Raw genomic sequence first — 111,853 nt, forward strand, 5'->3', positions numbered from 1 at the left:
CGGCCGCGAAGCGGCGGGCCAGCGCCCGGCCCGCCACCAGCCCGGCCAGCACGGGCACGGCCTGGGAGGCGAACGCGAGCAGCGGCACGGCCTGGGTGTCGGGGAGCGCGGCGAACAGCGGGAGCGCGGGCACCGGGCCCAGCGTCACGCCGTGCACGGAGACGAGGGTGCCGCTGCCCACCGAGAAGCCCGGTCCGGCGGCCAGGCCGAGGACGGCGCCGACGGCGTTGGGCAGGAGCAGCGCGCAGAGCCCGAGCAGGCCCAGCGCCCCCGCCCCCGCTCCCCCCAGCCGGCCGGACACCGCGGCGTACCCGTCGGCGTCGGCGGCCAGCGCGACCGCGACGACGGCCAGGCAGAGGGCCAGCGCGGTGAGCAGGCCGGCGAGGACACCCCGCAGCACCGGGCGGGTCTGGGGAGGCAGCCGGTCGAGCGCGGTGTCGACGAGGCCGGACTCCCGGCCGACTCCCCAGCCGGCCGCGGCGACCGCCAGGAGCGCGCTGCCCAGCAGCGCACGCGGCAAGCCCACCGCGGCCCCCGGGCCGTCGGCCACGAGCGCCAGCACGGCGGTGAGGACGACGTGCGCACCGGTCAGGACGCCGGCAGCCCACAGCGCGGCCCGGGGCCCGGTGGTGCCGGCGGCGCGGACGACGACGCGGCCCGTACCGGCCAGGCCCCACGCGATGCCGAGGGTGAGCAGCAACGGGGCGACGGCGACGGGGCCGGAGGCCAGCGTGAGGTCCGCGCCCTGGGCGAGCAGCCAGAGCCGGGCCGCCAGCAGCACCGAGCCGCCGATCCCGGGGCCACCGGCCGGATCGAGGGCGGAGACCACCCCGACGGCCAGGGCGAGGACCGCGAGCCCGGCCACCGACACCGCCGCAGCCGCGGCGGGCGCCGTCCACCCCACCGGGAAGGACCCGACCCCGCCTCCGCCGTCCCGACCCGCGCGGGGCAGGCGTGCGAGGAGGGAGACCACGTGCCCCACTCTGCCAAGGCCGCGCCGCCCGTGGTCGGCGCACGCGCCCGGCGAGCCCGACAAAGCGACGAGGGCCGGCGGCATCGAGCCGCCGACCCTCGTCGATCCGTGCTGCGGAACCGGTCAGGCCGGTCCCGGTGGCCCCGGTGACGGGGGCGGTGGGGGCGGCGGCGGGCCACCGGCCTTCCGGGCCCGCAGCTCGGGCAGGGCCCGCAGCACGGCGAGGACCGCCGCGGCCAGCACGGTGAGGAGAGCGAGGAAGGCGACGATGCTGAACCCGGCCTCCTCGGAGGGGCCGTTGCTCAGTGCGAGCTGGTCGATCCAGGTGAACAGGAAAAGCACGGCGGCCAACACAGTGAGCCCCGCGGTGACGACGGTGCGCGGCGCCGGCACCCGCACCGTGGCGAACGCCGGGAGCAGCACCCACACCGCGGCGGCCAGCAGCAGCAACCAGGCGAGGATCGCCGGCCAGGTCGCGTAACCGATCTCGAAGGTGAAGTCCCCGAAGCCGACGGCGTCGCTGAACCCGTTGGTGGACGCGTCGACGTCCTCGAGGCCCTCGTCGTCGAAGCCGTACCAGGGCAGCAGGAGGAAGAGGGTGAACAGCAGCGCCGAGCCCGCCACCAGGCGCTCGAGGAGGCCGACCTTCGAGAAGTCGACCGAGGTCCTCGAGCCGCCGGGGGCGCCGTGGCCTGGAGGGGCGTACCCGCCCTGCGGGGGCTGGCCCCACGGCGGCGGGGGCTGCTGCCCCCACGGCTGCTGCGGCGGGGGCTGCTGGCCCCACGGCTGCGGCGGCGGGGGCTGCTGGCCCCACGGCTGCTGCGGCTGGCCGTACGGCGGCTGCGGCGGGCCGTACGGCGGCTGCTGGGGTGGCTGCTGGCCGGGCCCCGGCTGCCCGGGTCCGCCCGGAGGCGGCGGGGGCTGACTGGTCATCGCGAGCCATTCTTCGGTGGTTCGTGGCAGGACCGGGACACGGGGCGGCCCAGGGGGGATCGTGGTCGCCCGCCGCGGAGCGGCGCAAGGCACCCGGGCGTGGCGGCCGTCTCCGGTACCGACCCCCGGACGCAGCACTGCCCGGCGTCCGCGGGTGCGGACACCGGGCAGTGCGGTGCGGTGCTGGTGGTCCGGCGTCAGCCGCCGATGATCTCGCGCATGAGCGTCGCGGTCTCCGACGGGGTCTTGCCCACGCGGACGCCGGCGGCCTCGAGGGCCTCCTTCTTGGCCTGCGCGGTGCCGGCCGAGCCCGAGACGATGGCGCCGGCGTGGCCCATGGTCTTGCCCTCGGGGGCGGTGAAGCCCGCGACGTAGCCGACGACGGGCTTGGTGACGTTGGCCTTGACGAAGTCGGCGGCCCGCTCCTCGGCGTCGCCACCGATCTCACCGATCATCACGATGGCCTCGGTCTCCGGGTCGTCCTGGAAGGCCTGGAGGCAGTCGATGTGGGTGGTACCGATGACCGGGTCGCCACCGATGCCGACGGCGGTGGAGAAACCGATGTCCCGGAGCTCGTACATCATCTGGTAGGTCAGCGTGCCCGACTTCGACACCAGACCGATCTTGCCCTGCTTGGTGATGTTGGCCGGGATGATGCCGGCGTTGCTGCGCCCAGGGCTGATCAGACCGGGGCAGTTCGGGCCGATGATGCGCGTCGCGCCACCCTGGGCGTGGGCCCAGACGTAGGTGGAGTCGTGCACCGGGATGCCCTCGGTGATGATCACCGCGAGCCCGATCTGGGCGTCGACGGCCTCGATCGCGGCGGCCTTGGCGAACGGCGGCGGCACGAAGATGACGCTGACGTCGGCGCCGGTCTCCTTCATCGCGTCGGCGACGCTGCCGAACACCGGCACGCTGGTGCCGTCGAAGTCGACGTTCTGACCGGCCTTGCGGGGGTTCACGCCACCGACGATCGCGGTGCCGGAGGCCAGCATGCGCGAGGTGTGCTTCATGCCCTCGGAGCCGGTCATGCCCTGGACGATGACCTTGCTGTTCTCGTTGAGGAAGATCGACATCTCTACAGGTCCTGTTCGCTAGGGCTTCAGGCGGCGGCGAGCTCGGCGGCCCGGCGCGCGGCGCCGTCCATCGTGTCGACCACGGTCACGAGCGGGTGGTTGGCGTCGGCCAGGATGCGCCGGCCCTCCTCGACGTTGTTGCCGTCGAGGCGGACCACCAGCGGCTTGGTGGCCTGGTCACCCAGCTGCTGCAGGGCGGCGACGATGCCGTTGGCAACGGCGTCGCAGGCGGTGATGCCACCGAAGACGTTGACGAAGACGCTCTTCACGGCCGGGTCGCTGAGGATGATCCCCAGGCCGTTGGCCATGACCTCGGCGGAGGCGCCACCACCGATGTCGAGGAAGTTGGCCGGGCGGACCCCGCCGAATTCCTCGCCCGCGTAGGCGACGACGTCCAGGGTGCTCATGACCAGGCCGGCACCGTTGCCGATGATCCCGACCTCGCCCTCGAGCTTGACGTAGTTGAGGTCCTTCTCCTTGGCCGCGGCCTCGAGCGGGTCAGCGGCGGCGGCGTCCTCGAGCGCCTCGTGGGCGGGCTGCCGGAAGCCGGCGTTCTCGTCCAGGGTGATCTTGGCGTCGAGGGCCAGCACGGTGCCGTCGGGCGCCTTGGCCAGCGGGTTGACCTCGACCAGGGTGGCGTCCTCCTTGGAGAACGCGTCCCACAGCTGCACGGCGATGGCGATGACCTGGTCGCGCACCTCGGGGGCGAACCCGGCGGCGTCCACGATCTCGGCGGCCTTGGCGGCGTCCACGCCGACGGTGGCGTCGACGGGGATGCGGGCCAGCGCCTCGGGGCGCTCGACGGCGAGCTGCTCGATCTCCATGCCGCCCTCGACGCTGGCCATGGCCAGGAAGGTGCGGTTGGACCGGTCGAGCAGGTAGGAGAAGTAGTACTCCTCGGCGATGTCGCTGGCCTGGGCCACCATCACGCGGTGCGTGATGTGCCCCTTGATGTCCAGCCCGAGGATGTCCTGGGCGCGCGCCTTGGCGTCCTCGGGGTTGTCGGCGAGCTTGACGCCACCGGCCTTGCCGCGGCCGCCCACCTTCACCTGCGCCTTGACGACGACGGTCTGCCCGATCTCGCGGGCGATCGCCTCCGCCTGCTCGGGCGTCTCGGCGACGCCGCCGGGGAGCACGGGGACGCCGTGCGAGGCCAACAGGTCACGGGCCTGGTACTCGAAGAGATCCACGAACAGGCACCGTAGACCGCCCGTAACCTGCCCGCGCCCTCGGGCGTTGGAGAGACGGGCCCGGCGTGGGGTGCATCACAGGCGATCTCACCCGTTCGCAGGGGGAACGTGCCGGCCCGCCGCGTGTCGCCCACCGAAGGAGCCCCGCCGTGCGCCGAGCCACGACCGTCCTGCTGTCCTCCGTGCTGGCCGCGGGAGGCCTGGTCACCCTGGCGCCCCCGGCGGCTGCGACGCAGCCCACCGTGCGCGACCTGACGATCACGGTGACCGGCCTGGGGCCGGAGAAGCGCACGTGCGAGATCGACGCCGACCTCTACCTCCCCGCCGGTGCGAGCAAGCACCGGCCGGTCCCCGCGCTGCTCACCACCAACGGCTTCGGCGGCACCAAGGAGGATCAGGCCGACTACGCGCTGGGGTTCGGCGAGCACGGGTACGCCGCCCTGGCCTACACCGGCCTCGGGTTCGTCGACGGCGACACCTGCCCGATCACCCTGGACGACGTCGAGCACGACGGCGCGGCCGCCAGCCAGCTCCTCCGCTTCCTGGGCGGCGACCCCGCCATCTCCGCCGTGGACGACGCGACCGGGAAGCGGGTGCGGGTCGACCAGGTCGTCCGCGAGGACGCCCGCACCGGCGTCCGGCACGACCCGCAGGTCGGGATGATCGGCGGCTCCTACGGCGGGCAGATCCAGTTCGCGACGGCGGGGTTCGAGAACAAGGCACGCACCAACCGGCTGGACGCGATCGTCCCGCAGATCACCTGGAACGACCTCTCCTACTCCCTCGCCCCCGAGAACGGCAGCCTCCCCGGCGGCACCGCGCGCAGCGGCTCGGTGAGCGCGTCGGGCACCGGCGTCTTCAAGTACCAGTGGGCGGCGCTGTTCACCACGCTCGGGGTGGCCAACGGCGTCCAGGACTACCAGGCCCTGCTCGCCGACCCGGCGCAGTTCGAGGCCTTCTTCACCGCCGCGTCCCTGTCGAGGAACTGCGCGAACTTCGAGCCGGAGGTGTGCACCGCGCTCGGTGAGGTCGCCACGGTCGGCTACCCGAGCCAGGCGTCCATCCGGTACCTGCGGTCGAACTCGGTGGCCAGCTACATGAGGAACGTGCGGGTGCCCACGCTGCTCGGGCAGGGCCAGGCGGACACGCTGTTCAACCTGCAGGAGTCGGTGGCGACCTACACCGCGCTCAAGCGGCAGGGCACGCCGGTCTCGCTCATGTGGCAGTCGTGGGGCCACAGCAGCTCCACCCCGCAGCCGGGTGAGCTCGACGAGCGGCACCCCGCCCGGTCGCTGCAGGGCGCCGCGGCGCTGGCCTGGTTCGACCACTACGTGCGCGACCGCGGGCCGACGCCGCCGCAGGGCTTCGCCTACTACCGCGACTGGGTCCACGAGGCGACCGGCGACATCACCCGGGCCTACGCGGTGGCGCCGTCCTACCCGGTCGGCACCGAGCGGACCTACCACCTGTCCAGCACCGGCCCGGACGGCGGCGCCCTCGTCCCCTCGCCCCGGCAGGTGGCCCGGGGCACGAGCGCCTACAGCAGCGTCGCGCCGATCGGCCCGAACTACACCGAGACGTCGGCCCTGGACCAGACCGGGGCGGTCACCGACCCGCCCGGGACGTCGATCCGGTTCAGCACCGAGCCGCTCGCCGCACCGCTGGACGTCGTCGGGTCGCCCCGGCTCACCGTGCAGCTGACCGCCCCGGCCGTGGCCCTCAGCCAGCAGGCCGGGCCGGCCGGGCAGCTGGTCGCCTACGCCAAGGTCTACGACGTCGGACCGGAGGGCGCGGTCGAGCTGCCGCACCGGCTGATCTCACCGGTACGCGTCACCGACGTCACCCGGCCCGTGACCATCGAGCTCCCCGGGATCGTGCACCGGTTCGAGCAGGGGCACCGCCTGGCGGTCGTCCTCGCCGGTGGCGACCTCGCCTACCGCGGCTCGACCGCTCCCCAGCAGGTCGCCCTGACGACCGGACCGGGTGTCGTGCAGCAGCTGAGCGTCCCCGTCGTCAGCCGCTGAGACCCGCGCGCACCCAGCCGGCGACGTCGCCCGGGTCGGTGTCGCGCGGGAACACCCGGGCGACGCCGGGCGGGGTGCCGTCGGCGACGGCGAACGGCAGCACGTCGTCGACGCCCCGCCCGGTCAGCGCGGCGGCGAGCCCGGCCAGCGGCGCCGGGTCGCCGTCCCGGGGCAGCACGACACCGACGGCGTCGGCGTCCTCCTGCACGACGGTGGCGGCCAGCCGGCCGGGCGCGTGCGGCCGGTCGGTGTAGACGACCTCCATGCCGGCGTCACGCAGGGCGCGGGCGAGGACCTCGGCGGTGCGGTCGCCCTCCCCGCGGCCGGGGCCGGCCACGACCACCCGGATGCGTTCGTCCACGCGGCGACCCTAGGAGGACCGGCGGAGCCGCCAGGCGAGCAGGGTGAGGACGGCGAAGCCGAGGCCGGCCAGCAGCAGCCCGACGCCGGGCAGCGTCCAGTCCAGCTCGTCGGAGGAGACGGCGTCGCGCAGGCCGGAGAAGCCGGCGGCGAGCACCGTCACGGCGATCGCCAGCAGCCCGCCGACGGCGGCCAGGCGCGGGCGCAGGGACGGCGCGGTCACCGAGCACAGCACCAGCGCACCGGCCAGCAGCAACCCGCCCAGCAGCGCCAGACCCGGCCGTTCGAGCAGCGCCTGCGGGCCCTCGCGGGTCACCACGACCTGCAGCCCGGTGGCCGGATCGAGAACCAGGTCGTCGCGCACGTCGGCGGCCGGCAGGGCCAGGCAGAGCACCGTCCCCACGCCCAGCAGCACCGTGGCGCCGGCCAGCAGCCCGCGGACCGGGTCGAGCGTGCCCCGGTCGTCCATCACCGTGCGACCCCAGGCGCCCACCGCGACGCAGCCGGCGAGCACCGTCAGCGACAGGGCGACCACCCCCGCGACCCAGCCGACGCCGATGTGCAGGTCGCTGGTCAGCACCGGGCGTCCGCCGAGCACCTCGACGGCGGGGCGGTCGGTGGAGCTCCGGCCGCGGTAGAGCTCGATGAGCAGGTTGCCGAGCGCCAGCGCGCCGGCGACCGCCGCGTAGGCCAGGCCGAACTTGGGGACGGCGCCGCGCACGAGCAGCACCCCCACCGCACCACCGGCCAGCGGGACGAGCAGCGTGGCGAGGACGCCGAGCGCGCTGCCGCCCAGGACCAGGTCCTGCCCGTCCACCTCGAGGTAGGTCGGGAAGGCCGACAGCAGGCCGGCCAGGGCGGCGAGCAGGAGCAATGCCCCGGCGACGCGTGCGCCGGCCGGGACGGTCCCGATGACCAGTCCCTCGCCGGCAGCGGGCCGCTGGTCCACCGCACGCGCCCGGCCACGAGGGCCCGGCGGGGTCGCGGTGCGCGGTGTCCGGGAGCGGGCGGACCCGGGTCGGGCGTCGCGGGCAGGCACGCAGTTCCCCTTCGCATCGGTCACGATCCGGCCACGATCGGCCGGCCCATCGGGGACGTCGGTGTGACGGGCGCCACACGGGAGCGTTACCGTCGGGTGAACGGGGCACCGAGGGGTGCACCCCCACCGGCACGGCCGAACCCAGCGCCACCGGCGGAACACACGGGGAAGAGAAACCGCCATGCGACCCACGAGCGCTCCGGGCTACGACCCAGCGTCGCACACGACCGCCGCTCCGGACGCCGCGGCACGAGGTGCCCTCCGCGACCTGTGCCGCCCGTCGACGCTGACCGGCGGCCTCACCGAGCTGGCCTGGGTGGGTGCCCACGTTCTGATGTACCCGCTGGGCACCTGGACCGAGCGGCTGCAGCCCGACGTGCTGCACCGCCCGGACCGGAGCTCTGCCGTCCGGGCACTGTTCGCCGCCGACCCGCTGGCGGCCCGGACCCCCGTCCTGCTGGTCCACGGCCTGGTCGACAACCGCTCGATCTTCGCCGTGATGCGCCGCAGCCTGCGCCGCCGCGGCTTCGCCTCGGTGTGCTCGTGGAACTACAGCCCCCTGCTGCGCGACGTCGCGAAGGCCGCGGACGACCTCGGCGCGCACATCGAGCGCATCTGCGCCCAGACGGGGCACGACCGCGTGCACGTGGTCGGGCACAGTCTCGGGGGGCTCATCGCCCGCTACTACGTCCAGCGCCAGGGCGGTGACCGGCGGGTCGACGCCCTGGTGACGCTGGGGACGCCGCACGGGGGGTCGGTGCTCGCACACCTCCTGCCCACGCCGCTGGTGCGCCAGCTCCGGCCGGGCTCGCCGGTGCTCACGGAGCTCGCCGAGCCCGTCGACCGGTGCGACACCCGCATCACCGCGATCTACAGCGACCTCGACCAGATGGTGCTGCCGACGTCGGCCGGCCGCTGCGACCACCCCGACCTCGGCGCGCGGAACGTCCTCGTGCGGGGCGTGGGGCACATGTCGCTGCCCATCGACCGGGGCGTGCTCGACGACGTGGCACTGACCCTGGCCGGCGCCGGCACGCACGCCGGGCAGCGCCCGCCGGTCCGCGCCGTCGCCTGACCCGGGCGGCCCGTCGGAGGCCGTTCCGTTACCTGAGGCACACCGCACGACACAGACCGTGATGTGCTTGGAGAGGCCCTCACACCTCGTTACGGTTCGGTCACGGCGCCGGTATCCACCGGCGGCGCCGCCGCTCCCCCGACGGGTCGCACCGAGCCCTCGCGGAGCACTGCCCCGGGAAGGTGCGCCGTGTCCTCCACCGTTGCGCCCACGCTCCTCGAGCGGCCGGGTCCCGAGGACGGCGCCACCGGCCGCATCGAGCTCGGTCGCGGCACCCCCGCGATCCCCGTCCCGCGCCCGTCGACCACCGCGCTCATGCGCGCCGCCGCAGCAGCCGATGCCGAGGCCGCCGCCGAGGCCGCCGCGGCGCAGACCACCGTGGCCGACGAGACCGCCGTCGCTGACGGGCCCGCCACCGACGCGTCCTCGGCCCCCCGCCGTCGACTCCCCCGGTTCGGCGGGCGCCGGCCCGCCGCCGCACAGCCCGCGCCGGCCACGCGCCGCCGGCTCCCACACCCGCCCGGCCGGCGCGCCCCGCTGTGGTTCGCGGCCCTCGTCGCCGGGGCCCTGCTCGCCGGCGCCCCCGCGATCGTCGGGAGCGACACCGAGCGCGTCGACGTCACCGCGTCAGACCTCGGGCTCGGCACCGGCCTGGATCACGGCTTCAGCGGCGGGATCGAGGACGCCGACGTGCGCCGCGGCATCACCGAGGCCGAGGCCCAGGCCCGCCTCGGCGAGCTGGCCGCCTCCCGCGCCGCCCGCCAGCCCAAGACGGTGCTGCCCGTCAGGGGCCAGCTCACCACCTGCTTCTGCCAGCGCTGGGGCACCATGCACTGGGGCCTGGACCTCGCCGCGCCGCTCGGCACGCCGATCCTGGCCGCCTCCGACGGCGTCGTCCTCCGGGCCGGCAGCGCGTCGGGCTACGGCAACGCGCTCTACATCCAGGACGCCGACGGCGACGTCCACATCTACGGCCACATGCGGTACTACAACGTCTCCGCGGGCGACATCGTGCACGCCGGCGACCAGATCGCCAAGGTCGGCAACGAAGGCCAGTCCACCGGCCCGCACCTGCACTACGAGATCCACCGCGGTGGCATGTACGGGCGGCCCATCGACCCCCAGGACTGGCTCGGCGAGCGCGGCGTGGGTGTCTAAGGCCTGAGGAGCGGGGCCCGGAGGGTTCCCGACGAAGGTCTTGGAGCCGCCCTGCGAGGTGCCGCGAGGAGTGGGGCCCGGAGGGTCCCCGACGAACGGCAGGGTGGGCTCAGCGCAACGGGGGGACGGCTCGTGGCCGCGGTGTCCGCCGGAGGCGGACAAGTGTCAGAGCTTCACAAGCGGGGCGTAGCGCAGGACGAGGCGCTTGGTGCCGCCGGAGCCGAAGTCCACGGTGGCCTGCGCCTTCTCGCCCGCCCCGGTCACCTCGACCACGGTGCCCAGACCGAACGCGTCGTGGCTGACCCGGTCGCCGACGTCCACCGAGATGACCTGGCGGTTGCCGGCGCCGCCGCGGAGGCCGCCGGTGGACAGGCCGGTCGCGGCCACGCGCGTCTGCGCCGACCGGTACCCCGTGGACGGCGCAGGCGTCGGGTCGAGGCGCTCCCAGTGGATGGTCTCGGCCGGGATCTCGTCGAGGAACCGTGACGGCGGGTTGTAGGCCGGCTGCCCCCAGCTGGTCCGCACCGTGGCCCGGGAGATGAACAGCCGCTGCTGGGCCCGGGTGATGCCGACGTAGGCCAGCCGGCGCTCCTCCTCCAGCTCGCGCGGGTCGCCCAGGGCGCGCAGGTGCGGGAAGACGCCGTCCTCCATGCCGGTCAGGAACACCACCGGGAACTCCAGACCCTTGGCGGTGTGCAGCGTCATCATCGTGACCACGCCGGCGTCGTCACCGGTCACCGGGATCTGGTCGGCGTCGGCCACCAGCGACACCTGCTCGAGGAAGTCCGTGACCGTGCCGCCCGGGTTCGCCGCCTCGAACTCCGCGGCTACCGAGATGAGCTCGTTGAGGTTGTCGACCCGACCCTCGTCCTGCGGATCGGTGCTGGCCTGCAGCTCCGCGAGGTAGCCGGTGCGGTCGAGGATGCTCTCCAGCAGCGCGGCCGGGCCCGAACCGGTCTCGACCAGCTGCTCGAACTCCTCGAGCAGGGCCACGAACTCCTGGATCGCCTTGAGCGAGCGGGTGGCGAGCTCCCCCACCTCGGAGCAGCGGCGCAGCGCCGAGGCGAAGGCGATCCGCTCGCGGTCGGCGAAGTTCTCGATGCAGGCCTCGGCCCGCTCACCGATGCCGCGCTTGGGGGTGTTGATCACCCGCCGGAGGCTGACGACGTCGGCCGGGTTCGCGACGACCTTGAGGTAGGCCAGCGCGTCGCGGACCTCCTTGCGCTCGTAGAAGCGCACTCCACCGACGACCTTGTACGGCATGCCGACCCGGATGAAAACCTCTTCGAAAACACGGGAGGCGTTGTTGGTCCGGTAGAAGACGGCGATGTCCTTGGGCTGGGCCACACCGTCGTCGACCAGCTTGTCGATCTGCTCGGCGACCCAGGCGGCCTCGTCGTGCTCGTTGTCGGCGACGTAGCCCTCGATCAGCTCGCCGTCGCCGGAGTCGGTCCACAGGTTCTTGGGCCGCCGGCCGGTGTTCCTGGCGATGACGGTGTTCGCAGCCTTGAGGATGCGCTGGGTCGAGCGGTAGTTCTGCTCCAGCAGGATCGTGGTCGCCTGCGGGTAGTCGCGTTCGAACTCGTCGATGTTGCGGATCGTCGCGCCGCGGAAGGCGTAGATGGACTGGTCGGCGTCGCCCACGACGCACAGCTCGGCCATGGGCACCGGGCCCTCACCGGTGCCCACCAGCTCGCGGACCAGCATGTACTGGGCGTGGTTGGTGTCCTGGTACTCGTCGACCAGCACGTGGCGGAACCGGCGGCGGTAGTGCTCCGCGACGTCGGGGAACGCCTGCAGCAGGTGGACGGTGTTCATGATCAGGTCGTCGAAGTCCATGGCGTGCGCCTGGCGCAGCCGCTGCTGGTACAGCGTGTAGGCCTCGGCGAGCACCTTCTCCGGCGCCGTCCCCGGGACGTAGCTCTCCTCGTCGATCAGCTCGTTCTTGAGGTTCGACACCTGCGCTGCGAGGCTGCGCCCCGGGTACCGCTTCGCGTCCAGGTCCAGGTCACGGGCCACCATCGTCATGAGCCGGACCGAGTCGCCCTGGTCGTAGATGGTGAACGAGGACTTCAGGCCGAGCTTGGCGGCCTCGGCCCGCAGGATGCGCACGCACATCGAGTGGAACGTCGACACCCACATCGCCCGCGCCCGGGGGCCGACGAGCTGGGCCACCCGCTCCTTCATCTCGCCGGCTGCCTTGTTGGTGAAGGTGATCGCCAGGATCTCGCCGGGCGACGCGTGCCGGGAGCCGAGCAGGTAGGCGATGCGGTGCGCCAGGACGCGGGTCTTGCCCGAACCGGCGCCGGCCACGATGAGCAGCGGCCCGCCCTCGTGGACGACGGCCTGGCGCTGCGGGCCGTTGAGCCCGGCGAGCATGCGGTCCAGCTCCCGGCCCAGGGACCCCGGCGCGGAGCGCTGGAGTGCGGCGGTACCGGGGAGGGCCTGCTGGACGCTGCTCATGACTACATCACTGTAAGCCGATCGGGGGACAGAAATTCCGCGCCGTCCACGACTCCGCGGGGCCCGCGCGCGGTGCTGGCCGCGTCCCCGGCGGCTGTGGCAGACTGCCCCCGTGCTCGCCAGCCTCAGCTTTTACTACGGCTACCGGGATCCGGTCGCCGTCACCGCAGGCTGAGCACAGCCGCACCAGACGCCCCGGGCCCGAAGAGCCCCGGGGCGTTCTTCGTTTCCGGGGCAGGACGGGCTCCCTCCCCCGAAGGACATCCCATGAGCACCACCGCCACAACCGCCGTCACCGGCTCCGAGATCGACCGGATCGGCGCCCTCCGCGAGGAGATCGACGCCTGCGACGCCGCCATCATCGAGCTGGTGCAGCGCCGGCTGGCCGTCTCGCAGGAGATCGGCGCGGTTCGCCGCGCCAGCGGCGGCACCCGGCTGAACCTCGCGCGCGAGCAGCAGGTGCTCGCCCGGTTCCAGGACGCGCTCGGCCCCGACGGCGCCGCGCTCGGGATGATGCTGCTGCGCCAGGGCCGCGGCCGCCTCTGAGCCCCCGGCGGGCGGCCGGGCTCAGCCGGCCACCTGCACGCTGTCCCCCGTCGAGACCGCCGGACCGGCGAGGGTGTTGCCGCCGTAGCGCAGCCGCCAGGTACCCGTGGCCTCGGCCGGCACCGTCGTGCGGACCCAGCCCCTCGCGTCCGTCGCGACGGCCTTGACCCGGGTCCAGGCGCCGGTCGCCGTCCGGAACTCCACCGCCACGGCCCGCCCGACGTAGGGGACGTAGCGGCCGTTGCTCCAGTCCACGACCAGCAGCCGGCCGGTGACCGTCATCGCCGAGCCCCGCTGCGCCGGCTCCGGGGCGGCGTTGAACGACCCGTCCTGCCACGTGGTGCGGCGGAGCAGCGAGAACGAGGCCGGCAGGTCACGGGAGCTCGCCATGAAGTAGTCGTCGTAGGCGTCGACAGCCACGTCGTGGACGCCCGCCTCGGCGTTGGACCGGGGACCGAACGTCTGCTCCGCCGATCCCTTGTAGACGTAGAAGACGTCGGACTCCGCCTTCCAGTAGCCCAGGGTGCACCCGGACGTCGACACGGCGAAGGTCCTGGTGATCGGCGTCAGGCCGACGACCACGGAGCGCGGGCTGACGCCGTCGATGACGCACGGCACGTCGGCCCGCGCGGCGGGCGCACCCACGACGCCGAGGGCCACGGACAGGCCGAGGACGGCGAGCAGGGGCGTGAGACGGGACCTCATCGGGCTCCTCCGCGTGGTACCGGGGTGGCGGCGGACGCTAGGGCCTCGCCGGCCGGCACCGTCGGATCCGACGGTGAGCCTGTGCTGGACGCGCCCGGAGTGACGGATGAGGCATCACCCGACGGCTGCTCAGAGCCAGGCGCGCCAGACCTGCGAGTCCTCGTCGCCCAGCGCCGCCGCCTCGAGCACGTCGCCCGGGCAGAGCTCCTGCACCTGCTCCCCCAGGGCGTGCGCGAGCCCGAGGGCGGCGTCCAGGTCGTCGGCGTCGCACTCCGTGGAGGCGCGCAGCACCGCACGGTCCGGCTCCCGCCAGACGCGGAGCTCCTCGTCCCCCCGGCGCAGCCCGGCCGCGACCGCGTCGACGGTGGCGTCGTCCACCGCGGTGGCGGCCCGCAGCGCGACGTAGACGGTGAAGGTGGGCACGGGCCGAGTCTGCCCGGTGCGCTCGGCCGGCCGGCAGGCACCGGGTGAGCAGGGTCGATGTGAAGGACCGGTCCGCGCCACTCGTGCTCCCCCAGTCACAGACACCCCACCGGGAGCGCCGGGGTCCCCGGGCGGACCGCTCGGTCCGCTTACCGTTGCGTCGTGACCAGATTGCGGAACGTGGCTGTCGTGCTCGCCGGTGGGACCGGGACGCGGGTGGGACTCTCCATCCCCAAGCAGCTGATCAAGATCGCCGGCAAGCCGATCATCGAGCACACGATCGGCACACTGCAGGCCTCGCCGCAGATCGACGAGATCATCGTGCTGATGACGCCCGGTCACCTGGACGCCGTCCACGCCTTCCTCCGGCCCGGCGGGTACCCGAAGGTCACCCGGGTGCTCGAGGGAGCCGACACCCGCAACGCGACGACGCAGCGCGCACTCGACGCCCTGGGCGACGAGGAGTGCAACGTCCTGTTCCACGACGCCGTCCGGCCGCTGCTCAGCCAGCGCGTGATCGCCGACTGCGTCGACGCCCTCGAGCAGTACGAGGCGGTGGACACCGCGATCCCCTCGGCCGACACGATCATCCAGGTCGACGAGTCGGGCCGGACCATCGACGACGTCCTCAAGCGCGGGCTGCTCCGCCGCGGCCAGACCCCGCAGGGCTTCCGCCTGTCGGTGATCCGCCGGGCCTACGCCCAGGCGGCCCAGGACGCGTCGTTCGAGGCGACCGACGACTGCACCGTGGTGCTCCGCTACGCCCCCGACGTCCCGATCGCCGTCGTGCGCGGCGAAGAGCGCAACATGAAGATCACCGAGCCGATCGACGTCTACATCGCCGACAAGCTCTTCCAGCTGGACAGCCACGAGGCGCCGCGCCCCCGCTACGACTCGGAGTACCGGGCGGCCCTCGCCGGCAAGACCGTCGTCGTCTTCGGCGGCTCCTACGGGATCGGCGCCGACATCGCCCGCATGGCCGAGTCCTACGGCGCGATCACCAAGGTGTTCAGCCGCTCGGCCACCAACACCCACGTCGAGCGGCGCGCGGACATCGTCGCCGCCTGCGAGCAGGTGCTGGCCGCCACCGGCCGCATCGACTACGTGGTGAACACCGCGGGCATCCTGCACCGCGGCGAGCTGGCCGAGACCAGCGAGGAGACCGTCTACTCGGCCACCGAGGTCAACTACCTCGCGCCGATCCACATCTCGCAGGTGTTCCAGCCGCACTTGAAGAAGACCAACGGCTCGCTGCTGCTGTTCACCTCGAGCTCCTACACCCGCGGTCGCAGCGGCTACAGCCTCTACTCCTCGGCCAAGGCCGCCGTGGTCAACCTGACCCAGGCGCTGGCCGACGAGTGGGCTGCCGACGGCGTGCGGATCAACTGCATCAACCCCGAGCGGACCGCCACGCCCATGCGGACCAAGGCGTTCGGCCAGGAGCCCGAGGGCAGCCTGCTGACGTCGGAGGCGGTCGCGGAGACCTCGCTCGACGTCCTCATCAGCTCCTTCACCGGTCACATCGTCGACGTCCGCCGCGAGGACGCGCTGTCCTCCCACGTCGCCGCGTCGGTGTCCGCCGAGCTGGTGCCGGACGACGCCGCAGCGGACCACCTGCCGGGCGTCGACCAGAGCCAGTGACCAGCGCGCCGGTCGTCGGCGTCGTCGTCCTGACGCAGGGCCGCCGCCCGGCCGAGCTGGACCGGGCGGTGCGCTCGGCACTCGCCCAGCGCAACGTCGTCGTCGACGTGGTGGTCGTCGGCAACGGCTGGCAGCCCACCGGGCTGCCGGACGGTGTCCGCGCCGTCGGACTGGCCGAGAACCTGGGCATCCCCGCGGGACGCAACGCCGGGGTGCCGCACGTCGCCGGCGACCTGCTGCTCTTCCTGGACGACGACGCGACGCTCGTCGACCCGTCCTTCCTCGCCCGCGCCGTGCACCTCTTCGACGCCCGCCCCGACCTCGGGCTGCTCCAGCCGCGGGTGGACGGGCCGGGCGGGGTCCCCGGGCCGCGGCGCTGGACCCCGCGCATGCGGGTCGGCGAACGGGAACGCAGCAGCGCGGTGTTCTCCGTGTGGGAGGGGGCCGTGGTCGTCCGCCGCGCCGTCCTCGAGCGCACCGGCGGCTGGCCGGACCCGTTCTTCTACGCGCACGAGGGCATCGAGCTGGCGTGGCGCGTCTGGGACGCGGGAGCCGTCGTCCACTACGCCGGTGACCTCGCGGTCGAGCACCCGTTGACCGCCTTCACCCGCCACCGCGACTTCTACCGGCTCAACGCCCGCAACCGCGTCTGGCTGGCCAAGCGGAACCTGCCCTGGGTGCTCGGCGTCCCGTACGTGCTCGTCTGGACGGCGCTGCAGGTGGCGCGGTCGGTGCGCACCCCCGCGACCCTGGTGCCGTGGTTCCGCGGCTGGGCCGAGGGCTGGCGCACCGACGCCGGCCCCCGCCGGACCCTGCGCTGGGGCACGATCGCCCGCATGACCCGGCATGGGCGGCCGCCGGTCGTCTGACAGGTAGCGTGCTTCCCGGCCGATCCGAGGAGCCTCCGAGTGCCGTTCCCCTTCTCCGCAGTTCCCGCGCGCGTGCGCTCGAGCGGCGGTCGCCTGGTGCGCCGGCTCGGGCTCCTGCCCGGTGGCGAGCCCGACGGCCTCGGCGAGGACGCCACGCTCACCGGGGCCGCGCTGGACGGACGCGTCGTCGCGTTCTTCCCGGAGCCCCCGCGCAACGCCTACCAGCTGGGCCAGTGGCTGCCCCAGCTCGAGGTGCTCTCCCAGCGGCACGGCGTGACGGTCGTGACGCAGGACAGCCGGACCACCGCGTGGTTGCGCCGTCGAACCGCCCTCCCGGTGCTGTGCGTGGGCCGGACGGCGACGCTCGACGGTCTCCTGCAGCGCAGCGACGTCGCCCTCGCGGTCTACGTCAGCCACCACCCGAGGAACTTCCAGATGCTGCGTCACCCCTCGGCCGCCCACGTCTACCTCGGCCACGGGGAGAGCGACAAGGCGGTCTCGGCCTCCAACCAGCTCAAGGCCTACGACCGGGCGTTCGTGGCCGGCCCCGCGGCGGAGCAGCGCATCCTCGACGAGCTGATGTGGTTCGACCGCGGCCGGCTCGTCCGCATCGGCCGTCCGCAGGCGGCCGCGTCGTCCCCGCGGCCGGTGCCCGCCGTCCCGACCGTCCTCTACGCGCCGACGTGGGAGGGGGCCCAGCCCTCGATGGCGTACAGCTCCGTGGCCACCCACGGCCGGGCGCTGATCGCTTCGCTGCTCGCCGGAGGGCTCCGGGTCGTCTACCGCCCGCACCCGCGCACCGGCGCCAACCGGCGCGACGTCGCCGCTGCCGACGCCGGACTGCGGCGGTTGCTGGGCACCGCGGAGGCCGTGGGCACGGGCAGCACCGTCGATCTCGACCGGCCGCTGCAGGACGCCTTCGCCGACGCCGACCTGCTGCTCACGGACGTCTCGTCGCTGGCCGTCGAGTGGCTCCCGACCGGCCGCCCGCTGGTGGTGACCGTGCCGGCCGACCCGGCCGCCGTCGTCACCCCCTCGCCGCTGCTCGACGCGGTCCCGCGCCTGGCCGCGGCCGACGCCGAGCGCGCCGCCGAGCTGGTGCGCCGGCAGCTGGCCGACGACGCACAGCGGTCCGCCCGCGCGGCACTGGTCGACCACTACCTGGGAGGCGGCGACCCGGACGCGGCGCTGGCCCGTTTCCTCGACGCGTGCGACGACGTCATCGCCGCCCGGGACGCCGTCCGGGTCGCCCCGTGACCGTCGACCGCCCGGCCCGGCCGACCATCGCCGAGCTGCGGGAGATCACCCAGCCCCCGGCGATCCGCGGCCGGCGGACCGCCGAGCACTGGACCGGCGACCTGTACATGCGCCGGATCTCCCCGTACCTGACCCGGCTGCTGCTGCGGGCGGGCCTGACCGCGAACGCCGTGACCGCGCTGATGATCGTGACCGGGGCGGCGTCCGGCGTCGCCCTGCTCGTCCCGGGCCTGGGCGGCGCGCTCCTGGCGGTGCTGCTCACCCAGCTGCAGATGCTGTGGGACGCCAGCGACGGCGAGGTCGCCCGCTGGCGCGGCACGTCCAGCCCGCTGGGGATCTTCCTCGACCGGGTGGGCCACTACCTGGCGGAGAGCCTCATCCCGATCGCGCTCGGCGTCCGGGCCGCGGGCGGGCTCGACGATCTGGCCGAGGGCTACGGGTGGACGACCCTGGGCGCCCTGCTGGCCGTCGTCATCGTGCTGAACAAGTCGCTCAACGACATGGTGCACGTGTCCCGCGCCGCGGCGGGGCTCGCGAAGGCGGCCGACGACGAGGCGACCACGACCCCGCGTTCGGGCGCCCTGGCCCGGTTGCGGCGCCTGGCCCGGTTCGTGCCGTTCCACCGGCTCTACCACTCCATCGAGCTGAGCCTGCTCGTCCTCGCGGCGGCAGTTGTCGACGTGATCACCGGCGACCTCACCGGCACCCGGGTGCTGCTGGCCGTCCTGCTCCCGGCGGCGCTGCTGGCGGTGGCCGGCCACTTCCTCGCCATCGTCACGTCGTCGCGGCTGCGACCCTGACGCCGCCTACGAGCAGGAGGGGTCGATCTCGCCCCAGCCCTCGGGGCTGAGGGCGATCGGAGCACCCCGGCCGGTCGCCTCGCAGCTGTCGCGGTAGTCCGTCACCTCGTCGGTCCAGGACGGGCCCGACATCCTGAAGTCGCTGGCCGGGAACGCCAGCACGACGTTGACCGCCAGCGCGGCGAGCGCCACGCGGCCCAGCACCGTCGGGATCGACGGGCCGGCAAGGGCCAGGGCCGAGATCAGGAACATCCCGGTCACCGCCGCGTACCGGGTGGTCGGCTGACCGGACATGATCGAGATGGCGGAGTAGAGCAGGGCGCCGGTGAGCACCGCACCGATCGCCAGGGTCCGGTGCGTGCGCGCCTCGTACACGGCCAGCAGCAGCGCGCCGGCGAAGACGGCGCCCATGAGCATCGACACGTCGAGGACGCCGAACCGGCCGAGCTCGAACGCCGCCACGTTGGGGCCGGCCGCCGCGGTCAGGGCGATGTCGAACAGGTTCCCGGGCAACTGGGGGGTGCGCGAGGCCGGGTTGTCGGCCGAGGCGCCGCCGAACGCGATGAGCGCGACCTGGACCGCCAGCCCCGCGAGCAGACCTCGGACCGCCGGTGACCGGAGAACCCCGGCCCGGTGTGCCACCCACGCCACGGGCAGCAGGAAGACGGTCAGGGGTGTGGTGAGGCCCGCGAGCACGGTGACCGCCGCGGGGAGCCACCGCCGGCCGGACGTGTCGATCACCAACCAGAACGCGGCGACGAGCAGCAGCCACTGCAGGTTCGCGAGCGACCCGGCCGAGCCCCGGAAGGCGGGCGCGAGCGCCAGCGACAGCGCGGGCAGCAGCGCCCAGGCCCACGAGCCGGTGACCCGGCGAGCAGCCACGAAGACCACGGCGGCCAGTGCGCCTGCCGCCAGCGCGGTCGCGAGGACGGCGTAGACCGCGAAGTGCTCGAGCGGGATCTGCGCGCCGATCAGGCCGAACGCCCGGGGCACCGTGTGCGCGTAGCCGGCGTAGGTGTACCCGAAGCTCTCCAGGCCGTAGCGCCGGGCGTCCCAGAGGAAGACGAAGCCGTCCTCGGCCCAGACGCGGTCCAGGCCCGGGCCGGCGACCACCAGGCGGAGCACGGTGAGCACGGCTGCGGCAGCGCCGACCAGGAGGGCGACGCCGATCCGGTCTCCCCGCGCGCGGAGCGGCGCCCCGGCCGCAGGCGGTGCTGCGGGCGTCCGTGCCGCGACCACCGTGTCGGTCCCGCGCTCCCCTGCGCTCCGGATTGCCATGTGCGTCCATTCCTCTCGGTCGGTCTGTTCTGGGACCGCCGATCACGCGCATCCCGCTCTTCCGAGCAACGGGCGTCGCTAGGACTCCCGGGCCTCCGCCCGATCGCCGGTCACGGCGAGGGTGAGTCCGGTCTCGCCCGTCCGGCCGTTGAACCGGGTCTTGAGGCGGTACTCCCCGGGGGGCACGGAACCACTGGACCGGAGGACGGTGCGGCCCTCCTCGGCGACGATCTCCGCGGGCAGCCGGTGCCCGGACCCCAGGACGACCTCGCCGGTCAACCGGCCACCACCGTCGTTGTGCACGTCGCGGAGCACCGCCGACAGCTCGAGACGCACGACCCCGTGCCGCTCGGCGGCCCGGACGTCGACGTCGTCGACCCGCGGCTTGGCCGATCCGCACACGGTGCGGACGGCGTTGGCCACGTCGAGGCTCAGCACGCCGTCGCGGTTCTTGTACGCGATCGCGGACCTGCCGCGGGTGAGGGCCACCGCGTTGTGGCCTCCGCGCACCGCCCGATGAGCCACGTAGCCGAGCGCCTCGAAGCGGGCGGCGAAGTCCCAGACCCGCTCGGTGTCCCAGTTCCGCTCCGCGGTCCGGCCGATGTCGAACCGCCCCGTGACCGTGCCGACGAGCCGGCCCCCGCCGTCACCGTCGGGCTCCATCCGGACCGAACCCTCGCTCGGGACCCGCCACGTGGACCGCGAGTCCCTCCCCTTGACGCTCAGCGAGAAGGTGGCCCGCGCCAGCGCGTCGGTCAGGTCCTGCGCCTCCGCGGACAGCGCCGACCGGAGATCCTCGGGGAGGTCCCGGCACCAGCCCGACCCGCTCCTCCGGAACCGTAGGGGCTCACCGTCCGCGTCGGTCAGGGTGGCGGACGCGCTGATGACGAGCAGCCCGTCCTCCCACCGGAGCTCGGTGACCTCCGGGGTCGCGGTGACGCCGCGGTCATACTCGGCGAGCCGCCGCTGCAGCTTCTCGTCACCGAGCCGCACCAGCTCCGCGCGCGCCCTGTGCACCGGCAGCAGACGTTCGTCCAGCTGCGGTGGCGCGTAGCGGTCGACCAGGGTGCGGACGTAGCCCATGGACCGCTCGTAGTACTCGTCGCTGCGACGCAGCGACGACGGCCCGGTGAAGGCCAGCACCCGGGCCTGGACGTGGTGGGTGAGCAGCGCCTGCCGGTGGGTCTCCTCGGTGAGGGAGGTGTCGATCGTCTCGAGGAGGCGGGTCAGGTGCGCCCAGAACTCGTCGGGGTCCCGGCCGAACGTGGCGGAGTTGTTGCTGTCGGTCGCCACCCAGTGGTAGCAGGGGTAGTCGGTGACCACTGCCACCCGCGCCCCCTGGGCCAGGCAGGCGACGTTGAAGTAGATGTCCTCCCAGAGGATCCGGTTCCCCTCGAGGAAGCGGATCCCGTGCTGCCGGACGAACGCCGTCCGGTACAGCTTGTGCGGCGTCATCGGCAGCAGGGGGACGCCGGCCCGCGCGCCCTCGGCCGGGTCCGGCACGAACTCGTGCCACCCCCAGGACCAGCCCCGGGTGCGCGCCTCCTTCATGTTGACGACGTCCGCGGACTCGATCCGCCCCTGCTCGTAGGCGCGGGACAGGGCCTCGGGGTAGAGCTCGTCGTCGTGGTCCATGAACAGGACGTAGGTGCCCCGGGCCATCGTGATGCCGACGTTCCTGGGCCGGCTGGACCACCCGGAGTTGGGGATCGTGTGGACGACGACGTGCGGGCGGGTCCGCGCGAAGGCGCGCAGGCGATCTGCGGTGTCGTCGGTGGACCCGTCGTCGATGAACAGGACCTCGAAGTCGCGGCGGGGCAGGGTCTGGGCGTCGAGCGACCTGATCACTCGCTCCAGCCCGGCCTGGTCGGAGTTGTAGGCCGCGATGATGACGCTGACCTTCACCCGGGTGTTGCGCCGGAGGACCCGGATGACCCGGGCCAGGCGCCGCTGCACCCCCGTCGGCAGCCGCCGGTGGATCGCCCGGAGACGCCGGCGCGGGATCCGGGCCCGCGCCACGGACAGCACTGTCGCCAGCAGGCCGACCGCCTGTCCGATCACCCGTACTGCGAGCGCGCGAGCGCCATCGGTCTGGCTCATCGAGCCGTCACTCCTTCGATGTGGAACTCCGAGGCCTGCACTCCCTCGCGCACCTCGGGGCGCGCGCTGGCGATCAGGGCCTCGACGGCTCGCTCGAGCCGGTACTGGCTGGAGGGGGAATCGGGGCCGAGGAGCTCCCGCCTCAGTGCGCGCCGCTCGTCGGCGAGCAGATCGGGAGACTCCCCGCGCACGAGCCGCAGGACGTCCTCGACGTCCTGGTCCGGACCCAGGACGTGGCCGGCCCGGGCCGAGGGCACCTCCGCGAGGAAGTCGTCCTCGGCCGCGCCGGAGTTGTTGCACACGACGTACGGGCGCCCGGTCGACACGAAGTCGCTGAGCACGCTCGACACGTCGGTCACCAGGACGTCGGCCTGCGCGAAGCACGACAGCAGAGACGGGCCCTGCTGCGTCATCACCGCGTGCCGCCCGGGTGCCATCGCGCGCCAGTACTGGTCCTCGACGGCCCGGAGCTGGGCCTCGGCCTCCAGGGCGGAGAGCGGAGCGTCCAGCTGCCCGCTGCGCACGGCGCGCTCGAACCGGTCGTGGATCTCCGTGAGCGCGTTGTCCGTCGCCGGCTCGAGGACCGGCTCGGCGGAGCCGCCGTCCCGCCGGTTCGCCTCCTCGATCATCTCCACGATCTGCGCGTGCGCCGCGGCGACGGCCGGGTCGCGTCGACCGGTGAACGGGTGCGGCCGGTAGAGAAGCCGGACCCCGCTGCCCTCGCGCAGGGCGCTGGCGGCCAGCGCGACCCCGTGCGTGGCGAGCGAGCTGTACGCCTGCTCGTCGTCCCAGCCCTCCCAGGTCGGGGCGTAGAGGACGGTCGGGACGTGGTCGTCCGCGCGGGCCGGGGTGGCCGGCTCGTCGAGCTGCGGGCGCCCGATCTCGACGACGTCGCCGTCGTGCACGCCGACGGCGGCCTCGCGGTAGCGCTGCCGGCCTGCGGGGCCGGCCACCCACACCTGGCTGTAGACCCGGGAGTACGGGTTGAACGACGCCTTCTTGTCGCTGTCGCCGTGACCGATGAAGGCGGACCGGATCCCGGGCACGCGGAGCATGTGGATGTTGTTGCCGATGTTGGCGACGTAGAGCGACACCGCGACCGTGGAGAGGTCGAGGGCCATCAGGTGCTCGGCCGAGGGCACGCACAGCACCGGGAGCCGGGTGGGTCCGAGCGCGCCGAGGCTCGCCCGGTTGCGGAGGACCACCACGCTCGGCTGCGACAGCCGCTCGAGCGCCGGGAGCCACATGTTCGCCTGGTAGACGGCGCGGGGCCCGTCCCCGAAGTAGAGGGCCACTGCCGGGCGGGACTCGTCGAGGTGGCGCTGGACCACGGCCACCACGTCGGCCGGGCCGAGCGTCCGCTCGGCGCGACGTGCTCCGAGCTCGCACCAGATCGCCGCCGCGAACATCGCGAGCACCGCCACCGGGGCCAGCCACACCACCGGGCTCCCCGGTCGCGACGACAGGCATGCGGGAACGATGATCAGCAGTTCCACGGCGGACACGACGCTCCCGCTCCACCGCGTCAGCCAGGCCGGAGGCGGCTTCGGCACGTCCAGCCCGTCCAGCGGGACGTTCCGGGTCTCCACGGCGGGGTTGCGCCGTGCGGTGAGCCGGCCGGAGGTGAAGACGTACAGGGCCCGGCCCAGGACCAGGAGGGCCGACGACAGCACCAGGAGGAACACGTCGCGCGAGCTCGCCGGACGGTGCGCGAGGACGGCCGTGGCGCACAGCAGCCGGAACACGATCCGCACGGTCAGGCCCAGGGACAGGGTGCGCAGCGCCCGCACCACGAGGTGCTGCCGCCGGTGCAGGAACGGTTCCCCGATCACCGACGCCGTCAGGGCGACGAGGCACACCCAGCGGGCGCCGAGCGCACCAGCGACCGCGCCGACCACGATGCCGCCGATGACCGCCTGCGCCGGCACTCCGCGGACGATCTCCCGGCCGACCTGCTTAATGGGCAGCGCCACTATGCGAGCTCCCTCGTGTGTGGACGTGGCACGTCAGGTCCCCGCGTCCGTCTCGTAGCGGGCGAGGACGTCGGCCATCGGACCGTCCTCGACCAGCCGGCCTCCGCGGAGGTAGAGCCCCCGCGAGCAGAAGCGGCGGAGGTCGCCGTCGCTGTGCGAGACCAGGAACAGCGTGCGGCCGGCGGCCACCAGCTCGTCGATCCGCGCGTAGCACTTGCGCTTGAACGCCTTGTCGCCCACGGCCAGGACCTCGTCGACGAGGATGATCGGCTCCTCCAGCCGCGAGACCACCGCGAACGCGATGCGCACCTTCATGCCGCTGGACAGGTGCTTGTACGGGGTGTCCAGGAAGTCCGGGATCTCGGCGAACGCCACGATGTCGTCGAAGCGCTCGGCGATGTCCGCCTTCGACATCCCGTGCAGCCCGGCGGTCAGCGCGATGTTGTCCCGGACGGTCAGGTCGTTGACGAACCCACCGGTGATCTCGATGAGCGGCGCGACGCCGGCGGTGACGTCGACGGTGCCCCGATCGGGGAGCATGACGCCTGCGATCAGCTTCAGCAGGGTGGACTTGCCCTCGCCGTTGCGGCCCACCACCCCGATCGCCTCGCCGGGGCGGACGTCGAAACTCACGCCGTCCAGCGCCCAGAACTCGCCCGGTCGCGTGCCGCGCTCCCCCCGGATGAGGAAGTCCCGCATGCTCCGGTGCCGTTTGCCTCGGTGGAAGCGCACTCCTGCATCGCGCACGGCGATGACCGGCTCTGTCACGGCCACCGGTCAGATCTCCTTGAGGACGGTGCGCTCCAGCCGGGCGAACACGGCCCAGCCGACGAGGAGCATGCCCAGCGACATGGCCACGGACAGGCCGACGTGGCCCCAGTCGACGACGCCGGGGAAGAACCCGGCGCGGCACAGCTCGAAGATCCCGGCGAGCGGGTTGAACGAGAAGACGGCGTCCCACGGCTCCGGGACGTCCTGCACCGCGAAGATGACCGGCGAGGCGTAGAAGCCCAGCCGCAGCGCGATGCGGACGATCCGCTCCAGGTCGCGGACGAGGACGACCAGCGGAGCGAGCAGGAGGCCGATACCGAGCACGAGCGTCGCCATCAGCAGCACCGCCGGGACGAGCAGCAGCAGCTGCCAGTCCACCGAGGCGTCGTAGAGGAAGGCGAAGAGGAACAGCACCGGCAGGCTGAGCAGGAACTCGACGCCCTTGGACAGGACGACGCGCACCACCCAGACCTCGCGCGGCACGTTCGTGGAGCGGACGAGCTTCGCCTCCACGTGCAGCGCCCGGGCGGCGTCGGTGACGGCGCCGTTGAACCACGTCCAGGGGAGCAGTCCGGCGATCAGGAAGACGATGTAGGGCTCGGCGCCGACCGTCCGGGTGAAGACCTGGGTGAAGATGAACCAGTAGATGCCGGCCAGGAGGAGCGGCTCGAGCACCGACCACAGGTAGCCCAGGGCCGACGACGCGTAGCGGACCTTGAGGTCCCGGCCCACCAGGAGCCGGATCGCCCGGCGCCGCTGCCACAGGGCGACCGGCCGGGCCACCATCCCCCGACGCCGGGCCGAGCCACCAGTCCTCGCGGCGAGCACGGCGGGAACGGCCGCCTCGTCGACGCTCATTCCGCTCCTGAGCGCCCGGACCGCTCGACGGGCCGGCGTCCGAAGAGGAAGCCGGAGCCCCAGCTGAGGTGCATGCTGGCCAGCACCGCGGGCAGCAGCGCCTGCGCCCGCCACGGGAGGCCACGCCCCTCGCGGAAGGACGCGAGGAGCACCCCGAGCACGTACATCACCGGAGCCAGCCATCCGTGGCGGAGCAGAGGCACCCGCGCGACGGTACCCGCGGCCCCGGCCAGGGTCCCGGCGAGGATGGCGCCGGTCACGACCGGCGGCGCCAGGTACCGGGCCGAGGCGGTGTGGGGGTACTGGCGGATGACCTCGCGGCGCCACCGGCCGGTGTGGAAGAACTGCCGGACGAGCTCGGGCCACGACGAGCGCGGCCGGTAGGTCACGGCCAGGTCCGGGGAGAACCAGACCAGCTCGCCGGCCTGGCGGATGCGGAAGTTCAGCTCCCAGTCCTGGGCGCGGTGGTAGTGGTCGTTGAAGCCACCGAGCCGCTCGAGGATCTCCCGCCGGAAGACACCGAGGTACACCGACTCGGCCGGACCCTCGTCGCCGCCGACGTGAAAGCTGCCACCGCCGAGCCCGACCTTGGAGCAGTAGGCCCGCGCGACGGCCTGCTCGAACGGGGTCTCCCCCACGGCGAGCATCAGACCGCCGACGTTGGCCGCGCCCGTCTCCTCCAGCAGCCGGACGGCCTTCTCCATGTAGCCCGGCAGCAGGACGCCGTGCCCGTCGACCCGGGCGATGATGTCGTGGCTCGCGGCGAGCACGGCGGCGTTCAGGCCGGCAGGCGTCCGGCCGGTCGGGTTGCTGACCAGCGTGATGCGCGAGTCGCTGAACGCGAGCTTGCGGGCGATCCGCTCGGTGGCGTCCTTGGACGGGCCCAGCGCGATGACGAGCTCGAGCTCACCGCCGTACTCCTGGTCGAGGATCTGGCCCACGCTCGCAGCCAGGTGCTTCTCCTCGTTCAGGACCGGCATGACGACCGACACGGCCGGCCACTCGCGGTGCGCGAGGGGCGGGGCGTCGTCAGGGACGGGCCGGGGCACGGGCAGGCGCACGGCCTCACCGTCCACACGTGAGTCGGCATTCCCGGGGAGAGGCAGTGCCTGGGCTTCTGTCATGGCTCGTTCACTGTAGGTCCGCGGTCGCTCTCCGCCCGCACTGAAGCCGAAACGCGGAACCGTTTCGCCCCGGAACGTGCCCACCAGTCACAAGCGTCCCGGAGGTCTCAGTCCCCCGCGACGGACCGGTCCGTTCGCCGCCGGAGCGGTCAGGCGCCGCCGTCGGCGAGCGCGAGGTCGTGCTGCACCATCCGGGCGACGACCTCCTCGAACCGCACCTGCGGCTCCCACCCCAGCACCTCCCGGGCACGGGTGGCGTCCCCGACGAGCTGCGGCGCGTCGTTGGGACGGGCGAACCGCGCGTCGAGGCTGACGAGGGGCTCCCAGTCCTCGATGCCGGCGGCTCCGAACGCGGTGGCGACGAAGTCGCGCACGCTGTGGGACACCCCGGTGGCGATCACGTAGTCGCGCCCCTGATCGGCACGGGCGGCGAGGACCATCGCCTGCACGTAGTCCGGCGCCCAGCCCCAGTCCCGGCGGGCGTCGAGGTTGCCCATGGCCAGCCCGTCCTGCAGGCCCCGGGCGATCCGGGCGACGCCCGCGGTGATCTTCCGCGTCACGAACGTCTCGGGACGGCGCGGCGACTCGTGGTTGTAGAGCACGCAGCTGGACGCTCGCACGCCCCGGGCGCGGTAGACGCCGACCAGGTGGTGCGCGTAGGCCTTGGCGGCGCCGTACGGGGACAGCGGGAGCAGCGGCGTCGTCTCGTCCTGCGGGACGCGGGAGGTGCCGGCGAAGATCTCCGCGCTGGAGGCCTGCACGAAACCGACCTGCCGCCCCGTGCGCTCCTGCAGGTCGTGCGCCGCCTGGAGCAGGTGCCCCACGGCCAGACCGCTGATCCGGGCGGTGAGCGCCGGCTCCTCCCACGACAGGGCCACCGAGCTCAGGCCGCCGAGGTTGTAGATCTCGGCCGGGGCCACCTCGGCCACCAGCGCCTCGAGCGCCTCGCCGTCGCCCAGGTCGCCCTCGTGCCGGTGCACCTCATCCGGCAGCGGGTGGACGCCGGACCCCGGTGCCTCGCCCGGACGGACGAGGGCGTGCACCTCCGCCCCCTCGGCGAGCAGCTGCTCCACCAGGTAGCTGCCGTCCTGGCCGCTGGCCCCGGTCACGAGGACGCGCACCCCGCTCACCGGCCGCTGGTCTTCCTCTGCTCCGCGAGGTCGGAGTCGACCATCATCCGGACGAGGTCCTCGAAGCCGACCTTGGGCTGCCAGCCCAGCTGCTCCCGGGCCTTGGTCGGGTCGCCGATCAGCAGGTCGACCTCCGCGGGCCGGAAGAAGCGCGGGTCCTGGGTCACCAGGTGCTGCCAGTCCTCGATGCCGACGTGCGCGAAGGCGATCTCGAGGAACTCGCGGATGGAGTGGGTCTCCCCCGTGGCGACGACGTAGTCGTCGGCCTTCTCTTGCTGGAGCATCAGCCACATCGCCTCGACGTAGTCGCCGGCGAAGCCCCAGTCCCGCTTGGCGTCGAGGTTGCCCAGCGCGACTGAGTCCTGCAGCCCGAGGCTGATGCGGGCCACCGCCTGGGTGATCTTGCGGGTCACGAACTCCGGCCCACGGCGCGGGGACTCGTGGTTGAAGAGGATGCCCGACGAGGCGTGCATCCCGTAGGACTCGCGGTAGTTGATGGTCATGTAGTGCCCGTAGACCTTGGCGACGCCGTAGGGCGAGCGCGGCCACAGCAGGGTGCTCTCCCGCTGCGGCACGTCCTGCACCTTGCCGAACATCTCCGAGCTCGAGGCCTGGTAGAAGCGGACCTTCGACAGGTCCGGGCCCGCGTGCAGCCGGGTGGCCTCCAGGACGTTGAGGACGCCGAGACCGGTCACGTCGGAAGTCAGCCGCGCGTTCTCCCAGGAGTACGCCACGAACGAGACCGCGCCGAGGTTGTAGACCTCGTCGGGCTGGGCGGTCGACAGCGCGCGGATCAGGCTGGACAGATCGGTGATGTCGCCGGTGAGCAGCCGCACGTCGGGGACCACGCTGCGCACCAGGTCGGCCTTGGGGTTGTTCTGCCCGCGGATCAGGCCGTAGACCTCGTAGCCCTTCTCCAGCAGCAGTTCGGACAGGTAGAGCCCGTCCTGGCCGGTGATCCCGGTGACGAGTGCGCGCTTCATGTGTCCTTCAATCGCTGGGGCATGACTGCGGTCACCCTAGGCTGCCGCAGGTGACCGCACCGCTCCCCCTCGGACCGGCCGACCGTGTCGACCGCGTCCTCTGCGTCCTCGCCCACCCCGACGACGTCGACTTCGGCTCCGCCGGCACGGTGGCGACCTGGACGGCCGCGGGCACCGAAGTCGTCTACTGCATCGTCACCGACGGCGACGCCGGGGGCTTCGACGAGACCCCGCGGGAGGAGATGGGGCCGCTGCGCCGGGCCGAGCAGCGGGCCGCCGCCGAGCAGGTCGGCGTGACCGACGTCCGCTTCCTCGGCTACCCCGACGGCCGGCTGGAGCTCACCCTCGACCTGCGCCGCGACATCAGCCGGGTCATCCGGCAGGTGCGGCCGCAGCGGGTGCTCACCAGCTCGCCGGAGCGGTTCTGGGAGCGCATCGGCGCCAGCCACCCCGACCACATGACCGTCGGGGAGTCCACGCTGCGGGCGGTCTACCCCGACGCCCGCAACCCGTTCGCCTTCCCCGAGCTGCTCGCCGACGAGGGCCTCGAGGCGTGGACGGTGCCCGAGGTGTGGCTGGGCGCCAGCCCCCGGGCCGACCACGCCGTCGACGTCACCGACGTCGTCGACCGCAAGTTCGCCGCGCTCCACAGTCACGTGACGCAGGTGAGCCACCATCCCGCGGGCGCGCTCGAGGAGTTCGTCACCGCCTGGATGCGCCAGACGGCCCAGCGGTTCGGGCTGGGCGAGGGCCGGCTGGCGGAGGCCTTCCACGTGGTGCACACCGCGTGATCTTCTGGGCGCCGTGACCGACGAGAGCTGGGGCGACCTGGTCGAGCGGTTCGTCGACGGGGACGTCACCCCCGGGCACATGTTCGGCTGCGCGGGGCTGCGGACGGGCCGGCGGTTCTTCGCCATCCGCTGGCACGAGCAGCTGGTGGTCAAGCTGCCGCCCGCCCGCCTGGACGGGCTGGTCGAGGCCGGCGACGGGCGCCCGTTCGAACCCATGGAGGGCCGCCGCATGAACGGCTGGCTCGTGCTGGCCGACCGGGCCGACCCCGCCGAACTGGTCGAGGAGGCCCGCGCTTACGTCACCGGCCTCGGGTGACACCGACCGCGGGGAACCACGCCTCTCGTCGTCCCGGGTGAGCTGGAGTTCCTCGCGCTCGTAGTGGGACTCGTGGGGCGCGCCACGCCGGGCTCGGACGCGCAACGACCATCACGCGTCGTAACCTTCTCGTGACCGTCAAGCATGAGAGGACGTCCATGCCGATCGCCCGTCGCCGGCGACAGGATCCGTTGTCGAGCACGCTGGGGCAGCGGCTCGACCCGCGAGCCAACTCCCTGAACTTCCTGCGCCTCCTGCTGGCGATGACCGTGATCGTGTCCCACGCCTGGCCCCTCGGCGACCTCGGCGACGAGCCGCTGCTGGCCGGCCGCAGCCCTGGTGGCTTCGCCGTCTACGGTTTCTTCGCCCTGAGCGGTTACCTCATCACCGGGAGCCGGCTCAACAGCGGGCTGGGCGACTTCCTCAAGCGCCGCTTGCTCCGACTGTACCCGGCGTTCGTCGCGTGCCTGGTGATGACGGTCGCGGTGTTCGCGCCGCTGGGCTACCTGAAGCTGAACGGGACCCTCGACGGCTACGCGACGACCGGCACCACGCCGCTTGACTACCTAGCCAGCAGCCTGGACCTGCGGATGAACGGGTCCCACATCGCCAACACCCCGACCAACGGTCACGGGTGGACCGTGACGCTCTGGTCGCTCTACTACGAGTTCCTCTGCTACCTCGTCGTGGCCGGTCTAGCGTTCTGGCCGGCCTTCCGCCGGTCGTGGCGTGTGTCCGCCGGCCTGCTCACTCTGGTCTCGCTCGCGCAGATCTACGAGAGCACCCTGCGCAGCTACACCGGCAACGCCGACCTCCTGCACATGGTCGACCTGCTCCCCTTCTTCCTCGCCGGCGCGCTGGCCTACCAGGTGCGGGACCGGATGGCGTCGACCTGGTGGACGGCGGCACTCTCAGCGGCCCTCGTCGTCGCCGTCCCGCTCGCGCTCGGTGCGCGGTTCGTCGTGCTCACCGCCTTCCCGATGGCCTGGGTGCTGCTCTGGCTGGGCGCGGTCCTCCCCGTCCGGCTCGGCCGCAAACACGACATCTCCTACGGCTTCTACCTCTACAGCGGTCCGGTCCAGGCGCTGCTGTGGGTGTTCGGCGTCGCCGAGCACGGGCTCGCCGTCTACGTCATCCTGTCGATCGCCGGCACGGTGCCTTTCGCGGCAGCCTCCTGGTTCCTCGTCGAGCGCCGGGCCATGCGCCTGGGCCGGCGACGTCCGGCTTCGCTCGCAGCGGTGCCCCCGCACACGGTCGCGCGGGCCACCGCGGTCAGGCGTGCGCACCCGGCGGTGCTCCCCGTGGTGGTCCCGCCCCGGAGCCCGCGGGACCTGGCCGTGATCGAGACCGGGGTCTCGCGCCGCTAGCCGCTCCTCGCGGCCGCCCCGTCAGAGCAGCCGGTTGGTGGCCGCCCAGCGGGTCAGCTCGTTGCGGTTGGACAGCTGCAGCTTGCGGAGCACGTTCGAGGCGTGCGACTCCACCGTCTTCACCGAGATGAACAGCCGCGAGCCGATCTCCCGATAGGTGTAGCCGCGCGCCAGCAGCTGCATGACCTCGCGCTCCCGGGCGCTCAGCAGGTCCAGCCCCGGATCGGTCGCCTCCTCGACCGGCGCGGCCGGCGCGGCACCGGCCGCCGAGAACGCGTCCAGCACGAACCCGGCCAGCCGGGGGCTGAACACGACGTCGCCGTCGGCCACCCGGCGGACGGCATCGAGCAGGTCGGGCCCGGAGATGGTCTTGGTGACGTAGCCGCGGGCGCCGGCCCGGATCACGGCGATGACGTCCTCGGCGGCGTCGGAGACCGACAGCGCCAGCCAGGTCACGTCCGGCAGCTCCGCGCGCAGCGCCTGGAGCACGCCGAGACCGCCGCCCCCGGGGAGGTGCACGTCGAGCAGGACGACGTCGGGGCGGGTGGCCCGGATGCCCTCGATCGCGGAGGGGACTTCGGGGGCCTCCCCCACGACGTCGACCGCGTCGCCGAGCTCGGCGCGCACGCCGGCCCGCACCATCGCGTGGTCGTCGACCACGAACACGCGGGTCACGACGCCGCCCCCCTGGGCAAGTCGAGCTCCACCTCGGTCCCCTCTCCGGGGGCGGAGCGGATCAGCGCCGTCCCGCCCAGTCGGGCGATGCGGCCGGTGACCGAGTCGCGCAGGCCCCGACGGTCCGACGGCACCAGGTCGGCGTCGAACCCGGCGCCGCGGTCCCGCACGAAGACCGAGACGCGGTCGGGCGTCACCTCGGTGTACAGGTCCGCGGTGGTGACGCCCGAGTGCTTGGCCACGTTCACCAGCGCCTCGCGGGTCGCCGCCCCCAGGGCCCTCAGCGCGTCGTCGACCGGGGCGTCGCCCACCACGACGTGGTCGACCACGAGCGCGTGGTCGCCCTCCACCTCGGCGACCATGCCGGCCACCAGCCCGGCCCACGTGCCGCCCTCGCGGACCACCTCGGGGTCGTAGAGCCAGGCCCGCAGCTCGCGCTCCTGGCTGCGGGCCAGCCGGCCGACCGACTGCTGGTCGTCGGCGTGCCGCTGGATGAGCGCCAGCGTCTGCAGCACGGAGTCGTGCAGGTGGGCGGCGACGGCGGCCCGCTCCTCCGAGCGGATGCGGGCGGCGCGCTCCTCGTCCCGGGAGTCCACCAGCCGTCGCCACAGCGGCGCGGTCGCCAGGAAGAGGCCGGTGAGGAGCACCAGGGTGGCGGCGAAGCCGTTGCGGGCGTTGGCCAGCTGCCCCGTCGTCGCCAGGAGGATCACCAGCCCGGCGGCGGCGAGCACCACACCGCCGGCGAGGGTCCAGCGGGCGCCGGCGACGGCGAGGGTGCGGTCGGTGTCCAGCTGCCGCCAGATGACCGCCAGGCCGGCCGCGACCAGCACCAGCGGCAGGAGGACGACGCTGTTGTTCCACTGCGAGAGACCGCTGAGCAGGCTGACCGCCACCAGGCCGAGCACCACGGTGGCGATCCACTGCCGGGCGCCCCGGGGCCGCCAACCAGGCAGCGGCTCGACGTGCTCCTCGCCCGGTGCGGCCACCGGCATCGTCAGCCACAGCAGCCCGTAGGCCACGATGCCGATGCCCGTCGTCGCCAGCAGGGCGAACGCCACCCGGACCAGCAACGGGTCCTGCCGCAGGTGCACCGCGGTGCCCACCGCGACCCCGGCGATCGCACGCCCGGACCGCGGGCGCACCAGCGGCGGGCGCGGCGGCGCAGCGGTCACGGTGCCGGTCACGATGCCGATCGTCGCACCGCACGGACCGGGGCCGTAACCGGTGATCACCCCGGAAAGGGAACCAGGGTCGGGTGGGGGCCTTCCCTGATGGTCGGCCGGCCCGGCGCTCGGCAGGCTGATCGCCATGACATCGGCCTCCCCTCCTCCGCCGCCGGCCCCGCCGCTCGAGCCGCCGGCCTGGCAGCCTCCTCCGCCGCCCCCCGGCGCCTGGGTGCGACCGCAGCTGCGCCGCAGCCGCAGCGACAAGGTGATCGGCGGCGTGGGCGGCGGGCTCGCCGAGTACAGCGGCATCGACGCGCTGCTCTGGCGGGTCGGCTTCGTCGCCCTCGCGCTCGCCGGCGGCACCGGCGTCCTCGTCTACCTCCTGCTGTGGCTGCTCATGCCGGCCGGCACCGGGGACGGCGTGCCACGCGGTCCCCGGCGGCCGGCCGGCCCGCGCTCCCCCGTCCCCGGCATGACCCTCGCCGGGCTGCTGATCGTGGTCGGCGTCCTCGCGCTGGTCGGCCGCTTCACCGGCTGGGACCTCGACGCCACCGTCGTCCTCGGCGGCGCGCTGCTCGTCGTGGGTGCCGGGCTCGTCGTCGCCTCGTTCAGCACCGGCCGCACCGCCCGGGGCGCGCTCATCACCCTGGGCGCGGTGCTCTCCCTGGCGCTGATCGCGGCCGAGTCGGTGCCGTGGGACGACGTCGACGGCGGCCTGGGCGACCGGACCTTCGCACCGACCAGCGCCGGGGGCGTGCGCTCGTCCTACGACGGCGGCGTGGGCGACATGACCGTCGACCTGTCCGCCGTCGACGTCTCCGACCTGGACGAGCCGATCCGCACGACGGTGGAGCACGGGCTCGGCGACGTGGAGATCGTCCTGCCCCGGGACGCCGACGTGGAGGTCGCCGTCGACGTCGGAGTGGGAGAGGTGAGCATCTTCGGCCGCGACGGGCTCACCGAGGGCTCGTTCGAGGGCACCGGCGCGGGCTCGTGGGTCGGCGACGACGAGCCCGAGATCGTGCTGGACGTCGACTCCGGCCTGGGAGACGTGGAGGTGACCCGTGGCTGACTACAGCGAGTTCCCGACGACGCCCACCGGCTGGCAGGAGCGGCAGGCCCAGGACTGGCAGGAGGTGACCCCGCTGGCGACCGAGGACGGCACGCCTCCGCGCCGCCGTCCCGACCTCGGCGCCCTGATCCCCGGGCTGCTGTTCATGGCCCTGGCGATCGTGCTCATGTCCCCGGTGGACCTGCCGGAGGGGCTGTTCGACGGCACGCTGGTGTGGATCGTGGTGATCGTCGCCGGCGTCAGCCTGCTGGTCAGCGAGCTGCGCCGCTCCCGCCGTCGGCGCCGCTAGAGGACGAGGCCGGAGGGCCCGGGGAGCGATCCGCTCCCCGGGCCCTTCCGCGTCCGGGAACCGTCCGCGGCCGTCGGGCGTCCTGGAGGCATGCGCCGCTCCGTGCTGCTCCTGCTCGGCGCACTGGCGCTCGCCGCCTGCGGAACGCCGGCGGGTGCCGGTGGGGGCACGGCCGACGTCGACGGCGCCTGGCACCTGACCGGCGGGACGGCGGACGGCGCCGGGCTGCCGGCCCCGCCGGGCACGCAGGCCACCCTCGAGCTGGCCGGGGACGAGGCGCGCGGCACCGCGTTCTGCAACTCCTGGTTCGCCACCGCCCGGCTCGACGGCTCCGCACTCTCCCTGACGGAGATCGGCCGGACCGAGATGGGCTGCCCGCCCGAGCTGATGGCTGCCGAGAGCGCCTACCTGACCGCGCTCGCGGCCATCGACACCGCGGCGCTGGACGGTGAGGAGCTCGTGCTCACCGGCGACGGCGTCGAGCTCCGGTTCGGGCCGCTGCCCGCCGTGCCACCGAGCCCGCTCGAGGGCACCCGCTGGGTGCTGGAGTCGCTGATCGACGGCCCGACGGCGTCCTCGGTGCTGGGCGAGGCGGTACTGGAGCTGGCGTCCGACGGGACGGCGACCGGCTCCACCTCGTGCTCCCGGTGGAGCGGGACGTGGCAGCGGGACGGCGGCACCCTGCGGACCGCCCGGCGGGAGCTGACCGACCAGCCGTGCGCTTCCGGGCTGGGCGCGGAGGACGTGCACGTGACCGCGGTGCTGGAGGCGGGCCCCGCGATCGAGTTCCGCGAGGACCGGCTCACGCTCACCGCGGCCGACGGCCGCGGGCTGGTCTACCGCGCGGGCTGAGCGCCCACCCTGTCGCAGAACACCAGGGCCCGCGTCCACAGCAACTCGGTCGCCGGCGCGTCGTACTCACCGGGGAGGCTGGGGTCGGTGAACAGGTGACCGCTCACCGGGTAGTCGAACACCTCGACCGGCGCCCCGGATGCTCGCGCGGTGGTCAGGAAGTCGTCGTCCCACTCCCGGTGACGCATCGGGTCGTCTTCCGCGGAGTGCAGCTGCACCCGAACGGCGGGCGGCCACGCGGCCGCCCCGAGCATCGCCAGCGGCAGCGCGCCCGAGACCATCAGAACGCCGGCGCAGCGCCCCTGGAGCGCCACGTGCTCGGCCATGCCGGCACCGTTCGAGAAGCCGGCTGCCACGAACCCGTCGGACAGGTCGGCAACCCCCTGGAGGGCGGCATCCATGAGAGCCGGGAACCCGACGCGCTCTACGTGTGCGCCGGCCTCCTCGTAGTCGTCGAAGACCCGCCCGTCGTACTGGTCGACCACGCGGACCTGGTGACCGGCGGCGCGCAGCCGCTCGGCACCGTCGAGGACGCCGGGACGGATACCGAGGACGGAGTGGAAGAGCGCGATCTGAGTCATGGGAGGACTGTGCCCCAGCTCTGGTGACACCGTCCTGTCACCGTATCTGCCACGATGTCGCGGTGAATCGCACCGACCGACTGCACGCGGTCTCCGAGGAGCTGCGTCGGGCGGGCCGGCGCGGACGGACGGCCCAGCGGCTGGCTGAATGGCTCGAGGTGTCACCTCGGACGATCAAGCGTGACGTCGCCGCACTGCAGCAGGCCGGCGTCCCGATCTGGGCGTCCGCCGGACCGGGCGGCGGCTACGTCCTGGATGGGGCGGCGTCGCTGCCCCCGGTGAACCTGACGCCGTCCCAGGCCATCGCCGTCGCGGTCGCTCTTGCCGGAGCACCGGACGCGCCGTTCGCCGTCGACGCGCGGGCCGCGCTGGAGAAGATCCTCGACACGCTCGGCCCCGGCGCGCGGGCCGACGCGGAGCGGCTCGGCGCCCGGGTGTGGGTGCGCCGGCCGGAGCACCAGCGGCCGCCCGCGGCCGCCGCCGTCGAGGAGGCGGTGCTGCGTCGGCGCGTCCTGGCCATCCGCTACCGCAGCGGCTCGGGCGAGGTGACCCGTCGTCGGGTGGAGCCGGTGTTCCTCGCCCGCCCCGGGGCTCACTGGCTACTGGCCGCCTGGTGCCGCGAGCGCCAGGCGCCGCGCTGGTTCCGGTGGGACCGGATCGAGGCGGCGGACCTCACCACCGAAGCGGCACCGGACCACGACCCGGCCGTCTTCGGCACACCCCCCGAGGACGCCCGAACCGTTCGGTGACGCCCCGAGCGAACCGAGGGGTCCTTATTCCCACTCGATGGTGCCCGGCGGCTTGCTGGTGACGTCGAGGGTGACCCGGTTGACCTCGGCCACCTCGTTGGTGATCCGCGTGGAGATCCGCGCCAGCACGTCGTAGGGCAGCCGCGTCCAGTCGGCGGTCATCGCGTCCTCGCTGGACACCGGCCGGAGCACGATCGGGTGCCCGTACGTGCGGCCGTCACCCTGGACACCGACCGAGCGGACGTCGGCCAGCAGCACGACGGGGCACTGCCAGATCTCGCGGTCCAGCTTCGCCGCGGTGAGCTCGGCCCGGACGATCGCGTCGGCCTTGCGCAGGACGTCCAGCCGCTCCTGGGTCACCTCGCCGACGATGCGGATGCCCAGCCCCGGGCCCGGGAAGGGCTGGCGCCACACCATCGCCTCGGGCAGCCCCAGCTGCAGGCCGACCTCGCGCACCTCGTCCTTGAACAGCGTCCGCAGCGGCTCGACCAGGGTGAACTGCAGGTCCTCGGGCAGCCCGCCCACGTTGTGGTGGCTCTTGATGTTCGCCGTCCCGGTGCCGCCGCCGGACTCGACGACGTCGGGGTAGAGCGTGCCCTGCACGAGGAAGTCGACCTTCTCGCCGTGCTCCTTGGCGTCCCCCACGACGTCGAGCGCGGCCTGCTCGAACACCCGGATGAACTCGCGGCCGATGATCTTCCGCTTCTCCTCGGGGTCTGAGACGCCGGCCAGCGCACCGAGGAACTGCTCGCGAGCGTCGACCACCCGCAGGTTTACCCCGGTGACGGCGACGAAGTCGCGCTCGATCTGCTCGGTCTCGCCCTCGCGCATCAGCCCGTGGTCGACGTAGACGCAGGTGAGCCGGTCACCGATGGCCCGCTGCACCAGGGCGGCGGCGACCGCGGAGTCGACCCCGCCGGACAGCGCGCACAGCGCCCGCCCCTCGCCGACCTGCGCGCGGATCCGCTCGACCTGCTCCTCGACGACGTTGGCCATCGTCCAGGTCGGCTCGAGGCCGGCGATGTCGAACAGGAAGTGCTCGAGCACCGTCTGCCCGTGCGCGGTGTGCCGCACCTCGGGGTGGAACTGGACGCCGGCGAGCTTCCGGTCGACGTCCTCGAAGGCCGCGACCGGCGCGCCGGTGGAGGTGGCGGTGACGGTGAACCCGGGCGGGGCGGCGCTGACGGCGTCCCCGTGGCTCATCCAGACGTTCTGCTCCACCGGCAGGTCGCCGAACAGCCGGCCCCCGGTGGTGAGGGTCAGCGGGGTGCCGCCGTACTCGCGGTCACCGGTGCGGGCGACCGTGCCGCCGAGCGAGGCCGCCATCGCCTGGAAGCCGTAGCAGATGCCGAAGGCCGGGACGCCGGACTCGAAGAGGGTCGGGTCGATCTGCGGGGCCTCGGGCGCGTACACGCTCGACGGTCCGCCGGACAGGATGATCGCCGCCGGCTTGCGGGCGACGATCTCCTCGGCCGGCACCTCCGACGAGACGATCTCGGAGTAGACGCCGGCCTCCCGGACGCGGCGGGCGATCAGCTGGGCGTACTGGGCCCCGAAGTCGACGACGAGGACGGTCGGGAAGTCCATCAGCCCGCGTGCCCGCCGATGACCAGGTCGACCCGCTGGAACTCCTTGAGGTCGCGGTAGCCGGTCTTGGCCATCGTGCGGGCCAGGGCGCCGAAGAGGTTGGTGCGGCCGTCGGCGGACTCCGCCGCACCGTGCAGCACGTCGTGCAGCGAGCCGGCCGGCTCGACGGGCGCCGAGGTCGTGCCGCGCGGCAGGCGGGGGTGCGCCGCCACCGAGTCCCACCAGATGCCGCCACCGGGCGCCTCGGCCGCGATGCGCAGCGGCTCCCCCAGCTGGACGGCGTCGGCACCGCAGGCCAGCGCCCGGGCGATGGCGCCGCTGGTCTCGATCCGGCCGTTGGCGATGACGTGCACGTAGCGCCCGCCGGTCTCGTCGAGGTAGTCGCGGCGGGCCGCGGCGGCGTCGGCGATGGCGCTGGCCAGGGGCACGCGGATGCCCATGACGGCGTCGGTGGTGGAGTACGTGTCGGCGCCCACGCCGACGATCACGCCGGCCGCGCCGGTGCGCATGAGGTGCAGCGCGGTCTGGTAGTTCGCCGCCCCGCCCACGATGACCGGGACGTCGAGGTCGGCGATGAACTCCTTGAGGTTGAGCGCGTCTCCCCCGGTGGTCACGTGCTCCGCGGAGACGATCGTGCCCTGGATGACCAGCAGGTCGACGCCGGCCGCCAGGACCGTCGGCGCCAGCTGCACGGTGTGCTGCGGGGAGACCCGGACGGCGGTGGTGACGCCGGCGTCGCGCATCTCGCGGATCCGGTCGGCGACCAGCTCGGGCTTGACCGGCTCGGCGTAGACCTGCTGCAGCAGGGCGACCGGCGGTGCGTCGGCGCCGGCGGCCTCGCGCAGCTTGCGGTAGACCGGCAGCGGGTCCTCGTAGCGACCCCACAGGCCCTCGGCGTTGAGCACACCGAGGCCCCCGGCCTCGCCGACCGCGATCGCCGTCGCCGGGCTGATCACGGCGTCCGAGGGGCTGGTGACCAGCGGGATGCCGAACCGGAAGGCGTCGATCTGCCAGGCGGTGGAGACGTCGTCGACGTCCCGGGTGCGCCGGGACGGGACGATCGAGACCTCGTCGAGGTCGTAGCCGCGCCGGGCGAAGCGGTTGAGCCCGATCTCGACGGTGTCGCGCACGCTCATCAACGTCCCCGGTAGTTCGGTGCCTCGACGGTCATCTGGATGTCATGGGGGTGGCTCTCGACCAGCCCGGCGGACGTGATGCGGGTCAGCTGTCCGCGCTCCTTGAGGTCGGTGACGGTGGCCGCGCCCGCGTAGCCCATCGAGGCGCGCAGGCCGCCGACGAGCTGGTGGGCGACGCCGGACAGGGCACCCCGGTAGGGCACCTGGCCCTCGATGCCCTCCGGGACGAGCTTGTCGTCGGAGAGGACGTCGTCGGCGAAGTAGCGGTCGCGGCTGAACGACTGGCTGCCGCGCTTCTGCATCGCACCGAGCGAGCCCATGCCGCGGTAGGTCTTGTACTGCTTGCCGTTCATGAACACGAGCTCGCCCGGCGCCTCCTCGACGCCGGCGAAGAGCCCACCGATCATCACGGTGTCGGCGCCGGCGACGAGGGCCTTGGCGATGTCGCCGGAGTACTGCAGCCCGCCGTCGGCGATGACCGGCACACCGGCCGGCCCGGCCGCCAGCCACGCCTCGTAGATGGCGCTGACCTGCGGGACGCCGACACCGGCGACGACGCGGGTGGTGCAGATGGAGCCGGGCCCGACGCCCACCTTCACCGCGTCGGCACCGGCGTCGATCAGGGCCTGCGCACCGGCGCGGGTGGCGATGTTGCCGCCGACCACCTCGATGCCGTTCTCCCCGCCGAAGTCGTTCTTCACCCGGGCGACCATGTCGAGCACGGCGCGCTGGTGGCCGTGCGCCGTGTCGACGACGAGCACGTCCACCCCGGCGTCGACCAGCAGCCCGGCCCGCTTGTAGGCGTCGTCGCCAACGCCCAGGGCCGCACCGACGACGAGCCGGCCGTCGGCGTCCTTGGTGGACAGCGGGTACTGGTCGCGCTTGACGAAGTCCTTGACGGTGATCAGCCCGCGCAGCCGGCCGGCGTCGTCGACCAGCGGCAGCTTCTCGATCTTGTGCTGGGACAGCAGCGCCAGCGCGGTGTCGGCGTCGACGCCCACCGGGGCGGTGACCAGCGGCATCGGCGTCATCACGTCGCGCACCAGCCGGCTGGGGTCGGACTCGAACCGCATGTCGCGGTTGGTGACGATGCCGAGCAGGACGCCCTCGGCGTCGACCACCGGGGCACCGGAGATGCGGTAGCGGGCCGACAGCGCGTCGACCTCGGCGAGGGTGTTGTCCGGGGAGCAGGTGACCGGGTTGGTGACCATGCCGGCCTCGGACCGCTTCACCAGGTCGACCTGCCCGGCCTGGTCCTCGGCGGCCAGGTTGCGGTGCAGCACGCCCATGCCGCCGACGCGGGCCATGGCGATGGCCATGCGCGCCTCGGTGACGGTGTCCATCGCGCTGGAGAGCAGCGGCACGGCCAGCCGGATGCGCCGGGTGACCTGGCTGCTGGTGTCGACCTCCGTCGGCACGATGTCGGAGGCGCCCGGGATGAGCAGGACGTCGTCGTAGGTGAGGCCGAGCGGTGCGAACTTCGCCGGCAGCTCGGGCACGAAGTCGGGCGCCATGTGGGTCGCCACCCCTCCAGGGTCGGGAACGGACTCCGGCCGGCACCCCGACCGGGCGCAGGAAGTCCGCCTCGATCGTAGGCGGCGGCGCCCGACGGTCGGTGCGCTGCCCGCCGGGCCGTTACCGTGGTCCCCGTGTCTGCGTTCGACGACGGCTCCGGCCCCGGCTTCGGCGGCTCGGACCCGGACTTCGGCCCGGGCGACCAGCGTCCGCCGCCGCTCACCCTCGAGGAGCGCGCGGGGGTCCTCGACGACCTCGCCGAGCTCGAGGTCTTCCGCACCCTGCTGGAACCCACCGGGGTGAAGGGCATCGTCGTCGACTGCCCGGACTGCGACGAGGAGCACCACGTCGACTGGGCGCTCATGGCCGCCAACCTGCGCCAGCTCCTCGACGAGGGGCAGACCGGCCGGCACGAGCCGCCCTTCGACCCCGATCCCGACGACTACGTCAGCTGGGACTACGCCAGCGGCTACGCCGACGGGGTCGCCGCGCTCGCCGCGGACGACGAGCCCACCGGCCGTCACGGCACCGGCCGGCACGCGCGCGACGACGACTGAGCAGGCGGCCGGACCTGGCCGCCGGGACGGTCCCCCGGGGCGGCTGGGAACGGTGTGACGGGCGGGCCCGCGTCCCGTCCGAGCGCCCGGGACCGCGGCGTCCCGGCTGCTAGGAACGGGGCGGCCCGCACCGGCGGGCCGCGTCCCGCCGGACGCCGGGCGCTGCGTCCGGGCCTGCGGGTCGGTCCGGCCGAGGACGGGATCACCCGTGGGACTGTGCCGCAGAGCTGCGACGTCCATCGGGCTGGCGATCGCCGTGGCCGCCGCCGTCCTGGTCACGCCGTCCGCGGTCACGGCCGCGACCCGGTTCACCGACGTGCCCGCGTCCGCCGCGTACGCGGCCGACGTCCGGTGGGTGGTCGACCGGGGCATCGTCCCGGCCACCGCGACGGGGACGTTCTCCCCCGCGCTGCCCGTCAGCCGCCAGCAGATGGCGGTGTACCTGACCAGGGCAGCCAGGGGCAGCACCCCGCCTCCCGCGTGCACGGCGGCGCCCTACCGCGACGTGCCGAAGAGCTCGTCCGCCTGCGCGTCGATCGCCTGGCTGAAGAGCGTGGGCATCGGCCCCGGCGGCACCACGTTCGCCCCGACGGCGGTGATGACCCGGGCGTCCATGGCCGCCTACCTCCACAAGCTGGGCGCCGAACGGCCGAAGCCCCCGGCCTGCACCGGGAAGCCGGCGCCGGACGTCGCCGTCTCGTCGTCCTACTGCCCGTCGATCACCTCGATGGTGCGGGAGGGCATCACCCCGCTGTACGCCGACGGCACCTTCCGGCCGGCCGGGCAGATGACCCGCCGGGCGACGGCGGTCTTCCTGCACCGCTGGTACGACGTGCAGCACCGCGGCGCCGACGTCTCCTACCCGCAGTGCGGTGCGGCGCTCCCGACCGGCCAGGACTTCGGCATCGTCGGGGTCAACGCGGGCATGCCGACGACGACGAACCCGTGCCTGGCCGCCCAGCTCGCGTGGGCGGCCGGCTCCTCGGGTGGTGCCGGCCAGCCGCGGCGGCAGGTCTACGTGAACACGGCCAACCCCGGCGGGCTGAACACGCCGACCTGGCCGAGGAGCGGCGCGACCCCGTACGGCGCCTGCGACGGCTCCAACAGCACCGCGTGCGCCTGGCAGTACGGCTGGAACCGTGCCGGAGAGGACGTCGCCTGGGTCCGCGTCTCGGCCGCGCCGCAGTCGCTGGTGTGGTGGCTGGACGCGGAGATCGACGAGTCGGGCCGGACGGGCAACACCTGGGACCGCACAGCGGGCGGCACCGACCGCAACACCGCCGTGCTCGAGGGCATGACCATGGCCCTGCGCGCGGCGGGAGTCACGACCGTCGGCATCTACTCGACCGCCCGCCAGTGGTCGGTCATCACCGGGACGTCGGTGTCGCCGACCAGCCCGCTCCGGGGGCTGCCCAACTGGCTGGCCGGTCCGTCCACGGTCGCCCAGGCCCAGCAGCTGTGCAGCTCCGCCCCGCTGACCCCCGGCGGGCGGGTGGTGCTCACGCAGTGGACCGACCGCTTCGACTGGAACCACGTCTGCGGCTGAGCGCCTGCCGCTGGCCACGGACGCACGTCGCCCGGGCCCCGCAGCAGCGGGACCCGGGCGAGGTCGGCGGGTGGGAGCGGTGTCAGCTCATGACGCCGCGGCGGAAGCCGATGGCGACGGCCTCGGCGCGGTCCTTGGCGCCGAGCTTGCGGAACAGCCGCCGCGCGTGGGTCTTGATGGTGTCCTCGGACAGGTAGAGCTCGCGGCCGATCTGGGCGTTGCTCTTGCCCTGGCTCATGCCGGTGAGCACCTGCATCTCGCGCATCGACAGAGCGGCGGCGGGCGCCGTCTCCCGGACCGTCGAGCGCACGGTGGTCGGGGCGGAGCCGGCCAGCGGGGTGGCTCCGCTCCAGGACGACGCGCCGACCAGCTGCGGCCCGGGGTGCTGCTGCGGGATGCGGGCCCCCTCGGGGCGCAGGCCGACGCGGGAGAGGCCCAGCCCCATCTCGATCGGGCTGGCGTCCCAGCGCAGGTAGCCGCGGGCACCGAAGGCCACGGCCGCGCGGACGCTCTCGGCGTCGTCGGGGGCGCCGAGCACGAGCACCGGCAGGCCGGGGTGCGCGCGCAGCGCCTGGGTGGCCGCGGTCAGGCCGGTGTCGACCGCGCGCTGGGTGCCGACGATGAGGACGTCGGGGGTGCGGGTGTCCAGCCGCGACAGGAGCGAGGCGGGGTCTCCCACCACCTCCACCCGGCCGACGAAGGACAGCGCGACCAGGCGCGACGCGACGTCGTCCCGGACCCGCCGGCGCTCGTCGTACACCCACACGGTCGCGCCGGGGTTCCCGGTCGCGCGCATCCTGTCGTCGATCACGCCAGCTCCTCGCTCAGCCCGGCGGTCGGTGCCGGGTCCGTACCGGCCGGGGCTGACCCCGGTCGGGTGGCCGCATCGGCGGGGGCTCCCACCGGGGGGAGCCCCGCGCTTCCGCGCTCGTCGTGCCGGATCCGGGTCTCTCCCCCTCCCGGATTCGGCACGACGCTGTTCCACCTTGATCGACTCCAGGGGCGGGCAACAGCGGCCCTCACCCCCGGGGGTGAGGGCCGCGGACGGGATGCCGGAGCGAAAAGTTGCGATCACGACGTGTTTGACCATGTCGGGCGTCGGGCACCGGCGGCTAGAAGCCGGAAGGTCCTCCGGCTCGATCGACGCCTGGAGGAGACATGGCCGACATCCGCAGACTCCCGACGCCCGTCGCCGAAGTCTGGGACTGGCAGCTCCACGGTTCCTGCCGTGGCGAGAACACCTCCCTGTTCTTCCACCCCGACGGTGAGCGCGGGCCCGCACGGGCGCGGCGTCAGGCCGCGGCCAAGGCGGTCTGCGGGCGGTGCCCGGTCGTCGACGCCTGCCTCAAGCACGCACTCTCGGTCCGCGAGCCCTACGGCGTCTGGGGCGGGATGAGCGAGGAGGAGCGGGCCCGGATGATCGCTGCCGAGCCGGCGGCCGTCGCTGCCGGGGTCTAGTCCCCACCACGAACGCCGAGAGGGCCCGGTCCAGGATTCCTGGACCGGGCCCTCTCGCGTGTTCGGGGCGGGCGCGGCGAGCGGGCGCCGGATCGCGTCCTCCCTCACCGCAGCGCGTCCTCCCTCACCGTGCGCGATGAGGGAGGACGCACCGGGATCAGGTCACCTGATCCCAGCGGCCTCGTTCAGTGCGCGTGGCCGTGGCCGTGGCCCCCGTGCCCGTGGGTGTGGAACCCGGGACCGTCGGGGTCGTCCTCCTTCTCCGGCGCCTCGACGACGGCGGAGTCGGTGGTGAGGATCATCGCCGCGATCGAGACGGCGTTCTCCAGGGCGGCCTTGGTGACCTTGACCGGGTCGATGACGCCCTCGGCGGCGAGGTCGCCATACTCCCCGGTCGCGGCGTTGAAGCCCTGACCCTTGCCGGCGTCGCGGATCTTGCTGACCACGACCCGGCCCTCGAAGCCGGCGTTCTCCGCGATCTGCACCGCGGGGGCGTCCAGGGCGGTGCGGACGGCGCGGGCGCCGGTCAGCTCGTCGCCCTGCAGGTCGAGGGCGTCGATCGCCTCCGCCGCGTGCACCAGCGCCGAACCGCCGCCGGGGATGACCCCCTCCTCGACCGCCGCGCGGGTGGCCGCGATGGCGTCCTCGATGCGGTGCTTGCGCTCCTTGAGCTCCACCTCGGTGGCCGCGCCGACGCGGATGACGCCGATGCCGCCGGCCAGCTTCGCGAGGCGCTCCTGGAGCTTCTCGCGGTCCCAGTCGGAGTCGGTGGCCTCGATCTCGCGGCGGATCTGCGCGACGCGGTCGGCGATGGCGTCGGAGGGCCCGCCGCCGTCGACGATCGTGGTCGTGTCCTTGGTGACGGTGACCCGGCGCGCGGTGCCGAGCACCTCGAGCCCGACGGACTCCAGCGACAGGCCGACGTCCTCGCTGACGACCTGGCCACCGGTGACGACGGCGAGGTCGGTCATGAACGCCGTGCGACGGTCGCCGAAGTACGGCGACTTCACCGCGACGACCTTGATGGTCTTGCGGATGGAGTTGACGACGAGGGTGGACAGCGCCTCGCCCTCGACGTCCTCGGCGACGATCAGCAGCGGCCGGGCGCCGGAGCCGAGCACCTTCTCCAGCAGCGGGAGCAGGGTGGCCAGGGCGCTGATCTTGCCGCTGACCAGCAGCACCAGGGCGTCGTCGAGGACGGCCTCCATGGCCTCCTGGTCGGTGACGAAGTACGGCGAGAGGTAGCCCTTGTCGAACTGCACGCCCTCGGTCACGTCGAGGTCGGTCTCGAGGGTGTTGCTCTCCTCGACGGTGATGACGCCGTCGTTGCCGACCCGCTCCATGGCCTCGCCGATGAGCTCACCGACGCCTGCGTCCTGGGCGGAGATGGTGGCGACGCCGGAGATGGCGGCGCGGTCCTCGACCGGGGTGGCGGCGGCGTCCAGCGCGGCGTGCACCGCGTCGAGGGCGGCGCGCATGCCGCGGCCCAGCGCCATCGGGTTGGCGCCGGCGGCGACGTTGCGCATGCCCTCGTGGACCAGCGCCTGCGCGAGCACCGTGGCGGTGGTGGTGCCGTCACCGGCGACGTCGTTGGTCTTGGTGGCCACGTTCTTGGCCAGCTGGGCGCCGAGGTTCTCGTAGGGGTCCTCGAGGTCGACCTCGCGGGCGATCGTCACGCCGTCGTTGGTGATCGTGGGCGCGCCGAACTTCTTGTCGAGGACGACGTTGCGGCCGCGCGGGCCGATCGTCACGCGGACGGCGTCGGCGAGCTTGTCGACGCCGCGCTCGAGCGAGCGGCGGGCGTCCTCGTTGAACTTGATGATCTTGGCCATGCCGGAACCTCTCGTAGAGGGAGTGCGGGGGTGGGTCGGGCGCGGCAGGCCCGACGCAGACCGCCCCGGGACCCGGTGTCTCGGGTCGCCGGGGCGGTCGGTGAGCTACGTGGTGGAACTAGTGACCTGCGGTCACTTCTCCACGACGGCGAGCAGGTCGCGGGCGGAGAGGACGAGGTAGTCCTGGCCCGAGTACTTGACCTCGGTGCCGCCGTACTTCGAGTAGATGACCACGTCGCCCACGTTCACGTCGAGCGGGACGCGGTTGCCGTTGTCGTCGATGCGGCCGGGGCCGACGGCGACGACGGTGCCCTCCTGGGGCTTCTCCTTGGCGGTGTCCGGGATGACCAGACCGGAGGCGGTGGTGGTCTCGGCCTCGTTGGCCTGGACCACCACGCGGTCCTCCAGCGGCTTGATGCTGACCTTGGTCGCGGTCGTCACGTCGGTGACGCCCCCTTCGGTGGTAGGACGGCGATGGGCAGGTGGTGCTGATGCTGTGGCACGGGATCCGGGCACCCGCCGTCGCGGGGGTCGGGCGCCAGCCCGTGTCGGTTGGCACTCTACCTACGAGAGTGCCAGCCGCTCAACCCGGTCCGGCGCGGGTGGTCGCCGGACGCAGCGGGCCGTGCGCCACGCTGTGCCCGTGGACCCGGACACCGACGCGCAGGCCGCCGAGACGGTGCGCCAGCTCCGCGCGCTGGCCACGCCCGAGGGTGCCGCGGCGCTGGCCGGCGCGGGCCGGCTGCTCGACGCCGGCGCCGACCCAGTGGCGGGGCTGACCCGGCTGCGGGCCGAGGTGGGCGCCGACCTGGCGGGGCCCGCGTGGGGCATCGCCCGGCAGCGGCGGAAGGCGCGGCCGGTGTTCGGCCCGGACGCCGACCGGATGCTGTTCACCTCCGACGCCCTCGAGCAGGCCGGGCGCCCCGAACTGGCCGCGCGGCGGGCGGCCCGGCTGCTGGCCGGCGGGGCGGACTCGGTGGCCGACCTCGGCTGCGCGGCCGGCACCGACACCATCGCGCTGGCCCGCGCCGGCGCCCGTGTCCTGGCCGTGGACCTCGACCCGGTCGCCCGCGAGCTGACCGCGGCCAACGTCGAGGCGCTCGGCCTCGCCGACGACGTGTGGGTGGTCGCAGGCGACGCCGCCGAACTGGTCGCGGCGGCCCGCGGCGGCGAGGTGGCCGGCTGCGGCGCCGCCGTCCTGGATCCGGCCCGCCGCGCCGGCGGACGCCGGCAGCTCGACCCCGACCGCTGGTCACCCCCGTGGTCGACCGTGGCGATGCTCCTCGAGAAGGTGCCCACGTCGGTGGTCAAGGTGGCGCCCGGCCTCGACCACGAGCGCGTGCCCACCGGCATCGAGGCGGAGTGGGTGTCGGCCGGCGGCTCCGTCGTCGAGGCGCTGCTCTGGGGGCCGGCGGTCGCGGCCACCTGGCGGCGGGCGACCCTCGTGCGCGACGGCGCCGTGCACGAGCTGACGGCGGACGCCGACCCGGGGCACGCACCGGTCGGCCCGGTCCGCGGATGGCTGCACGAGCCCGACCCGGCGCTCATCCGCTCGGGCCTGATGTCGCTGGTCGCCGCAGATCTCGGCGCGACGCTGGTCGACCCGACCATCGCCTACCTGAGCTCCGACGCCGTCGCCGGCTCCCCGTGGGTGAGCTCGTACCGGGTGGACGAGGTGCTGCCGTTCTCCCTCAAGAAGCTCAAGGCGCTGCTGCGGGCGCGCGGGGTGGGCCGGGTCGTGGTGAAGAAGCGCGGCTCCCCCATCGAGCCCGAGGCGCTCGCCCGTCAGCTGCGCGGCCCGGGCAGCGGGACCGCGACCGTCGTCGTCACCCGGGTCGCCGGTGCCCCGACGGTCCTGGTCTGCGACGTGCGGGGCGGTCACTCTTCCTGAGGCGGCGGCGGGCCGCCATCATGGACGGTGCGGTGAGCACTGCCGCGGCTGCGTCCGATCCCCCGGGGAAGCCGATGACCAGCGAACCGCCGCCCCCGACGGCCGAGCCGGAACTCCGGCCGGTCCTCTCCTCCGACCTCCACACGAACGGCGTGGCCACCACGGCCGGCGGCCGGATGTTCCTCCCGGTCCAGCCCCGGCCCGGCTCCGACGACCCGCAGGTCGTCGAGGTGCGCGACGGGACGCCGGTGCCCTTCCCCGACGCGGCCTGGAACTCCGGCGGCGACCCGGCGCGCTCGTTCGTCGCCGTCAACGCGGTCCGACTCGATCCCGAGGGTCGGTTGTGGATCGTCGACCGCGGCGCACCACAGGTCGGGGCCGAGCAGGTGCCCGGCGGCGCCAAGCTGGTGGTGGTCGACCTCGCCGGCGACCGGGTGGTCCGGGTCGTCGACCTGTCGACGGCGGTCCGCGAGCGCAGCTTCGTCGACGACGTCCGCTTCAACGGGCGCATGGCCTACCTGACCGACGCCGGAACGCACCCGGCGCTGATCGTGCTGGACCTGGAGACGGGAGCGACCCGGCGCCTCCTGGAGGACCACCCGTCGGTCGTGTCGCAGAAGCCGCTGCGCGCCGAGGGCCGCGAGCTGCGGGACCCGGACGGGCAGCCGGTGGTGATCAACGCCGATCAGCTGGAGGTCTCCCCCGACGGCCAGTGGTTCTACTACCAGCCGTGCTGCGGCGGGATGTCCCGGATCCGGACGCACTACCTCGACGACCCGACCCTCGACCCGAGCGACGTCGAGCGGCACGTCGAGCCGTTCGCGGACACCCCGTCGACCGGCGGCACCGCGATGGACGCCGACGGGACCCTCTACCTCAGCGACACCGACCGCAGCGCCGTCCTGACCATCTCGCCCGACGGCGAGATGCAGACGCTCGTGGACGATCCGCGGCTGCTGTGGGTCGACGCGATGTGGATCGACGACGACGGGCAGCTGCTGATGCCGGCGGTCCAGCTCAACCGGATGCCGGACATGAACGGTGGCGAGAGCGCGGTCGATCCGCCGCTCACCGTCTGGGGCGCGCCGCTCGGCCTGCGTCCGGACCGGCGGCACTGAGCACCGCACCCGGCGTCAGCGGCCGGTGAGGAGTTCCTCCAGCACATCGGCCAGTTCGGCCACCGGCCGTCGTCCGTCGAGCTCCAGGCCGGCACCCCGGCGCAGGAGCGGCTCGACCTCGTTCAGGTAGCGGGCGATCTCGGCCTGCTGCTCGACCGATCTGCCATAGGGGTTGTCCTGCCGGGTGCGCACCCGCTCCAGCAGCACGTCGAGCGGCGCGCTCAGGAGGACGACGTGCTCGAAGCGGTCGTAGAAGGAGCCCTGGTTGTCCACCGTCCCGGAGACGACCACCTCGGGACGGGTGGCCAGCAGCCGGTCCATGCGCCGTTCGTCCCACGTGCCGTCGGGGAGGACCCACCCGCCGTGGTCGGTGTCCACCGTCAGGTGACCCCGGCGCTCCAGCTCGGTCAGGAGCGTCGTCTTCCCGGCGCCTGACATCCCCGTCACCAGCACCCGCGCCATCGCGAGCACCGTAGTCACCCGGCGCTGCCGAGCTCAGCACCGGACGACGTCGCACGTCGTCGCCCCCGAGCGGTCTGGCACCCTCGTCGCGTGAGCCTTCGCCGACGGGACCGCCCGACGGCGGATCCCGGGTCGATGCGCCGGGTCGTCGTCCTGGGCCGGGGTGGAGCGGGGAAGTCGGAGTTCGCCCGGCGCCTCGGCGCCCGCGCCGGCCTGCCGGTGGTCGAGCTGGACCGGGAGTACTGGCAGGACAGACTGCGCCCGCGGTCCCGGACGGGGTGGTCGGCGGTGCAGGCACCCCTGGCCGCGGCCGAGGAGTGGATCCTGGACGGCGACCTCGGGCCGTACGACGTCCTGGACGTGCGGCTGCGGCGGGCGGACACGGTGGTGCTGCTCGACTACTCGCTGCCGCGCTGTGCCTGGCGGGCCGCCCGGCGCGGGCGCGAGCGCGCCGACTTCTGGCGCTGGGTGGTGGCCTACCGGCGGCGCTACCGCCCGGCGATCCTCGCGGCGGTCGCCCGGGTGGCCCCCGGCGCGACGCTGCACGTGCTGCGCGGTCCGCGGGCGGCGGAGCGGTTCCTCAGCCGCTGAGAGCCGGCGCGAGGTCCCGGCGCATGCAGACCCGGGGCCAGCGGTCCAGGCCGTGCGCCGCCTCGCGGGCCCGGATCGCCCGCAGGCCCGGCGTCCACTCGTCCTCGGCCAGCACGCGGAACCCGCACCGGCGGTAGTAGGGCGCGTTCCACGGCACGTCTCCGAAGGTGGTCAGCGTCAGCGCGTCGCGGCCGGTCGCGACGGCGTGGCCGGCGGCGTGCTCGAGCAGCGCCCGCCCCACTCCCCTCCGGGCGGCCCGCGGGTGCACCGACACCTGCTCGACGTGCAGCGCGCCGTCCACCGGCTCGGCGAGGAGGTAGCCCACCGGCCGGTCGCCGTCGTCGACCGCCGCCCAGGCCAGGCCGGCCCGCCGGTACCGGTCGAGCTCGGCGACCGGCAGCGGCTCGTCCCCGGCGATCTCCGGCATCCCGACGTCGGCGAAGGCCCGCCCCGCGGCCAGCTCGATCTCCTGCGCCGCCGTCAGCTCGTCCGGCCCGAGGAGGCGGATCGCCGGCGGCGGGAGCACGTCAGCGGCTGACGACGTCGATGGGCAGCGCGCTGTCGGCGCCCAGGTCCGGTGCCGACGGCGCGACGCCGGCGGCCACCAGGCGGGAGCCCAGCGCGGCCACCATCGCGCCGTTGTCGGTGCACAGCTTGGGGCTGGGCACCCGGAGCACGATGCCGGCCGCGGCGCACCGCTCCTCGGCCAGCGCACGCAGCCGCAAGTTGGCCGCGACTCCCCCGCCGAGCACCAGGTGGTCGACGCCGTGGTCGCGGCAGGCCCGGACGGCCTTGGCGGTGAGCACGTCGGCGACCGCCTCCTGGAAGGACGCCGCGACGTCGGCCAGGGGCACCGGCTCCCCCGCCCGCTGCCGGGCCTCCACCCACCGGGCGACGGCGGTCTTGAGGCCGGAGAAGGAGAAGTCGTAGGCCGGGTCGCGGGGGCCGGTGAGCCCGCGGGGGAACGCGATCGCCGACGGGTCGCCCTCGCGCGCGGCCTTGTCGATCGGCGGGCCGCCGGGAAAGGGCAGCCCGAGCACGCGGGCGACCTTGTCGAACGCCTCGCCCGCGGCGTCGTCGATGGTGCGGCCCAGCGGCTGGACGTCCTGGGCGAGGTCGGGCACCAGCAGCAGCGAGCTGTGCCCGCCGGAGACGAGCATCGCGATGGACGGCTCGGCCAGCCGGCCGTGCTGCAGCTCGTCGACGGCGACGTGCGCGGCCAGGTGGTTCACGCCGTAGAGCGGCTTGTCCAGCGCCAGCGCGTAGGCCTTGGCCGCGGCGACACCCACCAGCAGCGCACCGGTCAGGCCCGGGCCGCTCGTGACCGCGACCGCGTCGATGTCCGAGGCGGCGATGCCGGCATCGGCCAGCGCGCGGTGCACCGTCGGAACCATCGCCTCCAGGTGCGCCCGCGAGGCGATCTCGGGCACCACGCCACCGAAGCGCTCGTGCTCGGCCATCGACGTCGCCAGCGCGTCGGCCAGCAGCGTGTGCCCGCGGACGATGCCGACCCCGGTCTCGTCGCAGGAGGTCTCGAACCCCAGCACCAGCGGCTCGCTCATGGCTTCTCCCTCCGCATCACGACGGCGTCCGTGCCGCTCGGCTGGTAGTAGCCGCGGCGGCGGCCGATCTCGGCGAAGCCGCGGCGGCGGTACAGCTCCTGCGCGTGCTCGTTGTCGGCCCGCACCTCCAGCAGCACCACCGGGCTGCGCCGGTCGGCCTCGGCGAGCAGCGCGTCCAGCAGCAGGGCGCCGGTGCCCTCCCCCTGCCGCGATGCGGTGACGCCGATCGTGGCGACGTGCGCCTCGTCGTCGTAGGCGATCAGCCCGGCATAGCCGACGACGGTGCCGTCGTCCTCGGCGACCAGGTAGTGGCGGGTGTCGGTGAGCGCCAGCTCCTCGCGGTACATCGCGAGGGTCCACGTGTCCGGCGCGAAGAGCTCCTCCTCGAGCTCCATGACCCGGCCCAGGTCGGCCCGCTGCATCGGCCGCAGCACGATCACTGCGTCACGGCCTTGATCGCCGTCGGCGGCACGGCGTCCGGGCGGCGCAGGTACAGCGGCACCAGGGGCGCGGCGGACGACGGGTCCGCGAGCTGCGCGGCCGCGGCGCGCAGCAGCCCCGCCGTCGTGACCTCGGCCCGCTCGACGGCCGCGCCGAGCCGCTCGGCGAACGCCGGGTCGCCCACGAACGGCCCGGGACGCCGGAGCTCCTCGGGGCGCACGACGGCCGGCCCCTCGACGCGGGCACCGGCGGCGTCGTAGGCGGCCCAGTAGACCTCCTTGCGGCGGGCGTCGGTGACCACCGTGCGCGCACCGGAACCGACGGCGTCCAGCGAGCAGACGCCCACCACCGGGAGGCCCCGGGCGTCGGCCAGCCCGGCCGCGGTCACGATGCCGACGCGCAGCCCGGTGAACGGACCGGGGCCGAGCCCGGTGACCACCGCCTCGACGTCGGCCAGCGCGGCACCGGCGTCGTCCAGCGCCGCCCGGATCGCCGGGGTGAGCAGCTCGGCGTGCTTGGTGCCCGACGGCACGGCTTGCTCGGCCAGCACCTCGGCGCCGTCGGGCGACCACCGGGCCACGCCCGCGACGAGGGTCGGGGTGGCCGTGTCGAGCACGAGGACGAGCACGAGAGGCCAGGTTAGTCGGCGTCCGCCCCGGACCCGACCAGCCGCTCGACGAGGTCGGCATAGGACGGGTGCGCCAGGCGCAGCGAGCGCACCTCCGTCGCAGAGATCCAGCGCAGCTCGTCGTGCTCCTCCGGCTCGACGTTGCGCGGCTCTCCCCGCCAGGCCCGCACGACGTGGACGGTCAGCGAGAGGTCGCCGTCCCGGACGCTCAGCACCGGCTCGTCGTCCACCTCCGTCGCCTCGACGCCTATCTCCTCGCGTAGCTCGCGGAGCAGGGCGGCGCGCTCGTCCTCGCCCGGCTCGACGTGCCCCCCGACGACGTCCCACACGTCGGGGTACCAGCGGCGGGAGGGCGATCGGTGCCCCAGCAGCACCCGGCCGTCCTGCACGAGCACGCCTGCGACGACGTGGTGCACGGTCACCCGCCCGGCTGGCGCACCACCGCCGTCGGTCACGGAAGGCACGGTAGCCGGAACACCTGCTGCGAGGTCACCGGAGCGGCCGGGCAGAATGCCCGGGACCGGCGAGGGGCCGGAGCTGGGGCGGTGCGTCCTGGCGCGGCTCAGCGGGAGGATGTGGTCGTGGTCCAGGACGACCCCGCAGCGGCCCGGCCGGGGCTGCTGGGCCAGCTCCTGCGGTTCGCGGTCGTCGGCGGGTTCAGCGCCGTCGTCGACCTGACCGTCTACTCCCTCGGCCTGCACTTCGGGCTGTCCACCTACGTCGCGAGGGCACTGAGCTTCATCGCCGGCACCACCACCGCGTACGCGCTCAACCGGCGCTGGGCGTTCCAAGTGGAGGGCGGGGCCCGCCGGGCGGGCGGCTTCGCCCTGCTCTACGGGACGACGTTCTTCCTGATCCTCGGCGTCAATGCGCTCGCCCTGGTCGTCCTGCCGGATTCGTCGTGGAAGATCACGCTCGCCTGGGCGATCTCCCAGGGGCTGGGCACGGCGTGGAACTTCGTGATGCTCCGCCTGGTCGTCTTCCGGCACTGAGCGGCCTCCTCGGGCGCCGCCGGAACGTAACCAGCGGGAACACTGCGGTCCGCTCGGTCGTCGGGTGGGCATGAGGCTGCTGGCCAGAACCGCGCTCGGAGCCGTCGTCCTGACCGGCCTCGTCGCCTGCGGCGGCGGCGACCGGTGGAGCCCGCCGGTCGAGCGCGCCGACCGGTCGAGTCCTCCGATCGAGCGTGCCGACCGGTCGCGCCCTCCGGTCGAGCTCACGGCGGGTGACGGCTGCGGCGATGCGTTCTTCTGGGCGGCCACGGCGTCGGGCGACGTCGCCGTGACGATCTCGATCGACGCAAGAGGCCGATCCCCCGTGGACGCGTTGGCCCAGGAGTTCGTCCTCCCGGACGCGGCCGTCTCGGTGGAGGTGCTGGCGGGCCGGGGCATGCAGCAGAACTTCTGCACCGACGCCATCAACGGGGCCGCCGAGCCTCGGCAGCGTCAGGAGGCCGTCGCTGGCGAGGGCACCATCCGCCTGGACCCGGTGCCACCGGGCCTAGACCCGACGGGCTGCGGATCGGTGTCGGGCGAGCTGGAGCTGACCGGCCTCCAGGCGGCGGACGGCACCACGTTCGCTCTGATCCAGGTGCGCTCCGACTCGATCGGCTGTTACTCCGGCTGACCGGCGCGAAGCTCAGCCGATGCGGTGCGCCCAGCCGGGGCCGTGCGGCACGAGCACGGCGGTGCGGACGTCGTCGTCGCGACGGTCCAGCCGCACCTCGAGGTGCTCGTCGGTCAGCTGCTCGACCAGCCCCTGCCCCCACTCGACGACGGTCACCGAGTCCGCGACGGTGACGTCGAGGTCCAGGTCGTCGACGTCGGCGGCACCGCCCAGCCGGTAGGCGTCCACGTGCACCAGGGGCAGCCGCCCGCCGGTGTGCACGCGCGCGATGACGAAGGTCGGCGACGTGACCGGCTCGGTGACGCCCAGCCCCCGGCCCAGCCCGCGGGTCAGCGCGGTCTTCCCGGCGCCCAGGGGGCCGACCAGGATCACCAGGTCACCGGGGACGACGACGTCGGCGAGCGCCGCGCCCAGCTGCTCGGTGTCCTCCACGGTGGGCAGCAGGTGCTCGGCCTTCACGACGTCCTCTCCAGCGTTGCGGCGACGGCGGTCAGATCGGCCAGCAGACCGGCCCGCGGCGCGCCCTTCGGGCCGAACCTGATCGCCGCCGACGGGTGGTAGGTGGCCCAGACCGCCCGCCCGTCCACCTCGTGCGGCCGGCCGCGGACGGCGGCGAGCACGGTGCGGGGGCCGAGGAACCACTTCGCCGACGAGAGCCCCAGCGCGACCACGACCGGCGCGCCGAGGAGCTCGAGCTGGCGGCGCAGCCAGCCGCTGCAGCGCGCCACCTCCGGCGCCTGCGGCGTCCGGTTGCCCGGCGGGCGGCACTTCACGACGTTGAGCACCGCCGCCCGGTCGCGGTCCAGCCCCGCCTCGGTAAGCAGCTGGTCGAGCAGCTGCCCGGACCTCCCGACGAACGGCCGTCCCGTCTCGTCCTCGGTGGCCCCTGGCGCCTCACCGACCAGCACCAGCCGCGGCCGGCCGGACGCGGGCACGTCGCCGACGACGACGTGCTGCCGGGTGGCCGCCAGCTCCGGACAAGCGACGCAGCCGCGGGCAGCGGTGGCCAGCGCGCTCCAGTCCGTTGCGGCGGCCGCGGCGCGGGCCACCTCCTCGGCGGGCGCGTCGAAGCGCGGTGGGCGCGGGGCCACGGTCAGCGCCCCACCGGCTGCGCGGCCGCGACCCGGCGGAGCAGGCCGGTGAGCGCCTCGTCGACGACGTCCGGCCGCTCCAGCAGCACCATGTGCCCGGCGCCCGGCACGACGACGAACTCCGAGTCGGGCAGCCGCTGCACGATGAGCTCGCTGTGCTCCTTGGGGATCATCCGGTCCGCGTCGCCGGTCAGGACGAGCGTCGGGATGCGACGCAGCGGCTCCAGCGACCCGGTCTCGTCCAGCCCGGCCAGCGCCGGGTAGAACTCCGCGATCACGTCGACCGGCGTCCCGGCGATCATGGCGTCGACGTAGTGCACCAGCGCCGGGTCGACGTCGGCGGAGGCGAACGACAGCGCCCGGGTGACCACCGAGATGAGGTCGGCGGCTGCCCGCCGGGTGCCCTCGGCGATGGCCGGCCGGCGGCGCATCGTCCAGGCCGCGATCGGCAGCACCGCGGCCCGCACGCGGGTGAGGAACTCCGGCAGCCCGAAGTTCAGGTCGGCCAGGTTGCCGCTGGAGGTCGAGATGAGGGCGGCTCCGACCACCCGGGTGCCGAACAGGTCGGGTCGGTGCGCGGCCAACCCCATGACGGTCATCCCGCCCATGGAGTGGCCCACGAGCACGATCGGGCCGCGCGGCACCCGCGCCTCCAGCACCGCGGCCAGGTCGCGCGCCAGCTGCTCGATCGTCGAGTGCTCGCTGGGCCCGCGTCCCGAGCCGCCGTGCCCCCGCTGGTCGTAGAAGACCAGCCGGGCCTCGGGCCGGTGCCCGTTGGCGGTCGCGAGCTGCGCCCCCAGCGTCCGGCGCTGGAAGGCCCACGAGCCCATCGACAGCGTGTACCCGTGCACGAAGACGACCGTCAGGGGCGCGTCCAGCGGCCCGACCTCCTCCACGTTCAGGAGCACGCCGTCGTCGGCCCGGACTGAGGCCGTGCGGTCCGCCCGCCGCGCGTCGGGGCCGAGCGGGTCGTTGGCCCGCAGCTCGGCGTCGGGCACGGCGGCGAGGTCGGCCGGCCGGGGCCCACCGATGTCCAGCCGGCGCCGGGCGATGCGAGTGAGCGCCACCCCGGCGGCCGTGCCGGCGGCGGCGAGCCCGACCAGGGCGCCGACGACGCCGACGGTGTGCGCGCTGGAGTGCGGGAGCTGCGGTGCGCGGCCCATCAGACCGAACCGCGCGTGCCGACGTAGCGGCGGGTGAAGCGCCCACCGACCCGGGTGACCAGCTCGTAGTGGATGGTGTCCGCGGCATCGGCCCACTGCTGCGCCGTCGGCTCGCCGTCATCGCCGGGGCCCCACAGCACGACGTCGTCCCCCGCGGCTATCGCGTCGTCCCCGAGGTCGAGCACGAACTGGTCCATGCAGACCCGGCCGGCGATCCGCCGCTGCGCCCCCGCCGCCCACACCGGCGCCCGGTTGCCCACCGCGCGGGGGACGCCGTCGGCGTAGCCGACCGGCACGAGCGCCAGCGTCGTCTCCCGGTCGGTCGTGTAGGTGTGACCGTAGGAGACGCCGGAGCCGGCCGGCACCCGCTTGGTGTGGGCCACCTGGGCCCGCACGGTCATCGCCGGGCGCAGGCCGTACCGGCGGGGGTCGCCGCCCAGCGGGTCCAGCCCGTACAGGGCGACGCCGGGGCGCACCATGTCGAACCAGGTGTCCGGCAGCGCGATCGTCGCCGCCGAGTTCGCGAGGTGCCGCCGGGCGTCGGTCAGCCCCGCGTCCCGCGCGACGGCGACGGCCTCCTCGAAGACCCGCACCTGCGCGCCGATCGTCGGGTGCGTGGGCGCGTCGGCGTAGGCCAGGTGGCTCCACAGCCCGACCACGGCGACGTCGCCGTCGGCCTCGGCACGCGCCGCCGCGTCGACCAGCGCGGGCCAGAGGTCGGGGGTCGCGCCCTCGCGGGAGAGCCCGGTGTCGGCGGCCAGGTGCACGCGGGCGGGCCGGTCCGCGGCGCGCGCGGCGGCGACCACCTCGTCCAGGCCCCAGCCGGCGTTGACCGACAGCTCGACGTCGGCGGCCACTGCCGCGGCGACGTCGGTGCCCGGGCCGTTCAGCCAGGCGAGCACCGGCGCGGTGACGCCGGCCGCCCGCAGGGCGAGCGCCTCGTCGACGATGGCGACGCCGAGGGCGTCCGCCCCGCCGGCCAGGACGGCGCGGGCCGCGGGCACCAGGCCGTGCCCGTAGCCGTCGGCCTTCACCACGGCCATGAGCGGGCGGCCGACCCGTTCGCGCAGCACGGCGGTGTTCGCGGCGATCGCGTCGAGGTCGACGACCACCTCGGCGCGGCCGGCTCCAGGTGTGCTCACGCGCCCGAGTCTCCCAGGACGGCCGGCCCGAGCCCGCGGACCCGCCCGACCGCCTCGGGGAGGCGCCGGACGAGGTCCCCGGCGAGCAGCGGCCCGCGCTGCGCGGCGAGCCGGCCGGTGCGGCCGTGCAGGTGCGCGGCGACCGCGGCGGCCTCGACCGCGGGCAGGCCGGTGGTGGGGCCGGTGGCGAGCAGCGCGCCGGCGATCCCGCTGAGGACGTCGCCGGTGCCCGCGGTGGCCAGGTCGGCCGTCCCGGTGCCGTTCACGAACGTCGTCCCGTCCGGATCGGCGACGACGGTGGCGTCGCCCTTGAGCAGGACGACGGCGCCCAGCTCCGCGGCCAGCCGCCGGGCCGCGCCGATCCGGTCACCGCCGACGTCGCTGCCGAAGCGGGCGAACTCGCGGTCGTGCGGGGTGAGCACCGTGGGTGCGCTGCGTCCCTGGACGAGGCCGGGCTCGCGGGCCAGCAGCGTGAGGGCGTCGGCGTCGACCAGCACCGGGACGTCCGTGGCCAGCACCTCGGCCAGCACGGCGCGCGCGGCGTCGTCGGTGCCGCCGCCCGGCCCGACGACCCACGCCTGCACCCGCCCGGCGTCGCCCGGCCCGCCGTCGGTGACGATCGCCTCCGGCCAGGCCGCGCGCACGCCGTCGGCCGCCCCGCCGGCGTAGCGGACCAGACCCGGCCGGGTGCGCAGCGCGGCGCCGGTGCACAGCACGCCGGCGCCCGGGTAGGCGGCCGAGCCGGCGAGCACGCCGACGACGCCCTGGGAGTACTTGTCGTCGCCCGCGGACGGCGGCGCGAGGCGGGCGGCGACGTCGGCGTCGGTGAGCTGCCAGGCGGTCGCGGGTGGCAGGTGCGCGTCCAGCCCGATGTCGATCAGGTGCACCTTCCCGGCGTGGCCCCGGCCCTCCCCCACGACCAGGCCGCGCTTCACCGCCCCGAAGGTCACCGTGTGCATGGCCGGGAACGCGACGCCGTCGACCTCGCCGGTGGAGGCGTCGATGCCGCTGGGGACGTCGACGGCGACGGTGATGCCGGCTCCCTCCGCGGCCGCCTCGGCGAGCGCGGCTGCGTCCGCGCGCAGGCCACCGCGGCCGCCGATGCCGAGCATCCCGTCCAGCACGAGGTCGGCCCGCCCGACGAGCGCCCCGACCCCCGGATCCCCGGCGGTCAGGGCGCGCCCGCCGGACCGGCGCAGGGCGGTCAGACCCGCGGCGTGCGTCCGGTCGGGAGCCAGCAGGACGGCGGTCACGCGGGCGCCGCGGCCGGCCAGGCGCGCCCCGGCGAACAGCGCGTCGCCGCCGTTGTTGCCGCTGCCCGCGAGGAGCACGACGCGACGGCCGTAGACCGTGCCGAGCAGTCGGCCGCCGACCGTCGCCAGCCCCGCGGCTGCGCGCTGCATCAGGGTGCCCTGGGGCGTCGCGGCCAGCAGCGGCTCCTCGGCGGCCCGCACCTCCGCGGCGGCGTACAGCCCGATCATCCGGCGTCCCCACGGAGCACGCCCTCGGCGACGACCACCGCCGAGGCGATCCCGCCGTCGTGGCTGAGCGACACGTGCCAGCTGCTGACGCCGAGCTGCGCGGCCCGGCCGGCGACGCTGCCCCGGACGTCGAGGTGCGGCCGGCCGTGGTCGCCGACGATGACCTCGGCGTCGTGCCACCGCAGGTCGCCGGGCGCGCCGAGGGCCTTGGCGATCGCCTCCTTGGCAGCGAACCGCGCGGCCAGGGACTCGGCGGTGCGCGCCGTCCCCGAGGGCGTGAGCTGCTCGGCGGCGGTGAACAGCCGGTCCCGCAGCCCGGGCGTGCGGGCGAGGGACGCGGCGAACCGCTCCACCGGCACGACGTCGATCCCGATCCCGATGATCACCCGGTCAGTCTCCCGCGACGTCCGGTCGGGCGCCCACCGCCGTCCTCCCTCACCGCAGCGCGTCCTCCCTCACCGTGCGCCGTGAGGGAGGACGCGCTGGGATCAGGTGACCTGATCCCAGCCGCGATTACTCCACGGTGACGGACTTGGCCAGGTTGCGCGGCTGGTCGACGTCGTAGCCGCGGGTGTCGGCGATCTCGCAGGCCAGCACCTGCAGCGGGACCGTGGTGACGACCGGCGCCAGCAGCGTCGGGGTGCGGGGCACCCGGATGAGGTGGTCGGCGTAGGGCACGACGTCCTGGTCACCGTCCTCCGCGATCACGATGGTGCGCGCACCGCGGGCCCGGACCTCCTGGATGTTGGAGACGACCTTGCCGTGCACCGACTCGCGGCTGCGCGGCGAGGGCACGATCACCACGACCGGCGTCCCCTGGTCGATGACCGCGATGGGCCCGTGCTTGAGCTCACCGGCGGCGAAGCCCTCGGCGTGGATGTAGGCCAGCTCCTTGAGCTTGAGCGCACCCTCCAGCGCGACCGGGAAGCCGACGTGCCGGCCCAGGAACAGGACGGTGCCCGCGTCGGCGAGCGAGCGGCCGAGCGCGCGGACCTCGTCCATGCTCTCCAGCACCCGCGCGACGGCGTCCGGCAGCTTGCGCAGGTCGTCGACGATGGCGGCGATCTCGTCCTCGAACTTCATGCCGCGCACCTGGGCGAGGAAGAGCCCCACCAGGTAGCAGGCGACGATCTGGCTGAGGAACGCCTTGGTCGAGGCGACCGCGATCTCGGGGCCCGCGTGCGTGTAGAGGACGGCGTCGGACTCGCGCGGGATCGTGGAGCCGTTGGCGTTGCAGATGGCCAGGACGCGGGCCTTCTGCTCCTTGGCGTGCCGCAGCGCCATCAGGGTGTCCATGGTCTCGCCCGACTGGCTGATGACGATGACCAGCGTCGAGCGGTCCAGTACCGGGTCGCGGTAGCGGAACTCGCTGGCCACCTCGACCTCGACCGGGATACGGGTCCAGTGCTCGATGGCGTACTTGGCGATCAGCCCGGCGTGGTACGAGGTGCCGCAGGAGACGACGAAGATCTTGTCGATGTCGCGGAGCTCCTGGTCGGACAGCCGCACCTCGTCGAGCACCAGGTTGCCGTGCTCGCCCAGGCGGCCCAGCAGCGTGTCGGCGATGGCCTGCGGCTGCTCGGCGATCTCCTTGAGCATGAACCAGTCGTAGCCGCCCTTCTCGGCGGCGGCGGCGTCCCAATCGACGGTGTAGGCGGTGGGCTCGACGGCGGCACCGGCGAAGTCGGTCACGGTCACGCCCCGGTCGCGGTCGATCTCGACGACCTGGTCCTGGCCGAGCTCGAGGGCGTTGCGGGTGTGGCCGATGAACGCGGCGACGTCGGAGCCCAGGAAGTACTCGGGGGTGCCGTCGGCCGTCTCGCCGATGCCGACCACCAGCGGGCTGCTGCGCCGCGCGGCGACCAGCGTGCCCGGCTCGGCGGCGTGAGTGGCCACGAGGGTGAAGGCGCCCTCGAGGCGCCGGCACACCGCCCGCATCGCCTCGGCCAGCCGGCCCTCGCCCTCGGGCGCCTCGGCGTACGCGGCGGCCAGCAGGTGCCCGGCCACCTCGGTGTCGGTCTCCGAGGTGAACTCGATGCCGGCGCGCTCGCACTCGGCGCGCAGCACGGCGAAGTTCTCGATGATCCCGTTGTGGACGACGGCGACGCGGCCGTCGGCGGAGACGTGCGGGTGCGCGTTGCGGTCGGTGGGGCCGCCGTGGGTCGCCCACCGGGTGTGCCCGATCGCGGTGGTGGCCGCGGGCAGCGGCCGCTCGGCCAGGACCTTCTCCAGGTTGGCGAGCTTGCCGGCCTTCTTCGCCGTCGTCAGCTCACCGTCGGCCAGCACCGCGATCCCGGCGGAGTCGTACCCCCGGTACTCGAGCCGGCGCAGGCCCTCCAGGACGACGTCCCGGGCATCCTGCGGGCCGACGTATCCCACGATTCCGCACATTTGCACGAGGGTACCGGCGGTTGCCGCCCGATCGGGGCATTCGCGGTCGGTCCACCCCGCACGGGGCAGCCGGCGGCGTGGGGCTCAGCCGACGCCGGCGACGACGTCCGCGAGCCGGCCGGCGACGGCGTCGGCCTGCTCCTGCGTCGGGGCCTCGACCATCACCCGGACCAGCTGCTCGGTCCCCGAGGGGCGCAGCAGCACCCGGCCGGTGTCGCCGAGCTCGTCCTCGACCGCACGGACGGCCTCGGCGACCTCCGCGCTGCCCGCCACCGCGGTCCGGTCGACGACCGGCACGTTGATGAGGATCTGCGGCAGCTTCTGCACCACCGCGGCCAGCTCCGCCAGCGAGGCGCCGGTCGCCGCCATGCGCGCCATGAGCGCGAGGCCGGTGAGCAGCCCGTCGCCGGTGGTGGCGTGGTCGAGGAAGACAAGGTGGCCGCTCTGCTCGCCGCCGAGGCTCAGGTTCCCCGCCCGCAGCGCCTCGAGCACGTAGCGGTCGCCGACGGCGGTGGTCTGCACCGCGATGCCGGCGTCGCGCATCGCGTGGTGGAAGCCGAGGTTGCTCATGACGGTGGCCACGACCGTGTCGTCGGTGAGCGCGCCGCGCTCGTGCATCGCCAGCGCGCACACGGCGAGGATCTCGTCGCCGTCGACGACGTCACCGGCCGCGGTGACGGCCAGGCAGCGGTCGGCGTCCCCGTCGTGGGCGAGGCCGAGGTCGGCGCCCTGGGCCCGGACCGCCCCGATCAGCGGCTCCAGGTGGGTCGAGCCGATCCCGTCGTTGATGTTCCAGCCGTCCGGGGCGCACCCGATGGCGTGCACGGTGGCGCCGGCGCGGCGGTACACCTCGGGGGCGACGTCGGCCGCGGCGCCGTGCGCGCCGTCGACGACGACGGACAGCCCGCGCAGCGGCTGGTCGACCGCGGCCAGCAGGTGGGCCTCGTAGTCGGCGACCGCGCCGGTGAGCGCGCGCACGCGGCCGATGCCGGCCCCGGTGGGCCGGTGGCCGGTGGCGTGCCCGTCGGCCAGGGACTCCTCGATCGCCACCTCGACGGCGTCGGGCAGCTTGTGCCCACCCCGGCTGAACAGCTTGATGCCGTTGTCGGGCATGGGGTTGTGGCTGGCCGAGATCATCACGCCGAGGTCGGCGCCGGTCGACCCGGTGAGGTGGGCCAGGGCCGGGGTGGGGACCACACCGGCGAGGAGGACCTCGGCCCCGGCGCTCGACAGCCCGGCCACGACGGCGGCCTCGAGCATCTCCCCGCTCGCCCGGGGATCACGGCCGACGACCGCGACGGGACGCGAGGTCCCGTCGCGGTCGGCGAGCACTCCGGCGGCGGCGCGCGCCACGGAGAGGGCCAGCTCCGGCGTGAGGTCGGAGTTGGCCCTCCCGCGGACGCCGTCGGTACCGAACAGGCGACCCAAGGGAGGGGTCAGCGCTTGGAGTACTGGGGCGCCTTGCGGGCCTTCTTGAGCCCGTACTTCTTGCGCTCCTTGACCCGGGGGTCACGGGTGAGGAAGCCGGCCTTCTTGAGGGCCGGACGGTCCTCGGCCTCGACCTCGATCAGCGCGCGGGCGATCGCCAGGCGCAGCGCGCCGGCCTGCCCGGTGACGCCGCCACCCTTGAGCAGCGCGATGACGTCGTACTGCTCGGCCTTCTCCAGGGTCACGAACGGCTCGCGGACGAGCTGCTGGTGCACCTTGTTCGGGAAGTACTGCTCGAGCGTGCGGCCGTTGAGGGAGAACTGGCCGGAGCCGGGCACGAGGCGCACCCGGACGATGGCCTCCTTGCGGCGACCGACGGTCTGGATCGGACGCCCGTCGGCGTCGGTCACGGTCAGAGCGCTGGTCACTGGGCCACCTGCTTGATCTCGTAGTTCTGGGGCTGCTGCGCAGCGTGGGGGTGCTCGGGGCCCGCGTAGACCTTGAGCTTCTTGATCATCTGACGGCCCAGGCTGTTGTGCGGCAGCATGCCCTTGACGGCGCGCTCGATGACGCGGTCGGGGTGCGTGCGCAGCTGGTCGCCGACGTTGATGGTCTTCAGACCACCGGGGTGGCCGGAGTGGCGGTAGGCCCGCTTGTCGTCCCGCTTGCTGCCCGTCAGGGCGACCTTCCCGGCGTTGACGATGACGACGAAGTCACCGACGTCGACGTGCGGGGCGTACTGCGGCTTGTGCTTGCCGCGCAGGAGCTGCGCGGTCTGGCTGGCCAGTCGGCCGAGCACCACGTCGGTGGCGTCGATGACGAGCCAGGCCCGGTCGATCTCTCCGGGCTTGGGGGTGTACGTGCGCACGGCGCTCGTGTCCTCCGTCGTTGTCGGGAAGGCTGGTCGGATCGCCCCACCGAGTACGGGAGACGGAGCTGCACGCGCGGCACCAGCCGGCACACGCGCCAACCGAGCACGATACCAGCCGCCGCGCTGCCGCTTCCCGGCCCGCTGCGGACCCCTCCCGCCCTCAGGAGGCGGCGGGTTCCTCGACTTCGCGCAGCCGGCCCGTGTCGACGTCGTAGACCGTGCCCCGGACCTCGTGGGAGAGCAGGTAGGGGCTCTCCCGGATCAGCCGCATGGACTCGCGCACGTCCTGGTCGACGTCGGTGAAGGCGCGGGCCGCCCACGGCGGACGCCGGCCGGTGGCCTTCTCGACGGCGTCGGCGAAGGAGATGTCGTCGGTGGACTGGAGCCCGCACTGGGTGTGGTGCACCAGCACGATCTCCCGGGTGCCCAGGGCGTGCTGGCTGATGGTGAGCGACCGGATGATGTCCTCGGTCACCACGCCGCCGGCGTTGCGGATGACGTGGGCGTCGCCGATCTCGAGCCCGAGCACGCCGAACAGCGGGATGCGGGCGTCCATGCAGGCCACGACGGCCACCTGCCGGGCCGGTCGCACCGGCTTGCTGCCCGGGAACTGCTCCGCCCACCGCTGGTTCGCCTCGAGCATCCGGTCGATCTCGGCCACACGTCCTCCTCGCCCTGTCGGTCGCAGGCAGGTTAGCCGGGCCGCCACGACCCCGCCGCCGCGCCATCGGCCAGGATGGGTCCGTGCGGACGGTCGAGGAACACCAGGCGGCGGTCTCCGCCCTGCTCCCGCTGCTGCCCGAGGAGTCGGTGCCGCTGGCCGCGGCCCACGGCCGGGTGCTCGCCCGCGACGTCCCCGCCGCGGTCGCGCTGCCCGGCTTCGACAACTCGGCGATGGACGGCTACGCCGCGCGCTGGGCCGAGGTGGGCGGTGCCGCGCAGCGACCGGTCCGGCTGCCGGTGGCCGAGGACATCCCGGCCGGACGCGGCGACGTCGTCCCGCTCGCGCCGGGCACGGTGCACCGGATCATGACCGGGGCCCCGCTGCCCCCGGGCGCCGACGTCGTCGTCCCCGTCGAGCTCACCGACGGCGGGACCGACCTGGTGAAGATCCGCGACTCCCCCGCCGCCGGCACCCACCTGCGGCGCGCGGGCGAGGACATCGCCGCCGGCGAGGTCGCCCTGCCGGCGGGCTCGCCGCTGGGCGCCGCCCAGCTGGGCCTGGCCGCGGCGGTCGGGCTGACCGAGCTGCCGGTCCGCCGCCGCCCCCGGGTGCTGGTCCTGTCGACCGGCAGCGAGCTGGTGGCCCCGGGCGAGCCGCTGGCTCCCGGTCAGATCTACGAGTCCAACTCGCTGCTGCTCGCCGCGGCCGTCGAGGAGGCCGGCGGCCTGCCGCGCCGGCTGCACTTCGTGCCCGACGACGTCGACCAGTTCCTGACCACCGTGCGCGCCCAGCTGGCGACGGCAGACCTGCTGATCACCAGCGGCGGCGTCAGCGCCGGCGCCTACGAGGTGGTCAAGGACGCGTTCCGCGGGCTGGGCACCGTCGAGTTCGGCAAGGTCGCGATGCAGCCGGGCGGACCGCAGGGCGCGGGCACCGTCGACGGCGTCCCGGTGGTCACGCTGCCAGGCAACCCGGTGAGCTCCTTCGTCTCCTTCGAGGTGTTCGTGCGGCCGGCGCTGCGCCGTGCCCTGGGGCACGCCTCCCCGGACCGGTTGCGCGTCCCGGCCCGGCTCACCGGGCCGCTGCGCTCGCCCGCGGGCCGCCGGCAGTTCCTGCGGGGGTACGTCGAGGGCGGCGAGGTGTCGCAGGTCGGCGGGCCGGGCTCGCACCTGGTCGCCCACCTGGCCCGCGCGAACTGTCTGGTCGTCGTCCCGGAGGACGTCACCGAGCTGGCTGCCGGCGCCGAGGTCGACGTCGTGCTGATCGAGGGAGCGTTGCGATGACCGGGCCCAGGTTGACCCACGTCGACGAGACCGGCGCCGCGCGCATGGTCGACGTCAGCGCGAAGGCGGTGACCGCGCGGGAGGCGACCGCCGCTGGCCGGGTGCTCGTCAGCCCCGAGGTGGTCGCCCTGCTGCGCGGCACGGGCGTGCCCAAGGGGGACGCCGTGGCGGTGGCGCGGATCGCGGGCATCGCCGGGGCCAAGCGGACCCCGGACCTCGTGCCGCTGTGCCACCCGATCGCGCTGCACGGGGTGACCGTCGACCTCGAGGTGGCCGACGACGCCGTCGAGATCACCGCGACGGCGCGCACGGCCGACCGCACCGGGGTGGAGATGGAGGCGCTGACCGCGGTCACCGTCGCCGGCCTGACGATGATCGACATGGTCAAGGCGGTCGATCCGCGGGCCTCGATCACCGACGTCCGGCTGCTCCGGAAGTCCGGCGGCAAGAAGGGTGAGTGGACCCGGTGAGCGAGCTCCCGGCCGGGGCCCGCGCCCTGGTGGTCACCGCCTCCAACCGCGCCGCGGCCGGCGTCTACGAGGACCGCAGCGGGCAGGCGCTGGCCGCCGGGCTGGCCGGGCTCGGGTTCGGCGTGGAGGGTCCCAAGGTCCTGCCCGACGACGCCGTCGAGATCGAGGACGTGCTGCGCGCGGCGGTGGACGCCGGCCTCGATGTCGTCCTCACCACCGGCGGCACCGGCCTCTCCCCGACCGACGTCACGCCGGAGGCCACCCGCCGCGTGCTGGAGCGCGAGGCCCCCGGCATCGCCGAGGCGGTCCGCCGCTACGGGGCCGAGCACGGCGTGCCGACGGCCGTGCTCTCCCGCGGCCTGGCCGGCACCGCCGGGCGCACCCTGATCGTCAACCTGCCCGGCTCGACCGGCGGGGTGACGGACGGCCTGGCGGTGCTGGGCCCCCTGCTCCCCCACGTGGTCAGCCAGCTCCGCGGCGGCGACCACTGAGTCAGTCCAGCGCGATCCGCTCGGTGTGCGTGTAGACGTTGCACCCGTCGCCGCGCAGGAAGCCGACGAGCGTGATGCCGACCTCGCGGGCCAGCTCCACCGCCAGGGACGACGGCGCCGACACCGCTGCGAGCACCGGGATGCCGGCCATCGCCGCCTTCTGGGTGAGCTCGAAGCTGGCCCGCCCGCTGACCATGAGCACGTGCCCGGCCAGCGGCAGGCGGCCCGCCCGGACGCCGTCCCCGATGACCTTGTCCACCGCGTTGTGCCGACCGACGTCCTCCCGCAGGGCGACGAGCTCCCCGTCGGCGCCGAACAGGCCGGCGGCGTGCAGGCCCCCCGTCTTCTCGAAGACCTCCTGCTGCGCCCGCAGCCGGTCCGGCAGCGTCAGCAGCGTGTCCAGCGGCAGCCGGACGGCGTCCGCCGCCACGTCGTGGACGGTCTTCGTGCGGATCGCGTCGATGCTCGCCTTGCCGCAGACGCCGCAGGAGCTGGACGTGTAGAAGTTCCGCTCCAGCCCGGTGTCCGGGATCGGGACGCCCGGCGCGAGATCGACGTCCACCACGTTGTAGGTGTTGCGGCCGTCGTCGTCGACCGAGTCGCAGTAGCGCAGGCCGGCGACGTCGTCCGGGCCGGCGATGACGCCCTCGGTGGCCAGGAAGCCGTGCACCAGGTCAAAGTCGTCGCCCGGCGTGCGCATGGTGACCGCCAGCGGCGCGCCGGCCAGCCGGATCTCCAGCGGCTCCTCGGCGGCCACCGTGTCGGGTCGGGTGGTGTGCTGCGCTCCTCGGATGCGCAGCACCGGCGTCCGGCTGGTGACTCGTCCCACGGCAGCGACGGTACCCACGCGACCCCTACCGTGACGCCGTGGACGAACTCCCCCCGTACGCCGCCCTCGTGCTGGCGGGTGGTCGCGCGGTCCGCCTGGGCGGCGAGGCCAAGCCGCAGCTGGAGGTCGGGGGTCGCACCATGCTCGCCGCCGTGCTCGGCGCGGTCGCCGACGCGGAGCGTCGCGTCGTGGTCGGCCCTCCGCAGCCGGTCCCCGAGGACGTCGTCGTCGTCCGCGAGCAGCCACCCGGCGGCGGGCCCGTGGCGGCGCTGCGGGCTGGCCTCCCCGCGGTCGGCAGCGACGTCGTCGCCCTGCTGGCCGGCGACCTGCCCTTCCTGTCCGCCGCGCTGCTCGGGCAGCTCCGCACTGCGCTGGCCGGCGACGGCGTCCTGGTCGTCGACGACGGAGGCCGCGACCAGTTCCTGCTCGGCGTGTGGCGGACGGCGGCCCTGCGCGCGGCCTTGCCCGCCCCCGGCGGGCCGACGTCGTTGCGGCAGGTGCTGGCTCCGCTGGCCGTCGACCGCCTCCGCCCGACCGTCCTCCCGGGCGCACCCCCACCATGGCTGGACTGCGACACCCCGGCCGATCTGGAGCGCGCCCGGGCGGTAGCGGCGGACCTCGACGGGTAGAGGGGCGGTCATGCGCATCGTCATCGCCGGCGCCCACGGTCAGGTCGCCCGTCGGCTCGGCCGCCTGCTGTCCGGCCGCGGGGACGCCGTCGTCGGTGTCATCCGCAACCCCGACCACGCCGCGGACCTGGAGAGCGACGGCGTCCTGCCGGTGGCCCTCGACCTCGAGTCCACGACCGTCGACGAGCTCGCCGACGTGGTCCGCGGCGCCGACGCCGTCGTGTTCGCGGCCGGCGCGGGCCCGGGCAGCGGCGAGGCCCGCAAGCACACCGTCGACCACGCCGCCGCCGTACTGCTCGCCCACGCCGCGGAACGGGCGGGGGTGCGGCCCTACGTGCTGGTCTCCTCGATGGGCGTCGAGCGGGCCCGCGAGGGGACGCCGCAGGGCGTCGACCCGGTGATGGCCGTGTACCTGCAGGCCAAGCTGCGCGCCGAGGACGAGATCCTCCCCCGGGAGGCGCTGGCCACCACGATCCTGCGCCCGGGTGGGCTCACCGACGACCCGGGCACCGGGCGGGTGACCCTGGGCCACGGGATCGGCTACGGCAGCGTGCCGCGCGACGACGTCGCCGCCGTGCTGGTGGCCCTGATCGACGCCCGCCGCGACGGCGCCGTCGTGGAACTGGTCGCCGGCGACACTCCCGTTGATGAGGCGGTCGCTGGCGTGCCCTGAGCGAGGCGCGGTTCCCTTCAGCCGCGGCGGGCGCGGGTGAGCAGGGTGCGGTCGGCCAGCATGTCGTCGGGCGGGTAGTCGACACCGACGAGCGTCAGCCCCCCGGCCGGGGCCACCGGCACCTCGCTGGCCCGCTCCTCGCGCGCCAGCAGGCCGGCCGGCCAGTCGGGCGCCCGCCGCCCCTCACCGACCGCCGTGAGCGCCCCCACGAGGCTGCGCACCATGGAGTGGCAGAACGCGTCGGCCGAGGCGGAGATCGTCACCAGCTCGCCGGTGCGGGCCACGTCCAGCGCGAGCAGGGTGCGGATGGTCGTGGCGCCCTCGCGGCGGCGGCAGAAGGCGGCGAAGTCGTGCTCGCCCAGCAGCAGCGCGGCCGCCGTCGCCATGGCACCGGCGTCGAGGGTGCGCGGCCAGGCGACCGTGTCGGCCCGCCGCAGCGGCGGAGGCCCCCAGACCGCGTCGGTCAGCCGGTAGACGTAGTGCCGCCCCAGGGCCCCGAACCGCGCGTCGAAGTCCGGGTGCGCCGCCACCACCGCGGGGACGGCGATGTCCGGGGGCAGGACCCCGCGCAGCCGCCGCACCAGCCGGTCGCGGTGCTCGTCCCACAGCTCACGGGGGACGTCGCAGTGCGCGACCTGGCCGGTGGCGTGCACGCCGGCGTCGGTACGGCCGGCGACGGTCAGCTCGACCGGGGTCCGCAGCACCGTTCCGAGCGCGTGCTCGAGGTCCCCCTGGACCGTGCGCTGCGCGGGCTGGCGGGCCCAGCCGTGCAGGGCGGTGCCGTCGTAGCTGACCGAGAGACGAAGACGGACGAGCCCGCCACCGGTGTCGGTGACGGGCTCGCCCGGGTGCTCGGTGTGCAGCGTCAGCGCGGGTCGGGAGCCGACTCGCCGCCGGGGGCGTGCAGGCCCGCGGTGGCCGCGTCGCCCTGCTCGGCGGCGTTCACCTCGGCCGCGGCCGCCTCGGCGAGCTCCGGCGAGATGTCGTCGCCCTCGACGACCACGCCGTTCTCCGCGGTGGGCTGGCGCTCGACGTCACCGTCGTCCTGACGCTCGCCGTCGGGGGTGAAGACGTCGGTGACGACCTGGCGGGCCTCCTCGGTGACGCTGCCGTCGACCACGGCCGGGGAGGTGTCCCCGCCGGGGCCGGTGGTCTCGCCCTCGAAGGTCGCCCCCTGGTCGCCGCCGCCGGCCTGCACGCCCGCGGCGCCGGCACCGGGCTCGGGCCCGGTACCCGTGGAGCTGGTCACTTCGCGTCCGTCTCGGGCTCGGCCTCCGCGACCGCCTCGGCCTCATCGGCCGGCGCGTCGGCGGCGGCCTCGTCGGGAGCGGCGGCGTCGGCCTCGTCCGGGGTGGCGACGGCGTCGGCGTCCGCGGACTCGTCGGCCAGGGCCGGCTCGACGGCGTCGGCGGTGACCTCACCGGAGGCGGCGGCCGCGCCGGCGCCGGCGGCGAACCGCGTGCCGCGGGCCCGCTCGGCCTCGCCGACGGCCTGCTGCGCGACGGTCAGCGCCTCGACCAGCTCGATGACCGCCATCGGGGCGTTGTCGCCCTTGCGCGGGCCGATCTTGGTGATGCGGGTGTAGCCGCCCGGCCGGTTCGCGAAGCGCGGACCGATCTCGGCGAAGAGGGTGTGCACGACGTCCTTGTCGCGGATCGTCGTCATCACCTGGCGGCGGGCGTGCAGGTCACCGCGCTTGGCGAAGGTCACCAGCTTCTCGGCCAGGGGACGCAGCCGCTTGGCCTTGGCCTCGGTGGTCGTGATCCGCCCGTGCTCGAACAGCGACGTGGCCAGGTTGGCCAGCATCAGCCGCTGGTGCGCGGGGGATCCGCCGAGACGGGGACCCTTGGTGGGGGTGGGCATGTCGGTCCTTCCTCAGGCTGCCGGCCGGTGCGAGGGGCGGCTGCGATGGTGACGTGCTGTGGGCCCCCTCCCCGGGCCCCGCCCGGCGCAGGGCGCCGGGCGGGGAGGGAGAGGTCCTTGTTCAGAGCTGCTCGGTCTCCTGGTAGGAGCCCTCGTCGTACTGGCCCTGCTCGTAGCCGGGGGCGAACTCGCCGGTGCCCTGGTAGGCGTCGGTCTCGTAGCCCTCGTCGTAGCTCTCGATCGAGGTCGGGATGAATCCGGGCGGGCTGTCCTTGAGGGCCAGGCCCATCGCCGCGAGCTTCATCTTGACCTCGTCGATCGACTTCGCGCCGAAGTTGCGGATGTCGAGCAGGTCGGCCTCGGAACGGGTGACGAGCTCACCGACGGTGTGCACGCCCTCGCGCTTGAGGCAGTTGTAGGACCGGACGGTGAGGTCCATGTCCTCGATCGGCATCGAGAAGTTCGCGATGTCGGCGGCCTCGGCCGGGCTGGGCCCGACCTCGATGCCCTCGGCGTCCACGTTGAGCTCGCGCAGCAGACCGAAGAGCTCGACCAGCGTCGACCCGGCCGACGCGATGGCGTCGCGGGGGGCGATGGAGGGCTTGGTCTCGACGTCGACCACGAGGCGGTCGAAGTCGGTGCGCTGCTCGACGCGGGTCGCCTCGACGGCGTAGGTGACCTTGAGGACCGGCGAGTAGATCGAGTCGACGGGGATGCGACCGATCTCCTGGCCGGGCTGCTTGTTCTGCGGCGCCGGGACGTACCCGCGACCGCGCTCGACGACGAGCTCCACCTCGAGGCGGCCCTTGCCGTTGAGCGTGGCGATGTGCAGGTCGGGGTTGTGCACCTCGACACCGGCCGGCGGCGCGATGTCCGCGGCGGTGACCTCACCGGGGCCCTGCTTGCGCAGGTACATGGTCACCGGCTCGTCGGAGTCGGAGCTGACGACCAGGCCCTTGAGGTTGAGGATGAGCTCGGTGACGTCCTCCTTGACGCCCGGCACGGTGGTGAACTCGTGCAGGGTGCCCTCGATGCGGATGCTGGTGACAGCAGCGCCGGGGATCGAGGACAGCAGCGTGCGCCGCAGGGAGTTGCCGAGGGTGTAGCCGAAGCCGGGCTCGAGGGGCTCGATGACGAATCGCGACCGCGACTCGGTGATCGTCTCCTCGGTGAGCGTGGGGCGCTGTGCGATGAGCACGGTGGTTCTCCTTCACAGTCCTCCGGCGACCGCCATATGACGCCGTGAGGTGGGTGGTGCAGGCGGGGCGGACATCTGTCCGACCGCCCCGCCGTGGTGCGCTTACTTGGAGTAGAGCTCCACGATCAGCTGCTCCTGAACCGGGGTGTCGATCACCTGACGGGCCGGGATGTTGTGCACGAGCACGCGCAGCTGGCTGCTGATGACCTCGAGCCACGGGGGCACGGGGCGCTCGCCGGCGCGGGCCTGGGCGACCTCGAACGGCAGCATCGTGCGCGACTTCTCGGCCACCTCGACGATGTCGTTCTCCGTCACGCGGTAGGACGGGATGTCGACCTTGCGGCCGTTGACCCGGATGTGGCCGTGGCGCACCAGCTGGCGCGCCATGTCGCGGGACTCGGCGAAGCCGGCCCGGTAGACCACGTTGTCCAGGCGCGACTCCAGGATCTGGAGCAGGACCTCACCGGTCTTGCCGCTCTTGCGGTTGGCCTCTTCGTAGTAGCCGCGGAACTGCTTCTCCAGCACGCCGTAGATGCGGCGGGCCTTCTGCTTCTCGCGCAGCTGCAGCAGGTACTCGCTGTCCTTGGTGCGGCCGCGGCCGTGCTCGCCCGGCGGGTAGGGCCGGATCTCGATCGGGCACTTCGCGGACTCGCACTTGCTGCCCTTGAGGAACAGCTTCATCTTCTCGCGCCGGCAGAGGCGGCAGTCGGCTCCGGTGTAGCGGGCCACGTCAGTTCTCCAGTTTCGTCTCGTCAGTGACCGGTCAGACCCGGCGGCGCTTCTTGGGGCGGCAGCCGTTGTGCGGCTGCGGCGTCACGTCCTGGATCTGCCCGACCTCGAGGCCGGTGGCCTGCAGGGAACGGATGGCCGTCTCGCGACCGGAGCCAGGGCCCTTCACGAAGACGTCGACCTTGCGCATGCCGTGCTCCTGCGCCTTGCGCGCCGCGTTCTCGGCAGCCATCTGAGCCGCGAACGGCGTGGACTTGCGCGAGCCCTTGAAGCCGACGTGGCCGGCGGAGGCCCAGCTGATCACGTTGCCGTTCGGGTCGGTGATCGACACGATCGTGTTGTTGAACGTGCTCTTGATGTGCGCGGCGCCGTGGGCGACGTTCTTCTTCTCCTTGCGGCGGACCTTCTTGGCACCAGCCGCGGTGCGAGCCCTGGGAGGCATGTCTCTCCGGTTTCCTTCAGTTGCTGTGGCCTGGGGGTGCTGCCTCGAGGCAGCGCACGCCGGGTGCGGTCACTCCCGCCCTCACGGGTCGCCGTGACGGCGCCCCGGCGTGCTGGGGATCAGCGAGCCTTCTTCTTGCCCGCGATGGTCTTGCGCGGGCCCTTGCTCGAGCGCGCGTTGGTCTTGGTGCGCTGGCCGTGGACGGGCAGTCCACGACGGTGACGCAGCCCCTGGTAGCAGCCGATCTCCACCTTTCGGCGGATGTCGGCGGCCACCTCGCGGCGCAGGTCACCCTCGACGCGGAAGTGCTCGTCGATGTAGTCGCGCAGCTTCAGCAGGTCCTCGTCGCCGAGGTCCTTGACGCGCAGGTCGGGGCTGACGCCCGTCGCGGCCAGGGTCTCCTTGGCGTGGGTCTTGCCGATGCCGTAGATGTAGGTGAGCGCGACCTCCAACCGCTTCTCGCGGGGGAGGTCGACGCCTGCCAGTCGTGCCATGTTCAGGTACTCCCTCAGCCCTGGCGCTGCTTGTGCCGGGCGTTGTCGCAGATGACCATGACCCGGCCGTGCCGGCGGATCACCTTGCACTTGTCGCAGATCTTCTTCACCGACGGCTGGACCTTCACCGGTGCCGCCCCTCATTCCTCGATCGTGTGCCGGCCGCGGTCCCTGCCGGTGGCAGGTGCAGCCGAGCGGTTACTTGTAGCGGTAGACGATGCGACCGCGGGTCAGGTCGTAGGGCGAGAGCTCCACGACCACGCGGTCCTCGGGCAGGATGCGGATGTAGTGCTGACGCATCTTGCCGCTGATGTGGGCGAGCACCCGGTGCCCGTTCTGCAGTTCGACCCGGAACATCGCATTGGGCAGCGGCTCGACGACGCGACCCTCGACCTCGATGGCCCCGTCCTTCTTCGCCATGCCCTACACGCGCTCCTTGACTCGGTGGTACTCGTACCTCGCTCCGGCGCCCACGGGTGGACCCGGGACGACGAGCGCGGTGATTGCAGAACAGGTGGTGCAGGCGCTGTCGCAGAGGGCGTTCCCCGTCACGCGGCCACAGCACGACGAAAGAACGGCGCTAGCGCCACAGGGAATCGTACCTGACGGCACACCAGTCACCAACCGGCCCCCGTGAGGGCTGGGACACCCCGGGGAGCGGTCTTCAGGTACGGGGCGTGATGCCGAACGGCGCGAGCCCCGCGATCCCGCCGTCCTCGGCCGTGAGGACCCACGGGCCCTCCGGGGTGATGGCGACGGTGTGCTCGAAGTGGGCTGCGCGCGACCCGTCCTTGGTGACGACGGTCCAGCCGTCGTCCAGCTCGACGGTCGCCGGGTCCCCCACGGTCACCATGGGCTCGATCGCGAGCGCGAGCCCGGGCACCAGCTTGGGCCCGCGGCCGGGACGCCCGTAGTTGAGGATGTGCGGGTCCTGGTGCATCTCGGTGCCGATGCCGTGCCCGCCGTAGTTGTCGACGATCCCGTAGGGGTGCTCGTGGGCCCGGATCGACTCCTCGACGGCGGCGCTGATGTCGGTGAGCCGTCCGCCGGCGATCGCACGAGCCAGGCCGGCCCACATCGACCGTTCGGTGACCTCCAGCAGGGCGGCGTCCTCCGGGGAGGGCTCCCCCACCGTCACGGTCACCGCGGAGTCGCTGTGCCAGCCCTGCAGGACCGCCCCGCAGTCGATGGAGATGTTGTCCCCCGCGGCGAGCGTCCGCTCCGGGTCCGGGATGCCGTGGACCACCTCGTCGTTGATCGACGCGCAGATGGTCCCGGTGAACCCGTGGTAGCCCAGGAAGTTCGACACCGCTCCGTGCGACCGGATGTGGTCGGCCGCGATCGCGTCCAGCTCACCGGTCGTGACCCCGGGACGCACGGCGGCCTTCACCGCGGCCAGCGCTCCGGCCGTCACGAGCCCGGAGGCGCGCATGAGCTCGAGCTCCTGCGCCGTCTTGATCTGGATCATCCGTCCACTCCACTTCGCCAGCAGCGGCACCCGCGCCAGCAGCGCCGAGCGACGGTCGCCGTGCACTGCCGGCCTCGCTCAGGCGTCGGCCGGGGCCGCGCTGGTGTCGGGGTCCTCGGGGTCGACGCCCAGTGCGTGCAGCGCCCGGGCCGTGACCTCCTCCACGGAGCCGATCGCGTCGATCTGCGACAGCAGCCCCACCCGCTCGTAGAACCCGGACAGCGGTGCGGTCTGTTCCCGGTAGACCTCCAGGCGGTGCCGGACGGTCTCGGGCTTGTCGTCGTCGCGCTGGACCATCTGCCCGTCGACGAGCATGCGCCGACCGGACAGCCGGCGGACGAGCTCCTCCTCCTCGACGACCAGCTCCAGCACCCGGTCCAGCCCGTGGCCGAGGTCGGCGAGGGACTCGGCCAGCTGCTCGGCCTGCGCGATGGTGCGCGGGAAGCCGTCGAGCAGGAACCCGGCCTTGGCGTCGGGCTCGGCGAGACGGTCCTTGACCATGGCGACGGTGACCTCGTCGGGGACCAGGTCACCGGCGTCCATGAACACCTTGGCCTTGAGCCCGAGCTCGGTCTGCCCGCTGACGTTCGCCCGGAAGATGTCTCCCGTGGAGATCGCCGGGACGGCGAGGCGGCCGGCGATGAACTGCGCCTGGGTGCCCTTGCCCGCTCCGGGGGGCCCCAGCAGGACGACGCGCACTACTTCAGGAACCCTTCGTAGTTGCGCTGGTTCAACTGCGTCTCGATCTGCTTCACCGTCTCCAACCCCACTCCGACCATGATCAGCACGGCGGTCCCGCCGAACGGGAAGTTCTGGTTCTGCCCCTCCTGCGTCACCGCGAGGAAGAAGTTCGGCAGCACGGCCACGATGCCGAGGTAGAGCGCGCCCGGCAGCGTGATGCGGGACAGCACGTACTGCAGGTATTCCGCCGTCGGGCGGCCCGGCCGGATCCCGGGGATGAAGCCGCCGTAGCGCTTCATGTCGTCGGCCCGCTCCTCGGGGTTGAACGTGATCGACACGTAGAAGTACGTGAAGAAGACGATCAGCGCGAAGTAGAGCGCGACGTGCACCGGGCTGCTCTGGTCGATGATGTAGTTCTCGAAGAACTGGCGGACCGAGCCCGTGTCGTCGCCCTGGAGCTGGCTGATGAGCTGCGGCAGGTACAGCAGCGACGAGGCGAAGATGACCGGGATGACGCCGGCCTGGTTGACCTTCAGCGGCAGGTACGTGGACGTCCCGCCGTACATCCGCCGGCCCACCATCCGTTTGGCGTACTGGACGGGGATGCGCCGCTGGGCCTGTTCGACGTACACGACCGCGCCGATGATGAGGACCGCGAAGGCGCACACCACGGAGAACACGAGGACGCCGCGGTTCTGCAGGATCGAGCCGCCCTCGGCGGGGATGCGGGCGGCGATCGAGGTGAAGATCAGCACGGACATACCGTTGCCGATCCCCCGCTCGGTCAGCAGCTCGCCCAGCCACATGATCAGCGCGGTGCCGGCCGTGAGCGCGACCACCAGCACGATCGTCGTCCACACGGAATCCGAGGGGATGATCGGCTCGGAGCAGCCCGGGAACAGCTGGCCGCTGCGGGCCAGGGCGATGATGCCGGTGCTCTGAAGGACCGCCAGGGCGATCGTGAGGTAGCGGGTGTACTGCGTCAGCTTGGCCTGACCGGACTGGCCTTCCTTCTTCAACTGCTCGAAGCGCGGGATGACCACGACCAGCAGCTGCACGATGATGCTCGCGGTGATGTACGGCATGATGCCGAGCGCGAACACCGACAGGCGCAGCAGCGCGCCCCCGGAGAAGAGGTTGACCAGCGAGTAGATGTCGCGCTGGGAGCCGGCCTCGGCCAGCTCGAGGCAGTTGTTGATCGCCTCGACCGAGACCCCTGGCCCGGGCACCTGGGCGCCCAGCCGGTACACGGCGATGATCGCCAGGGAGAACAGCAGCTTGCGCCGGAGATCTGGCGTCCGGAACGCCGCGGCGAACGCCTGCAGCACGAGCCCTCCCCTTGTCGGTCGACCGAGATTAGCAACGGGCCCGTCCCGCGATGCGGGACGGGCCCGTGATGGCCCCCTGCAGGGGCCCGCCGCGAGCGTGCGAGCGGCGGGGGCAGGGAGGTCCGCTGTCAGAGAACGGTGGTGCTGCCCCCGGCCGCGCCGATCTTCTCGGCCGCGGACGAGGAGAAGGCGTGCGCCGAGACGTCGACCTTGATACCGCCGAGCTCACCGGTGCCCAGCACCTTCACCGGCTGGTTGCGGCGGACCGCTCCGGCGTCGGCGAGGGTGTCGGGGTCGACCGTCCCGCCCTGCGGGAAGAGCGCGGCGATCCGGTCGAGGTTGACGACCTGGAACACGACCTTGTTCGGGGACGTGAAGCCCGAGAGCTTGGGCAGCCGCATGTGCAGCGGGGTCTGCCCACCCTCGAACCGGGCGTGCGTGTTGCCACGCGCGCCGGTGCCCTTGGTGCCGCGACCGGCGGTCTTGCCCTTGGAGCCCTCACCGCGACCCACGCGGGTCTTGGCGGTGTGGGCGCCCGGGGCGGGACGCAGGTGGTGGACCTTGAGAGTCATGGTGTGTCTTCCCTCAGACTTCTTCGACGCGCACGAGGTGCGGCACCGTCGCGACCATCCCGCGGATCTCGGGACGGTCCTCCTGGACGACCGAGTCGTTGATCCGCTTGAGGCCCAGGGACCGCAGCGTCTGACGCTGGTTGGGCTTGGTGCCGATGCCCGACTTGATCTGCGTGACCTTCAGCTGCGCCATGTCAGACCCCCTGGCCCGCACGGGCACGGAGCATGGCCGCCGGGGCGACGTCCTCCAGGGGCAGACCGCGGCGGGCCGCGATCTCCTCGGGACGGACGAGGTCCTTCAGCGCCTGCATCGTGGCGTGCACGATGTTGATCGGGTTCGAGGACCCGAGGCTCTTAGAGAGCACGTCGTGGATGCCGGCGCACTCGAGGACGGCGCGCACCGGGCCACCGGCGATGACACCGGTACCGGGGCTGGCCGGCTTGAGCAGCACGACGCCGGCCGCCGCCTCACCCTGCACCGGGTGCGGGATGGTGCTGGCGATGCGCGGCACCTTGTAGAAGTGCTTCTTGGCCTCCTCGACACCCTTGGCGATCGCCGCGGGCACCTCCTTGGCCTTGCCGTAGCCGACGCCCACGGTGCCGTCGCCGTCGCCCACGATCACCAGGGCGGTGAAGCTGAAGCGACGACCACCCTTGACGACCTTGGACACCCGGTTGATGGCGACCACGCGCTCGATGTAGTTGCTCTTCTCGGCCGGTGCGCCACCGGGGCCGCGGCCGCCGTCGCGACGGTCACGACGGTCGTTGCCGCCGCCCGCGCCACCGGCGCCACCGCCGCGTCGCTGTGGTCCTGGCATCAGACGTCCCTCTCGATCTGCTCGCTCGTGCTGCTGGTGTGGGTGGTCATCAGAAGTCCAGCCCACCCTCGCGTGCACCGTCGGCCAGGGCGGCGATGCGCCCGGCGTACCGGTTGCCGCCGCGGTCGAAGACGACGGCGGTCACGCCGGCGGCCTTCGCGCGCTCGGCGATCTGGGCACCCACCTGGCGGGCCAGGGCGGACTTGTCGCCCTCCTCGCCGCGGAGCCCCATCGTCGAGGCGCTGGCCAGCGTGCGGCCCACGGTGTCGTCGACGAGCTGCACGTGGATGTGCCGCGACGAGCGCTTGACCACCAGGCGCGGACGCTCCGGCGTGCCCGTGACGCGCTTGCGCAGGCGGTTGTGACGACGCAGCCGCGAGGTGCGGCGGGCCGTGCTGATGTCGGTGCCGACGGGCTTGTGCACCCGAGCGGACTTCTCTGCGGTTGCCATCACTTACCCGTCTTCCCGACCTTGCGCTTGACGACCTCGCCCTGGTACCGCACGCCCTTGCCCTTGTAGGGGTCGGGCTTGCGGATCTTGCGGATCTTGGCGGCGACCTCGCCGACCTGCTGCTTGTCGATGCCCGTGACCCGCAGGCGGGTGGGCGACTCGACCGCGAAGGTGATCCCCTCGGGGGCCTTCACCGGCACCGGGTGGCTGAAGCCCAGCGCGAACTCGAGGTCGGAGCCGCGCGCCTGGACGCGGTAACCGACGCCGACGATCTCGAGGGTCTTGGTGTAGCCCTCGGTGACGCCGGTGATCATGTTGGCGATGAGCGTCCGGGAGAGGCCGTGGAGGGCCCGGTTCTGGCGCTCGTCGTTGGGACGCTGCACGCGCAGCGTGCCGTCCTCGTCCCGCTCGACCGTAATCGGCGCGGCGACGGTGTGGGTCAGCGAGCCCTTGGGGCCCTTCACGCTGACGGCCTGGCCGTCGATGGTGACGTCGACACCGCTCGGGACGGCGATGGGGAGTCGTCCGATTCGTGACATGGCTCGTTCGCTCCCTTACCAGACGTAGGCGAGGACTTCCCCACCCACGCCCTTCTTGTTCGCTTGCTTGTCCGTCAGCAGCCCGGTCGAGGTCGAGATGATGGCCACGCCGAGGCCACCGAGGACCTTGGGCAGCGAGTTCGACTTCGCGTAGACCCGCAGACCGGGCTTCGACACGCGCCGGACGCCGGCGATGCTGCGCTCGCGGTTGGGGCCGTACTTCAGGTCGATCTGCAGCTGCTTGAAGGTGCTGCCGTCCTTCTCGACGTCCGAGACGTTCCAGCCGGCGATGTAGCCCTCCTGCTGGAGGATCTCGGCGATGTGCGTCTTGAGCTTCGAGGACGGCATGACCGTGCTGTCGTGGTACGCCTGGTTGGCGTTCCGCAGCCGCGTGAGCATGTCCGCGATCGGGTCGGTCATCGTCATGTCAGGTGGTGCCTCTCTCGCCGCGGTTCCTCGTGCGCCGGGTCTCGGGGACTTGGCGCCGGGCCTCTCGGCGATCAGTGGTGCGTGGGTGACGTTCTGGAACGGCCTCGCTGCAGGGTCCCGCGCCGAGGTACGAGGCGTGGGGGGCAGCGTGGTCCTTCTGCTACCAGGAGCTCTTCTTCACGCCGGGGAGCTCCCCGGCGTGCGCCATCTCCCGCAGGCAGATCCGGCACAGGCCGAACTTGCGGAACACCGAGTGCGGACGCCCGCACCGCTGGCAGCGGGTGTAGCCACGGACCGCGAACTTCGGCTTGCGGGCCGCCTTGTTGATCAGCGCCTTCTTGGCCATTGCTTCTCTCCTGCCCGGCTCAGCGGACGGTCTGGATGACGGGCTGGCCGGCGAAGGGGAAGCCGAGCTGGCGGAGCAGCTCGCGACCCTCCTCGTCGGTGGTGGCGGTGGTGACCAGCGTGATGTCCATGCCGCGCTGCCGGTCGATCTTGTCGACGTCGATCTCGCGGAACATCGACTGCTCGTTCAGCCCGAACGTGTAGTTGCCGTGACCGTCGAACTGCTTGGCGTTCAGGCCGCGGAAGTCACGGATGCGGGGCAGGGCCAGCGACAGCAGACGGTCGAGGAACTCCCACATGCGGTCGCCGCGCAGGGTGACCTTCGCGCCGATGGGCATGCCCTCGCGCAGCTTGAACTGCGCGATGGACTTGCGGGCCCGGACGACGGCCGGCTTCTGGCCGGTGATGGCGGTGAGGTCGCGGACCGCGCCGTCCATCAGCTTGGCGTCGCGGGTGGCCTCGCCCACGCCCATGTTGACCACGATCTTGGTCAGGCGCGGGATCTGCATGACGTTGTCGTAGCCGAACTCGTTCTGCAGCGCGGGGACGATGTTCTCGCGGTAGTTGGCGAGCATGCGGGGCAGCTCGCGGGACGGTGCGCTCATGTTCAGAGGTCCTTACCGGTGCGCCGCGAGACCCGGATGTTGCGGCCTTCCTCGTCCTTGCGGTAGCCGACCCGGGTCGGCTTGTCCTCGGAGTCGATCACCATCACGTTGCTCACGTGGATGGGAGCCTCCTGCGTGACGATCCCGCCCTGCTGGGCGCCGCGCTGGTTCGAGCTGATGCGGGTGTGCTTCTTGACCCGCCCCACGCCCTCGACCAGGACCTTCTGGAGCTTCGGGTAGGCGGCGATGACGCGGCCCTTGGCACCCTTGTCCTTGCCGGCGAGCACGAGGACCGTGTCGCCCTTCTTGACCTTCATGGACGGCGCCTTGCCGTTGCTGCTGGCAGCCATGATCACAGCACCTCCGGGGCGAGCGAGATGATCCGCATGAAGCGCTTGTCGCGCAGCTCCCGGCCGACGGGCCCGAAGATGCGGGTCCCGCGGGGGTCGCCGCTGTCGCGGATGATGACCGCGGCGTTCTCGTCGAAGCGGATGTAGGACCCGTCCGGACGGCGGCGCTCCTTGACGGTGCGGACGATGACGGCCTTGACGACGTCACCCTTCTTCACACCGGCACCCGGCAGCGCGTCCTTCACGGTGGCGACGATGATGTCGCCGATGCCCGCGTAGCGTCGCCCCGAGCCGCCGAGCACCCGGATGCAGAGGATCTCCTTCGCACCGGTGTTGTCGGCGACACGCAGTCGCGACTCCTGCTGGATCACGTGCTACTCCCAAATACTTGTGGTGACAGCCGGGCCGGAACGGTGAACCGGCTGTCCGGCACCTCGTGCGGACGCACCGGCGGCCTGGGCCGCCGGTGCGTCATGAGCACGGGTACCGGGATGCAGCGCGCAGCACCCACAGCGGTGGGCTGCGCGCCAGTCGTCCAGGGTACTCCTACCCCTGCGGCCCCGGAGGGCCGCCTCTTACTTGGCCTTCTCGACGACCGAGACGAGCCGCCACCGCTTGGTGGCAGACAGCGGCCGGGTCTCCATGATCTGCACGCGGTCACCGACGCCGGCGACCCCCTGCTCGTCGTGGACCTTCAGCTTGGTCGTGCGACGGATGACCTTGCCGTAGAGGGCGTGCTTGACGCGGTCCTCCACCTCGACGACGACGGTCTTCTCCATCTTGTCGCTGACCACGAGGCCTTCGCGGACCTTGCGGTACCCGCGACCGGCCAGGCCGGGGCCCGACGCTTCCTGGGTCTCGCTCATGCCACACCCTCGTTCGGGGCGACCGAGAGACCCAGCTCGCGCTCGCGCATGATCGTGTAGATCCGGGCGATGTCGCGGCGGACGGTCTGCAGTCGCCGGTTGTTGTCCAGCTGGCCGGTGGCCACCTGGAACCGCAGGTTGAACAGTTCTTCCTTGGACTCACGCAGCCGCGAGGCGAGCTCGTCGGCCGAGAGCTCGCGCAGCTCGGGAGCGGTCAGACCGGCGGCCATCACACTTCTCCTTCACGCGTGATGAAGCGGCACTTCATCGGCAGCTTGTGGATCGCGCGGCGCATGGCCTCGCGGGCCACGGGCTCGGCGACACCGGACAGCTCGAACAGCACGCGGCCGGGCTTGACGTTGGCCACCCACCACTCGGGCGAGCCCTTACCGGAACCCATGCGGGTCTCGGCCGGCTTCTTGGTCAGCGGACGGTCCGGGTAGATCGAGATCCACACCTTTCCGCCACGCTTGATGTGCCGGGTCATCGCGATACGAGCGGACTCGATCTGCCGGTTGGTGACGTACGCCGGCTCGAGGGCCTGGATGGCGAACTCACCGAAGTTGATCTCGGTGCCACCCTTGGCCCGGCCCGAGCGGCTCGGGTGGTGCTGCTTGCGGTGCTTGACGCGCCGTGGGATGAGCATGGCTCAGCTCTCCGTGTTCTCGGTCGTCTCGGTGGCGGCGGTCTCGGCGGCCGCGGTGGCCTCCGGGCCGGCGACCTCGGCGACGGTCGTCTCCGGAGCGACGTCGCCGGAGGTGACGGCGACGGTGCTCTCGGCGGTGTCGGCGGCGGGCCCGGTCGAGGACTCCACCGCGGCGCGGCCGGCCTCGGTCCCACCGGCGGTCGTGCCGGAGGAGCCCGAACGGCGGGGGCGCTGGGGGCGCTCGCGACGCTGGCCCTGACGCTCGGCGAGCGCCTCGAGGGCGGCGCGCTCGGCACGCGATCCGCTGACGTCACCCTTGTAGATCCACACCTTGACGCCGATGCGGCCGAAGGTGGTGCGGGCTTCGTAGATGCCGTAGTCGATGTTCGCCCGCAGCGTGTGCAGGGGGACGCGACCCTCGCGGTAGAACTCCGAGCGGCTCATCTCGGTGCCGCCGAGGCGACCCGAGCACTGCACGCGGATGCCCTTGACCTGCGGGCTGCGCTGGGCCGACTGCATGGCCTTGCGCATGGCGCGCCGGAAGCTCACCCGGGAGGAGAGCTGCTCGGCCACGCCCTGGGCGACCAGCTGCGCGTCGGACTCGGGGTTCTTGACCTCAAGGATGTTCAGCTGCACCTGCTTGCCGGTGAGCTTCTCCAGCTCGCCGCGGATGCGGTCGGCCTCGGCGCCGCGGCGGCCGATGACGATGCCCGGACGCGCGGTGTGAATGTCGACGCGGACCCGGTCACGGGTGCGCTCGATCTCCACCTTGGAGATGCCGGCCCGCTCCATGCCCTTGGACATGAGCTTGCGGATCGCGACGTCTTCCTTGACGTAGTCCTTGTACAGCTTGTCCGCGTACCACCGGGACTTGTAGTCGGTGGTGATCCCGAGCCGGAACCCGTGCGGGTTGACCTTCTGACCCACTAGCGGGTCCCTCCCCTCGTGTTGTTCTGCTGGGTGGCCGGGCCGGACTGGCCGGTCTCCCGGCGCGCCTTGCGCGACTTCTGCGCGAGGACGTCGCTGCTGGCGACCTCGCTCACCTCGATGGTGATGTGGCTGGTCCGCTTGTTGATGCGGAACGCCCGGCCCTGCGCACGCGGACGGATCCGCTTGAGCGTCGGGCCCTCGTCGACGTAGGCGGCGCTGACGACCAGGGCGGCCGGGTCGAGCTGCAGGTTGTGCTCGGCGTTGGCGACCGCGCTCGCGACCACCTTCGCCACCGGCTCGCTGGCGCTCTGGGGGGCGTAGCGCAGCAGCGCCAGCGCCTCGTCGGTCGGCAGGTAGCGGACGAGGTCCACCACCCGGCGCGCCTTCATGGGGGTCACGCGGACGAAGCGGGCGGTAGCCCGCGCGACCGGTGCCTCCTGTCCCAACTGGGAAGTCATCGAAATCTCTCTCTACCTGGTCAGCCCCGCCGCGAGCGGCGGTCGTCCTTGATGTGCCCACGGAAGGTGCGGGTGGGCGCGAACTCGCCGAGCTTGTGCCCGACCATCGCCTCGGTCACGAACACCGGGACGTGCTTGCGGCCGTCGTGCACCGCGAGGGTGTGACCCAGCATGTCCGGGATGATCGTCGAACGACGTGACCAGGTGCGGATCACGTTCTTGGTGCCCTTCTCGTTCTGAGCGTCCACCTTCTTGAGCAGGTGGTCGTCGACGAAGGGGCCCTTCTTCAGGCTGCGTGGCATGTCTGTCGAGCTCTCCTCTTACCGCCGGGTTACCCGACTCAGCGCTTCTTGTTGGTGCGCCGGCGGCGCACGATCAGGGCGTCACTGGCCTTCCGCTTGCGCGTCCGGCCCTCCGGCTTGCCCTTCGGGTTCACCGGGTGGCGACCACCGGAGGTCTTGCCCTCACCACCACCGTGCGGGTGGTCGACCGGGTTCATGGCGACACCACGGACGGTCGGGCGCTTGCCCTTCCACCGCATGCGGCCGGCCTTGCCCCAGTTGATGTTCGACTGCTCGGCGTTGCCCACCTCGCCGACGGTCGCGCGGCAGCGCACGTCGACGTTGCGGATCTCGCCCGACGGCATGCGCAGCTGGGCGAACCGGCCCTCGCGGGCGACCAGCTGGACGCTGGTGCCTGCGGACCGGGCGATCTTCGCCCCGCCACCGGGACGGAGCTCGATGGCGTGAACCACGGTGCCGACGGGGATGTTCCGCAGCGGCAGATTGTTGCCCGGCTTGATGTCGGCCGCGGGGCCGCACTCGACGGTGTCGCCCTGCTTCAGCCGCGCCGGGGCGATGATGTAGCGCTTCTCCCCGTCGGCGAAGTGCAGCAGCGCGATCCGCGAGGTGCGGTTCGGGTCGTACTCGATGTGCGCGACCTTGGCCGGCACGCCGTCCTTGTCCGCCCGGCGGAAGTCGATGAGCCGGTAGGCGCGCTTGTGCCCACCGCCCTGGTGACGAGCGGTGACCTTGCCGTGGACGTTGCGCCCACCGCGGCCGTGCAGCGGCCGGACCAGCGACTTCTCGGGATGGTCGCGGGTGACCTCGGCGAAGTCGGCGACGCTGGAGCCGCGGCGGCCCGGCGTCGTCGGCTTGTACTTACGGATAGCCATTGCTGACTCAGTCCCTGTCTATTTCTCTGGTCCGTGGAGGGGGTCCGGGTGCCGTCAGGCGCCCGGGCCCCCGAAGATCTCGATGCGGTCGCCGGGGGCGACGGAGACGATGGCGCGCTTGGTGTCCTTGCGCTTGCCCATCCGCGTGCCCCGGCTGCGCTTGCGCTTGCCCTGGCGGTTGATCGTGTTCACGCCGAGGACCTTCACGTTGAAGATCTGCTCGACCGCGATCTTGATCTGCGTCTTGTTGGCCTCGGGCAGCACGATGAACGTGTACTGGTTGCTGTCCAGCAGCCCGTAGCTCTTCTCGGAGATGACCGGGGAGAGCAGCACGTCCCGGGGGTCGCGGACGCTCATGCCTGCTCCTCAGTGTCGTCGGTGTCGAGGTCGGTGGTGCCGTGGTCCGGCTCGACCGACGGGATGGCACCGGGGATGTGCGGCGTGCGGAGGTCCGGCTTCTCGACCTCGGCGCCCGTGCGCTTGCCCTTGGCCGGTCCGGCCACGAACTCGGCGAGCGCCGTCTCGGTGAAGACGACCTCGTCGGACACCAGCACGTCGTAGGTGTTGAGCTGGCCGGCCTCGATCAGGTGCACCTGCGGCAGGTTGCGCAGGCTCACCCAGTTGAGGACGTCGTCGCGGTCGAGGACCACGAGGACCTTGGCGGCCGTGGTGACGGCGGTGAGCGTCGCCAGGGCGGACTTGGTCTTCGGGGCGTCGCCGTCGACGAACGCCGACACGACGTGGACCCGGCCCTCGCGCGCCCGGTCGGAGAGGGCTCCGCGCAGGGCGGCGGCCTTCATCTTCTTGGGCGTCTTCTTGGTGTAGTCGCGCGGCACGGGGCCGTGCGCGACACCGCCGCCGGAGAACTGCGGTGCACGCAGCGAGCCCTGGCGGGCGCGACCGGTGCCCTTCTGGCGGTACGGCTTGGCGCCGGTACCGCTAACCTGGGCGCGGGTCTTGGTCGAGTGGGTGCCCTGGCGCGCGGCGGCCAGCTGGGCCACCACGACCTGGTGCATCAGCGAGACGTTCGCGTCGGCGTCGAAGAGCTCACCGGGCAGCGTGACGCTGCCGGAGGTCTCCCCCGCCGGGGTGCGCACGTCGACCTGGCGGTCGGTGCGCGTCTCGGTGGACTGGGTCACTTGGTGTCACTCCCCACGGGGCCGCCCTTGACGGCCGAACGGACGAGCACGAGGCCGCCCTTCGGGCCGGGGATCGCGCCCTTGATCAGCAGCAGACCGCGCTCGGTGTCCACCTTGTGGACGACCAGCGACAGCGTCGTCGTCTTCACGTGGCCCATGCGGCCGGCCATCTTCAGGCCCTTGAACACGCGACCGGGGGTCGACGCGCCACCGATGGAGCCCGGCGACCGGTGCTTGCGCTGCACGCCGTGCCCGGCGCCCAGGCCGCGGAACCCGTGCCGCTTCATGACACCGGCGGTGCCCTTGCCCTTGCTGGTGCCGATGACGTCGACCTTGGCCACGCCGTCGAACACCTCGGCGGTCAGCTCCTGGCCGACCGTGTACTCGCCGGCGTCCTTCGTGCGCAGTTCGACCAGGTGCCGCCGCGGCGTCACGCCCGCCTTGGTGAAGTGCCCGCCCTCGGGCTTGTTCACCTTGCGCGGGTCGATCTCGCCGAACCCGAGCTGGACGGCCGAGTAGCCGTCGACCTCAGGGGTGCGGACCTGGGTCACCACACAGGGGCCCGCCTTGACGACGGTCACCGGCACGAGGCGGTTGTTCTCGTCGAAGACCTGGGTCATCCCCAGCTTCTCGCCGAGGAGACCACGAAATGTGCTCGCCATGTCTGCTGACTGCCCTTACTGGATGTTGACGTCGACCGAGGCCGGCAGGTCGATGCGCATGAGCGCGTCGACCGTCTTCGGCGTCGGGTCGAGGATGTCGATGAGCCGCTTGTGCGTGCGCATCTCGAAGTGCTCGAACGAGTCCTTGTACTTGTGCGGCGACCGGATCACCGCGTACACGTTCTTCTCCGTCGGCAGCGGCACGGGGCCGACCACTCGGGCTCCGGTCTTCGTGACCGTCTCCACGATGCGTCGCGCCGAGGCGTCGATCGCCTCGTGGTCGTAGGCCTTCAGCCGGATGCGGATCTTCTGTCCCGCCATCGCTGTCTTCTGCTCCTGCCGATCGGTTGTGAAAGTTCGAGTGGGTCTGCTGACCCGGGGGGGTCCCGGGAGCGGGACCCGGTGGTGGGCGGCGGCCGGGTACGGCCGCCGCCCACCGGGGGTGTTACTTGAGGATCTTGGTGACCCGGCCGGCGCCCACGGTCCGCCCACCCTCACGGATGGCGAACTTGAGGCCCTCCTCCATGGCGATGGGCTGGATGAGCTCCACCGTCATCTCGGTGTTGTCGCCGGGCATGACCATCTCGGTGCCCGAGGGCAGGGTCACGACACCGGTGACGTCCGTCGTCCGGAAGTAGAACTGGGGACGGTAGTTGTTGAAGAACGGCGTGTGACGGCCACCCTCGTCCTTCGAGAGGATGTAGACCGAACCCTCGAAGTTGGTGTGCGGGGTGATCGAGCCGGGCTTCACGACGACTTGGCCGCGCTCCACGTCCTCGCGCTTGATGCCGCGGAGGAGCAGACCGACGTTGTCACCGGCCTGGCCCTGGTCGAGCAGCTTGCGGAACATCTCGACGCCGGTGACCGTGGTCTTCGTCGAACCCTCGCGGATACCGACGATCTCGATCTCCTCGGAGACCTTGACGATGCCACGCTCGACGCGGCCGGTGACGACCGTGCCACGACCGGTGATGGTGAAGACGTCCTCGACGGGCATGAGGAACGGCTTGTCGATGTCGCGCTCCGGCTCCGGGATCGCGGTGTCGACGGCGTTCATCAGCTCCATGAGCTTGTCGCCCCACTCGGCGTCGCCCTCGAGGGCCTTCAGCGCCGAGACGCGGACCACGGGGACGTCGTCGCCCGGGAACTCGTACTCGCTGAGCAGCTCGCGGACCTCGAGCTCGACGAGCTCCAGGATCTCCTCGTCGTCCACCATGTCGGCCTTGTTCAGGGCCACCACGATGTAGGGGACGCCGACCTGGCGGGCCAGGAGGACGTGCTCCTTGGTCTGCGGCATCGGGCCGTCGGTCGCCGCGACCACGAGGATCGCGCCGTCCATCTGGGCCGCACCGGTGATCATGTTCTTGATGTAGTCGGCGTGCCCGGGGCAGTCGACGTGCGCGTAGTGACGGTTCTCCGTCTGGTACTCGACGTGCGCGATCGAGATCGTGATGCCGCGGGCCTTCTCCTCGGGCGCCTTGTCGATCTGGTCGAAGGCGGACGCCTCGTTGAGGTCCGGGTACTTGTCGTGCAGGACCTTGGTGATCGCCGCGGTCAGCGTCGTCTTGCCGTGGTCGATGTGCCCGATGGTGCCGATGTTGACGTGCGGCTTGGTCCGCTCGAACTTGGCCTTGGCCACTGGGTTCCTCTCCTCGTGGTTACGCAGGTGGTGCGTGCTCTGGGGGTTGCGGGCGAGGCCCGCCGGCCGCGGGCTTCCGCCCGCGACCGGTGTTGCCGTTACTCGCCGGTCGCCTTGGCGATGATCTCCTTGGCGACGTTGGCCGGGACCTCGGCGTACGAGTCGAACACCATGGTGTAGCTCGCCCGTCCCTGGGTGCGGCTGCGCAGGTCGCCCACGTAGCCGAACATCTCCGACAGCGGCACCAGGGCCCGGACGACGCGGGCACCGGAGCGCTCCTCCATCGCCTGGATGGTCCCGCGGCGGGAGTTCAGGTCGCCGATGACGTCACCCATGTAGTCCTCGGGCGTGACGACCTCGACGGCCATCATCGGCTCGAGCAGGGCCGGGCTGGCCTTGCGCGCGGCCTCCTTGAAGACCATCGAGCCGGCGATCTTGAAGGCCATCTCCGAGGAGTCGACCTCGTGGTACTGGCCGTCGATGAGGGTCGCCTTGACGCCCACCATCGGGTACCCGGCCAGGACGCCGTACTGCATGGCGTCCTGCATGCCCGCGTCGACCGAGGGGATGTACTCCTTCGGGATGCGACCACCGGTGACGGCGTTCTCGAACTCGTAGGTCGGTCCGTCGCCGGAGACCTCGAGGGGCTCGATCGTGACCTGCACCTTGGCGAACTGGCCGGACCCACCCGTCTGCTTCTTGTGGGTGTAGTCGACCTTCTCGACCGCCTTGCGGATGGTCTCGCGGTAGGCGACCTGCGGCTTGCCGACGTTGGCCTCGACCTTGAACTCGCGGCGCATGCGGTCGACGAGGATCTCCAGGTGGAGCTCGCCCATACCGGAGATGACCGTCTGGCCGGTCTCCTCGTCCAGCTTGACCTGGAAGGTCGGGTCCTCCTCGGCCAGCTTCTGGATCGCGGTGCCGAGCTTCTCCTGGTCGCCCTTGGTCTTCGGCTCGATGGCGACCGAGATGACCGGCGCGGGGAAGGACATCGACTCGAGGATCACCGGGTTCTGCGGGTCGCAGAGGGTGTCACCCGTCGTCGTCTGCTTCAGCCCGTTGACGGCCACGATCTGGCCGGCGCCCACGCCCGCGCGCTCTTCGCGCTTGTTGGCGTGCATCTGGTAGATTTTGCCGATCCGCTCCTTGCGGTCCTTGGTGCTGTTCAGCACCGCGGTGCCCGCGTCGAGCTTGCCCGAGTAGACCCGGACGTAGGTCAGCTTGCCCAGGTGCTGGTCGGTCTGGATCTTGAACGCCAGGGCCGAGAACGGCTCGTCCTCGTCGGCGTGCCGCAGGACCTCGGTCTCGCCGTCGAGCGCGGTGCCGACGATGGCCTCGATGTCCAGCGGGCTGGGCAGGTAGTCCACGACGGCGTCGAGCAGGGGCTGCACGCCCTTGTTCTTGAACGCGGTGCCGGTGAGGACCGGGTTGACCTGGCCGCCGATGGTGGCCTTGCGGATGGCCGCCTTCAGGCGGTCGACCGCGATCTCCTCGCCACCGAGGTAGTCCTCCATGAGCGAGTCGTCGAAGTCCGCGATGTTCTCGAGGAGCTTCTCGCGGTACTCGGCGGCCTGGTCGGCGAGCTCGGCCGGGATCTCCTCGACGGCGTAGTCCTCGCCCATCTTGGTCTCACCGCGCCAGGTGAGCGCACGCATCTCGACCAGGTCGACGACGCCGATGAAGTCGGCCTCGGCGCCGATCGGCAGCTGCAGCACCAGCGGGTTGGCGGCCAGCCGCTCGACCATCATGTCGACGCAGCGGAAGAAGTCCGCGCCGGTGCGGTCGAGCTTGTTGACGAAGCACATGCGCGGGACGCCGTACTTCTCGGCCTGACGCCAGACCTGCTCGGTCTGCGGCTCGACACCGGCGACACCGTCGTAGACCGCGACGGCGCCGTCGAGCACGCGGAGCGAGCGCTCCACCTCGACGGTGAAGTCGACGTGCCCGGGGGTGTCGATGATGTTGATGTCGTGGCCGTTCCAGGAGCACTTCGTCGCGGCCGACGTGATGGTGATGCCGCGCTCCTGCTCCTGCTCCATCCAGTCCATCGTGGCTGCGCCGTCGTGGACCTCACCGATCTTGTACGTGATACCGGTGTAGAAGAGGATGCGCTCGGTCGTCGTGGTCTTGCCGGCGTCGATGTGCGCCATGATCCCGATGTTGCGGGTCTTGCGGAGCTGGGCCTCGTTGCTGGCCATTGCTTCCCCTCTTGGTTCTCGTCCGTGTGCGGGTACCGGGCCCGTGCTCTCGTGAAGCGTCCCGGGAGTCCCGCCGACGGCGGGCGCTGGTGCCCTGCGGTTACCAGCGGTAGTGCGCGAAGGCCTTGTTCGACTCGGCCATCTTGTGGGTGTCCTCGCGCCGCTTGACGGCGGCGCCGAGGCCGTTGCTCGCGTCGAGCAGCTCGTTCATGAGGCGCTCGGTCATCGTCTTCTCGCGACGGGCCCGGCTGTACTGGATCAGCCAGCGCAGCCCGAGGGTCGTGCTCCGGGAGGCGCGGACCTCGACCGGGACCTGGTAGGTCGCGCCACCGACGCGGCGGCTGCGGACCTCAAGGGCCGGCTTGACGTTGTCCAGCGCGCGCTTGAGCGTGACGACCGGGTCGGTGTCGGTCTTGGCGCGGGCGCCCTCGAGGGCGCCGTAGACGATCGCCTCGGCGACCGAGCGCTTGCCGTCGACGAGCACCTTGTTCACCAGCTGGGTGACCAGCGGCGACTGGTACACCGGGTCGACGACCAGGGGACGCTTGGGAGCGGGGCCCTTGCGCGGCATTAGCTCTTCTCCTTCTTGGCGCCGTAGCGGCTGCGGGCCTGCTTGCGGTTGCGGACACCCTGGGTGTCCAGCGAGCCGCGGATGATCTTGTAGCGCACGCCCGGCAGGTCCTTCACACGACCACCGCGCACGAGCACCATCGAGTGCTCCTGCAGGTTGTGGCCGACGCCCGGGATGTAGGCGGTCACCTCGATGCCACTCGTCAGGCGGACGCGAGCGACCTTGCGCAGCGCCGAGTTCGGCTTCTTCGGCGTCGTCGTGTACACGCGCGTGCAGACTCCGCGGCGCTGGGGCGAACCCTTCAGCGCCGGAGTCTTGGTCTTCTCGACCTTGTCCTCGCGGCCCTTGCGGACCAGCTGGTTGATCGTGGGCATGGGTGGCCTGGATCTCCTACCTGCGCTGGGTGGTGCTTGCGATTCGTGCTGATGTCGTGGTGCTCGTCGGTCGTGCGCGGGCTGCCGGACCCCGGAGGAGTCCACCCGGACTCGGCCGCCGGCCGCTGTCCGGCCCCCGCGGTCGGGCGTGTCGCCCTTCCCGGGACCGGTCCGCAGCCGGACCGAACTCGGTTGCCCCTCGCGACTCGGCGCCGCCACCTTCCGGCCGGGGGCCGGAGGGCGATCCCCGGTGGCCGATGAGGCCACCCAGGCGCACCGCGAACGGGAGCTGGCCCAGGGCACCCTGGGCACGGCTGACCACGATACCCGCGCCCGGAGAACCGGTCAAAGCCGGGTCCCTCACACGCACGGCCCGTGGCCGGGCGCCACCCACCGGGGCGGATGACATCACGGGCAACCGCGGGCTGCCCGATCCTCTTCCCCGGCGCGGCAGGCGTTTCTGCACGCCCTCGCCGGAGCGGACCGCACGCTACCGCCCGCGGCGGCCGGGCGGGAGTAGGCGGGCGGTGGCGCGGGCGTCCCGCGGACCGATCTCCGCGACCGACCGCACCGGTTCCGTCGTACCCGCTGCCTAGCGTCCCGCACGTCCGCTCCCGTCCCCCGGAGGTCCCGTGCACCCCGATTCCGCCCGCGAGCTCAAGGCCCGCATCCTCGAGCAGCTCCCGTCGGCGCCCGTCGTCGCCGCCGACGCCGGCAGCGACGCCCCCTGGCCCTGGGTGGCGGTGGGCCTGACCCCCGCGGGCACGGCCGGCGCCCGGGTGGCCGTGCGGTTGCAGCGGGACGGGGACCGGGCGCTGATCCCCGACCTGGGCCGGGCGGCCGAGCAGGAGCTGGACGTCCGCGTCATCGGCCGCGTCCGGGCCCTCCGCTCCCCCGCCCCGGAGGAGCTCCAGCAGCGCGTCCGCCCGCTGCGTCCCGGCATCTCCGTGGCGCACCCGAGCGTCACGGCCGGGACGCTGGGCGGCTTCGTCCGCGTCGCCGGGGGCACCGCGATGCTGTCGAACAACCACGTGCTGGCCGCCAGCGACGCCGCGGCCGTGGGCGACGCGGTGCTCCAGCCGGGGCCGGCCGACGGCGGCGGTCCGGGCGACCGGGTCGCCACGCTCACCGCGTTCGAGCGCTTCCGCGAGGGCCTGCCCAACCTGGTGGACGCCGCGGTCGCGGTCCTGGACGCGGGCGTCGGGGCCGAGCCCGGCGACGTGCCCGGCGGTCCGCTGGGCGGCGTGGTGCCCGACGCCCTCGAGATCGACCCGGACGACACCGTCGAGAAGATCGGCCGCACGACCGGGCACACCCGCGGTCTGGTCACCGCGGTCGAGGTGGACGGGGTGGCCGTCCAGTACGACGACGTGGTGCACCGCTTCGACGACCAGATCGAGATCCAGGGGACGGCGGGCGGCTTCAGCGCCGGTGGGGACAGCGGCTCGGTCATCTGGCGCAGCCGGGACCGGGCTCCTGTCGCGCTGCTCTTCGCCGGCAGCACGACCGGCGGGTCCGACGGCTCCGGCGTCACCTTCGCCAACCCGCTGGCCACGGTCCTCCAGCTCCTGGGAGCCGTCTGGTTGGCCGAGTAGTACGGCCCCGTCCGGAGGCTCGCCCCGAGCGTGCGAGGGGTGAGGAGGACGCGGCCCTCCACTGTCGTCGGGCCGCCCGGAGGGGCACCATGGGGGCATGACCGACCGGGCCGCCGCGCGTGCCGCGAAGAGCGCGCTCACCGCGCGGCTCTCCGCCGATCCCGGCGTGGTCGGCATCGGGCTGGCCCGCCGCGAGGACGGGTACGTGCTCAAGGTGAACCTCGCCGATCCCGACGCCGCCCCGCGCGTGCCCGGCGACGTCGACGGCGTCCGGGTGGTCACCGAGGTGATCGGCGTGGTCCGGCCCGCCTAGCGGGACCGCTAGCGTGCCCCCAGGGCGCCGCGACGTGCGTCCGGAACCGAAGGAGGGCAACGTGCGCATCGGCACCCAGGTCAGTTACAGCGGTGGGTTCACCCAGAGCGCGGCGGAGCTCCGCGACCTCGAGTCCGCCGGGCTCGACCTCGCGGCGGTCGCCGAGGTCTACACGTTCGACGCGGTCAGCCAGCTCGGCTACCTGGCGGCGGTGACCGAGCGGGTCGAGCTGCTCTCCGCGATCTTCCCGATCTACAGCCGCACGCCGACCCTGACGGCCATGACGGCCGCCGGCCTGGACTTCGTGTCCGACGGCCGGTTCACGCTCGGCCTGGGCGCGTCCGGCCCGCAGGTCATCGAGGGCTGGCACGGTGTCCCCTACGACGCCCCGCTCCAGCGCACCCGCGAGGTCGTGGAGATCTGCCGCCAGGTGTGGCGCCGCGAGCGCGTGGAGCACCACGGCAAGAAGTACGACGTCCCGCTCCCGGCCGACCAGGGCACCGGGCTGGGCAAGCCACTGAAGCTGATCAACACCCCGGTGCGGGAGCGGATCCCGGTCATGCTCGCCGCGCTCGGCCCCAAGAACGTGGAGCTCGCCGCCGAGATCGCCGAGGCCTGGGAGCCGATCTTCTTCATGCCCGAGCGCGCGCAGTCGGTGTGGGGCGACGCCCTCGCCGCGGGCAAGGCCAAGCGCGACGCGGCGCTCGGGGACCTGCAGATCATCACCGGGGTGCCGGTCGCGATCGGGGACGGCCTGGACGAGTCGGCCCTCCTGGACCGCGTGCGGCCGCAGCTCGCGCTGTACATCGGTGGCATGGGTGCCCGCGGGAAGAACTTCTACAACGACCTCGCCGTCCGCTACGGCTTCGAGGCGGAGGCCAAGGAGATCCAGGACCTCTACCTCGACGGGAAGAAGGACGAGGCCGCCGGCCAGGTGCCCGACGAGCTGGTGCGGGCGACGTCGCTGATCGGGCCCGAGGCGCACGTGGCCGAGCGGGTCTCCGCGTTCGCCGAGGCCGGCGTGACCACGCTGATGCTGCAGCCGCTCGACGGCAGCCCGGAGGGGCGCCTGCGGACCGTCGAGACCATGAAGAAGCTCGCCGGCTGACCCACCCCCGAACTTTCGGTACCGAAAGTCCCCCGGACGCGAAAGGGCCCCCGAGTCGGATGACTCGGGGGCCCTTTCGTCACTGCTTATCTGGCGTCACTGACGCCAGTCGTACTCCTCGAGACGCACGGCCTCGCCGGTGCCCTGACCGAAGACGTCCGGGCTGTAGTACTGCCCGTCGTCGTAGCCGGCCATGGTGTAGACGGCGGCCCGCGCCTCCTCGGTCGGCTCGACCGTGATGTTCCGGTAGCGGCTGATGCCCGTACCCGCCGGGATCAGCTTTCCGATGATCACGTTCTCCTTGAGCCCGAGCAGGCTGTCGCTCTTGCCCTGGATCGCGGCGTCGGTGAGGACCTTGGTCGTCTCCTGGAAGGAGGCGGCCGACAGCCACGACTCGGTCGCGAGCGAGGCCTTCGTGATGCCCATGAGCACCGGACGGGCCGAGGCCGGCTCGCCGCCCTCGGCGACGACGCGGCGGTTCTCGGTCTCGAACAGCGTCCGCTCGACCAGCGCACCGGGCAGGAACTCCGTGGCGCCCGAGTCGATGATGGTCACCCGCTTCAGCATCTGGCGGATGATCACCTCGATGTGCTTGTCGTGGATCGACACACCCTGCGACCGGTAGACCTCCTGGACCTCGCGGACCAGGTGCAGCTGCACCTCGCGCGGGCCCATGATCCGCAGCACCTCGTGCGGGTCCACCGCACCCTCGGTGAGCTGCTCGCCCACCTCCACGTGCGCGCCGTCCTCGACCCGCAGCCGCGAGCGACGCGACAGCTTGTCGTAGACGACCTCGTCCGAGCCGTCGTCCGGGGTGATGGTCAGCTTGCGGAACTGCTCGCTGTCCTCGATCCGGACGGTGCCGGCGAGCTCCGCGATCGGCGCCTTGCCCTTGGGGACGCGGGCCTCGAAGAGCTCCACCACACGCGGCAGACCGTGCGTGATGTCGGCACCGGCCACACCACCGGTGTGGAAGGTGCGCATCGTCAGCTGGGTGCCGGGCTCGCCGATGGACTGCGCGGCGATGATGCCGACGGCCTCACCGACGTCGACCAGCTTGCCGGAGGCCAGCGAGCGGCCGTAGCAGGTGGCGCAGGTGCCGAGCAGCGACTCGCAGGTGAGCACGCAGCGGACCTTGACCTCGGCCACACCGGCGTCGATCAGCGTCTGGATCAGCACGTCACCCAGGTCGGCGTTCGCCGGGGCGATGACCGTCCCGTCCTCGGCCACCACGTCGGCGGCCAGGGCGCGGGCGTAGACGCTGGTCTCGACGTGCGCGTCACGGGTGACGACGCCGTCCACCAGGGTGCCGATCGGCATGACCACGCCACGCTCGGTGCCGCAGTCCTCCTCGCGGATGATGACGTCCTGCGAGACGTCCACCAGACGACGGGTGAGGTACCCGGAGTCGGCGGTACGCAGGGCGGTGTCCGCGAGACCCTTGCGGGCACCGTGCGTGGAGATGAAGTACTCCAGCACGGACAAACCCTCCCGGAAGTTGGCCTTGATCGGCCGCGGGATGATTTCGCCCTTCGGGTTGGCCACCAGACCGCGCATACCGGCGATCTGGCTGATCTGCATCATGTTGCCTCGGGCACCCGAGTTGACCATGACCCAGACCGGGTTGGTGGTCGGGAAGTTGTCCACCATCGCCTGGGAGACCTCGGCCCGCGCGCGGGTCCAGATCTCGATCAGCTCGCCACGACGCTCGGAGTCGGTGATGACACCGCGCTCGTACTGCTTCTCGATCTTGGCGGCCTCGGCCTCGTGCCGGTCCATGATCTCGCGCTTGGCCGGCGGGGTGACGACGTCGTCGATCGCGATCGTGACGCCCGAGCGGGTCGCCCAGCGGAAGCCGGCCGACTTGAGGGCGTCCAGCGTCGCGGCCACCTGGACCTTGGGGTAGCGCTCGGCGAGGTCGTTGACGATCGCCCCGAGTTCCTTCTTCGGCACCTGGTAGTTGACGAAGCGGTAGTCCTCGGGCAGGGCCTCGTTGAACAGCATGCGGCCCAGCGAGGTCTCCACCAGGGCCGGGGCACCCGGCGTCCAGTCCTCGGGCTGCGTCCAGGCCTCGTTGACCTTGCCGTTGTCGACGCCGAACACCTCGTCGAGGCGGATCAGCGCGCGCTCCTGCAGCGCCAGGGCGCCCTTGTCGAACGCCATGACCGCCTCGGCCGCGGACCCGAAGGCCGCCGGCTGGCCACCGTCGGCCTCGTGCCGCGAGGGCACCAGGGTCGTCAGGTGGTACAGGCCCAGCACCATGTCCTGGGTCGGCGCGGTGATCGGGCGACCGTCGGCCGGCGACAGGATGTTGTTCGACGACAGCATCAGGATCCGGGCCTCGGCCTGGGCCTCGGCCGACAGCGGCAGGTGCACCGCCATCTGGTCACCGTCGAAGTCCGCGTTGAACGCGGTGCAGACGAGCGGGTGGATCTGGATGGCCTTGCCCTCGACCAGCTGCGGCTCGAAGGCCTGGATGCCCAGACGGTGCAGCGTCGGCGCGCGGTTCAGCAGCACCGGGTGCTCGGTGATGACCTCTTCCAGCACGTCCCACACGACCGGGCGCGCACGCTCGACCATCCGCTTGGCGGACTTGATGTTCTGCGCGTGGTTGAGGTCGACCAGCCGCTTCATGACGAACGGCTTGAAGAGCTCCAGCGCCATCTGCTTGGGCAGGCCGCACTGGTGCAGCTTCAGCTGCGGGCCGACGACGATGACCGAACGGCCGGAGTAGTCGACGCGCTTGCCGAGCAGGTTCTGGCGGAACCGGCCCTGCTTGCCCTTGAGCAGGTCGCTCAGGGACTTCAGGGGACGGTTGCCCGGGCCGGTGACCGGACGGCCGCGACGGCCGTTGTCGAACAGCGCGTCCACGGACTCCTGGAGCATCCGCTTCTCGTTGTTCACGATGATCTCGGGGGCGCCGAGGTCCAGCAGACGCTTCAGCCGGTTGTTCCGGTTGATCACGCGGCGGTACAGGTCGTTCATGTCGCTGGTCGCGAAGCGGCCACCGTCGAGCTGCACCATCGGGCGCAGGTCCGGCGGGATGACCGGGACGCAGTCCAGCACCATGCCCATGGGCGAGTTGCGGGTCTGCTGGAAGGCAGCCACGACCTTCAGCCGCTTGAGGGCCCGCAGCTTGCGCTGTCCCTTACCGCTGCGGATGGTCTCGCGCAGCGAGGCGGCCTCGGCGTCGAGGTCGAAGCCGGCCAGCAGCTTCTGCAGCGCCGCGGCGCCCATGCCGCCCTCGAAGTACTCGCCGAAGCGGTCGCGCAGCTCGCGGTAGAGGCTCTCGTCCGCGATGAGCTGCTTGACCTCGAGCTTGCGGAAGGTGTCCATCACCTCGTCGAGGCGGTCGATCTCCCGCTGCGAGCGGTCGCGCAGCTGGCGCATCTCGCGCTCGCCGCCCTCGCGCACCTTGCGGCGGACGTCGGACTTGGCGCCCTCCGCCTCGAGCTCGGCCAGGTCGGCCTCGAGCTTCTGCTGGCGGGCCTCGACGTTGGCGTCGCGCTGGCCCTCCAGGTTCGACTTCTCGGCGCTGATCTCGGCCTCGATGGTCGGGAGGTCGCGGTGGCGCGCCTCGTCGTCGACCGAGGTGATCATGTAGGCCGCGAAGTAGATGATCTTCTCGAGGTCCTTGGGCGCCAGATCGAGCAGGTAGCCCAGGCGAGACGGCACGCCCTTGAAGAACCAGATGTGGGTGACCGGCGCGGCCAGCTCGATGTGGCCCATCCGCTCACGACGCACCTTGGCGCGGGTGACCTCGACGCCGCAGCGCTCGCAGATGATGCCCTTGAAGCGGACGCGCTTGTACTTGCCGCAGTAGCACTCCCAGTCCCGGGTGGGACCGAAGATCTTCTCGCAGAAGAGACCGTCCTTCTCCGGACGCAGGGTCCGGTAGTTGATGGTCTCGGGCTTCTTCACCTCACCGTGGCTCCACTGGCGGATGTCGTCGCCGGTGGCCAGCCCGATGCGGAGCTCGTCGAAGAAGTTGACGTCGAGCAAGGTGTGACCCCTTTCAGGGGCTAGATCTCAATGACTGTCGGAAGTCGGGAGCCGGCCGGCCCTGACGGCTCAGGGCCGGCCGGCGGGGACGATCAGACGTCCTCGACGGACGACGGCTCGCGGCGGGACAGGTCGATGCCCAGCTCCTCCGCGGCCCGGAAGACCTCGTCGTCGGTGTCGCGCAGCTCGATCGCGTTGCCGTCGCTGGAGAGGACCTCCACGTTCAGGCAGAGCGACTGCAGCTCCTTGAGCAACACCTTGAACGACTCCGGGATGCCCGGCTCGGGGATGTTCTCGCCCTTGACGATCGCCTCGTAGACCTTGACCCGGCCGAGGATGTCGTCGGACTTGATGGTGAGCAGCTCCTGCAGCGCGTAGGCCGCGCCGTAGGCCTGCATCGCCCAGCACTCCATCTCACCGAAGCGCTGGCCACCGAACTGCGCCTTACCACCCAGCGGCTGCTGCGTGATCATCGAGTACGGGCCGGTCGAGCGGGCGTGGATCTTGTCGTCGACCAGGTGGAGGAGCTTCAGGATGTACACGTAGCCCACGGCGATCGGCTCGGGGAACGGCTCCCCCGAACGGCCGTCGAACAGGCGCGCCTTGCCGGTCTCCTTGACCATCCGGTTGCCGTCGCGGTTCGGCGTCGTCGAGCCGAGGAGGCCGATGAGCTCGTCCTCCTTGGCGCCGTCGAACACCGGCGTCGCGGTGCGGGTCCCCGGCGCGGCCGAGCGGGCCGCCTCGGGCAGGTTGGCCGCCCACTCCGGGGTGCCCTCGACGTTCCAGCCCTGCTTGGCGATCCAGCCCAGGTGCATCTCGAGCACCTGGCCGACGTTCATGCGGCCGGGGACGCCGAGCGGGTTGAGGACGATGTCGACCGGGGTGCCGTCCTCGAGGAACGGCATGTCCTCCTGCGGCAGGATCTTCGAGATGACGCCCTTGTTGCCGTGGCGCCCGGCGAGCTTGTCGCCGTCGGAGATCTTGCGCATCTGGGCGACGTAGACCCGGATCAGCTCGTTGACGCCGGCGGGCAGCTCGTCGCCGTCCTCGCGCGAGAACACGCGGACGCCGATGACCTTGCCGGACTCACCGTGCTTGACCTTCAGCGACGTGTCGCGCACCTCGCGCGCCTTCTCGCCGAAGATCGCGCGCAGCAGGCGCTCCTCGGGGGTCAGCTCGGTCTCGCCCTTGGGCGTCACCTTGCCGACGAGGATGTCGCCGGGCACGACCTCGGCACCGATGCGGATGATGCCGCGCTCGTCGAGGTCGGCGAGGACCTCCTCGGAGACGTTCGGGATGTCCCGGGTGATCTCCTCGGCACCGAGCTTGGTGTCGCGGGCGTCGACCTCGAACTCCTCGATGTGGATCGAGGACAGGACGTCGTCCTGCACGAGGCGCTGCGACAGGATGATCGCGTCCTCGTAGTTGTGGCCCTCCCACGGCATGAAGGCGACGAGCAGGTTCTTGCCCAGCGCCATCTCGCCCTGGTCGGTGCACGGGCCGTCGGCGATGACCTGGCCGACCTCGACGCGCTGGCCCTCGTCCACGACGGGGGTCTGGTTGATCGAGGTGCCCTGGTTCGAGCGGCGGAACTTCAGCAGCCGGTAGGTCTGCCGCGTGCCGTCGTCGGCCATGACCGTGACGTAGTCGGCGGTGGAGTCCTCGACCACACCGGCCTTCTCCGCCACGACGACGTCGCCGGCGTCGACGGCGGCACGCAGCTCCATGCCGGTACCGACCAGCGGCGCCTCGCTGCGGAGCAGCGGGACGGCCTGCCGCTGCATGTTCGCGCCCATGAGCGCGCGGTTGGCGTCGTCGTGCTCGAGGAACGGGATCATCGCCGTCGCGACCGAGGTCATCTGCCGCGGCGAGACGTCCATGTAGTCCACGTTCTCGGGGGCGAGGTAGTCGACCTCACCGCCCTTGGTGCGGACCAGGACGCGCTCCTCGGCGAGGCGGCCCTGCGCGTCGAGCGGGCTGTTGGCCTGCGCGACGACGAAGCGGTCCTCCTCGTCGGCGGTCAGGTAGTCGATCTGCGTCGTGACCTGGCCGTTCTCGACCTTGCGGTACGGGGTCTCGATGAAGCCGAAGGCGTTGACCCGGCCGAACGAGGACAGCGAACCGATCAGGCCGATGTTCGGGCCTTCCGGGGTCTCGATCGGGCACATCCGGCCGTAGTGGCTCGGGTGCACGTCGCGGACCTCCATGCCGGCGCGCTCACGCGACAGACCACCCGGACCCAGCGCCGACAGGCGGCGCTTGTGGGTCAGGCCCGCGAGCGGGTTGGTCTGGTCCATGAACTGCGACAGCTGGCTGGTGCCGAAGAACTCCTTGATGGAGGCGACGACCGGACGGATGTTGATCAGGGTCTGCGGCGTGATCGCCTCGACGTCCTGGGTCGTCATCCGCTCGCGGACCACGCGCTCCATGCGGGAGAGGCCGACCCGGATCTGGTTCTGGATCAGCTCGCCGACGGTGCGCAGGCGACGGTTGCCGAAGTGGTCGATGTCGTCGACGCCGTGCTCGGGCTCGCCGGCGTGGAGACGCACGACGTACTCGATGGTGGCGACGATGTCGTCCTCGGTCAGCGTGCTGGTGCCCTGCGGCACCGAGACGCCCAGCTTCTTGTTGACCTTGTACCGGCCGACCTTGGCCAGGTCGTAGCGCTTCGGGTTGAAGAACAGGTTCTCCAGCAGCGCCTGCGCGGACTCACGCGTCGGCGGCTCGCCCGGGCGCAGCTTGCGGTAGATGTCGAGCAGCGCCTCGTCGGTGCCGGCGATGTGGTCCTTCTCGAGGGTGGCCAGCACCGTGGGCGACCACTGGAAGTGCTCGCGGATGCGGTCCTCGGTCCAGCCCAGCGCCTTGAGCAGCACGGTGACCGGCTGGCGGCGCTTGCGGTCGATGCGGACGCCGACGGTGTCGCGCTTGTCGACGTCGAACTCCAGCCACGCACCGCGGCTGGGGATGACCTTGGCGCTGAAGACGTCCTTGTCCGACGTCTTGTCCAGCGTCTTGTCGAAGTAGACGCCGGGCGAGCGGACCAGCTGAGAGACGACGACGCGCTCGGTCCCGTTGATGACGAAGGTGCCCTTGTTCGTCATGATCGGGAAGTCGCCCATGAACACCGTCTGCGACTTGATCTCGCCGGTGGTGTTGTTCATGAACTCCGCGGTGACGAACAGCGGCGCCGCGTAGGTCATGTCCTTGTCCTTGCACTCCTCGAGGGACGCCTTGACGTCCTCGAAGCGCGGGTTGGAGAAGGACAGCGACATCGAGCCGCTGAAGTCCTCGATCGGCGAGATCTCCTCGAGGATCTCGGCCAGGCCGCCCACGGCGGACTCCTGCTCCTCGGGCGCGAGCGTGGCGCGCCACTCGGGGCTGCCGATCAGCCAGTCGAACGACGCCGTCTGCAGGGCCAGCAGGTCCGGGACCGCGAGGGGCTCGGAGATCTTGGCGAACGAGACGCGCAGCGGCGCGCCGGGGATCTTCGCCTGGTCGGCCTCGCCGGTGCGGGGGCCGTCCTGCGGCGTCGGGGTGGTGCGGGTGGTGCCGGACTCGGTGGTGCTGGGGTTGATGCTGGTGGGGCGAGAGCCTGCCAAGATGCGTCCTTCCAAGGACCTCACGACGTGCGGGCGGTGGGTGCGGGTCGTCCTGGGTCGTCGTCGGTAATGGCGAGGCTGTCCGCGACGGCCGGGAACGCCCGGATCGACGGTCGACGCGGGGCCACCCGGTAGGTTCCCGGGCACCCGGCGTGACCCCTTTTCAGCGGGCAGGCAGTCAGAGGGCAGCGCAACAGGAGACCCTACCCCTGCTGTTGCGCGATGTCCACGTCAGGGGTACCGGTGCGACCGGCGCCACAACCGGGCGGACACGGTCCGCGCGCCGGGGCGGTGCAGCCATGATGCCAGCCGCCCGGCCGCTGTCCGACCGCCACGCCGATCGACTCCGCACCCCTCCGTGCGGGGCCTAGCTCGTGGTGAGCACCGTGAGCTCGCTGATCTTCCAGTCGCCGTCGACGTCGACGAGCGTCGCCCGGACCGTCTGCACGCAGGACTGGGCGCCCTCGGGCGTCACCGTGCACTCCGAGCCCTCGGGGGCCGGCTGGGTGCCGCTGTTGACCGACTTCAGCACGTACTGGCCGAAGACGACGACCGTCGCGGACTCCTGCGACTCGTCCACCTGCTGCACACCGACGTCGAGGACCTCGTAGCGGGTCGTCGCCGACACCTGCTCGTAGGAGCTGATGATGCCGCCGTCGGTGAGGTCCTGCTCGTACTGGTCGCGCAGGTCGCCGGTGAGCGCGTCGAGCTTGCCCTGCACGCTGCCCTCGGAGTCCTCGTAGTCGTAGGCGTAGACGGCCTGGATGCCGCTGCGGGCCGCGGCGAGGATCTCCGGGTCGACGTGCGTGGGGTGCAGCCGCTGCCAGAGCAGCACTCCCCCGCCGGCGGCGGCGGCCACGCAGAGCAGCGCGAGCACCAGCAGGGCGGCGGGCAGGCGACGCCGGGCGGTGCCGGTGGCTGCACCCGCGCCGGCGGACGACGGGGTACGCCTCGTGCGCGCCCGTGGCGTCGCGTCCTCGCGCACGTCGTCGCTCGCGGGCAGCTCGACCGTCGCCGGAGCAGTTGCCGGCGTCACGGGCTCCTCCCGGTCGCGGCGGCTGCCGGCCACCCGGGCCCGGGGCCCGGGACTGGGGCGCGCGGCCGCCGGGCGGGCGCGCGGCGTGGGGCGCGGGCGCCCCTCGGGCAGGCGGTCGTCCTGGTCGTCACTCATCGCCCGCGGACCCCGTTCCCGTGATCCCGGAGAGGAGCCACCGGTCGCCGGACTTCTCCAAGGCCACCTCGAGGCGGTACCGCGAGATCTGCACCTGCTCGCTGGCCGTGCTCTCCTGCGTCGCCTGGATCACCAGCAGGACCGTCGCCTCCTCGGTGTCGGCCCGGGTGACGCCCGCACCGATGATCTCGGTGTTGACGACGGCCTCCAGCTCGGTGATCTCCTGCCGCCGGTCCTCCAGCTCGGACACCGAGGCGTCGCGCAGGTCCCCGGTCGCGACCCGGCGGATCTGCTCGATGTCGTCGTCCAGGGTCAGGTAGTCGAACGACGTCAGGTCCACGACGCCGGAGCGCGCCGCCTGCAGCGCCTCCGCGTACTCGCCGGTGCGGACGGGGGACTCCCCGGGCCGGGTGAACCAGAGGAAACCCACCCCGGCCAGCAGCAGCACGAGGAGGACCGCGAGCGCGGGCACCAGGGGAACGGACAGCCGCACGCGGCGTCGCGTCCGCGGCGGCGCTTCGCCACCGGGCTCCGCGTCGTCGCCGGAGTCGGCAGCCGCACCCGGGACCGGGTCGTCGGCCGGCACGAGGGAGGGGTCGTCGCCGGGTGCCGCAGCGGTCGCTCCCCCGGCTCGCGCACCGGTCCGCGCATCGCTGGTCACGCGGGCACTCCTCCTCGTCGATGGGCGACGTCGACCGTCGGCATGCCGCTCATCCCGCGACGCTGGAGAAGGGGCTGGCCGAGACCAGCCCGCCCAGCAGGTCGGTGAGCGGCGCGAGCGGACCGGGCGCGGCGGGGAGACCCCCACCGCCGGCCGGACCCTCCGGTGAGGCGCCGGCCTGGCCGCCGTCCCGGCCGATGTTCTGCTCGCCGCGGATGTTAGACCCGTTCTCGTCGTAGGCATCGCCCGGCGCCGGGTCGACACCGTTGATGACGTCGCAGCGCACGGCGTCGGTGTCGACGGCCTCGACCGCGCCCTGGGTGGGGGTCGTGGAGCTGGGCACGTAGCCGGTGGTGCAGGGATGCGGCTCCCCGGCGTTGAGCACGAACCCGAAGTGCGAGCGCAGGACGCCGTCCTCGTCGCGGCGCACCACGGTGAACCCGCCGGACACGGCGTCCGGGTAGGTGACCAGCATCTGGCGCACGCCGTCGAGCCGCGGGATCGTCACCCCGTTCAGGATGTCCAGGTTGCGGACCAGCGAGCCCAGGCCCGGGCCGGCGTCCTCCACCAGCGTCTGCAGGGCCTCCCCGGCGTCGGGCGCGTTGACCACGATCTCGCGCAGGTCCGGGTCCAGGTCGACCAGCGTGTCGGTGACCAGCCGCAGGTCCGCCGCCCACGCGCGGATCGCCGAGCGGCTGTCCCGCTGGGTGTCCAGCACCGTCTGGCCGTCGGTGATCAGCGCCAGGGTCTGCGGGAGGGACTCGGTGGCCCGGGCCAGGAGCAGGTCCCCGTTGTCGATGAGCCGCCCGAGGTCGTCCCCGGCACCCTCGAAGGCCCGCCCGAGCTCCTCGATGACGATCCGCAGGTTGTCCTGGTCGATCGAGCCCACGAGCCCGTCGAGGTTGAGCAGCATCTGCTCCACCGGCACGGGGGTGCTGGTGCGCTCCTTCGGGATGACCGAGCCGTCCTCGAGGTAGGGCTCGCCCTCGCTGGTGGGCCGCAGGATCACGTACTGCTCCCCCACCGCGCTGCGGGTGGCGACCGTGGCCTCGGTGTCGGCGGGGATGGGCTCGGCGTCCGGGTCGATGCGGAGGACCACGCGGACGCCGTCCTCGACGACCTGCATGTCGGTGACCCGGCCGACGGCGACTCCGCGGTAGGTCACCTCGGCGTTGACGAAGATCCCGCCGGACTGCTCGAAGTCGGCCGCCACCTCGTAGCTGCCCCCGAGGAGGACGCGGTCGAGGCCGACGTAGGTGAAGCCCAGGTAGGCCATCGCCACGACGGACAGGGTGACGAAGGCCGCCAGCTTGAACTTGGTCGCGCGAGCGATCACGGTCCCACCTCCGACACGAGGGGCAGCCCCGCGCGGCTCGCCGCCGGGTCACTTTCCGGCAACTGGTCCATGACCTGCCCGGTGGCGTCGCCGAGCCCGGCCGGCCGGCTCTCCGACGACTGCGACGACTGCTGCGCCGCGGCGGTCGACTCCTCGCCGGCCGGCGACACCGTGCCGCCGCCCTCGGCGCCGCACTTGCCCTGGCTGAGGGCCTCCGTCAGCGGGAGCTCGCGGAGCGCGCCGCTCTGGTCGACGACGTAGCGGCAGAGGAGCTGGGTGAGGTCCAGGTCGACCGTCGCGGTCATGTTGGTGAACAGCGCCGTGCCACCGGTCTGCGCCTGGCGGTAGTTCAGCGCCGACAGGGAGCTGTCGGGGAACGGATAGGTCAGCAGCAGCTCCAGCGAGTTCGCGAGGTCCGGGCCGGCCGCGGCGAGCTGGCTGAGGATCGGCTGCAGGAGTTTCAGGTCCTCGATGGTGTTGGTCGCCGACGCGTTGATGACCCGCGTGCCGACGTCCCCGAGCCGGGCCAGCCCCTCGAGCATCGACACCAGCAGCCCGCGCTGCTCGTTGATGACGTCGAGCCCCGGGCCGATCGTGTCGAGGGCCGTCTCGATGGTGGCGGTGCGCTCCGCGAGCGTGCGGGCGAGCTCGTCGGAGCGGTCCAGGGCACGGTTGATCTCGGCCCGCTGCTCGTCCAGACCGCCGATGAAGGTGTCCAGCTGGCCCAGGGTGTCCTTGATCTCGGCCTCGCGACCCTCCAGCGCGTCCCCGAGCTCGCGGTTGATCGTCTGGAGCTGGGCCAGCCCACCACCGTTGAGCACCAGGGAGAGGGCCCCGAGGAGCTCCTCGACCTCGACGTTGCGGTTCGTGCGGTCCAGCGTGATCCGCGCGCCGTCCTCCAGGCGCCCTTCCGCCTCCTCGTTCCCCGGGGCGGCCAGCTCGACGTACTTCTCCCCCAGGAGCGAGGACTGCTGGATCGCCGCCACCGCGTTGGCCGGCAGGTCGACGTCCCCGTTGACCTGGATCGTCACGACCGCGGTCCAGTCCTCCTCGTCCAGCTCGATGCCGTCCACCCGGCCCACCGGCACGTCGGCGACGCGCACGCCGGACTGGGGCACGAGGTCGAGGACGTCGAGGAACTCGACCTCCACCGTGTACGGGTCGTCGCCGAGGTCGGCACCGCCGGGCAGGCTCACGGAGTAGGCGCCGCGGAAGCCGCAGCCGCCGAGCAGCAGCACCCCGACCGCGAGGGCACCGGCCCGCTGCCACCGGGCGGTCACTTGGCACCTGCCAGGGTGACCGCGGGCAGGCCCGGGAGGTGGACACCGCCACCGCTGCCACCGCCCCCGAGGAGCGCGTCGCGCAGCTCCTCGTAGTCGGGGATGCGGTTGTTGTTGAGGTCGTCGGCGGCGCCGTCGGCGTTCGCGTCACCGGACAGCAGCCGCGAGCAGACGTCCTGGACGCTGTCGCGCAGCGGGCCGGTGAGGTCGGGGAGCGCCACCGGCAGCTCGAGCTCGATCCGCCCGGCCTGCGCGAGGAGCCCGCAGACGACGACCTCGGCGTTGAGCGAGCCGACCCCGTTGTCCCGGGTGTCGAGCGTGCCGTAGTCGGGGTTGTAGGCGCGGGCCAGGTTGCTCAGCGCCGCCGGTGCCACGTCGAGCACCTCGGCGAGCTTGGCGCGCTGCTGGACCAGCACGAGGGTCACGTCCGCGAGCCGGTCGACGTTCGTCGTCAGCAGCGCGGTGTTGTCCCGGACGAAGCCGGCCACGTCACCCAGGGCGTCGCTGAGCAGGACCACCGCCTCCTGGAGGTCGGCGCGCTCGCCCTCGAGCAGGTCGGCGACCGCGGCCATGTTGTCGTTGAACTGGCCGACCTGCGCATCGATCGTGGCCAGCGCGCTGGTGAAGGTCTGGAGGTTCTCCAGGGACCCGAACAGGTCGTCGCGGTTCTCGGCGAGCGTCTCGACCGCCTGCGAGAAGCCGGTGAGGGTGCGGTTCAGCTCGTCACCGTTGCCTTCCAGGTTGGCCGCCCCGACGTCGACGAGGTCGGACAGGGCTCCGTTGGCGTTGGCACCGGTGGGGCCGAGGGCCGCCGACAACTCGTCGAGCGCGCCGTACACCGCGTCGAGCTCCACCGGGATGGCGGTGCGGTCCAGCGGGATCTCGGCGCCGTCCTCCATCGTCGGACCCCCGTCGTAGACCGGGGCGAGCTGCACGTAGCGGTCGGAGACCAGCGAGGGCGCCAGGATGATCGCGTCGGCGTCGGCCGGGACGTCGTAGTCCTCGTCGATGCTCATCTCGACGCGGACCTGGTCGCCCAGGGGCACCACCTCGTCGATCGTGCCGATGGGGATGCCGAGCACCCGGACGTCCGAGCCGGGGTACAGGCCGACCGTCTCGTCGAAGAACGCGGTCACCCGGTACTGCCCAGGCGGGCGCAGGACGGTCCACCCCACCGCGGCGAGGAGCACGAGCGCCGCCGTGATGGCCACGGCGCGCTGCAGGCTGCCACTCATCAGCGACCTCCCTCGGTCGGTTCGCAGCCGGTCACCGGGGTGTCGGCGCCGCCGCAGACGGCCGCACCGACGACGGTGGGGATGAGGTCGTTGACGAAGCTGTCGAACCAGCGCCCGTTGCCCAGGGTGTTGGTGAAGACGCGGACGAAGGGCGCCAGCTCCTTCACCGTCTCGCCCAGCGCGGCCCGGTTGCGGGACAGGATGTCCGTGACCCGGGACAGCTGCTGCAGAGCCGGGGTCAGCACCTCGCGGTTGTCGTCGACGAGGCCGGAGAGCTGCACGGCGAGCTGCTGGGTGCTCTCCAGGATCGAGTCGATGAGCTCCCGCCGCTCCTGCACCTCGGTGAGCAGGGTGTTGGAGTCGATGATCAGCTGGGTGAACTCACCGTTGCGGTCGGCGAGCACCTGGGTGACCTCGCGGGTGGAGGACAGCAGCTCGCGCAGCTCGGCGTCCCGCGACGCGATCGTGTCCGAGAGCCGAGCGAGGCCCTGGAGCGAGGTCTGCACCTCCTCGGGGGTCTCGGCGAAGGTGTCGGCCAGCACCTCGAAGCTGGCCGCGAGCTGACCGGTGTCGATGTCCTGCACGGTCGTGGAGAGGTCGGCGAAGGCCTCTACGACGTCGTAGGGCGACGCCGTCCGCTCCAGCGGGATGCGCTCGTCGGGGTCCAGCTCCTGCGACCCGCGGGGGACCAGCGCCACGTACTTGGCGCCGAGCACGGTCTCGATCTTGATCGCCGCCTCGGACCGGTCCCCGACGAAGGCGTCCTTCACCCGGAACTCGACGGTCACCGCGCCGTCCTCGAGGGAGAGGCTCTCGACGTTGCCCACCTTGACCCCGGCGACGCGGACCGGGTCGTCGGCCCGCAGGCCGGCGGCCTCGGAGAACTGCGCCTTGTAGACGGTCCCCCCGCCGATCAGCGGCAGCGACTGCGCGTTGAAGGCGAGCAGCACGATGGCGGCGATCACGCTCAGGCTGACCGCCCCGATGATCACCGGGTTGCGGTCTCGGAAGTTCGTGGACCGGCGAGCCATCAGCTGCACCCCTCCGCGCCGCTCTCGAACTCGAACTTTTGGGCCGCGGGTGCCCCACCGAGCGGGGTCGCGGGGAGCGTCACCGTGCCCCCGGCCCGGCACAGGAAGAAGTTGAACCAGCTGCCGTTGATGGCGGTCCGGGTGGTGAGGTCGAGCTTGGCCGGCACGGTCTGCAGGAAGCGCTCCACCACGTCCCCGGTGTCGCCGAGGTTGCGCGAGAGGTCGTCCAGCGCCTGGATGTCGGCGGTCAGCGGAGCCCGCGCGTCCTCCAGGAAGCCGCTGGTGCTCGTGGCCAGCTGGTCGATGGTGGCCAGGGAGTCGAAGATGACCTCCCGGTCACCGGCCAGACCCGTGACGAACTCCTGGAGGCTGACCACCAGCCCGGACAGCTGCTCGTCGCGGGCGGCGAGGGTGCCCATGACGGTGGTCAGGTTGTCGATGACGCTGCCGATCACCTGGTCGCGGTCGGCCAGGCTGTTGGTGAGCGAGCCGACGTGCCCGAGCAGGCTCTCCACGGTCCCGCCCTCACCCTGGAAGACCTGGATGATCTCGAAGGAGACCCGGTTGACGTCCTCCGGCGAGAGGGCCTGCAGCAGCGGCTGGAAGCCCCCGAACAGGACGGTGAGGTCGAGGGCGTTCGTCGTCTGCGCCACCGGGATCACCGCTCCGGACTCGAGCGTGTCGCCGCCGGAGCCCTCCCCCTCGGTGAGGGCGATGTACCGCTGGCCGACGAGGTTCCGGAAGCGGATGGTCGCCTCGACGCTGCTCGGGAGCGGCACCGACTCGCCGACCTCCAGCTCCACCTCCGCGACCGGGCGGTCGGTCTCGTCCGACAGCCCGATGCCGACCACCTGGCCCACCCGGACGCCGGCGATGCGCACCTCGTCGCCCTCGACCAGCCCGGCGACGTCGGTGAACTGGGCCCGGTAGGTCAGCTGCTCCCCGTAGCCGGCGTTCGTGATGGTCGTGATGAGCACGTAGGCCGCCAGGATGGTCACGAGCGCGAAGGCGAGCAGCTTGACCAGCGGTCCGCCCAGGCCCCTGAGCTGGCCCTTCATCGGAACATCACGTTCTTCCCCCGCAGGACCGGCGCCAGGGTCGCGGCGCCGAGGTCGGACACGTCACCGGGCTCGTCGCCGGTCTGGAACGCGAGGATGCTGCGCACGAAGTCGAGCTCGGCCGAGGAGCCGGCCAGCACGTCGGGCAGCGACCGCCCCTCCCGCGCGCCACCGGGCACGTTGTTCGGGTTGCCACCGTCGTCGGCGCCGCCCTCGTAGCAGGCGGGCTCGTCCCGCAGCTCGCTCTCCGGCGACTCGATGCCGTCGAGGGGCGGGTAGGGGCAGTAGTACTCCCCCGCCTGGGCCTGGGCGATCTCCCCGTCGATGTCGTCCAGACCGCGGCAGTCCGGCGGCGCCGTCTCGGCGTAGATCGGCTGGTCACCCGGCGCGTAGGGGTTCCGCGGCGGCAGGGTGAACACGATGTTCAGGTTCAGGGCCGGGTCTCCGTCGGTGCCGAAGGTCTCGCCGATGCGGGGCACCGAGGAGGCGAGCCCGTCGAGCAGGCACGGGTAGACCGGCGAGTACTCGGCGAAGAGACCGAGCACCGGCCGCGACGTCTCCGCCAGCGAGATGAGGTTCCGCTCGTTGCGCTCCAGGAACCCCGCGGCCACGTTGGCGGAGCTCGTGCCCACGCTGAACGTGCGGCGCAGCTGCTCCTGCTGGTCGACCACGGTGGTGTTGGTGACCGCGAGGTTGTCCAGGACGGCGAGCAGGTCGTCGGCGGCGCCGTCGTAGGTCTCGGCGAAGTCGGCGATGCCCGAGATGTCGGCCTGCAACTCGGGCAGGACGGTGTTGATCTCCCCGACGTACTCACCGGTCGCGGCCAGGTTCGCGCCGAGGTCGTCGCCGCGGCCCCGGACGGCGTCCGCGACGGCCCCCAGGGTGAAGGCGAGATCCTCCGGCTGTACCGCCTGGAGCAACGGCAGCGTGTCGTCGATGACCCGCTGCAGCTCGATGGCGTTGCTCGTCCGGTCCTGGCCGATCACGTCTCCTTCGGCCAGCCGTTCCCCGCTCGGGTTCTCCGGCAGCTCGAGGGACACGAAGCGCTCGCCGAAGAGGGTCTTGGGCAGCAGCCGCGCGGTCACGTCGGCAGGGATCTGGTCGACCTGCTCCGGGTCGAGCGCCAGCTCGATCACGGCGCCGTCCACGCCGGCCTCGACCTCGCGCACCTCGCCGACGATGACGCCGCGCAGCTTCACGTCGGAGGCCGCCTGGAGCTGGTTGCCCGCGGTGTCGGACTCCAGCGTCACCCGGACGACGTCGGCGAACGCCTTGTTGTACTGCGCGACCGCCAGGCCGAGCAGCAGGGCGAGGACGACGAGGAACGCCACG

The 111,853-nt window shown here is 72.8% G+C and carries 120 protein-coding genes and 2 pseudogenes (2 of these 122 running past the window's edge); 31 read left to right on the forward strand and 91 right to left on the reverse strand.

The features are described from left to right. The 4 genes from DQ239_RS03230 to sucC all read right to left on the reverse strand — a co-directional run. Nucleotides 1-973, reverse strand: partial view of a DUF6350 family protein gene (locus tag DQ239_RS03230; RefSeq protein ID WP_199582552.1) — the 5' portion only. 224 nt of this gene lie to the left of the window's left edge; the window shows 973 of its 1,197 coding nt (coding positions 1-973); its start codon is at nt 971-973; its stop codon lies beyond the left edge, outside the window. Between the two features lie 123 nt (nt 974-1,096). Beyond that, complete coding sequence (locus DQ239_RS20535; protein WP_199582554.1) at nt 1,097-1,906, reverse strand: hypothetical protein; 810 nt, start codon at nt 1,904-1,906, stop codon at nt 1,097-1,099. A gap of 197 nt (nt 1,907-2,103) precedes the next feature. Continuing rightward, the gene (sucD, locus tag DQ239_RS03240; protein WP_113832833.1) at nt 2,104-2,982 is read right to left on the reverse strand and encodes a succinate--CoA ligase subunit alpha; all 879 of its coding nucleotides are present in this window, start codon (nt 2,980-2,982) and stop codon (nt 2,104-2,106) included. 26 nt (nt 2,983-3,008) lie between these two features. Further along, nucleotides 3,009-4,172 carry an ADP-forming succinate--CoA ligase subunit beta gene (gene sucC, locus DQ239_RS03245; RefSeq protein ID WP_113832834.1) on the reverse strand — a complete coding sequence of 388 codons (1,164 nt, stop codon included), beginning with the start codon at nt 4,170-4,172 and terminating at the stop codon, nt 3,009-3,011. Nucleotides 4,173-4,321: 149 nt separating this feature from the next. Here sucC and DQ239_RS03250 point away from each other — a divergent pair, with 149 nt between their 5' ends. Continuing rightward, nucleotides 4,322-6,196 (forward strand): CocE/NonD family hydrolase, encoded by a 1,875-nt coding sequence (locus DQ239_RS03250; RefSeq protein WP_158544777.1) that lies wholly within the window; start codon nt 4,322-4,324, stop codon nt 6,194-6,196. Here DQ239_RS03250 and DQ239_RS03255 read toward each other — a convergent pair. Further along, nucleotides 6,186-6,557 (reverse strand): methylmalonyl-CoA mutase, encoded by a 372-nt coding sequence (locus DQ239_RS03255; RefSeq protein ID WP_113832836.1) that lies wholly within the window; start codon nt 6,555-6,557, stop codon nt 6,186-6,188. The genes DQ239_RS03250 and DQ239_RS03255 overlap by 11 nt on opposite strands. Nucleotides 6,558-6,566: 9 nt before the next feature. Next, complete coding sequence (locus tag DQ239_RS03260; protein ID WP_233488695.1) at nt 6,567-7,505, reverse strand: hypothetical protein; 939 nt, start codon at nt 7,503-7,505, stop codon at nt 6,567-6,569. 271 nt (nt 7,506-7,776) lie between these two features. Between DQ239_RS03260 and DQ239_RS03265 the strand changes: the two genes are divergently transcribed. Together DQ239_RS03265 and DQ239_RS03270 are read left to right on the forward strand one after the other, a co-directional pair. Continuing rightward, nucleotides 7,777-8,670: an alpha/beta fold hydrolase gene (locus tag DQ239_RS03265; RefSeq protein ID WP_113832837.1), complete on the forward strand. Its 894-nt coding sequence runs from the start codon at nt 7,777-7,779 to the stop codon at nt 8,668-8,670. 189 nt (nt 8,671-8,859) lie between these two features. Beyond that, complete coding sequence (locus DQ239_RS03270) at nt 8,860-9,828, forward strand: M23 family metallopeptidase (protein WP_233488696.1); 969 nt, start codon at nt 8,860-8,862, stop codon at nt 9,826-9,828. A gap of 165 nt (nt 9,829-9,993) precedes the next feature. Here DQ239_RS03270 and pcrA read toward each other — a convergent pair whose 3' ends face one another. Continuing rightward, nucleotides 9,994-12,291: a DNA helicase PcrA gene (pcrA, locus tag DQ239_RS03275; protein ID WP_113832838.1), complete on the reverse strand. Its 2,298-nt coding sequence runs from the start codon at nt 12,289-12,291 to the stop codon at nt 9,994-9,996. A 267-nt stretch (nt 12,292-12,558) separates the two neighbouring features. Here pcrA and DQ239_RS03280 point away from each other — a divergent pair, with 267 nt between their 5' ends. After that, nucleotides 12,559-12,837 carry a chorismate mutase gene (locus tag DQ239_RS03280; RefSeq protein ID WP_113832839.1) on the forward strand — a complete coding sequence of 93 codons (279 nt, stop codon included), beginning with the start codon at nt 12,559-12,561 and terminating at the stop codon, nt 12,835-12,837. 21 nt (nt 12,838-12,858) lie between these two features. Here DQ239_RS03280 and DQ239_RS03285 read toward each other — a convergent pair whose 3' ends face one another. Then, nucleotides 12,859-13,542, reverse strand: a complete 684-nt coding sequence (locus DQ239_RS03285) for a hypothetical protein (protein ID WP_113832840.1) — start codon at nt 13,540-13,542, stop codon at nt 12,859-12,861. 129 nt (nt 13,543-13,671) lie between these two features. After that, nucleotides 13,672-13,965 carry a hypothetical protein gene (locus DQ239_RS20080; protein WP_147251984.1) on the reverse strand — a complete coding sequence of 98 codons (294 nt, stop codon included), beginning with the start codon at nt 13,963-13,965 and terminating at the stop codon, nt 13,672-13,674. A gap of 162 nt (nt 13,966-14,127) precedes the next feature. On the opposite strand from DQ239_RS20080, the gene DQ239_RS03295 reads away from it, so the two are divergent. Genes DQ239_RS03295 through DQ239_RS03310 form a run of 4 tightly spaced genes read left to right on the forward strand, consistent with a single transcriptional unit; the run spans nt 14,128 to nt 18,532 of the window. Beyond that, nucleotides 14,128-15,606 carry a bifunctional cytidylyltransferase/SDR family oxidoreductase gene (locus tag DQ239_RS03295; protein ID WP_113832842.1) on the forward strand — a complete coding sequence of 493 codons (1,479 nt, stop codon included), beginning with the start codon at nt 14,128-14,130 and terminating at the stop codon, nt 15,604-15,606. Then, complete coding sequence (locus tag DQ239_RS03300; protein ID WP_113832843.1) at nt 15,603-16,475, forward strand: glycosyltransferase; 873 nt, start codon at nt 15,603-15,605, stop codon at nt 16,473-16,475. Before DQ239_RS03295 ends, DQ239_RS03300 begins: the two co-directional genes overlap by 4 nt. A 39-nt stretch (nt 16,476-16,514) precedes the next feature. Further along, nucleotides 16,515-17,732: a CDP-glycerol glycerophosphotransferase family protein gene (locus tag DQ239_RS03305; protein WP_113832844.1), complete on the forward strand. Its 1,218-nt coding sequence runs from the start codon at nt 16,515-16,517 to the stop codon at nt 17,730-17,732. Further along, entirely contained in the window at nt 17,729-18,532 is an 804-nt protein-coding gene (locus DQ239_RS03310) for a CDP-alcohol phosphatidyltransferase family protein (protein WP_113832845.1), read from the forward strand. Before DQ239_RS03305 ends, DQ239_RS03310 begins: the two co-directional genes overlap by 4 nt. A 6-nt stretch (nt 18,533-18,538) precedes the next feature. Here the strand turns inward: DQ239_RS03310 and DQ239_RS03315 are convergent, their stop codons facing one another. The 8 genes from DQ239_RS03315 to gmd all read right to left on the reverse strand — a co-directional run bounded on the left by DQ239_RS03315 (nt 18,539) and on the right by gmd (nt 28,749). Further along, on the reverse strand, nt 18,539-19,810 hold the full coding sequence (locus tag DQ239_RS03315) for a hypothetical protein (protein WP_147251986.1): 1,272 nt from the start codon (nt 19,808-19,810) through the stop codon (nt 18,539-18,541). Between the two features lie 78 nt (nt 19,811-19,888). Then, nucleotides 19,889-21,910, reverse strand: coding sequence for a glycosyltransferase family A protein (locus DQ239_RS03320; protein ID WP_113832847.1), 2,022 nt, complete (start codon nt 21,908-21,910; stop codon nt 19,889-19,891). Further along, a complete protein-coding gene (locus DQ239_RS03325; RefSeq protein WP_113832848.1) occupies nt 21,907-23,883 on the reverse strand; it encodes a glycerophosphotransferase in 1,977 nt (658 codons plus the stop codon). The genes DQ239_RS03320 and DQ239_RS03325 overlap by 4 nt, the downstream gene beginning before the upstream one ends. Before the next feature lie 33 nt (nt 23,884-23,916). Further along, nucleotides 23,917-24,657: an ABC transporter ATP-binding protein gene (locus DQ239_RS03330; RefSeq protein ID WP_199582556.1), complete on the reverse strand. Its 741-nt coding sequence runs from the start codon at nt 24,655-24,657 to the stop codon at nt 23,917-23,919. Nucleotides 24,658-24,660: 3 nt separating this feature from the next. Then, nucleotides 24,661-25,512, reverse strand: a complete 852-nt coding sequence (locus tag DQ239_RS03335; RefSeq protein WP_199582558.1) for an ABC transporter permease — start codon at nt 25,510-25,512, stop codon at nt 24,661-24,663. Continuing rightward, nucleotides 25,509-26,573: a glycosyltransferase family 2 protein gene (locus DQ239_RS03340; protein ID WP_199582561.1), complete on the reverse strand. Its 1,065-nt coding sequence runs from the start codon at nt 26,571-26,573 to the stop codon at nt 25,509-25,511. The genes DQ239_RS03335 and DQ239_RS03340 overlap by 4 nt, the downstream gene beginning before the upstream one ends. A 212-nt stretch (nt 26,574-26,785) precedes the next feature. Next, nucleotides 26,786-27,766 carry a GDP-mannose 4,6-dehydratase gene (locus DQ239_RS03345; RefSeq protein ID WP_113832852.1) on the reverse strand — a complete coding sequence of 327 codons (981 nt, stop codon included), beginning with the start codon at nt 27,764-27,766 and terminating at the stop codon, nt 26,786-26,788. Beyond that, nucleotides 27,763-28,749, reverse strand: a complete 987-nt coding sequence (gene gmd, locus DQ239_RS03350; protein ID WP_113832853.1) for a GDP-mannose 4,6-dehydratase — start codon at nt 28,747-28,749, stop codon at nt 27,763-27,765. The genes DQ239_RS03345 and gmd overlap by 4 nt, the downstream gene beginning before the upstream one ends. Before the next feature lie 50 nt (nt 28,750-28,799). On the opposite strand from gmd, the gene DQ239_RS03355 reads away from it, so the two are divergent. From DQ239_RS03355 to DQ239_RS03365, 3 genes are all read left to right on the forward strand, one after another. Continuing rightward, nucleotides 28,800-29,540: a PIG-L deacetylase family protein gene (locus tag DQ239_RS03355; RefSeq protein WP_113832854.1), complete on the forward strand. Its 741-nt coding sequence runs from the start codon at nt 28,800-28,802 to the stop codon at nt 29,538-29,540. Nucleotides 29,541-29,553: 13 nt separating this feature from the next. Continuing rightward, nucleotides 29,554-29,856 (forward strand): hypothetical protein, encoded by a 303-nt coding sequence (locus tag DQ239_RS03360; protein ID WP_113832855.1) that lies wholly within the window; start codon nt 29,554-29,556, stop codon nt 29,854-29,856. Between the two features lie 191 nt (nt 29,857-30,047). Further along, nucleotides 30,048-31,223 (forward strand): acyltransferase, encoded by a 1,176-nt coding sequence (locus tag DQ239_RS03365; RefSeq protein WP_158544778.1) that lies wholly within the window; start codon nt 30,048-30,050, stop codon nt 31,221-31,223. 21 nt (nt 31,224-31,244) lie between these two features. Here the strand turns inward: DQ239_RS03365 and DQ239_RS03370 are convergent, their stop codons facing one another. Next, on the reverse strand, nt 31,245-31,898 hold the full coding sequence (locus DQ239_RS03370; RefSeq protein WP_113832857.1) for a response regulator transcription factor: 654 nt from the start codon (nt 31,896-31,898) through the stop codon (nt 31,245-31,247). Next, complete coding sequence (locus DQ239_RS03375) at nt 31,895-33,082, reverse strand: ATP-binding protein (RefSeq protein WP_233488697.1); 1,188 nt, start codon at nt 33,080-33,082, stop codon at nt 31,895-31,897. The genes DQ239_RS03370 and DQ239_RS03375 overlap by 4 nt, the downstream gene beginning before the upstream one ends. 124 nt (nt 33,083-33,206) lie before the next feature. Between DQ239_RS03375 and DQ239_RS03380 the strand changes: the two genes are divergently transcribed. The 3 genes from DQ239_RS03380 to DQ239_RS03390 all read left to right on the forward strand — a co-directional run bounded on the left by DQ239_RS03380 (nt 33,207) and on the right by DQ239_RS03390 (nt 35,277). Continuing rightward, nucleotides 33,207-34,136 (forward strand): PspC domain-containing protein, encoded by a 930-nt coding sequence (locus DQ239_RS03380; protein ID WP_113832859.1) that lies wholly within the window; start codon nt 33,207-33,209, stop codon nt 34,134-34,136. Further along, nucleotides 34,129-34,425, forward strand: coding sequence for a hypothetical protein (locus DQ239_RS03385; protein WP_113832860.1), 297 nt, complete (start codon nt 34,129-34,131; stop codon nt 34,423-34,425). The genes DQ239_RS03380 and DQ239_RS03385 overlap by 8 nt, the downstream gene beginning before the upstream one ends. Nucleotides 34,426-34,515: 90 nt before the next feature. Then, on the forward strand, nt 34,516-35,277 hold the full coding sequence (locus DQ239_RS03390; protein WP_113832861.1) for an META domain-containing protein: 762 nt from the start codon (nt 34,516-34,518) through the stop codon (nt 35,275-35,277). Here the strand turns inward: DQ239_RS03390 and DQ239_RS03395 are convergent. Continuing rightward, nucleotides 35,262-35,858, reverse strand: coding sequence for a dienelactone hydrolase family protein (locus DQ239_RS03395; protein WP_113832862.1), 597 nt, complete (start codon nt 35,856-35,858; stop codon nt 35,262-35,264). The two genes, DQ239_RS03390 and DQ239_RS03395, sit on opposite strands and share 16 nt — an antisense overlap. Nucleotides 35,859-35,920: 62 nt before the next feature. Between DQ239_RS03395 and DQ239_RS03400 the strand changes: the two genes are divergently transcribed. Further along, a complete protein-coding gene (locus DQ239_RS03400; protein ID WP_113832863.1) occupies nt 35,921-36,607 on the forward strand; it encodes a WYL domain-containing protein in 687 nt (228 codons plus the stop codon). Nucleotides 36,608-36,631: 24 nt separating this feature from the next. On the opposite strand, the gene guaA is transcribed toward DQ239_RS03400, so the two are convergent. From guaA to guaB, 3 genes are read right to left on the reverse strand one after another with little or no spacing between them, the layout of a single operon-like run. Beyond that, on the reverse strand, nt 36,632-38,194 hold the full coding sequence (gene guaA, locus DQ239_RS03405; RefSeq protein ID WP_113832864.1) for a glutamine-hydrolyzing GMP synthase: 1,563 nt from the start codon (nt 38,192-38,194) through the stop codon (nt 36,632-36,634). Next, the gene (locus DQ239_RS03410; protein ID WP_199582564.1) at nt 38,194-39,330 is read right to left on the reverse strand and encodes a GuaB3 family IMP dehydrogenase-related protein; all 1,137 of its coding nucleotides are present in this window, start codon (nt 39,328-39,330) and stop codon (nt 38,194-38,196) included. Before DQ239_RS03410 ends, guaA begins: the two co-directional genes overlap by 1 nt. After that, nucleotides 39,330-40,844 carry an IMP dehydrogenase gene (guaB, locus tag DQ239_RS03415; protein WP_113832865.1) on the reverse strand — a complete coding sequence of 505 codons (1,515 nt, stop codon included), beginning with the start codon at nt 40,842-40,844 and terminating at the stop codon, nt 39,330-39,332. Before guaB ends, DQ239_RS03410 begins: the two co-directional genes overlap by 1 nt. A gap of 135 nt (nt 40,845-40,979) precedes the next feature. Between guaB and DQ239_RS03420 the strand changes: the two genes are divergently transcribed. Then, complete coding sequence (locus DQ239_RS03420) at nt 40,980-41,402, forward strand: DUF5319 family protein (protein WP_113833290.1); 423 nt, start codon at nt 40,980-40,982, stop codon at nt 41,400-41,402. A gap of 208 nt (nt 41,403-41,610) precedes the next feature. Further along, nucleotides 41,611-42,948 carry an S-layer homology domain-containing protein gene (locus DQ239_RS03425; protein ID WP_113832866.1) on the forward strand — a complete coding sequence of 446 codons (1,338 nt, stop codon included), beginning with the start codon at nt 41,611-41,613 and terminating at the stop codon, nt 42,946-42,948. An 82-nt stretch (nt 42,949-43,030) separates the two neighbouring features. Here the strand turns inward: DQ239_RS03425 and DQ239_RS03430 are convergent, their stop codons facing one another. Beyond that, on the reverse strand, nt 43,031-43,744 hold the full coding sequence (locus DQ239_RS03430; RefSeq protein ID WP_199582652.1) for a response regulator transcription factor: 714 nt from the start codon (nt 43,742-43,744) through the stop codon (nt 43,031-43,033). 362 nt (nt 43,745-44,106) lie between these two features. Between DQ239_RS03430 and DQ239_RS03435 the strand changes: the two genes are divergently transcribed. Then, nucleotides 44,107-44,406: a WhiB family transcriptional regulator gene (locus tag DQ239_RS03435; protein ID WP_113832868.1), complete on the forward strand. Its 300-nt coding sequence runs from the start codon at nt 44,107-44,109 to the stop codon at nt 44,404-44,406. A gap of 185 nt (nt 44,407-44,591) precedes the next feature. Here DQ239_RS03435 and groL read toward each other — a convergent pair whose 3' ends face one another. After that, complete coding sequence (gene groL, locus DQ239_RS03440) at nt 44,592-46,238, reverse strand: chaperonin GroEL (protein WP_113832869.1); 1,647 nt, start codon at nt 46,236-46,238, stop codon at nt 44,592-44,594. 132 nt (nt 46,239-46,370) lie between these two features. Next, complete coding sequence (groES, locus tag DQ239_RS03445; protein WP_113811350.1) at nt 46,371-46,679, reverse strand: co-chaperone GroES; 309 nt, start codon at nt 46,677-46,679, stop codon at nt 46,371-46,373. A 202-nt stretch (nt 46,680-46,881) separates the two neighbouring features. Between groES and DQ239_RS03450 the strand changes: the two genes are divergently transcribed. Both DQ239_RS03450 and DQ239_RS03455 read left to right on the forward strand, forming a co-directional pair. Next, the gene (locus DQ239_RS03450; RefSeq protein WP_199582567.1) at nt 46,882-48,129 is read left to right on the forward strand and encodes a methyltransferase domain-containing protein; all 1,248 of its coding nucleotides are present in this window, start codon (nt 46,882-46,884) and stop codon (nt 48,127-48,129) included. A gap of 74 nt (nt 48,130-48,203) precedes the next feature. Then, nucleotides 48,204-49,247, forward strand: a complete 1,044-nt coding sequence (locus DQ239_RS03455; protein WP_113832870.1) for an L-dopachrome tautomerase-related protein — start codon at nt 48,204-48,206, stop codon at nt 49,245-49,247. 15 nt (nt 49,248-49,262) lie between these two features. Here the strand turns inward: DQ239_RS03455 and DQ239_RS03460 are convergent, their stop codons facing one another. Then, on the reverse strand, nt 49,263-49,709 hold the full coding sequence (locus DQ239_RS03460; protein ID WP_113833292.1) for an AAA family ATPase: 447 nt from the start codon (nt 49,707-49,709) through the stop codon (nt 49,263-49,265). Nucleotides 49,710-49,799: 90 nt separating this feature from the next. On the opposite strand from DQ239_RS03460, the gene DQ239_RS03465 reads away from it, so the two are divergent. Then, complete coding sequence (locus tag DQ239_RS03465; RefSeq protein WP_199582573.1) at nt 49,800-50,300, forward strand: hypothetical protein; 501 nt, start codon at nt 49,800-49,802, stop codon at nt 50,298-50,300. Here DQ239_RS03465 and DQ239_RS03470 read toward each other — a convergent pair. From DQ239_RS03470 to DQ239_RS03490, 5 genes are read right to left on the reverse strand one after another with little or no spacing between them, the layout of a single operon-like run. Beyond that, nucleotides 50,290-50,826 (reverse strand): GNAT family N-acetyltransferase, encoded by a 537-nt coding sequence (locus DQ239_RS03470; RefSeq protein WP_233488699.1) that lies wholly within the window; start codon nt 50,824-50,826, stop codon nt 50,290-50,292. The two genes, DQ239_RS03465 and DQ239_RS03470, sit on opposite strands and share 11 nt — an antisense overlap. Nucleotide 50,827: 1 nt before the next feature. Beyond that, complete coding sequence (tsaD, locus tag DQ239_RS03475) at nt 50,828-51,862, reverse strand: tRNA (adenosine(37)-N6)-threonylcarbamoyltransferase complex transferase subunit TsaD (protein WP_113832872.1); 1,035 nt, start codon at nt 51,860-51,862, stop codon at nt 50,828-50,830. Further along, entirely contained in the window at nt 51,859-52,296 is a 438-nt protein-coding gene (gene rimI, locus DQ239_RS03480; protein ID WP_233488701.1) for a ribosomal protein S18-alanine N-acetyltransferase, read from the reverse strand. Before rimI ends, tsaD begins: the two co-directional genes overlap by 4 nt. 2 nt (nt 52,297-52,298) lie before the next feature. Then, nucleotides 52,299-52,931, reverse strand: a complete 633-nt coding sequence (gene tsaB, locus DQ239_RS03485) for a tRNA (adenosine(37)-N6)-threonylcarbamoyltransferase complex dimerization subunit type 1 TsaB (protein WP_113832873.1) — start codon at nt 52,929-52,931, stop codon at nt 52,299-52,301. An 11-nt stretch (nt 52,932-52,942) separates the two neighbouring features. Next, entirely contained in the window at nt 52,943-53,386 is a 444-nt protein-coding gene (locus tag DQ239_RS03490) for an NUDIX domain-containing protein (protein ID WP_199582576.1), read from the reverse strand. A 126-nt stretch (nt 53,387-53,512) separates the two neighbouring features. Here DQ239_RS03490 and DQ239_RS03495 point away from each other — a divergent pair, with 126 nt between their 5' ends. Continuing rightward, nucleotides 53,513-53,923, forward strand: coding sequence for a GtrA family protein (locus tag DQ239_RS03495; RefSeq protein ID WP_233488703.1), 411 nt, complete (start codon nt 53,513-53,515; stop codon nt 53,921-53,923). A 70-nt stretch (nt 53,924-53,993) separates the two neighbouring features. Next, nucleotides 53,994-54,557 (forward strand): hypothetical protein, encoded by a 564-nt coding sequence (locus DQ239_RS03500; RefSeq protein WP_147251988.1) that lies wholly within the window; start codon nt 53,994-53,996, stop codon nt 54,555-54,557. A gap of 12 nt (nt 54,558-54,569) precedes the next feature. On the opposite strand, the gene tsaE is transcribed toward DQ239_RS03500, so the two are convergent. The 11 genes from tsaE to DQ239_RS03555 all read right to left on the reverse strand — a co-directional run bounded on the left by tsaE (nt 54,570) and on the right by DQ239_RS03555 (nt 64,785). After that, entirely contained in the window at nt 54,570-55,016 is a 447-nt protein-coding gene (tsaE, locus tag DQ239_RS03505) for a tRNA (adenosine(37)-N6)-threonylcarbamoyltransferase complex ATPase subunit type 1 TsaE (RefSeq protein WP_199582592.1), read from the reverse strand. Next, the gene (locus tag DQ239_RS03510; RefSeq protein ID WP_113832876.1) at nt 55,013-55,648 is read right to left on the reverse strand and encodes a uracil-DNA glycosylase; all 636 of its coding nucleotides are present in this window, start codon (nt 55,646-55,648) and stop codon (nt 55,013-55,015) included. The genes tsaE and DQ239_RS03510 overlap by 4 nt, the downstream gene beginning before the upstream one ends. 2 nt (nt 55,649-55,650) lie before the next feature. Further along, the gene (locus DQ239_RS03515) at nt 55,651-56,811 is read right to left on the reverse strand and encodes an alpha/beta hydrolase (RefSeq protein ID WP_113832877.1); all 1,161 of its coding nucleotides are present in this window, start codon (nt 56,809-56,811) and stop codon (nt 55,651-55,653) included. Beyond that, nucleotides 56,811-57,953 (reverse strand): alanine racemase, encoded by a 1,143-nt coding sequence (gene alr, locus DQ239_RS03520; protein WP_113832878.1) that lies wholly within the window; start codon nt 57,951-57,953, stop codon nt 56,811-56,813. The genes DQ239_RS03515 and alr overlap by 1 nt, the downstream gene beginning before the upstream one ends. Next, nucleotides 57,950-59,434 (reverse strand): NAD(P)H-hydrate dehydratase, encoded by a 1,485-nt coding sequence (locus DQ239_RS03525; protein ID WP_113832879.1) that lies wholly within the window; start codon nt 59,432-59,434, stop codon nt 57,950-57,952. The genes alr and DQ239_RS03525 overlap by 4 nt, the downstream gene beginning before the upstream one ends. Next, complete coding sequence (locus tag DQ239_RS03530; protein WP_113832880.1) at nt 59,431-59,820, reverse strand: holo-ACP synthase; 390 nt, start codon at nt 59,818-59,820, stop codon at nt 59,431-59,433. Before DQ239_RS03530 ends, DQ239_RS03525 begins: the two co-directional genes overlap by 4 nt. 127 nt (nt 59,821-59,947) lie before the next feature. Continuing rightward, nucleotides 59,948-61,825: a glutamine--fructose-6-phosphate transaminase (isomerizing) gene (glmS, locus tag DQ239_RS03535; protein WP_113832881.1), complete on the reverse strand. Its 1,878-nt coding sequence runs from the start codon at nt 61,823-61,825 to the stop codon at nt 59,948-59,950. An 84-nt stretch (nt 61,826-61,909) separates the two neighbouring features. Next, nucleotides 61,910-63,253 (reverse strand): phosphoglucosamine mutase, encoded by a 1,344-nt coding sequence (gene glmM, locus DQ239_RS03540; RefSeq protein ID WP_113832882.1) that lies wholly within the window; start codon nt 63,251-63,253, stop codon nt 61,910-61,912. An 8-nt stretch (nt 63,254-63,261) separates the two neighbouring features. Continuing rightward, nucleotides 63,262-63,681 (reverse strand): 30S ribosomal protein S9, encoded by a 420-nt coding sequence (rpsI, locus tag DQ239_RS03545; RefSeq protein ID WP_113832883.1) that lies wholly within the window; start codon nt 63,679-63,681, stop codon nt 63,262-63,264. Then, nucleotides 63,678-64,121 carry a 50S ribosomal protein L13 gene (rplM, locus tag DQ239_RS03550; protein WP_113832884.1) on the reverse strand — a complete coding sequence of 148 codons (444 nt, stop codon included), beginning with the start codon at nt 64,119-64,121 and terminating at the stop codon, nt 63,678-63,680. The genes rpsI and rplM overlap by 4 nt, the downstream gene beginning before the upstream one ends. A gap of 163 nt (nt 64,122-64,284) precedes the next feature. Continuing rightward, complete coding sequence (locus DQ239_RS03555; RefSeq protein ID WP_199582595.1) at nt 64,285-64,785, reverse strand: carbonic anhydrase; 501 nt, start codon at nt 64,783-64,785, stop codon at nt 64,285-64,287. A gap of 83 nt (nt 64,786-64,868) precedes the next feature. Between DQ239_RS03555 and glp the strand changes: the two genes are divergently transcribed. The 3 genes from glp to DQ239_RS03570 are packed head-to-tail and all read left to right on the forward strand — an operon-like array spanning nt 64,869 to nt 67,032. Next, complete coding sequence (glp, locus tag DQ239_RS03560; protein WP_113832885.1) at nt 64,869-66,071, forward strand: gephyrin-like molybdotransferase Glp; 1,203 nt, start codon at nt 64,869-64,871, stop codon at nt 66,069-66,071. After that, complete coding sequence (gene moaC / locus DQ239_RS03565; protein ID WP_113832886.1) at nt 66,068-66,541, forward strand: cyclic pyranopterin monophosphate synthase MoaC; 474 nt, start codon at nt 66,068-66,070, stop codon at nt 66,539-66,541. Before glp ends, moaC begins: the two co-directional genes overlap by 4 nt. Next, nucleotides 66,538-67,032 (forward strand): MogA/MoaB family molybdenum cofactor biosynthesis protein, encoded by a 495-nt coding sequence (locus DQ239_RS03570; protein ID WP_113833299.1) that lies wholly within the window; start codon nt 66,538-66,540, stop codon nt 67,030-67,032. Before moaC ends, DQ239_RS03570 begins: the two co-directional genes overlap by 4 nt. Before the next feature lies 1 nt (nt 67,033). Here the strand turns inward: DQ239_RS03570 and fdhD are convergent, their stop codons facing one another. Beyond that, on the reverse strand, nt 67,034-67,861 hold the full coding sequence (gene fdhD, locus DQ239_RS03575) for a formate dehydrogenase accessory sulfurtransferase FdhD (protein ID WP_113833298.1): 828 nt from the start codon (nt 67,859-67,861) through the stop codon (nt 67,034-67,036). Between the two features lie 38 nt (nt 67,862-67,899). Between fdhD and DQ239_RS03580 the strand changes: the two genes are divergently transcribed. Both DQ239_RS03580 and DQ239_RS03585 read left to right on the forward strand, forming a co-directional pair. Continuing rightward, nucleotides 67,900-68,490, forward strand: a complete 591-nt coding sequence (locus tag DQ239_RS03580; RefSeq protein ID WP_113832887.1) for an NTP transferase domain-containing protein — start codon at nt 67,900-67,902, stop codon at nt 68,488-68,490. A gap of 10 nt (nt 68,491-68,500) precedes the next feature. Beyond that, entirely contained in the window at nt 68,501-69,163 is a 663-nt protein-coding gene (locus DQ239_RS03585) for an NAD(P)-binding oxidoreductase (RefSeq protein WP_113832888.1), read from the forward strand. Nucleotides 69,164-69,180: 17 nt separating this feature from the next. On the opposite strand, the gene truA is transcribed toward DQ239_RS03585, so the two are convergent. The 37 genes and pseudogenes from truA to rpsL form a co-directional block, all read right to left on the reverse strand. Next, nucleotides 69,181-70,032 (reverse strand): tRNA pseudouridine(38-40) synthase TruA, encoded by an 852-nt coding sequence (gene truA, locus DQ239_RS03590; RefSeq protein ID WP_348519321.1) that lies wholly within the window; start codon nt 70,030-70,032, stop codon nt 69,181-69,183. Continuing rightward, on the reverse strand, nt 70,029-70,412 hold the full coding sequence (locus DQ239_RS20265; RefSeq protein ID WP_158544779.1) for a hypothetical protein: 384 nt from the start codon (nt 70,410-70,412) through the stop codon (nt 70,029-70,031). Before DQ239_RS20265 ends, truA begins: the two co-directional genes overlap by 4 nt. 263 nt (nt 70,413-70,675) lie before the next feature. Beyond that, nucleotides 70,676-71,026 (reverse strand): annotated as a pseudogene (rplQ, locus tag DQ239_RS20815) (50S ribosomal protein L17); the annotation flags it as partial. A gap of 121 nt (nt 71,027-71,147) precedes the next feature. Continuing rightward, nucleotides 71,148-72,224: a DNA-directed RNA polymerase subunit alpha gene (locus tag DQ239_RS03605; RefSeq protein ID WP_113832891.1), complete on the reverse strand. Its 1,077-nt coding sequence runs from the start codon at nt 72,222-72,224 to the stop codon at nt 71,148-71,150. 102 nt (nt 72,225-72,326) lie between these two features. Next, a complete protein-coding gene (gene rpsD, locus DQ239_RS03610; RefSeq protein WP_113832892.1) occupies nt 72,327-72,953 on the reverse strand; it encodes a 30S ribosomal protein S4 in 627 nt (208 codons plus the stop codon). A gap of 34 nt (nt 72,954-72,987) precedes the next feature. Next, nucleotides 72,988-73,395, reverse strand: coding sequence for a 30S ribosomal protein S11 (gene rpsK / locus DQ239_RS03615; protein WP_026857037.1), 408 nt, complete (start codon nt 73,393-73,395; stop codon nt 72,988-72,990). Between the two features lie 119 nt (nt 73,396-73,514). Beyond that, nucleotides 73,515-73,889: a 30S ribosomal protein S13 gene (gene rpsM, locus DQ239_RS03620; protein WP_091770117.1), complete on the reverse strand. Its 375-nt coding sequence runs from the start codon at nt 73,887-73,889 to the stop codon at nt 73,515-73,517. Between the two features lie 14 nt (nt 73,890-73,903). Next, the gene (gene rpmJ, locus DQ239_RS03625; RefSeq protein ID WP_012950458.1) at nt 73,904-74,017 is read right to left on the reverse strand and encodes a 50S ribosomal protein L36; all 114 of its coding nucleotides are present in this window, start codon (nt 74,015-74,017) and stop codon (nt 73,904-73,906) included. A gap of 70 nt (nt 74,018-74,087) precedes the next feature. Further along, nucleotides 74,088-74,309: a translation initiation factor IF-1 gene (infA, locus tag DQ239_RS03630; RefSeq protein WP_012950459.1), complete on the reverse strand. Its 222-nt coding sequence runs from the start codon at nt 74,307-74,309 to the stop codon at nt 74,088-74,090. Between the two features lie 244 nt (nt 74,310-74,553). Further along, on the reverse strand, nt 74,554-75,423 hold the full coding sequence (map, locus tag DQ239_RS03635) for a type I methionyl aminopeptidase (protein WP_233488705.1): 870 nt from the start codon (nt 75,421-75,423) through the stop codon (nt 74,554-74,556). Nucleotides 75,424-75,435: 12 nt separating this feature from the next. Continuing rightward, complete coding sequence (locus tag DQ239_RS03640; RefSeq protein WP_113832893.1) at nt 75,436-76,056, reverse strand: adenylate kinase; 621 nt, start codon at nt 76,054-76,056, stop codon at nt 75,436-75,438. Next, nucleotides 76,056-77,366 carry a preprotein translocase subunit SecY gene (gene secY, locus DQ239_RS03645; RefSeq protein WP_113832894.1) on the reverse strand — a complete coding sequence of 437 codons (1,311 nt, stop codon included), beginning with the start codon at nt 77,364-77,366 and terminating at the stop codon, nt 76,056-76,058. The genes DQ239_RS03640 and secY overlap by 1 nt, the downstream gene beginning before the upstream one ends. A 128-nt stretch (nt 77,367-77,494) precedes the next feature. Then, nucleotides 77,495-77,938: a 50S ribosomal protein L15 gene (gene rplO, locus DQ239_RS03650; RefSeq protein WP_113832895.1), complete on the reverse strand. Its 444-nt coding sequence runs from the start codon at nt 77,936-77,938 to the stop codon at nt 77,495-77,497. Nucleotides 77,939-77,951: 13 nt separating this feature from the next. Then, nucleotides 77,952-78,131 carry a 50S ribosomal protein L30 gene (rpmD, locus tag DQ239_RS03655; protein WP_026857031.1) on the reverse strand — a complete coding sequence of 60 codons (180 nt, stop codon included), beginning with the start codon at nt 78,129-78,131 and terminating at the stop codon, nt 77,952-77,954. A gap of 1 nt (nt 78,132) precedes the next feature. Continuing rightward, entirely contained in the window at nt 78,133-78,756 is a 624-nt protein-coding gene (rpsE, locus tag DQ239_RS03660) for a 30S ribosomal protein S5 (protein ID WP_040338538.1), read from the reverse strand. 49 nt (nt 78,757-78,805) lie between these two features. Further along, entirely contained in the window at nt 78,806-79,207 is a 402-nt protein-coding gene (rplR, locus tag DQ239_RS03665) for a 50S ribosomal protein L18 (protein WP_113832896.1), read from the reverse strand. Then, complete coding sequence (gene rplF, locus DQ239_RS03670; protein WP_113832897.1) at nt 79,207-79,746, reverse strand: 50S ribosomal protein L6; 540 nt, start codon at nt 79,744-79,746, stop codon at nt 79,207-79,209. Before rplF ends, rplR begins: the two co-directional genes overlap by 1 nt. A 15-nt stretch (nt 79,747-79,761) precedes the next feature. Then, complete coding sequence (gene rpsH / locus DQ239_RS03675) at nt 79,762-80,172, reverse strand: 30S ribosomal protein S8 (protein WP_113832898.1); 411 nt, start codon at nt 80,170-80,172, stop codon at nt 79,762-79,764. 163 nt (nt 80,173-80,335) lie between these two features. Then, the gene (locus tag DQ239_RS03680) at nt 80,336-80,521 is read right to left on the reverse strand and encodes a type Z 30S ribosomal protein S14 (RefSeq protein WP_091981751.1); all 186 of its coding nucleotides are present in this window, start codon (nt 80,519-80,521) and stop codon (nt 80,336-80,338) included. A gap of 19 nt (nt 80,522-80,540) precedes the next feature. Next, nucleotides 80,541-81,095 carry a 50S ribosomal protein L5 gene (gene rplE / locus DQ239_RS03685; RefSeq protein ID WP_233488768.1) on the reverse strand — a complete coding sequence of 185 codons (555 nt, stop codon included), beginning with the start codon at nt 81,093-81,095 and terminating at the stop codon, nt 80,541-80,543. Nucleotides 81,096-81,127: 32 nt separating this feature from the next. Continuing rightward, nucleotides 81,128-81,442, reverse strand: coding sequence for a 50S ribosomal protein L24 (rplX, locus tag DQ239_RS03690; protein WP_113833301.1), 315 nt, complete (start codon nt 81,440-81,442; stop codon nt 81,128-81,130). A 35-nt stretch (nt 81,443-81,477) separates the two neighbouring features. Next, entirely contained in the window at nt 81,478-81,846 is a 369-nt protein-coding gene (gene rplN / locus DQ239_RS03695) for a 50S ribosomal protein L14 (RefSeq protein WP_091770139.1), read from the reverse strand. 204 nt (nt 81,847-82,050) lie between these two features. Then, nucleotides 82,051-82,341: a 30S ribosomal protein S17 gene (rpsQ, locus tag DQ239_RS03700; protein WP_113832900.1), complete on the reverse strand. Its 291-nt coding sequence runs from the start codon at nt 82,339-82,341 to the stop codon at nt 82,051-82,053. Further along, a complete protein-coding gene (rpmC, locus tag DQ239_RS03705; protein WP_097194642.1) occupies nt 82,338-82,571 on the reverse strand; it encodes a 50S ribosomal protein L29 in 234 nt (77 codons plus the stop codon). Before rpmC ends, rpsQ begins: the two co-directional genes overlap by 4 nt. Beyond that, nucleotides 82,571-82,987 (reverse strand): 50S ribosomal protein L16, encoded by a 417-nt coding sequence (gene rplP / locus DQ239_RS03710; protein WP_104523783.1) that lies wholly within the window; start codon nt 82,985-82,987, stop codon nt 82,571-82,573. The genes rpmC and rplP overlap by 1 nt, the downstream gene beginning before the upstream one ends. A gap of 3 nt (nt 82,988-82,990) precedes the next feature. Beyond that, a complete protein-coding gene (gene rpsC / locus DQ239_RS03715) occupies nt 82,991-83,914 on the reverse strand; it encodes a 30S ribosomal protein S3 (protein WP_113832901.1) in 924 nt (307 codons plus the stop codon). Nucleotides 83,915-84,027: 113 nt separating this feature from the next. Continuing rightward, a pseudogene (gene rplV / locus DQ239_RS03720) lies at nt 84,028-84,375 on the reverse strand (50S ribosomal protein L22); the annotation flags it as partial. 20 nt (nt 84,376-84,395) lie between these two features. Then, on the reverse strand, nt 84,396-84,677 hold the full coding sequence (gene rpsS / locus DQ239_RS03725) for a 30S ribosomal protein S19 (RefSeq protein WP_029340037.1): 282 nt from the start codon (nt 84,675-84,677) through the stop codon (nt 84,396-84,398). 38 nt (nt 84,678-84,715) lie between these two features. Beyond that, on the reverse strand, nt 84,716-85,549 hold the full coding sequence (gene rplB, locus DQ239_RS03730; RefSeq protein ID WP_075013309.1) for a 50S ribosomal protein L2: 834 nt from the start codon (nt 85,547-85,549) through the stop codon (nt 84,716-84,718). 54 nt (nt 85,550-85,603) lie between these two features. Then, entirely contained in the window at nt 85,604-85,906 is a 303-nt protein-coding gene (gene rplW / locus DQ239_RS03735) for a 50S ribosomal protein L23 (RefSeq protein WP_113832903.1), read from the reverse strand. Then, nucleotides 85,903-86,688 carry a 50S ribosomal protein L4 gene (rplD, locus tag DQ239_RS03740; RefSeq protein ID WP_199582598.1) on the reverse strand — a complete coding sequence of 262 codons (786 nt, stop codon included), beginning with the start codon at nt 86,686-86,688 and terminating at the stop codon, nt 85,903-85,905. Before rplD ends, rplW begins: the two co-directional genes overlap by 4 nt. Then, nucleotides 86,685-87,350, reverse strand: coding sequence for a 50S ribosomal protein L3 (rplC, locus tag DQ239_RS03745; RefSeq protein ID WP_113832904.1), 666 nt, complete (start codon nt 87,348-87,350; stop codon nt 86,685-86,687). Before rplC ends, rplD begins: the two co-directional genes overlap by 4 nt. Nucleotides 87,351-87,365: 15 nt before the next feature. Continuing rightward, nucleotides 87,366-87,671 (reverse strand): 30S ribosomal protein S10, encoded by a 306-nt coding sequence (gene rpsJ, locus DQ239_RS03750; protein WP_014377994.1) that lies wholly within the window; start codon nt 87,669-87,671, stop codon nt 87,366-87,368. A 124-nt stretch (nt 87,672-87,795) separates the two neighbouring features. Continuing rightward, nucleotides 87,796-88,989, reverse strand: coding sequence for an elongation factor Tu (gene tuf, locus DQ239_RS03755; protein WP_113832905.1), 1,194 nt, complete (start codon nt 88,987-88,989; stop codon nt 87,796-87,798). 98 nt (nt 88,990-89,087) lie between these two features. Further along, on the reverse strand, nt 89,088-91,187 hold the full coding sequence (gene fusA, locus DQ239_RS03760; RefSeq protein WP_113832906.1) for an elongation factor G: 2,100 nt from the start codon (nt 91,185-91,187) through the stop codon (nt 89,088-89,090). A gap of 100 nt (nt 91,188-91,287) precedes the next feature. Then, nucleotides 91,288-91,758: a 30S ribosomal protein S7 gene (gene rpsG / locus DQ239_RS03765; protein ID WP_113832907.1), complete on the reverse strand. Its 471-nt coding sequence runs from the start codon at nt 91,756-91,758 to the stop codon at nt 91,288-91,290. Next, the gene (gene rpsL / locus DQ239_RS03770; protein ID WP_012950487.1) at nt 91,758-92,132 is read right to left on the reverse strand and encodes a 30S ribosomal protein S12; all 375 of its coding nucleotides are present in this window, start codon (nt 92,130-92,132) and stop codon (nt 91,758-91,760) included. Before rpsL ends, rpsG begins: the two co-directional genes overlap by 1 nt. A 632-nt stretch (nt 92,133-92,764) precedes the next feature. Between rpsL and DQ239_RS03775 the strand changes: the two genes are divergently transcribed. The 3 genes from DQ239_RS03775 (at nt 92,765) to DQ239_RS03785 (ending at nt 95,148) form a co-directional block, all read left to right on the forward strand. Next, nucleotides 92,765-93,727 carry a hypothetical protein gene (locus DQ239_RS03775; RefSeq protein ID WP_113832908.1) on the forward strand — a complete coding sequence of 321 codons (963 nt, stop codon included), beginning with the start codon at nt 92,765-92,767 and terminating at the stop codon, nt 93,725-93,727. 97 nt (nt 93,728-93,824) lie between these two features. Further along, nucleotides 93,825-94,040 carry a hypothetical protein gene (locus DQ239_RS03780; RefSeq protein WP_113832909.1) on the forward strand — a complete coding sequence of 72 codons (216 nt, stop codon included), beginning with the start codon at nt 93,825-93,827 and terminating at the stop codon, nt 94,038-94,040. Nucleotides 94,041-94,101: 61 nt separating this feature from the next. Continuing rightward, nucleotides 94,102-95,148 (forward strand): LLM class F420-dependent oxidoreductase, encoded by a 1,047-nt coding sequence (locus tag DQ239_RS03785; RefSeq protein WP_113832910.1) that lies wholly within the window; start codon nt 94,102-94,104, stop codon nt 95,146-95,148. Between the two features lie 96 nt (nt 95,149-95,244). Here the strand turns inward: DQ239_RS03785 and DQ239_RS03790 are convergent, their stop codons facing one another. From DQ239_RS03790 to DQ239_RS03835, 10 genes are all read right to left on the reverse strand, one after another. Further along, nucleotides 95,245-99,150: a DNA-directed RNA polymerase subunit beta' gene (locus tag DQ239_RS03790; RefSeq protein WP_113832911.1), complete on the reverse strand. Its 3,906-nt coding sequence runs from the start codon at nt 99,148-99,150 to the stop codon at nt 95,245-95,247. Between the two features lie 92 nt (nt 99,151-99,242). Next, the gene (gene rpoB / locus DQ239_RS03795) at nt 99,243-102,635 is read right to left on the reverse strand and encodes a DNA-directed RNA polymerase subunit beta (RefSeq protein ID WP_199582658.1); all 3,393 of its coding nucleotides are present in this window, start codon (nt 102,633-102,635) and stop codon (nt 99,243-99,245) included. A gap of 481 nt (nt 102,636-103,116) precedes the next feature. Further along, the gene (locus DQ239_RS03800; protein ID WP_113832915.1) at nt 103,117-103,920 is read right to left on the reverse strand and encodes a hypothetical protein; all 804 of its coding nucleotides are present in this window, start codon (nt 103,918-103,920) and stop codon (nt 103,117-103,119) included. Next, nucleotides 103,913-104,581: a hypothetical protein gene (locus tag DQ239_RS03805; protein WP_113832917.1), complete on the reverse strand. Its 669-nt coding sequence runs from the start codon at nt 104,579-104,581 to the stop codon at nt 103,913-103,915. Before DQ239_RS03805 ends, DQ239_RS03800 begins: the two co-directional genes overlap by 8 nt. Before the next feature lie 49 nt (nt 104,582-104,630). Then, nucleotides 104,631-105,917 carry an MlaD family protein gene (locus DQ239_RS03810; RefSeq protein WP_113832919.1) on the reverse strand — a complete coding sequence of 429 codons (1,287 nt, stop codon included), beginning with the start codon at nt 105,915-105,917 and terminating at the stop codon, nt 104,631-104,633. Further along, nucleotides 105,914-107,197 (reverse strand): MCE family protein, encoded by a 1,284-nt coding sequence (locus DQ239_RS03815; RefSeq protein WP_113832921.1) that lies wholly within the window; start codon nt 107,195-107,197, stop codon nt 105,914-105,916. The genes DQ239_RS03810 and DQ239_RS03815 overlap by 4 nt, the downstream gene beginning before the upstream one ends. Beyond that, the gene (locus tag DQ239_RS03820; RefSeq protein WP_113832923.1) at nt 107,194-108,432 is read right to left on the reverse strand and encodes an MCE family protein; all 1,239 of its coding nucleotides are present in this window, start codon (nt 108,430-108,432) and stop codon (nt 107,194-107,196) included. Before DQ239_RS03820 ends, DQ239_RS03815 begins: the two co-directional genes overlap by 4 nt. Then, nucleotides 108,432-109,463 (reverse strand): MCE family protein, encoded by a 1,032-nt coding sequence (locus DQ239_RS03825; protein ID WP_113833303.1) that lies wholly within the window; start codon nt 109,461-109,463, stop codon nt 108,432-108,434. The genes DQ239_RS03820 and DQ239_RS03825 overlap by 1 nt, the downstream gene beginning before the upstream one ends. Continuing rightward, a complete protein-coding gene (locus DQ239_RS03830) occupies nt 109,463-110,521 on the reverse strand; it encodes an MCE family protein (protein ID WP_113832925.1) in 1,059 nt (352 codons plus the stop codon). Before DQ239_RS03830 ends, DQ239_RS03825 begins: the two co-directional genes overlap by 1 nt. Continuing rightward, nucleotides 110,518-111,853, reverse strand: partial view of an MCE family protein gene (locus tag DQ239_RS03835; protein WP_113832927.1) — the 3' portion only. The gene runs 38 nt beyond the window's last position; 1,336 of the gene's 1,374 nt are visible here — the last part of the coding sequence; the start codon falls outside the window, past its right edge; its stop codon occupies nt 110,518-110,520. The genes DQ239_RS03830 and DQ239_RS03835 overlap by 4 nt, the downstream gene beginning before the upstream one ends.

This window comes from Blastococcus sp. TF02-09, from assembly GCF_003319105.1.
Taxonomy (GTDB): Bacteria; Actinomycetota; Actinomycetes; order Mycobacteriales; family Geodermatophilaceae; genus Blastococcus.

What these genes read in the sequence shown, in the direction of transcription:
- DQ239_RS03455 (WP_113832870.1), top strand. Translation starts at nt 48,204, where the DNA reads ATGACCAGCGAACCGCCGCCCCCGACGGCCGAGCCGGAACTCCGGCCG.
- infA (WP_012950459.1), bottom strand. Translation starts at nt 74,309, where the DNA reads ATGGCGAAGAAGGACGGGGCCATCGAGGTCGAGGGTCGCGTCGTCGAG.
- DQ239_RS03395 (WP_113832862.1), bottom strand. Translation starts at nt 35,858, where the DNA reads ATGACTCAGATCGCGCTCTTCCACTCCGTCCTCGGTATCCGTCCCGGC.
- DQ239_RS03390 (WP_113832861.1), top strand. Translation starts at nt 34,516, where the DNA reads ATGCGCCGCTCCGTGCTGCTCCTGCTCGGCGCACTGGCGCTCGCCGCC.
- DQ239_RS03515 (WP_113832877.1), bottom strand. Translation starts at nt 56,811, where the DNA reads ATGGGCCGCGCACCGCAGCTCCCGCACTCCAGCGCGCACACCGTCGGC.
- rpsQ (WP_113832900.1), bottom strand. Translation starts at nt 82,341, where the DNA reads ATGAGCGAGACCCAGGAAGCGTCGGGCCCCGGCCTGGCCGGTCGCGGG.
- rplE (WP_233488768.1), bottom strand. Translation starts at nt 81,095, where the DNA reads ATGCTCGCCAACTACCGCGAGAACATCGTCCCCGCGCTGCAGAACGAG.
- DQ239_RS03435 (WP_113832868.1), top strand. Translation starts at nt 44,107, where the DNA reads ATGGCCGACATCCGCAGACTCCCGACGCCCGTCGCCGAAGTCTGGGAC.
- DQ239_RS03820 (WP_113832923.1), bottom strand. Translation starts at nt 108,432, where the DNA reads ATGAGTGGCAGCCTGCAGCGCGCCGTGGCCATCACGGCGGCGCTCGTG.
- rplC (WP_113832904.1), bottom strand. Translation starts at nt 87,350, where the DNA reads ATGGCGAGCACATTTCGTGGTCTCCTCGGCGAGAAGCTGGGGATGACC.
- DQ239_RS03680 (WP_091981751.1), bottom strand. Translation starts at nt 80,521, where the DNA reads ATGGCCAAGAAGGCGCTGATCAACAAGGCGGCCCGCAAGCCGAAGTTC.
- rpsL (WP_012950487.1), bottom strand. Translation starts at nt 92,132, where the DNA reads ATGCCCACGATCAACCAGCTGGTCCGCAAGGGCCGCGAGGACAAGGTC.
- DQ239_RS03280 (WP_113832839.1), top strand. Translation starts at nt 12,559, where the DNA reads ATGAGCACCACCGCCACAACCGCCGTCACCGGCTCCGAGATCGACCGG.
- DQ239_RS03315 (WP_147251986.1), bottom strand. Translation starts at nt 19,810, where the DNA reads ATGGCAATCCGGAGCGCAGGGGAGCGCGGGACCGACACGGTGGTCGCG.
- groL (WP_113832869.1), bottom strand. Translation starts at nt 46,238, where the DNA reads ATGGCCAAGATCATCAAGTTCAACGAGGACGCCCGCCGCTCGCTCGAG.
- DQ239_RS03380 (WP_113832859.1), top strand. Translation starts at nt 33,207, where the DNA reads ATGACATCGGCCTCCCCTCCTCCGCCGCCGGCCCCGCCGCTCGAGCCG.
- rpmD (WP_026857031.1), bottom strand. Translation starts at nt 78,131, where the DNA reads ATGGCGCAGCTGAAGGTCACGCAGATCAAGTCGGGCATCGGCACCAAG.
- rplX (WP_113833301.1), bottom strand. Translation starts at nt 81,442, where the DNA reads ATGAAGGTCAAGAAGGGCGACACGGTCCTCGTGCTCGCCGGCAAGGAC.
- DQ239_RS03525 (WP_113832879.1), bottom strand. Translation starts at nt 59,434, where the DNA reads ATGATCGGGCTGTACGCCGCCGCGGAGGTGCGGGCCGCCGAGGAGCCG.
- rpsK (WP_026857037.1), bottom strand. Translation starts at nt 73,395, where the DNA reads ATGCCTCCCAGGGCTCGCACCGCGGCTGGTGCCAAGAAGGTCCGCCGC.
- sucD (WP_113832833.1), bottom strand. Translation starts at nt 2,982, where the DNA reads ATGTCGATCTTCCTCAACGAGAACAGCAAGGTCATCGTCCAGGGCATG.
- moaC (WP_113832886.1), top strand. Translation starts at nt 66,068, where the DNA reads ATGACCGGGCCCAGGTTGACCCACGTCGACGAGACCGGCGCCGCGCGC.
- rplF (WP_113832897.1), bottom strand. Translation starts at nt 79,746, where the DNA reads ATGTCACGAATCGGACGACTCCCCATCGCCGTCCCGAGCGGTGTCGAC.
- rpsG (WP_113832907.1), bottom strand. Translation starts at nt 91,758, where the DNA reads ATGCCGCGCAAGGGCCCCGCTCCCAAGCGTCCCCTGGTCGTCGACCCG.
- rplW (WP_113832903.1), bottom strand. Translation starts at nt 85,906, where the DNA reads ATGAGCGTCCGCGACCCCCGGGACGTGCTGCTCTCCCCGGTCATCTCC.
- DQ239_RS03410 (WP_199582564.1), bottom strand. Translation starts at nt 39,330, where the DNA reads ATGAGCGTGCGCGACACCGTCGAGATCGGGCTCAACCGCTTCGCCCGG.
- DQ239_RS03800 (WP_113832915.1), bottom strand. Translation starts at nt 103,920, where the DNA reads ATGAGTGACGACCAGGACGACCGCCTGCCCGAGGGGCGCCCGCGCCCC.
- rpsS (WP_029340037.1), bottom strand. Translation starts at nt 84,677, where the DNA reads ATGCCACGCAGCCTGAAGAAGGGCCCCTTCGTCGACGACCACCTGCTC.
- DQ239_RS03830 (WP_113832925.1), bottom strand. Translation starts at nt 110,521, where the DNA reads ATGAAGGGCCAGCTCAGGGGCCTGGGCGGACCGCTGGTCAAGCTGCTC.
- DQ239_RS03780 (WP_113832909.1), top strand. Translation starts at nt 93,825, where the DNA reads ATGACCGACCGGGCCGCCGCGCGTGCCGCGAAGAGCGCGCTCACCGCG.
- DQ239_RS03335 (WP_199582558.1), bottom strand. Translation starts at nt 25,512, where the DNA reads ATGAGCGTCGACGAGGCGGCCGTTCCCGCCGTGCTCGCCGCGAGGACT.
- fusA (WP_113832906.1), bottom strand. Translation starts at nt 91,187, where the DNA reads ATGGCCAGCAACGAGGCCCAGCTCCGCAAGACCCGCAACATCGGGATC.
- DQ239_RS03460 (WP_113833292.1), bottom strand. Translation starts at nt 49,709, where the DNA reads ATGGCGCGGGTGCTGGTGACGGGGATGTCAGGCGCCGGGAAGACGACG.
- gmd (WP_113832853.1), bottom strand. Translation starts at nt 28,749, where the DNA reads ATGAAGCGCGCACTCGTCACCGGGATCACCGGCCAGGACGGGCTCTAC.
- rpsE (WP_040338538.1), bottom strand. Translation starts at nt 78,756, where the DNA reads ATGCCAGGACCACAGCGACGCGGCGGTGGCGCCGGTGGCGCGGGCGGC.
- DQ239_RS03430 (WP_199582652.1), bottom strand. Translation starts at nt 43,744, where the DNA reads ATGCGCGCGACCGGGAACCCCGGCGCGACCGTGTGGGTGTACGACGAG.
- rpsJ (WP_014377994.1), bottom strand. Translation starts at nt 87,671, where the DNA reads ATGGCGGGACAGAAGATCCGCATCCGGCTGAAGGCCTACGACCACGAG.
- rplP (WP_104523783.1), bottom strand. Translation starts at nt 82,987, where the DNA reads ATGCTCATCCCACGGCGCGTCAAGCACCGCAAGCAGCACCACCCGAGC.
- DQ239_RS20535 (WP_199582554.1), bottom strand. Translation starts at nt 1,906, where the DNA reads ATGACCAGTCAGCCCCCGCCGCCTCCGGGCGGACCCGGGCAGCCGGGG.
- rpmC (WP_097194642.1), bottom strand. Translation starts at nt 82,571, where the DNA reads ATGGCCGCCGGTCTGACCGCTCCCGAGCTGCGCGAGCTCTCGGCCGAC.
- glmS (WP_113832881.1), bottom strand. Translation starts at nt 61,825, where the DNA reads ATGTGCGGAATCGTGGGATACGTCGGCCCGCAGGATGCCCGGGACGTC.
- tsaD (WP_113832872.1), bottom strand. Translation starts at nt 51,862, where the DNA reads ATGAGCGAGCCGCTGGTGCTGGGGTTCGAGACCTCCTGCGACGAGACC.
- pcrA (WP_113832838.1), bottom strand. Translation starts at nt 12,291, where the DNA reads ATGAGCAGCGTCCAGCAGGCCCTCCCCGGTACCGCCGCACTCCAGCGC.
- guaA (WP_113832864.1), bottom strand. Translation starts at nt 38,194, where the DNA reads ATGGACTTCCCGACCGTCCTCGTCGTCGACTTCGGGGCCCAGTACGCC.
- rpsM (WP_091770117.1), bottom strand. Translation starts at nt 73,889, where the DNA reads ATGGCACGACTGGCAGGCGTCGACCTCCCCCGCGAGAAGCGGTTGGAG.
- rplO (WP_113832895.1), bottom strand. Translation starts at nt 77,938, where the DNA reads ATGACTCTCAAGGTCCACCACCTGCGTCCCGCCCCGGGCGCCCACACC.
- rplR (WP_113832896.1), bottom strand. Translation starts at nt 79,207, where the DNA reads ATGGCAACCGCAGAGAAGTCCGCTCGGGTGCACAAGCCCGTCGGCACC.
- DQ239_RS03585 (WP_113832888.1), top strand. Translation starts at nt 68,501, where the DNA reads ATGCGCATCGTCATCGCCGGCGCCCACGGTCAGGTCGCCCGTCGGCTC.
- DQ239_RS03825 (WP_113833303.1), bottom strand. Translation starts at nt 109,463, where the DNA reads ATGGCTCGCCGGTCCACGAACTTCCGAGACCGCAACCCGGTGATCATC.
- DQ239_RS03265 (WP_113832837.1), top strand. Translation starts at nt 7,777, where the DNA reads ATGCGACCCACGAGCGCTCCGGGCTACGACCCAGCGTCGCACACGACC.
- DQ239_RS03320 (WP_113832847.1), bottom strand. Translation starts at nt 21,910, where the DNA reads ATGAGCCAGACCGATGGCGCTCGCGCGCTCGCAGTACGGGTGATCGGA.
- DQ239_RS03500 (WP_147251988.1), top strand. Translation starts at nt 53,994, where the DNA reads ATGAGGCTGCTGGCCAGAACCGCGCTCGGAGCCGTCGTCCTGACCGGC.
- rpsH (WP_113832898.1), bottom strand. Translation starts at nt 80,172, where the DNA reads ATGACGATGACCGACCCGATCGCGGACATGCTCACGCGGCTGCGGAAC.
- guaB (WP_113832865.1), bottom strand. Translation starts at nt 40,844, where the DNA reads ATGGCGCCCGACTTCGTGCCCGAGCTGCCGGCGAAGTTCGCACCGCTC.
- rplB (WP_075013309.1), bottom strand. Translation starts at nt 85,549, where the DNA reads ATGGCTATCCGTAAGTACAAGCCGACGACGCCGGGCCGCCGCGGCTCC.
- DQ239_RS03285 (WP_113832840.1), bottom strand. Translation starts at nt 13,542, where the DNA reads ATGAGGTCCCGTCTCACGCCCCTGCTCGCCGTCCTCGGCCTGTCCGTG.